Annotated in this window: 112 protein-coding genes (2 of these 112 only partly in view); 76 read left to right on the top strand and 36 right to left on the bottom strand. The window is 65.1% G+C overall.

All coding sequences use genetic code 11. The features are described from left to right. The 19 genes from PCE31106_RS10750 to PCE31106_RS10660 form a co-directional block, all read left to right on the top strand. Nucleotides 1-904, top strand: the 3' portion of a protein-coding gene (locus tag PCE31106_RS10750; RefSeq protein ID WP_425494730.1) for an ABC transporter ATP-binding protein. Its footprint begins 122 nt before the window's first position; the window shows 904 of its 1,026 coding nt (coding positions 123-1,026); its start codon lies off the left edge, out of view; it ends in the stop codon at nt 902-904. Next, entirely contained in the window at nt 901-1,998 is a 1,098-nt protein-coding gene (locus PCE31106_RS10745) for an ABC transporter ATP-binding protein (RefSeq protein ID WP_150563251.1), read from the top strand. Before PCE31106_RS10750 ends, PCE31106_RS10745 begins: the two co-directional genes overlap by 4 nt. 41 nt (nt 1,999-2,039) lie before the next feature. Further along, nucleotides 2,040-3,542: an ABC transporter substrate-binding protein gene (locus PCE31106_RS10740; protein ID WP_150563250.1), complete on the top strand. Its 1,503-nt coding sequence runs from the start codon at nt 2,040-2,042 to the stop codon at nt 3,540-3,542. A gap of 40 nt (nt 3,543-3,582) precedes the next feature. Next, nucleotides 3,583-4,527, top strand: coding sequence for an ABC transporter permease (locus PCE31106_RS10735; protein ID WP_017233210.1), 945 nt, complete (start codon nt 3,583-3,585; stop codon nt 4,525-4,527). Nucleotides 4,528-4,540: 13 nt separating this feature from the next. Beyond that, complete coding sequence (locus PCE31106_RS10730; RefSeq protein ID WP_017233211.1) at nt 4,541-5,464, top strand: ABC transporter permease; 924 nt, start codon at nt 4,541-4,543, stop codon at nt 5,462-5,464. A 77-nt stretch (nt 5,465-5,541) separates the two neighbouring features. Continuing rightward, nucleotides 5,542-7,179 carry a gamma-glutamyltransferase family protein gene (locus tag PCE31106_RS10725; RefSeq protein ID WP_150563249.1) on the top strand — a complete coding sequence of 546 codons (1,638 nt, stop codon included), beginning with the start codon at nt 5,542-5,544 and terminating at the stop codon, nt 7,177-7,179. 316 nt (nt 7,180-7,495) lie between these two features. After that, complete coding sequence (locus PCE31106_RS10720; RefSeq protein ID WP_150563248.1) at nt 7,496-9,901, top strand: MCP four helix bundle domain-containing protein; 2,406 nt, start codon at nt 7,496-7,498, stop codon at nt 9,899-9,901. After that, a complete protein-coding gene (locus PCE31106_RS10715) occupies nt 9,898-10,626 on the top strand; it encodes a methyl-accepting chemotaxis protein (RefSeq protein WP_150563247.1) in 729 nt (242 codons plus the stop codon). Before PCE31106_RS10720 ends, PCE31106_RS10715 begins: the two co-directional genes overlap by 4 nt. A gap of 16 nt (nt 10,627-10,642) precedes the next feature. Continuing rightward, nucleotides 10,643-11,212, top strand: a complete 570-nt coding sequence (locus PCE31106_RS10710; RefSeq protein WP_150563246.1) for a hypothetical protein — start codon at nt 10,643-10,645, stop codon at nt 11,210-11,212. A gap of 39 nt (nt 11,213-11,251) precedes the next feature. Further along, nucleotides 11,252-11,893 carry a chemotaxis protein CheX gene (locus tag PCE31106_RS10705; RefSeq protein ID WP_150563245.1) on the top strand — a complete coding sequence of 214 codons (642 nt, stop codon included), beginning with the start codon at nt 11,252-11,254 and terminating at the stop codon, nt 11,891-11,893. Between the two features lie 47 nt (nt 11,894-11,940). Next, nucleotides 11,941-12,306 carry a response regulator gene (locus tag PCE31106_RS10700; RefSeq protein ID WP_017233217.1) on the top strand — a complete coding sequence of 122 codons (366 nt, stop codon included), beginning with the start codon at nt 11,941-11,943 and terminating at the stop codon, nt 12,304-12,306. 148 nt (nt 12,307-12,454) lie between these two features. Further along, nucleotides 12,455-12,997, top strand: coding sequence for a MarR family winged helix-turn-helix transcriptional regulator (locus PCE31106_RS10695; protein ID WP_150563244.1), 543 nt, complete (start codon nt 12,455-12,457; stop codon nt 12,995-12,997). Nucleotides 12,998-13,278: 281 nt separating this feature from the next. Further along, complete coding sequence (gene mhpT / locus PCE31106_RS10690; protein ID WP_150563243.1) at nt 13,279-14,535, top strand: 3-(3-hydroxy-phenyl)propionate transporter MhpT; 1,257 nt, start codon at nt 13,279-13,281, stop codon at nt 14,533-14,535. Nucleotides 14,536-14,681: 146 nt separating this feature from the next. Further along, complete coding sequence (locus tag PCE31106_RS10685) at nt 14,682-15,824, top strand: porin (RefSeq protein WP_017233220.1); 1,143 nt, start codon at nt 14,682-14,684, stop codon at nt 15,822-15,824. A 141-nt stretch (nt 15,825-15,965) separates the two neighbouring features. After that, nucleotides 15,966-16,796 carry a p-hydroxycinnamoyl CoA hydratase/lyase gene (locus PCE31106_RS10680; protein ID WP_017233221.1) on the top strand — a complete coding sequence of 277 codons (831 nt, stop codon included), beginning with the start codon at nt 15,966-15,968 and terminating at the stop codon, nt 16,794-16,796. Nucleotides 16,797-16,836: 40 nt separating this feature from the next. Further along, the gene (locus PCE31106_RS10675) at nt 16,837-18,288 is read left to right on the top strand and encodes an aldehyde dehydrogenase (protein WP_150563242.1); all 1,452 of its coding nucleotides are present in this window, start codon (nt 16,837-16,839) and stop codon (nt 18,286-18,288) included. 81 nt (nt 18,289-18,369) lie between these two features. Beyond that, nucleotides 18,370-20,244: a feruloyl-CoA synthase gene (locus PCE31106_RS10670; RefSeq protein WP_150563241.1), complete on the top strand. Its 1,875-nt coding sequence runs from the start codon at nt 18,370-18,372 to the stop codon at nt 20,242-20,244. A gap of 1 nt (nt 20,245) precedes the next feature. Then, nucleotides 20,246-21,988, top strand: coding sequence for an acyl-CoA dehydrogenase family protein (locus PCE31106_RS10665; RefSeq protein ID WP_150563240.1), 1,743 nt, complete (start codon nt 20,246-20,248; stop codon nt 21,986-21,988). Next, on the top strand, nt 21,985-22,890 hold the full coding sequence (locus PCE31106_RS10660; protein WP_017233225.1) for a 4-hydroxyphenyl-beta-ketoacyl-CoA hydrolase: 906 nt from the start codon (nt 21,985-21,987) through the stop codon (nt 22,888-22,890). Before PCE31106_RS10665 ends, PCE31106_RS10660 begins: the two co-directional genes overlap by 4 nt. Before the next feature lie 43 nt (nt 22,891-22,933). Here PCE31106_RS10660 and pcaQ read toward each other — a convergent pair whose 3' ends face one another. After that, complete coding sequence (gene pcaQ / locus PCE31106_RS10655) at nt 22,934-23,881, bottom strand: pca operon transcription factor PcaQ (protein ID WP_017233226.1); 948 nt, start codon at nt 23,879-23,881, stop codon at nt 22,934-22,936. A 119-nt stretch (nt 23,882-24,000) separates the two neighbouring features. Between pcaQ and pcaH the strand changes: the two genes are divergently transcribed. The 5 genes from pcaH to pcaD all read left to right on the top strand — a co-directional run bounded on the left by pcaH (nt 24,001) and on the right by pcaD (nt 28,064). Then, nucleotides 24,001-24,711 (top strand): protocatechuate 3,4-dioxygenase subunit beta, encoded by a 711-nt coding sequence (gene pcaH, locus PCE31106_RS10650; protein WP_017233227.1) that lies wholly within the window; start codon nt 24,001-24,003, stop codon nt 24,709-24,711. A 3-nt stretch (nt 24,712-24,714) separates the two neighbouring features. Further along, complete coding sequence (gene pcaG, locus PCE31106_RS10645) at nt 24,715-25,305, top strand: protocatechuate 3,4-dioxygenase subunit alpha (RefSeq protein WP_150563239.1); 591 nt, start codon at nt 24,715-24,717, stop codon at nt 25,303-25,305. A gap of 140 nt (nt 25,306-25,445) precedes the next feature. Continuing rightward, a complete protein-coding gene (locus PCE31106_RS10640) occupies nt 25,446-26,822 on the top strand; it encodes a 3-carboxy-cis,cis-muconate cycloisomerase (RefSeq protein WP_150563238.1) in 1,377 nt (458 codons plus the stop codon). Further along, complete coding sequence (pcaC, locus tag PCE31106_RS10635) at nt 26,819-27,244, top strand: 4-carboxymuconolactone decarboxylase (RefSeq protein ID WP_150552457.1); 426 nt, start codon at nt 26,819-26,821, stop codon at nt 27,242-27,244. Before PCE31106_RS10640 ends, pcaC begins: the two co-directional genes overlap by 4 nt. Before the next feature lie 13 nt (nt 27,245-27,257). Further along, on the top strand, nt 27,258-28,064 hold the full coding sequence (pcaD, locus tag PCE31106_RS10630) for a 3-oxoadipate enol-lactonase (protein WP_150563237.1): 807 nt from the start codon (nt 27,258-27,260) through the stop codon (nt 28,062-28,064). Nucleotides 28,065-28,158: 94 nt separating this feature from the next. On the opposite strand, the gene PCE31106_RS10625 is transcribed toward pcaD, so the two are convergent. Further along, nucleotides 28,159-29,088 carry a helix-turn-helix domain-containing protein gene (locus PCE31106_RS10625; protein WP_051060325.1) on the bottom strand — a complete coding sequence of 310 codons (930 nt, stop codon included), beginning with the start codon at nt 29,086-29,088 and terminating at the stop codon, nt 28,159-28,161. A gap of 279 nt (nt 29,089-29,367) precedes the next feature. Here PCE31106_RS10625 and pobA point away from each other — a divergent pair, with 279 nt between their 5' ends. Continuing rightward, the gene (gene pobA, locus PCE31106_RS10620; protein WP_150563236.1) at nt 29,368-30,546 is read left to right on the top strand and encodes a 4-hydroxybenzoate 3-monooxygenase; all 1,179 of its coding nucleotides are present in this window, start codon (nt 29,368-29,370) and stop codon (nt 30,544-30,546) included. A 268-nt stretch (nt 30,547-30,814) separates the two neighbouring features. Beyond that, nucleotides 30,815-32,191, top strand: coding sequence for an MFS transporter (locus PCE31106_RS10615; RefSeq protein ID WP_017235258.1), 1,377 nt, complete (start codon nt 30,815-30,817; stop codon nt 32,189-32,191). 77 nt (nt 32,192-32,268) lie between these two features. Here PCE31106_RS10615 and PCE31106_RS10610 read toward each other — a convergent pair whose 3' ends face one another. After that, the gene (locus tag PCE31106_RS10610) at nt 32,269-34,023 is read right to left on the bottom strand and encodes a chloride channel protein (RefSeq protein ID WP_150563274.1); all 1,755 of its coding nucleotides are present in this window, start codon (nt 34,021-34,023) and stop codon (nt 32,269-32,271) included. 52 nt (nt 34,024-34,075) lie between these two features. Next, nucleotides 34,076-34,513, bottom strand: a complete 438-nt coding sequence (locus PCE31106_RS10605) for a MarR family winged helix-turn-helix transcriptional regulator (protein WP_051060326.1) — start codon at nt 34,511-34,513, stop codon at nt 34,076-34,078. A 241-nt stretch (nt 34,514-34,754) separates the two neighbouring features. On the opposite strand from PCE31106_RS10605, the gene PCE31106_RS10600 reads away from it, so the two are divergent. The 32 genes from PCE31106_RS10600 to PCE31106_RS10445 all read left to right on the top strand — a co-directional run bounded on the left by PCE31106_RS10600 (nt 34,755) and on the right by PCE31106_RS10445 (nt 63,536). After that, entirely contained in the window at nt 34,755-34,997 is a 243-nt protein-coding gene (locus PCE31106_RS10600; protein ID WP_150563235.1) for a hypothetical protein, read from the top strand. Between the two features lie 143 nt (nt 34,998-35,140). Then, complete coding sequence (locus PCE31106_RS10595) at nt 35,141-36,373, top strand: helix-turn-helix domain-containing protein (protein ID WP_150563234.1); 1,233 nt, start codon at nt 35,141-35,143, stop codon at nt 36,371-36,373. Nucleotides 36,374-36,417: 44 nt separating this feature from the next. Continuing rightward, entirely contained in the window at nt 36,418-37,095 is a 678-nt protein-coding gene (locus PCE31106_RS10590) for a Vgb family protein (RefSeq protein ID WP_150563233.1), read from the top strand. Between the two features lie 191 nt (nt 37,096-37,286). After that, nucleotides 37,287-37,850: an alkyl hydroperoxide reductase subunit C gene (gene ahpC / locus PCE31106_RS10585; protein WP_017235263.1), complete on the top strand. Its 564-nt coding sequence runs from the start codon at nt 37,287-37,289 to the stop codon at nt 37,848-37,850. A gap of 189 nt (nt 37,851-38,039) precedes the next feature. Continuing rightward, entirely contained in the window at nt 38,040-39,638 is a 1,599-nt protein-coding gene (gene ahpF, locus PCE31106_RS10580; RefSeq protein ID WP_150563232.1) for an alkyl hydroperoxide reductase subunit F, read from the top strand. 364 nt (nt 39,639-40,002) lie between these two features. Beyond that, nucleotides 40,003-41,649, top strand: coding sequence for a flagellar basal-body MS-ring/collar protein FliF (gene fliF / locus PCE31106_RS10575; RefSeq protein ID WP_150563231.1), 1,647 nt, complete (start codon nt 40,003-40,005; stop codon nt 41,647-41,649). After that, nucleotides 41,633-42,652: a FliG C-terminal domain-containing protein gene (locus PCE31106_RS10570; RefSeq protein WP_150563230.1), complete on the top strand. Its 1,020-nt coding sequence runs from the start codon at nt 41,633-41,635 to the stop codon at nt 42,650-42,652. The genes fliF and PCE31106_RS10570 overlap by 17 nt, the downstream gene beginning before the upstream one ends. Further along, nucleotides 42,649-43,362, top strand: a complete 714-nt coding sequence (locus PCE31106_RS24295; protein WP_150563229.1) for a FliH/SctL family protein — start codon at nt 42,649-42,651, stop codon at nt 43,360-43,362. Before PCE31106_RS10570 ends, PCE31106_RS24295 begins: the two co-directional genes overlap by 4 nt. Further along, on the top strand, nt 43,359-44,639 hold the full coding sequence (locus PCE31106_RS10560; protein WP_254440980.1) for a FliI/YscN family ATPase: 1,281 nt from the start codon (nt 43,359-43,361) through the stop codon (nt 44,637-44,639). The genes PCE31106_RS24295 and PCE31106_RS10560 overlap by 4 nt, the downstream gene beginning before the upstream one ends. Then, nucleotides 44,636-45,205 (top strand): flagellar FliJ family protein, encoded by a 570-nt coding sequence (locus PCE31106_RS10555; RefSeq protein WP_150563227.1) that lies wholly within the window; start codon nt 44,636-44,638, stop codon nt 45,203-45,205. Before PCE31106_RS10560 ends, PCE31106_RS10555 begins: the two co-directional genes overlap by 4 nt. Continuing rightward, nucleotides 45,193-46,611 carry a flagellar filament capping protein FliD gene (gene fliD, locus PCE31106_RS10550; protein ID WP_150563226.1) on the top strand — a complete coding sequence of 473 codons (1,419 nt, stop codon included), beginning with the start codon at nt 45,193-45,195 and terminating at the stop codon, nt 46,609-46,611. Before PCE31106_RS10555 ends, fliD begins: the two co-directional genes overlap by 13 nt. A gap of 35 nt (nt 46,612-46,646) precedes the next feature. Beyond that, complete coding sequence (gene fliS / locus PCE31106_RS10545) at nt 46,647-47,024, top strand: flagellar export chaperone FliS (protein ID WP_150552441.1); 378 nt, start codon at nt 46,647-46,649, stop codon at nt 47,022-47,024. Further along, complete coding sequence (locus tag PCE31106_RS10540) at nt 47,017-47,316, top strand: hypothetical protein (protein WP_150563225.1); 300 nt, start codon at nt 47,017-47,019, stop codon at nt 47,314-47,316. Before fliS ends, PCE31106_RS10540 begins: the two co-directional genes overlap by 8 nt. After that, nucleotides 47,306-48,580, top strand: a complete 1,275-nt coding sequence (locus tag PCE31106_RS10535; protein WP_150563224.1) for a flagellar hook-length control protein FliK — start codon at nt 47,306-47,308, stop codon at nt 48,578-48,580. The genes PCE31106_RS10540 and PCE31106_RS10535 overlap by 11 nt, the downstream gene beginning before the upstream one ends. Next, a complete protein-coding gene (locus PCE31106_RS10530; protein WP_254440979.1) occupies nt 48,577-49,494 on the top strand; it encodes a FliA/WhiG family RNA polymerase sigma factor in 918 nt (305 codons plus the stop codon). Before PCE31106_RS10535 ends, PCE31106_RS10530 begins: the two co-directional genes overlap by 4 nt. A gap of 14 nt (nt 49,495-49,508) precedes the next feature. After that, nucleotides 49,509-50,381 (top strand): motility-associated protein, encoded by an 873-nt coding sequence (locus PCE31106_RS10525; protein WP_150563223.1) that lies wholly within the window; start codon nt 49,509-49,511, stop codon nt 50,379-50,381. Then, entirely contained in the window at nt 50,378-51,244 is an 867-nt protein-coding gene (locus PCE31106_RS10520) for an OmpA family protein (RefSeq protein ID WP_150563222.1), read from the top strand. The genes PCE31106_RS10525 and PCE31106_RS10520 overlap by 4 nt, the downstream gene beginning before the upstream one ends. 18 nt (nt 51,245-51,262) lie before the next feature. Beyond that, nucleotides 51,263-51,559 (top strand): flagellar biosynthesis anti-sigma factor FlgM, encoded by a 297-nt coding sequence (flgM, locus tag PCE31106_RS10515; protein WP_150563221.1) that lies wholly within the window; start codon nt 51,263-51,265, stop codon nt 51,557-51,559. Continuing rightward, entirely contained in the window at nt 51,556-52,008 is a 453-nt protein-coding gene (flgN, locus tag PCE31106_RS10510; protein WP_150563220.1) for a flagellar export chaperone FlgN, read from the top strand. Before flgM ends, flgN begins: the two co-directional genes overlap by 4 nt. A 233-nt stretch (nt 52,009-52,241) precedes the next feature. Beyond that, nucleotides 52,242-52,628, top strand: a complete 387-nt coding sequence (flgB, locus tag PCE31106_RS10505) for a flagellar basal body rod protein FlgB (RefSeq protein ID WP_150563219.1) — start codon at nt 52,242-52,244, stop codon at nt 52,626-52,628. Nucleotides 52,629-52,630: 2 nt separating this feature from the next. Continuing rightward, entirely contained in the window at nt 52,631-53,041 is a 411-nt protein-coding gene (gene flgC, locus PCE31106_RS10500; protein ID WP_150563218.1) for a flagellar basal body rod protein FlgC, read from the top strand. Further along, entirely contained in the window at nt 53,038-53,724 is a 687-nt protein-coding gene (locus PCE31106_RS10495) for a flagellar hook assembly protein FlgD (protein WP_150563217.1), read from the top strand. Before flgC ends, PCE31106_RS10495 begins: the two co-directional genes overlap by 4 nt. Before the next feature lie 15 nt (nt 53,725-53,739). Further along, complete coding sequence (locus PCE31106_RS10490) at nt 53,740-54,843, top strand: flagellar hook protein FlgE (RefSeq protein ID WP_150563216.1); 1,104 nt, start codon at nt 53,740-53,742, stop codon at nt 54,841-54,843. A 4-nt stretch (nt 54,844-54,847) separates the two neighbouring features. Continuing rightward, nucleotides 54,848-55,579, top strand: coding sequence for a flagellar basal body rod protein FlgF (locus tag PCE31106_RS10485; protein ID WP_150563215.1), 732 nt, complete (start codon nt 54,848-54,850; stop codon nt 55,577-55,579). Nucleotides 55,580-55,614: 35 nt separating this feature from the next. Further along, nucleotides 55,615-56,403: a flagellar basal-body rod protein FlgG gene (gene flgG, locus PCE31106_RS10480; RefSeq protein ID WP_150563214.1), complete on the top strand. Its 789-nt coding sequence runs from the start codon at nt 55,615-55,617 to the stop codon at nt 56,401-56,403. 60 nt (nt 56,404-56,463) lie between these two features. Beyond that, nucleotides 56,464-57,129 (top strand): flagellar basal body L-ring protein FlgH, encoded by a 666-nt coding sequence (gene flgH, locus PCE31106_RS10475; RefSeq protein ID WP_150563272.1) that lies wholly within the window; start codon nt 56,464-56,466, stop codon nt 57,127-57,129. Between the two features lie 19 nt (nt 57,130-57,148). Then, nucleotides 57,149-58,291, top strand: coding sequence for a flagellar basal body P-ring protein FlgI (locus PCE31106_RS10470; protein WP_437343807.1), 1,143 nt, complete (start codon nt 57,149-57,151; stop codon nt 58,289-58,291). Nucleotides 58,292-58,296: 5 nt separating this feature from the next. Next, entirely contained in the window at nt 58,297-58,629 is a 333-nt protein-coding gene (locus PCE31106_RS10465) for a hypothetical protein (protein ID WP_174975096.1), read from the top strand. Nucleotides 58,630-58,669: 40 nt separating this feature from the next. Further along, a complete protein-coding gene (locus PCE31106_RS10460; RefSeq protein ID WP_150563211.1) occupies nt 58,670-60,001 on the top strand; it encodes a FlgK family flagellar hook-associated protein in 1,332 nt (443 codons plus the stop codon). 25 nt (nt 60,002-60,026) lie between these two features. Further along, entirely contained in the window at nt 60,027-60,923 is an 897-nt protein-coding gene (locus PCE31106_RS10455; protein WP_150563210.1) for a flagellin family protein, read from the top strand. Nucleotides 60,924-60,977: 54 nt separating this feature from the next. After that, nucleotides 60,978-62,150, top strand: a complete 1,173-nt coding sequence (locus PCE31106_RS10450) for a hypothetical protein (protein WP_150563209.1) — start codon at nt 60,978-60,980, stop codon at nt 62,148-62,150. Between the two features lie 159 nt (nt 62,151-62,309). Beyond that, a complete protein-coding gene (locus PCE31106_RS10445; RefSeq protein WP_150563208.1) occupies nt 62,310-63,536 on the top strand; it encodes a flagellin N-terminal helical domain-containing protein in 1,227 nt (408 codons plus the stop codon). A gap of 97 nt (nt 63,537-63,633) precedes the next feature. Here PCE31106_RS10445 and PCE31106_RS10440 read toward each other — a convergent pair whose 3' ends face one another. The 7 genes from PCE31106_RS10440 to PCE31106_RS10410 are packed head-to-tail and all read right to left on the bottom strand — an operon-like array spanning nt 63,634 to nt 70,218. Next, nucleotides 63,634-65,700: a flagellar biosynthesis protein FlhA gene (locus PCE31106_RS10440; RefSeq protein ID WP_174975095.1), complete on the bottom strand. Its 2,067-nt coding sequence runs from the start codon at nt 65,698-65,700 to the stop codon at nt 63,634-63,636. 16 nt (nt 65,701-65,716) lie between these two features. Further along, nucleotides 65,717-66,865 (bottom strand): flagellar type III secretion system protein FlhB, encoded by a 1,149-nt coding sequence (gene flhB / locus PCE31106_RS10435; RefSeq protein ID WP_150563206.1) that lies wholly within the window; start codon nt 66,863-66,865, stop codon nt 65,717-65,719. A 4-nt stretch (nt 66,866-66,869) separates the two neighbouring features. Beyond that, complete coding sequence (locus PCE31106_RS10430) at nt 66,870-67,685, bottom strand: flagellar biosynthetic protein FliR (protein ID WP_254440977.1); 816 nt, start codon at nt 67,683-67,685, stop codon at nt 66,870-66,872. A gap of 39 nt (nt 67,686-67,724) precedes the next feature. Beyond that, nucleotides 67,725-67,997, bottom strand: a complete 273-nt coding sequence (fliQ, locus tag PCE31106_RS10425) for a flagellar biosynthesis protein FliQ (protein ID WP_150563205.1) — start codon at nt 67,995-67,997, stop codon at nt 67,725-67,727. Between the two features lie 10 nt (nt 67,998-68,007). Beyond that, nucleotides 68,008-68,829, bottom strand: coding sequence for a flagellar type III secretion system pore protein FliP (locus PCE31106_RS10420; RefSeq protein ID WP_254440976.1), 822 nt, complete (start codon nt 68,827-68,829; stop codon nt 68,008-68,010). Then, nucleotides 68,826-69,344: a FliM/FliN family flagellar motor switch protein gene (locus PCE31106_RS10415; protein WP_174975093.1), complete on the bottom strand. Its 519-nt coding sequence runs from the start codon at nt 69,342-69,344 to the stop codon at nt 68,826-68,828. The genes PCE31106_RS10420 and PCE31106_RS10415 overlap by 4 nt, the downstream gene beginning before the upstream one ends. Nucleotides 69,345-69,360: 16 nt before the next feature. Next, the gene (locus tag PCE31106_RS10410; protein WP_150563203.1) at nt 69,361-70,218 is read right to left on the bottom strand and encodes a FliM/FliN family flagellar motor switch protein; all 858 of its coding nucleotides are present in this window, start codon (nt 70,216-70,218) and stop codon (nt 69,361-69,363) included. Nucleotides 70,219-70,432: 214 nt separating this feature from the next. On the opposite strand from PCE31106_RS10410, the gene fliE reads away from it, so the two are divergent. Next, nucleotides 70,433-70,765, top strand: a complete 333-nt coding sequence (fliE, locus tag PCE31106_RS10405; RefSeq protein WP_150563202.1) for a flagellar hook-basal body complex protein FliE — start codon at nt 70,433-70,435, stop codon at nt 70,763-70,765. A gap of 67 nt (nt 70,766-70,832) precedes the next feature. On the opposite strand, the gene PCE31106_RS10400 is transcribed toward fliE, so the two are convergent. Beyond that, nucleotides 70,833-71,741 (bottom strand): LysR family transcriptional regulator, encoded by a 909-nt coding sequence (locus tag PCE31106_RS10400; RefSeq protein WP_017235266.1) that lies wholly within the window; start codon nt 71,739-71,741, stop codon nt 70,833-70,835. A 308-nt stretch (nt 71,742-72,049) separates the two neighbouring features. Between PCE31106_RS10400 and PCE31106_RS10395 the strand changes: the two genes are divergently transcribed. Then, the gene (locus PCE31106_RS10395) at nt 72,050-73,462 is read left to right on the top strand and encodes a methyl-accepting chemotaxis protein (protein WP_150563201.1); all 1,413 of its coding nucleotides are present in this window, start codon (nt 72,050-72,052) and stop codon (nt 73,460-73,462) included. A gap of 124 nt (nt 73,463-73,586) precedes the next feature. On the opposite strand, the gene PCE31106_RS10390 is transcribed toward PCE31106_RS10395, so the two are convergent. The 5 genes from PCE31106_RS10390 to PCE31106_RS10370 form a co-directional block, all read right to left on the bottom strand. After that, nucleotides 73,587-73,889, bottom strand: coding sequence for a hypothetical protein (locus PCE31106_RS10390; protein ID WP_017235268.1), 303 nt, complete (start codon nt 73,887-73,889; stop codon nt 73,587-73,589). Nucleotides 73,890-74,426: 537 nt separating this feature from the next. Continuing rightward, nucleotides 74,427-75,017 carry a hypothetical protein gene (locus PCE31106_RS10385; protein WP_254440975.1) on the bottom strand — a complete coding sequence of 197 codons (591 nt, stop codon included), beginning with the start codon at nt 75,015-75,017 and terminating at the stop codon, nt 74,427-74,429. A 113-nt stretch (nt 75,018-75,130) separates the two neighbouring features. Next, a complete protein-coding gene (locus PCE31106_RS10380; protein ID WP_017235270.1) occupies nt 75,131-75,268 on the bottom strand; it encodes an entericidin A/B family lipoprotein in 138 nt (45 codons plus the stop codon). Nucleotides 75,269-75,374: 106 nt separating this feature from the next. Further along, nucleotides 75,375-75,581, bottom strand: coding sequence for a CsbD family protein (locus tag PCE31106_RS10375; protein WP_017235271.1), 207 nt, complete (start codon nt 75,579-75,581; stop codon nt 75,375-75,377). 267 nt (nt 75,582-75,848) lie between these two features. Next, on the bottom strand, nt 75,849-77,330 hold the full coding sequence (locus PCE31106_RS10370; protein ID WP_174975090.1) for a sensor histidine kinase: 1,482 nt from the start codon (nt 77,328-77,330) through the stop codon (nt 75,849-75,851). Nucleotides 77,331-77,599: 269 nt separating this feature from the next. On the opposite strand from PCE31106_RS10370, the gene PCE31106_RS10365 reads away from it, so the two are divergent. The 8 genes from PCE31106_RS10365 to PCE31106_RS10330 all read left to right on the top strand — a co-directional run bounded on the left by PCE31106_RS10365 (nt 77,600) and on the right by PCE31106_RS10330 (nt 84,274). After that, nucleotides 77,600-77,776: a DUF1328 family protein gene (locus tag PCE31106_RS10365; RefSeq protein WP_017235273.1), complete on the top strand. Its 177-nt coding sequence runs from the start codon at nt 77,600-77,602 to the stop codon at nt 77,774-77,776. A 97-nt stretch (nt 77,777-77,873) separates the two neighbouring features. Continuing rightward, on the top strand, nt 77,874-78,035 hold the full coding sequence (locus PCE31106_RS10360; protein WP_017235274.1) for a DUF1328 domain-containing protein: 162 nt from the start codon (nt 77,874-77,876) through the stop codon (nt 78,033-78,035). A 139-nt stretch (nt 78,036-78,174) separates the two neighbouring features. Further along, nucleotides 78,175-78,819 carry a response regulator gene (locus PCE31106_RS10355; protein WP_017235275.1) on the top strand — a complete coding sequence of 215 codons (645 nt, stop codon included), beginning with the start codon at nt 78,175-78,177 and terminating at the stop codon, nt 78,817-78,819. Nucleotides 78,820-78,832: 13 nt separating this feature from the next. Further along, nucleotides 78,833-79,255 (top strand): response regulator, encoded by a 423-nt coding sequence (locus PCE31106_RS10350; protein WP_017235276.1) that lies wholly within the window; start codon nt 78,833-78,835, stop codon nt 79,253-79,255. A gap of 158 nt (nt 79,256-79,413) precedes the next feature. After that, a complete protein-coding gene (locus PCE31106_RS10345) occupies nt 79,414-80,448 on the top strand; it encodes a methionine ABC transporter ATP-binding protein (protein WP_026132220.1) in 1,035 nt (344 codons plus the stop codon). Continuing rightward, nucleotides 80,438-81,091, top strand: a complete 654-nt coding sequence (locus PCE31106_RS10340) for a methionine ABC transporter permease (protein ID WP_017235278.1) — start codon at nt 80,438-80,440, stop codon at nt 81,089-81,091. The genes PCE31106_RS10345 and PCE31106_RS10340 overlap by 11 nt, the downstream gene beginning before the upstream one ends. Before the next feature lie 57 nt (nt 81,092-81,148). Beyond that, a complete protein-coding gene (locus PCE31106_RS10335; RefSeq protein ID WP_017235279.1) occupies nt 81,149-81,961 on the top strand; it encodes a MetQ/NlpA family ABC transporter substrate-binding protein in 813 nt (270 codons plus the stop codon). 420 nt (nt 81,962-82,381) lie between these two features. Further along, the gene (locus tag PCE31106_RS10330; protein WP_150563199.1) at nt 82,382-84,274 is read left to right on the top strand and encodes a GGDEF domain-containing protein; all 1,893 of its coding nucleotides are present in this window, start codon (nt 82,382-82,384) and stop codon (nt 84,272-84,274) included. Nucleotides 84,275-84,367: 93 nt separating this feature from the next. Here the strand turns inward: PCE31106_RS10330 and PCE31106_RS10325 are convergent, their stop codons facing one another. Continuing rightward, nucleotides 84,368-85,984 (bottom strand): APC family permease, encoded by a 1,617-nt coding sequence (locus tag PCE31106_RS10325; protein WP_017235281.1) that lies wholly within the window; start codon nt 85,982-85,984, stop codon nt 84,368-84,370. A gap of 536 nt (nt 85,985-86,520) precedes the next feature. Then, on the bottom strand, nt 86,521-88,071 hold the full coding sequence (locus PCE31106_RS10320) for a UbiD family decarboxylase (protein WP_150563198.1): 1,551 nt from the start codon (nt 88,069-88,071) through the stop codon (nt 86,521-86,523). Nucleotides 88,072-88,641: 570 nt separating this feature from the next. On the opposite strand from PCE31106_RS10320, the gene PCE31106_RS10315 reads away from it, so the two are divergent. Beyond that, nucleotides 88,642-89,685, top strand: a complete 1,044-nt coding sequence (locus tag PCE31106_RS10315) for a lytic transglycosylase domain-containing protein (RefSeq protein ID WP_150563197.1) — start codon at nt 88,642-88,644, stop codon at nt 89,683-89,685. A 172-nt stretch (nt 89,686-89,857) separates the two neighbouring features. On the opposite strand, the gene PCE31106_RS10310 is transcribed toward PCE31106_RS10315, so the two are convergent. From PCE31106_RS10310 to PCE31106_RS10265, 10 genes are all read right to left on the bottom strand, one after another. After that, entirely contained in the window at nt 89,858-91,063 is a 1,206-nt protein-coding gene (locus PCE31106_RS10310) for a pyridoxal phosphate-dependent aminotransferase (protein WP_150563196.1), read from the bottom strand. A 148-nt stretch (nt 91,064-91,211) separates the two neighbouring features. Continuing rightward, a complete protein-coding gene (gene nusB / locus PCE31106_RS10305; RefSeq protein ID WP_017235285.1) occupies nt 91,212-91,664 on the bottom strand; it encodes a transcription antitermination factor NusB in 453 nt (150 codons plus the stop codon). Then, nucleotides 91,664-92,185, bottom strand: coding sequence for a 6,7-dimethyl-8-ribityllumazine synthase (gene ribH / locus PCE31106_RS10300; RefSeq protein ID WP_150563195.1), 522 nt, complete (start codon nt 92,183-92,185; stop codon nt 91,664-91,666). Before ribH ends, nusB begins: the two co-directional genes overlap by 1 nt. 131 nt (nt 92,186-92,316) lie before the next feature. Further along, on the bottom strand, nt 92,317-93,438 hold the full coding sequence (gene ribBA, locus PCE31106_RS10295) for a bifunctional 3,4-dihydroxy-2-butanone-4-phosphate synthase/GTP cyclohydrolase II (RefSeq protein WP_017235287.1): 1,122 nt from the start codon (nt 93,436-93,438) through the stop codon (nt 92,317-92,319). Between the two features lie 253 nt (nt 93,439-93,691). Then, nucleotides 93,692-94,393: an ABC transporter ATP-binding protein gene (locus PCE31106_RS10290; RefSeq protein ID WP_150563194.1), complete on the bottom strand. Its 702-nt coding sequence runs from the start codon at nt 94,391-94,393 to the stop codon at nt 93,692-93,694. Next, on the bottom strand, nt 94,393-95,160 hold the full coding sequence (gene livG / locus PCE31106_RS10285) for a high-affinity branched-chain amino acid ABC transporter ATP-binding protein LivG (protein WP_150563193.1): 768 nt from the start codon (nt 95,158-95,160) through the stop codon (nt 94,393-94,395). The genes PCE31106_RS10290 and livG overlap by 1 nt, the downstream gene beginning before the upstream one ends. Then, complete coding sequence (locus tag PCE31106_RS10280; protein ID WP_017235290.1) at nt 95,157-96,431, bottom strand: high-affinity branched-chain amino acid ABC transporter permease LivM; 1,275 nt, start codon at nt 96,429-96,431, stop codon at nt 95,157-95,159. The genes livG and PCE31106_RS10280 overlap by 4 nt, the downstream gene beginning before the upstream one ends. Nucleotides 96,432-96,439: 8 nt before the next feature. Continuing rightward, the gene (livH, locus tag PCE31106_RS10275; protein ID WP_017235291.1) at nt 96,440-97,363 is read right to left on the bottom strand and encodes a high-affinity branched-chain amino acid ABC transporter permease LivH; all 924 of its coding nucleotides are present in this window, start codon (nt 97,361-97,363) and stop codon (nt 96,440-96,442) included. Between the two features lie 103 nt (nt 97,364-97,466). Then, on the bottom strand, nt 97,467-98,579 hold the full coding sequence (locus PCE31106_RS10270; protein WP_017235292.1) for a branched-chain amino acid ABC transporter substrate-binding protein: 1,113 nt from the start codon (nt 98,577-98,579) through the stop codon (nt 97,467-97,469). Between the two features lie 425 nt (nt 98,580-99,004). After that, nucleotides 99,005-99,910, bottom strand: coding sequence for a LysR family transcriptional regulator (locus PCE31106_RS10265; protein WP_150563192.1), 906 nt, complete (start codon nt 99,908-99,910; stop codon nt 99,005-99,007). A gap of 141 nt (nt 99,911-100,051) precedes the next feature. Here PCE31106_RS10265 and PCE31106_RS10260 point away from each other — a divergent pair, with 141 nt between their 5' ends. The 3 genes from PCE31106_RS10260 to PCE31106_RS10250 are packed head-to-tail and all read left to right on the top strand — an operon-like array spanning nt 100,052 to nt 101,849. Continuing rightward, nucleotides 100,052-100,264: a tautomerase family protein gene (locus PCE31106_RS10260; protein WP_017235294.1), complete on the top strand. Its 213-nt coding sequence runs from the start codon at nt 100,052-100,054 to the stop codon at nt 100,262-100,264. Continuing rightward, nucleotides 100,261-101,091, top strand: a complete 831-nt coding sequence (mhpD, locus tag PCE31106_RS10255) for a 2-keto-4-pentenoate hydratase (protein ID WP_150563191.1) — start codon at nt 100,261-100,263, stop codon at nt 101,089-101,091. The genes PCE31106_RS10260 and mhpD overlap by 4 nt, the downstream gene beginning before the upstream one ends. Then, the gene (locus tag PCE31106_RS10250; RefSeq protein ID WP_150563190.1) at nt 101,088-101,849 is read left to right on the top strand and encodes a 2-keto-4-pentenoate hydratase; all 762 of its coding nucleotides are present in this window, start codon (nt 101,088-101,090) and stop codon (nt 101,847-101,849) included. The genes mhpD and PCE31106_RS10250 overlap by 4 nt, the downstream gene beginning before the upstream one ends. Before the next feature lie 29 nt (nt 101,850-101,878). On the opposite strand, the gene ribD is transcribed toward PCE31106_RS10250, so the two are convergent. From ribD to hemL, 5 genes are all read right to left on the bottom strand, one after another. Next, a complete protein-coding gene (gene ribD, locus PCE31106_RS10245; protein WP_150563189.1) occupies nt 101,879-102,976 on the bottom strand; it encodes a bifunctional diaminohydroxyphosphoribosylaminopyrimidine deaminase/5-amino-6-(5-phosphoribosylamino)uracil reductase RibD in 1,098 nt (365 codons plus the stop codon). A 6-nt stretch (nt 102,977-102,982) separates the two neighbouring features. Then, nucleotides 102,983-103,522, bottom strand: a complete 540-nt coding sequence (locus tag PCE31106_RS10240; protein ID WP_174975088.1) for a TPM domain-containing protein — start codon at nt 103,520-103,522, stop codon at nt 102,983-102,985. 5 nt (nt 103,523-103,527) lie between these two features. Further along, nucleotides 103,528-104,376 (bottom strand): TPM domain-containing protein, encoded by an 849-nt coding sequence (locus PCE31106_RS10235; protein ID WP_150563267.1) that lies wholly within the window; start codon nt 104,374-104,376, stop codon nt 103,528-103,530. A gap of 139 nt (nt 104,377-104,515) precedes the next feature. After that, nucleotides 104,516-105,130, bottom strand: a complete 615-nt coding sequence (locus PCE31106_RS10230; protein WP_017235299.1) for a LemA family protein — start codon at nt 105,128-105,130, stop codon at nt 104,516-104,518. 84 nt (nt 105,131-105,214) lie between these two features. Next, nucleotides 105,215-106,519: a glutamate-1-semialdehyde 2,1-aminomutase gene (hemL, locus tag PCE31106_RS10225; RefSeq protein WP_150563187.1), complete on the bottom strand. Its 1,305-nt coding sequence runs from the start codon at nt 106,517-106,519 to the stop codon at nt 105,215-105,217. A gap of 131 nt (nt 106,520-106,650) precedes the next feature. Between hemL and rnk the strand changes: the two genes are divergently transcribed. Further along, a complete protein-coding gene (gene rnk, locus PCE31106_RS10220; protein WP_017235301.1) occupies nt 106,651-107,076 on the top strand; it encodes a nucleoside diphosphate kinase regulator in 426 nt (141 codons plus the stop codon). A gap of 147 nt (nt 107,077-107,223) precedes the next feature. On the opposite strand, the gene PCE31106_RS10215 is transcribed toward rnk, so the two are convergent. Then, nucleotides 107,224-107,826 carry a phosphatase PAP2 family protein gene (locus PCE31106_RS10215; protein WP_150563186.1) on the bottom strand — a complete coding sequence of 201 codons (603 nt, stop codon included), beginning with the start codon at nt 107,824-107,826 and terminating at the stop codon, nt 107,224-107,226. Nucleotides 107,827-108,428: 602 nt separating this feature from the next. Here PCE31106_RS10215 and PCE31106_RS10210 point away from each other — a divergent pair. From PCE31106_RS10210 to PCE31106_RS10200, 3 genes are all read left to right on the top strand, one after another. After that, nucleotides 108,429-108,626, top strand: a complete 198-nt coding sequence (locus tag PCE31106_RS10210; protein WP_150563185.1) for a hypothetical protein — start codon at nt 108,429-108,431, stop codon at nt 108,624-108,626. A 79-nt stretch (nt 108,627-108,705) separates the two neighbouring features. Continuing rightward, the gene (gene mgtA / locus PCE31106_RS10205; RefSeq protein WP_150563184.1) at nt 108,706-111,447 is read left to right on the top strand and encodes a magnesium-translocating P-type ATPase; all 2,742 of its coding nucleotides are present in this window, start codon (nt 108,706-108,708) and stop codon (nt 111,445-111,447) included. Between the two features lie 259 nt (nt 111,448-111,706). Next, entirely contained in the window at nt 111,707-111,919 is a 213-nt protein-coding gene (locus tag PCE31106_RS10200) for a DUF1059 domain-containing protein (protein WP_150563183.1), read from the top strand. Nucleotides 111,920-111,941: 22 nt separating this feature from the next. Here the strand turns inward: PCE31106_RS10200 and edd are convergent, their stop codons facing one another. Next, nucleotides 111,942-112,129, bottom strand: partial view of a phosphogluconate dehydratase gene (edd, locus tag PCE31106_RS10195; protein ID WP_150563182.1) — the 3' end only. 1,660 nt of this gene lie beyond the right edge of the window; only the last 188 of its 1,848 coding nucleotides appear in the window; the start codon falls outside the window, past its right edge; the stop codon is at nt 111,942-111,944.

The following is a 112,129-nucleotide window of genomic DNA, read 5'->3' as shown; positions in this document are numbered from 1 at the left end:
GTGCATCGTCGGCGAATCGGGATGCGGCAAGAGCGTGACGTCGCTCGCCCTCATGGGGTTGTTGCCGAGTCCGCCCGCCAATGTCGTGGCGGGGCGCGCGATGTTCGAAGGTCGGGATCTGCTGACGTTGGGGGAGCGCGACTTTGCCGACCTGCGCGGCAATCGTCTCGCGATGATCTTCCAGGAGCCGATGACCTCGCTGAACCCGTCGTTCACCATCGGTCATCAGATCGAGGAGGGCATTCGGCGCCATCGCGGTCTGGATCGCCGCGCCGCGCGCGCCGAGGCGCTCGAAATGCTCAAGCGGGTGCGCATCCCCGCACCGGAGACACGGCTCGACAACTACCCGCACGAACTGTCCGGCGGCATGCGTCAGCGCGTAATGATTGCGATGGCGCTTGCCAACCGACCCGCGCTGCTGATTGCCGACGAACCGACCACCGCGCTCGACGTGACGATTCAGGCGCAGGTACTCACGCTCATTCAAACCTTGCAGCGCGAAACCGGCACCGCCGTCGTGCTCATCACGCACGACCTGGGCGTGGTCGCCGAAGTCGCCGACGATGTCGCGGTGATGTACGCGGGGCGTATCGTCGAATACGGCTCGGTGAACGAGATCTTCGATGATCCGCAGCATCCCTACACCATCGGTCTGATGGGGGCGATTCCGTCGATTGGCAAACGCGAGGGCACGCTCGCGACCATCCGTGGCGCGGTGCCTTCACCGGAACGCATGCCTGCCGGTTGCCGTTTTGCGCCGCGCTGTCCGTTTGCCGAAGCCCGCTGCACGCAGGAAGCCCCTGTCGAGCGTACGTTGTCCGGCAAGCATCGCGTGGCCTGCTGGCTGGCACCGGTGGAGGCCCTGACACCGCCCGCATTCCCGATGGAAGAGGTTGCCGTATGAACGCCCCCGCCCCTGCGCACCCGCTGTTGGACGTGCGCGACCTGACCAAGCACTTCGGCGGTCATCGCGTCGGCTTCTCTCGTGCGCCCACGGTGTATGCGGTCAACGGCGTGTCATTTTCCGTGCAGGCGGGAGAGACGTTCGCGATCGTGGGCGAATCCGGTTGCGGAAAATCCACGCTGGGGCGGCTGTTGTTGCGCTTGCTCGATGCCACGCGCGGCGAAGTGCGCTATCAGGGCGAGGACATCATGACGTTGGGTGCGAGCGCCATGCGGCGACTTCGGCGCGAACTTCAGATCATCTTCCAGGACCCGTTCGCGTCGCTCAATCCGAGCATGACCGTGGGGGGACTGATCGGCGAACCGATCGCGTTGCACGGCCTCGCCCGTGGGCGTGCCCGGGACGAACGCGTGGCCGAACTGCTGCGCACCGTCGGCCTGCAACCCGATTACGCACAACGCTTTCCGCATGAGTTCTCCGGCGGTCAGCGACAGCGCATCGGCATTGCGCGAGCCTTGGCGGGGGAGCCTCGGGTGATCGTTGGCGACGAGCCGGTCTCGGCGCTCGACGTTTCCGTGCAAGCCCAGGTCATCAATCTGCTCGAACGCCTCAAGCACGACTTCGGACTGACGCTCATCATGGTCGCCCACGATCTGGCGGTGATTCGCCACATGAGTGATCGCGTGGCGGTGATGTACCTCGGGGAGATTGTCGAGCTGGCCAGCGCGGACGCACTCTTCGACACGCCGCTGCACCCTTACACGCAGGCGCTTCTGCAAGCAATCCCGGCGAGCGATCCGCACCTGCGGCGCGAACGCGCGCCACTCGGCGGCGAATTGCCCAGCCCGACCGCGCCGCCGCCCGGGTGCCGCTTCCATCCGCGTTGCCCGCATGCGCGCGCCGCGTGTCGCGAGCACAAGCCGGTCGACGAAATGCTGCCCGACGGTCGACAAGTTGCCTGTCATTTCTGGCGCGAGATTCAGAACGCTGGGGCCAGTCCGGCGCGCGCCGCGGCGCCGAGCGATGCGCTGAGCGCGCGACTTGCGCTGTATCGTGCGCGCCAAGCTCAGGCCGATGCGGCCGTCGGCAGATAACAACACTTTCTCCCCACTCACATCCACAAGGGATCTCACGCATGCGTAAAGTTCTGCTCGATCTTGTACTGGCGGCGTCGTTGACGACCGGCGCAGCCGCCGCGATGGCGCAATCGACGCTTCGCATCGGCTTGCAGGAGGACATCGGCTCGCTCGATCCCGCGCGCAGTTCGCAGGTCGTCGACCGCATGGTGCTGCGCTCGCTGTGCAGCTCGCTGGTCGATATCAGTACCGATCTGAAGTTCGTGCCGATGCTCGCCACCTCGTGGAGCGTGAGTGCCGACGGCAAGACGTGGACATTCAAGCTGCGCCAGGGCGTGAAGTTCCACGACGACGAACCGTTCAACGCCCGCGCCGTCAAGGCGAATCTGGACCGCGCGCGTAGCCTGCCCGCGAGCAATCGCAAGAGCGAGCTGTCGTCCATCGATCATGTCGACGCCGTGGACGACAGCACTGTCAACATCGTGCTCAAAGCGCCGGATTCCGCGCTGCTCGCCACGCTGTCCGATCGCGCGGGCATGATGCTCGCGCCCAAGACCCTGAGCGACGATGCCGCCGTGCAGTCCCACCCCGTGTGCTCCGGTCCGTACAAGTTCGTGCAGCGTGTACAGAACGATCGTGTGGTGCTGGAGAAATTCCCGGGCTACTGGGAAGCGGACAAGTATCCGATCCAGAAGGTCGTTTTCCTGCCGATTCCCGACACCACGGTGCGCCTGGCCAACGTGCGCTCGGGATCGCTCGACATGCTTGAACGCCTCGCGCCGTCGGATGTGGCCTCGGTCAAGCGCGATGCGAACCTGAAGTTCGTCTCCATCGACGGGTTGGGTTACTACGGCCTGACGTTCAATGTGGCGGCGAACGCGCCCAAGGCATTGCGCGACAAGCGCGTGCGTCAGGCGTTCGATCTGGCCATCGATCGCGACGCCATCAACAAGGTGATCGGCGGCGGTATCTTCACCCCGGCCAATCAGGCATTGCCGCGCTCGGGACAGTACTACGACGCGTCGATCAAGACGACCAAGCGCGACGTTGCCAAGGCAAAAGCGTTGCTGAAAGCGGCGGGCTTCGAGAAGGTCGACGTGACGCTGAGCTTCGGCAACAACACGGTCTCCAATCAGATGGCGCAGATGCTGCAGGCGATGCTCGCCGAGGCGGGCATTCAACTGAAATTGCGGCCGATGGATTACGCGGCGGCGCTCGACGCCGCCCATCGCGGCGACTTCGACGTGCTCTACAACGGCTGGTCGGGACGCGTGGATCCGGACGGTAACCTGCATCAGTTCGTCACGTGCAAGGGCAACCTGAACTACGGGCAGTACTGCAATGCCGATGTCGACAAGCTGCTCAACGAGGCGCGCGTGAAATCCAGCGTGGCGGAGCGCAAGCCGCTCTATGACGCCGCCGACAAGATCCTGTCCGAAGACAATCCCATCCTTTATCTGTACGTGCAGCCGTGGCCGTACGTGCTTACCAAAAAGGTGCAGGGATTCGTTGCGTATCCGGACGGACTGATTCGTCTGCGTGGCGTGAGCCTCAAGGGATAATCCGGGACCGTCCGGCATTACCAGGGAAACAGGAGCCGTCATGCTTCGCCTCGTCCTCCATCGTGCGCTGGTCGCGATACCCACGCTCATCATCGTGTCGATGATGATCTTCGGGCTGCAGAAGATGTTGCCCGGCGATCCCGTGCTCGCGATGGCCGGCGAGGATCAGAACCCGCAGGTCATCGCCGCGCTGCGCGAGAAGTACCACCTCGACAAGCCGCTGCCCACGCAGTACGCGCTCTGGATCGGCGACGTGCTGCGCGGCGACCTCGGCAACTCGCTGCGCACAGGCGAGCCGGTCACGACACTGATCGCGCAGAAGCTGCCCGTGACACTGCAACTGGCGATGTTCGGATTGCTGATTGCCATCGGGATCGGTATCCCACTGGGCATCCTGTCGGCGGCCAACCGCGGCAAGGCCATCGATTACGGCGCGAACGTGCTGGCCTTGTCCGGCATGTCGATCCCCAACTTCTGGCTCGGTATTCTGCTGATCTTTCTGGTCTCGGTGCGTTGGCACCTGCTGCCGTCGTCGGGTTACGTGTCGCCTGCCGAAGACCTGTGGATGAGCTTCAAGACGATGGTCATGCCGGCGTTCGTGCTCGGCGCGGCGCTGGGGGCTCAGTTGATGCGCCACACGCGCAGCGCCATGCTTGGCGTGCTGCGCACCGACTACATTCGCACGGCGCGCGCCAAGGGTCTGTTGCGTGGCACCGTGGTGCTCAAGCATGCGCTGCGCAATGCGCTGATTCCTATCGTGACGGTGCTCGCGCTACTCTTTGGCGAACTGCTCGCGGGCGCGGTGCTCACGGAACAGGTTTTCACGATTCCGGGCTTCGGAAAGCTGGTCGTCGATGCCGTGTTCAATCGTGACTATGCCGTGGTACAGGGCGTGGTCCTCGTGACCGCCGTGAGCTTCATCGCACTCAACCTCCTGGCCGACGTGCTTTACGTCTTGCTCAACCCGCGCCTGCGTCGCGCCTGAGACCTCTTCGAACATGGCCGCATTGCCTACGACTTCCACTGCATCGCAGAGCGCCGAAGGGGGCCGACCCGCCGCGGCCGTTGCCAGCCCTGAACGGTTGCCGCGCCGCCGCCATCGCGGGCTGCGCAAGTTCGCACGTAACCGGGCGGCGGTCGTGGGGGCCATCATCGTGGCGTTCGCCGTGATCGTCGCGCTGTTCGCCCCGTGGTTGTCGCCGTACGATCCGATCGCCACGAGCTTCATGACGGTGCGGCAGGCGCCGAGCGCGCTGCACTGGTTCGGCACGGACGAGCTGGGTCGCGACGTGCTCGCCCGCATGATCTTCGGTGCGCGCGCCTCGCTCGCGGCGGGCGTGGTGTCGGTGGGCATCGCGGTGATCGTCGGCGTGCCGCTGGGTTTGCTCGCAGGGTACTTCGGCCGGTGGGTCGACGCGATTGTCTCGCGTCTGGCCGATGCGCTGCTCTCGATCCCGTTCCTGATTCTCGCGATTGCGATGGCCGCGTTCCTCGGCGCGAGCCTCACGAACGCGATGATTGCCATCGGCGTGTCGGCCATGCCGCGTTTCGTCCGGCTTGCCCGCGCGCAGGCGTTGACCGTCAAGGCGGAGGAGTATGTGGAAGGCGCGCGCGCCATCGGCCTGACGGATGCGCGCATCATCGTGCGCTATATCCTGCCCAACGTGCTGCCGCCGATCATTGTGCAGGCGAGTCTGACCGTGGCGACCGCGATCATCGCGGAGGCAAGCCTGTCGTTTCTGGGGCTTGGACAGTTGCCGCCCTCGCCGTCGTGGGGCTCGATGCTCAACACGGCCAAGGACTTCGTCGAGCAGGCGCCCTGGATGTCGATTTTCCCCGGTATCGCCATTTTCCTGACGGTACTCGGTTTCAACCTGCTGGGCGACGGTTTGCGCGACGCGCTCGATCCGCGCGAACAGTAGCGCGGCACGAGACTCGTCAGCCGCGCCGCCCGGTGGGCCACTTTCACGATTCGTTACCAAGGTCATCAGCGAGTCCCATGACGCACTTCAATTGGCAGAATCCGTACCCGACGCCGCGCCTGCCGGTGTTCGCCCGCAACATTGTGTCGACGTCGCATCCGCTGGCCGCCCAGGCCGGGCTGCGCATGCTGTGGCAGGGCGGCAACGCCGTCGACGCCGCGATTGCCGCCGCCGCGTGCATGACAATCGTCGAACCGGTCTCCAACGGCCTGGGCGGCGATTGCTTCGCGCTGATCTGGGACGGCAAGGAACTCCACGGCCTGAACGCCTCGGGCGTGGCGCCGGCCGCGTGGAACATCGATTACTTCCGCAAGAAATATGGTGAGCAGCATGGCATCGCCAAGCAGCCGACGCGCGGTCTCGACACCGTGACCGTGCCCGGCGTGATCGCGGGCTGGGAGGCGTTGCATGCGAAGTTCGGCAAGCTGCCGTTCGCGGATCTGATGGCGCCGGCGATCGAGATCGCCGAGCGCGGACATGCCGTGGCGCATATCGTCGCACGCAAATGGGCGGCGGCGGTGCCTGAGCTGAAGGACCTTCCTGGTTACGCGCAGACGTTCATGCCGCATGGCCGTGCGCCGACGACCAGCGAGATGATCCGCATGCCCGGCCATGCGCGCACGCTGCGCCTGCTCGCGAAGGAGGGGCCGCGCGCGTACTACGAAGGCGAGATTGCACAGCGCATCGCCGCCTGGTCGGCAGAGCATGGCGGGGCGATGACGACCGACGATCTGCGCAATTACCGCGCCGATTGGGTCAAGCCGATCGAGAAGGATTATCGCGGTTATACGGTGCACGAGATTCCGCCGAACGGGCAGGGCATTGCCGCGCTCATGGCGTTGGGCATTCTGGAGAAGTTCGATGTGTCGCGTCTGGCGGTCGATCGCGTGCATTCGCAACACTTGCAGATCGAGGCGATGAAGCTCGCCTTTGCCGATCTCTACCGATACGTCGCCGATCCCCGCTCGATGGAGGTGACGCCTGAGCAGATGCTCGACGACGCTTACCTCACCGCGCGCGCGAAGCTGATCGACCCCGAGCGTGCGTCGCATTTCGACTTCGGCATGCCGAAGGCCGGCGGCACGATCTATCTGTCGGCTGCCGACGAGCAGGGCATGATGGTGAGCTTCATCCAGTCGAACTACATGGGCTTCGGTTCCGGCGTGGTGGTGCCCGATCTGGGCATCGCGCTGCAAAACCGAGGCTGCGGGTTCTCCATGGATCCGAAGTCGGCCAACGTGGTCGAAGGCGGTAAACGACCGTTCCACACCATCATTCCGGCGTTCCTCACGCAAAAGGTCGACGGCAAGCACGAGGCCGTGATGAGCTTCGGGGTGATGGGCGGCGATATGCAGCCGCAGGGCCATCTGCAATCGATCGTGCGGATGATCGACTACGGCCAGCAACCCCAGGCGGCATGCGACGCACCGCGCTGGAAGGTCAATCGCGATTTTACGGTCGATATCGAATCGACGCTCGACCGCGAGACGGTGGCCGGACTGGTGGCGATGGGGCACTCCCTGAAGTCCATCGACGACCCGTACATGGACTTCGGCTCGGGCCAGTACATTTGGCGCCTGGATCGCAACGATCCGGATCGAGGCTACGTCGCCGCGAGCGACAGTCGTCGCGACGGTCTCGCCGCCGGCTACTGAGCCAGCGGTTGTGCCCGCAGCGCCGGTGGCGCGGTGTGCATCGCACCGCGCCACCGGCGCTGTTTTCTTATGGGGCGGCGCTGCGCATGTCCAGTTGTGCTCAGACGCGATGTTGGCGTGCGCTTACTCATCTCGGATTCCTACACGGCGTTACGGCGTACAGAACACATTAAGATTCTGTTGATTCATCGAATCGTCACAGTTCACCGGCAATAATCACGTCGCACGAAGCCTATACCAACTAATTCGGCAACCGATCTACTGCGTCGAATCGCGCGTGGCACCGGGGGCCGGTGCGACCCGGGGAAACGACGCCATGACGATCCGTCATCGAATTACGCTATTGGTGATCCTGACGTTTATCGCGCTCTCGATCATCGGTGGCTACGCGGTCTACCAGACCCGCGCCAGCGCTCACAAGGTTCGGCAGGTGACGGAAGGCGTGGTGCCGAGCGCACTCGCTTCCGCCGATCTCGTCTCGCAAGTCAAGGCGGTGCAGATTGCCACGATGACGCTGGTCTACGCGCAGGACGACACTGTCGTCGAACAGGCGCTCAACACCCTCAAGAAGCTGCGCGGCGACATTGACCGGTCGCTGACCCGTCAGGCCGAAGGCGCGGCGAGCGATGCGCAGAAGGGATTGGTGACCCAGGCCCGCGAGAGCGTCGAGAACTACTTCAATGCCATCAACGACACCGCCAAGCTCAAGCAGGCGGGCAAGACGGACATGGCGCAGGCGTTCCTCTTCGCGATGGTCGCGCAGTATCGCGACGAACTCGAAGGGGTGGTCAACACGCTGCGCGTCGAGAAGACGCGCCAGCAGGACTCGGCCATTGCCACGCTCAACGACACGCTCTCGACCACCACGACGGCCATCGGCATCGTGACCGGACTCGCGATCGTGCTGCTCACGGCCATCGGCGCGTTGCTGTACCGCCAGATCACGCGTCCGCTCTCGCGCATGCAGGCGATGATGAGTGAGATCGCCAAAAGCCAGGATTTCACCCGTCGCGTGCCGGTCGGTCGGATGGATGAAATCGGGCACTCGATCGTGGCATTCAACGGCATGATCGAGAAGATTCAGGAACGCTCGGCGCAACTTAAGCAAAAGACGGCCGACATTCAGGCGATGCTGCAGAACATGCAGCAGGGCATTCTGACGGTGGTCGACGGCGCGCGCGTGCATGGCGAATACTCGGCCTATCTCGAAGCGATCTTCGAGACGCAGGACATCGCCGGGCGTCCCGTCATGGAACTGGTGTTCGGCGACAGCGATCTGGGCGCGGATGCGCTCTCGCAGGTCGAAGCCGCCGTCGAGGCCTGCATCGGGCAGGATGCCATCAACTTTGTCTTCAACGAACACTTGCTGGTGGGCGAGATCGGCAAGCGCATGTCGGACGGGCGCATCAAGCAACTCGATCTGACCTGGTCGGCGATCACCGACGAGAGCGACACGATCCTGCGGCTCATGCTGTGTGTACGCGACGTGACCGAGCTGCGCGAACTCGCGGCCGAGGCCAGCGAGCAGAAGCAGCGGCTGGAGATGATCGGCGAGATTCTGTCGGTGAGCCAGGAGAAGTTCCATCACTTCATCGAAAGCTCGACCGGCTTCATTCGTGAGAATGAACGCATCATACGCAAGCACTCGCAGGCCGACAGCGCGGCCATTGCCGAGTTGTTCCGCAATATGCACACCATCAAGGGCAACGCGCGCACGTACAACCTGCAGTACCTGACGAACGTCGTGCACGAGACCGAGCAGCGCTATCACGAGCTGCGCCAGCCGGACGTCGCGCGCCTGTGGGATCAGGATGGCCTGATGCGCGAACTGGAGCGCGTGCGCGATGCCGTCGATACCTATGCGCATATCAATGAGATGAGCCTCGGTCGAAAAGGCCCGGGCAGGACGGCCGACGAGGAATCGATGGTGGTGGACCGTGCCCACATCCGCGCGAGCCTGCGCATGCTCGAAGCGGCCGATCCGAACGATCCGCATCAACTCGTCGCAATGCGCGACGCCGTGCATCAGACCCTGCGCCTGCTGGGCACCGAGGGCGTGGGCGAAGCGTTGGGCGGGGTGCTCGATTCGCTGCCGTCGCTGGCGAGCGAACTCGGCAAGCCGGCGCCGGCGGTGCGCGTCGACGACAACGGCTATCGCCTGCGTTCGCCCGCCGTGCGAATTCTGCGCGATGTGTTCATGCACCTGCTGCGCAACTCCATGGATCACGGGCTGGAGAGCGCGGACGAGCGTCGTGCGAAGGGCAAGCCGGAGGCCGGCACCATCGACATCGAAGTCGGCCTCGATCACAACATGCTGCAAGTCACGCTCTGCGACGACGGACGCGGCCTGGCGCTGCACCGCATTCGCAACATCGCCGTGCAGCGCGGCTGGATTACGGCCGAAACCTACGTGACGGACGAGCAGATCGCCCAGTTCATCTTCCGCCCGGGCTTCTCGACGGCGGCGCAGGTCACCGAGGTGTCCGGGCGCGGTGTGGGCATGGATGCGGTGCAGGACTTCGTGCGGCGCGAGCATGGCCGCATCGAGCTGCGCTTCACCGACGAGCACAAGGGGGCTGAGTTCCGCCAGTTCCAGACGGTGGTGTGTCTGCCGGACAACCTCGTGGTCGACGGTTTCGACCTGAACAGCGTGGCCGCCGATGCCGTCGACAGACCGGCGCTGGATGTCGACGTGCCGCGCTCGGAGACGATTCGAGTATGAACTCGGTGCAATGGTTACTGGCAGGTGGAATGGCGGGCGTGATCAGCGCAGGCGTTGTGGCGTTCGTTGCGCACCGGTGGCGCATGGCGCAGGCCACGGCACACTGGCGCGCGCTGACCCAGGCGCATGACGAGGCACTGGCGCAGGCGCTCGAACGCGAGCGTCTGGCGATCGTCTGCCTCGAAGAACAGGGGCAGGCGCACGATGAGGCGCTCACCGCACAACAGGCACGTTTGACGCAGGCCGAAGTCGATTTGCAAGTGGCGCGCAAGTCCGAGGCTGCCGTGCTGGAAGCAAAAGGTCACTGGCAAGCCGAGGCCGAGCGCATTGCGGGCGAGGCGGGGCGTCTGCGCGGACTGGCGGCGACCTTCGAGCGCTGGCACGAGCAGATGATCTCCCTCATGACGCAGAACCAGGACATGCACGCGAAGAACCACGAACTGGCGTCGATCGTTCGGCACGTTCTGATCGTGTCGCTCAACGCGTCCATCGAAGCGGCCCGCGCGGGTCCGGCCGGGCGCGGCTTTGGCATCGTCGCGAGCGAAGTGCGTTCGCTCGCCACACGCTCCGAAGAACTCTCGAAGAGCTATCGCGACAGCCTGCTTCGCAACGACGTGACGACGACGGCAACGTTCCAGGACATTCAGGCGGGCGGCAAGATGATCGCGGCCTCCCTCTCGAGCGTTGAAGCCCTCGCGCAGCAGTTGCATTCCCGTCTTCACTAAGCCAGCAGGTTTCGTTGTGATCAGCGCTCACGCCCGCGACAGTTTCGAACGCATTCTCCATAAAGCCGCACGCACCCGGCTCGCACGCTCGGTGAGCGGCGCGTGCGAGATTGTGCCGCTCTCAGTGCGCCAGCACGACGCGCCGCCGCTGGACGTCGGGGTCGATCTGGCCGCCCGGCATGCCAACGTGGTGGTGTTCACCATCTCGTCCATCGGCTTTCGCATGCTGCTGGTGCTGCACTTCGACGAGGACGATGCGACGGCCGCGTACTTCGCGGGCGACGATCGCGACAAGCCGTTTCGCGAGGTGTTCCTCGAACTTGGCAATCTGTGTTGCGGGGCGATCAATCAAGAGTTGCTCAACTACTTCCCCGATCTGGGCATGTCGACGCCGTACGTACTGAGTGCGCACTGCGTGCCGCACCTTACGCAACTCAAGCCGAATCTGCTGTCCTCGTGGGACATCACGCTTGATGGTTCGGTGCGTCTGGCGGCCACGCTATGCGTTTGCGCGCACGCCCCGCTCGACTTCAATGCCGACGTCAGCGAATCGGAAGACAGCAGCGGTGAACTGGAATTGTTTTGAATTGGCAATGGTTTTGTCAGGCCCTAGGAAATTACGATAATGAACCGAAGCACCCCCCGCGAGTCGGTCAGCCAGTTTCTGATCCTCGACGACAGCGTCGAGCATGAATACCCGGAAGCGCTCGTGCGCGGCATGGTCGATATCACCGATGGCGTATTTCGCGGATTGTTCGGCGACATCGCCGTGCACTGCGAGCCGCCCGGCGTGGTGCGTGATCGCATCATTTTCGGTGAGGTCTTCAGCCTGATCCCGCTCGAGAGCGCCTGGTGCCGCGGCTACATGATGATGCAGGCCGAGCAGGTTCCGTTCATGCAACTGCTCGAACATACCGGCCGCTGCGAGGGGCCGGCGGGCTTTCGCGAACTCAACGGCATGCTGGGCGAGCTGACGAACCTGATCTGGGGCGCGTTCAAGAACCGCTACATGGGTGATCCCTTGGCAGTGGGCCGCACACAGGTGCAGGTGCCGCTGCTGATCAATCACAAGCAGAAGTACATTTCGTTCGGCACCGACAACCCGCAGTTGTGTTTCGTCTATCGCCTCACCGATCCGGTCAGCGGCCAGATCGTGACATTGCATCAGCATTTCGTCTTTAGCCTCAACTGGTCGCCGGAGGCGTTTCGCGACGCCCCGCAGGCAAGCGCCGAGCCCGTCGAAACCGGGGCGCTGGAGCTGTTCTGAGATCCCGACGCGAACCTCTACTCCCTCTTACACACAAGGACAACACCATGTCGAAGATTCTCGTGGTCGATGATTCGAGCACTGTGCGCGACGAAGTCGCCGGCTTTCTGCGCAAGAACGGCCTGGACGTGGACACCGCCGTTGACGGCAAGGACGGTCTCGCCAAGATCAAGGCCAGCCCGGGCGTGAAGCTCGTCATCAGCGACGTGAACATGCCGAATATGGACGGCCTCACGATGGTCGAGAAGATTCGCGGCGAACTCGCGAACCAGAGCGTCAACGTGGTGATGCTCACCACCGAGAGCAGCCCGGCCATGAAGGAGCGTGGCAAGGCGGCCGGCGTGAAGGGCTGGATCGTCAAGCCGTTCAAGGGCGACGCCGTGCTCGAGACGTTCCGCCGGCTCGCCGGCTGACATCGCAGGCCAACCGGTGCCGCGGGTCCGGTCAGCGACGCCTCGCCGCCGGACCGTCGCCACTGCGCGACGGCGGCGTTACACTGCTGACTTTCCCGCACTATGCGAGCACTGACGCAGGCTGTTTGCGCATCCTCGCTTCCTCATCATGAGCGTTGTACCCGAGAAAAAGACGCTGACCGCAGCCGCAGGCGCCGACGACAATGTCGTGCGGGCACCGGACACCGAAGTGATCGAAGGGGCGGCGGGCTCGGCCGAGGCACGGCCGCGTCGGGCCAAGTTGCGTCTGACCTACGTCATCGCCAGCCTCGACCGTCTGCTGCGTCGCCACATGTCCGAAGCGCTGGCACCGCTCGGCCTCACGCTCGCCCAGTTCACCGCGCTATCGGTGCTCGACGCCCGCGGCAAGCTCTCCAATGCGCAACTCGCCCAGCGCTCGTTCATCACGCCGCAATCGGCCAATGAGGTCGTGAGCCTCATGGCTGGGCGCCAGTGGATCACCCGTGAGCCCGACCCCAATCATGGCCGCATCGTGCTGTTGCAACTCACCGACGAAGGGCGCCGGGTGCTCGCGCAATGCGAAGCCGTCGCCAAGGAAATCGACACGCGCATGCGTGCCGATGTGAGCCGCGAAGACGCCGCCGCCGTGCAACGCCATCTCGAAATGTTCGTGCGCAATCTGCGCGACTGACCCCGGGTTTGTCCCGACCTGCCGATCACTTGTATTGTCAGGTAGCTTGATATTAAATGGAGACCGTCGCCGCAGAGAAGCGGGCGACAGCATTCCAGTGGCACGGTAAGGCGAACGCAATATGCGGCTCGCGCGGCATTGTCGCGCCCGCCATACGTCCGCCCTATATATCAGGTTACCTGATTAAATGGGCGTCGCCGCCGGCGTCGGCTGACTGCGCATCAGGTGCCGCTCTCGTAGGGCGGCGACCGAAGTCCATGACGAAGATGACAGGAGACACCATGAAATCGAATCAGGATGGCAACGCGCAGGCGTTGCCGTTGGCGTCGGACGGGCAAGCGAGTCTCGCCAGTCCGGTGGCGCTCACGTTGGCGCTTTGCTTTGCCGTGGCGTTGCTCGAAGGTCTCGACCTGCAATCGGTTGGGGTGGCGGCACGCGGCATGGCCAAGGAGTTCGGACTTAGCGTCGCGCAGATGGGGCTCGCCTTTTCGGCGGGCACTTTTGGCCTGCTGCCCGGGGCGATGGTGGGCGGGCGTTTGGCCGACAGCATCGGCCGCAAGCGCGTGCTGATGCTCTCGGCCGCGGTGTTCGGCGTGTTGTCGATTGCCACGGCGTTCGTGTCGGACTTTTGGATGCTGGTGATCGTGCGCGTGCTCACGGGCATCGGCCTGGGCGGTGCAATGCCGAACCTGATTGCCTTGTCGTCGGAAGCCGTGCCGCCCCGCCTGCGCGGCACGGCCGTGAGCATCATGTATTGCGGGATTCCGCTCGGCGGTGGCATTGCCGCGACCATTGGCATGCTGGCGGTGAGCGACGCCGACTGGCGGCATATCTTCTACGCGGGCGGCATTGGCCCGCTGTTGCTCTTGCCGTTGCTCGCCTGGTGCCTGCCGGAGTCTCGCGCGTTTGCGGCTGCGACCTCGCAAGGCCAGCGCGCCACGCCCGCGCCGATGATGACGGTGCTGTTCTCCGAGGGGCGCGGCATCTCGACGATTCAGCTCTGGCTCTCCTACTTCTGCACGCTCATCGTGCTGTACTTCCTGCTCAACTGGCTGCCGTCGCTCATGGGGGCGCGCGGTCTGGCGCGCGGCGATATCGGTTGGGTGCAGATTCTTTTCAACGTGGGGAGCGCCGTCGGCGTGCTCGCCCTCGGCTACCTGATGGATCGTGCGCGCATGTCGCTCGTGATTGGCGGCATGTACCTGGGCATGATCGCCTCGCTTGTCGGGCTCGCGGCGGCGCAGGGCTTCGGTGTACTGGCGACGGCGGCGTTCTTCGCAGGCATGTTCATCATCGGCGGCCAGTCGGTGCTCTATGCGCTCGCCGCCGCCTACTACCCGACCGCCATGCGCGGCACGGGTGTGGGGGCAGCGGTGGCGTTCGGACGCATCGGCTCGGTGGTCGGGCCACTGGCGGCCGGCATGCTGCTTGCCGTGGGCAGCAGTGCCGCCCTGGTGATCGGCGCGAGCATTCCCGTCACCATCGTGGCCGCGCTGGCCGCCCTCATGCTCATTCGTCGTCCCCGCGCGGCTGACTGATTCGGCGTCACGCCGGTTGGCCTCGCTTGTGCGCGACGGACGCCAATGGGCTGTGCCGTCGCGCATTTTCTTGCGCAAGCGCCGCGCAGGTCTGCCGTTCCTGGTTTGCCTACACCGATAACAACATCAATTATTTGGAGACACCCATGGCATTTCCCCATCGCGCTCATGCGCTCGCTTCATTGACCGTGGCCGCCGCGCTGGTGGCGCCCGGTATCGCCAGCGCACAATCGAATATCACGCTGTACGGCATCGTCGACACCGGAATCGAGTACGTCTCGCACGCCAGTGTGAACGGTGCCGTGTTGCGCATGCCGGGTGTGACCGGTGAATTTCCGTCGCGCTGGGGTCTGCGCGGCACGGAAGATCTCGGCGGCGGGCTCGCGGCGATCTTCCAACTGGAGAGCGGCTTCAACCTGCGCGGCGGCGATCTCGGCCAGGGCGGTCGCCTGTTCGGCCGCCAGGCCTTCGTGGGCGTGAAGGGCCCGTATGGCACGCTGTCGTTTGGCCGCCAGTACACCATGACGTTCTACGCGCTGCTGGGCTCCGATATCCTTGGCCCCGATATTTACGGCATGGGCTCGTTCGATGCTTACGTCCCCAATGCGCGCACCGACAACTCGGTCACGTATCAGGTCGGCTGGCAGGGGCTGAGCTTCGGTGCGGGGTATTCGTTCGGCCGCGACGCGGCGGGCACGGGCAATTCGCCGGGGCAGGGCACTTGCGCCGGACAGGTGCCGGGGCAGTCGGTGCAATGTCGTGACTGGTCGGTGATGCTCAAGTACGACGCGAACAACTTCGGCGTCGCCACATCATACGAAGAGCTGCGTGGCGGCACCAATGCCGCGGTCAACTTCTTCGACGGACAACCCACCTCGGTGTTCGCCAGCAGCGGCGACAAGGACACCCGCACGACCCTCGGCGCGTACTACAAGTACGGCGCATTGAAGGTCGGCGGCGGCTGGCTGGGCCGTCGCGTGTCGACGTCCGCCATCAATACGCACACCAACCTGTTCTACCTGGGCGCGGCGTACAGCATTACGCCGGCGTGGCTGGTGGACGGCGAGGTCTACCGCATCGTCAACAGCGATCACAACACGCGCGGCACGATGACCACGCTGCGCGCCACTTACTCGCTCTCGGTGCGCACCGCGGTCTACGCGCAGGCGGCATACCTCTTCAACAGCGCCCACGCAGCGTACTCGGTCAGCGGCGGAGGCGGCGGCACCACGCCGCCCGCCGGCGAGGGCCAGGCCGGTGTGATGCTCGGCATGCGTCATACGTTCTGATATTGCGAGATCAGGGTTTTCACTGAAAACGTGATGCTTGCAATGTAAGGTTACCTGATATTAAATGTGTCTGTCGGCAACACCGCGCGCCACTCCCGGCGCGCGGCACAGGTTGCCCGGAACACTTGGGAATTGCGCAAAATGACTGCATACGAAGGACGCTGGAAGACGATCGACGTGAAGGTGGAGGGGGGCATTGGCTGGGTCACCTTCAATCGCCCGGAAAAACGCAATGCCATGAGCCCGACGCTCAACACGGAAATGATCCAGGTGCTCGACGCGCTCGAGCTCGATGCCGATGCCCGCGTTGTCGTGCTCACTGGCGCGGGAGCGGCATGGACGGCGGGCATGGATCTGAAGGAATACTTCCGCGAGATCGATGGCGGGCCGGAAGTCGTGCAGGAGCGCGTACGCCGCGACGCGTCGGATTGGCAATGGCGCCGCCTGCGCATGTACGCCAAACCGACGATCGCCATGGTCAACGGCTGGTGCTTCGGCGGTGGCTTCTCGCCGCTGGTGGCGTGCGATCTGGCGATCGCTGCCGACGAGGCAGTGTTCGGTCTGTCGGAAATCAACTGGGGCATTCCGCCGGGCAATCTGGTGAGCAAGGCCATGGCCGACACGGTGGGACATCGCCGCGCGCTGCACTACATCATGACCGGCGACACGTTCACGGGCGTGGAAGCGGCGGACATGGGGCTGGTGAACCAGAGCGTGCCGCTCGACCAACTGCGTGATGCCACACTGGCCCTGGCCGCCAAGTTGCTGGAGAAGAATCCGGTCGTGCTGCGCGCGGCGAAGCATGGTTTCAAGCGTTCGCGTGAGCTGACGTGGGAGCAGTGCGAAGACTATCTGTACGCGAAACTCGATCAGGCCCAGCTGCGCGACCCGGAACACGGCCGCGAGCAAGGCTTGAAGCAGTTCCTCGACGACAAGGCGATCAAGCCGGGCCTGCAGGCTTACAAGCGCTGAGGCGCAACGTTCATCGGTGACCGGAAAGAGGGAGAGCGCAATGCATGAAGTGCAGATGCTGATCGGGGGCCAGTGGCGCGGCGCGCAGGGTGGGGCAACGTTCGAGCGCATCGATCCGGTGACGGGCGAAGTTGCCACACGGGCACCGGCCGCGACGCTGGCGGATGCCGACGCGGCCGTCGACGCGGCGCAAGCGGCCTTTCCCGCCTGGGCGGCGCTGTCGCCGACGGCGCGTCGGCAACGCTTGCTTGCGGCCGCCGAGCGCATGGACGCCCGCGCGGCGGAGTTCATCGCCGTCGGGGCCGCCGAGACCGGCGCGATGGCCAATTGGTATGGCTTCAACGTCATGCTCGCGGCCAACATGCTGCGCGAAGCGGCGGCCATGACCACGCAAATCGACGGCAGCGTGATTCCGAGCGATGTGCCTGGCAGTCTTGCAATGGCAGTGCGCTCGCCGGTCGGCGTGGTCCTCGGCATCGCGCCGTGGAATGCCCCGGTGATTCTGGCGACGCGCGCGCTTGCCATGCCGCTCGCGTGCGGCAACACGGTCGTGCTCAAGGCGTCGGAGCAATGCCCCGGCGTGCATGCGTTGATCGGTGCCTGTCTGCACGATGCGGGGCTGGGCAACGGGGTGGTCAACGTCGTGACGAATGCGCCGCACGATGCCGGCGAGATCGTGGCGCGACTGATTGCGCACCCGGCTGTCAGGCGCGTGAACTTTACCGGCTCGACGCACGTGGGTCGCATCATCGCGCGCCTCGCCGCGGAACATCTCAAGCCAGCGCTGCTGGAGTTGGGCGGCAAGGCCCCGGTACTCGTGCTCGACGACGCCGATCTGGACGCCGCCGTCGACGGCATTGCGTTCGGCGCGTTCTTCAATCAAGGGCAGATCTGCATGTCGACCGAGCGAGTGATCGTCGACGCGCGCATCGCGGACGCCTTCGTCGAAAAGCTCACGGCGAAGGCGGCGACGTTGCGCGCCGGGTCGCCGACGTCGCCCGACAGTGTGCTCGGTGCGATGGTGAGCGCGCAGGCGGCGTCGCGCGTGGCGGCGCTGGTCGAGGACGCTCGCACGCATGGCGCGCATCTGCCGCTGGGGTGCCGGGTTGACGGTGCGATCATGCAGGCGACGATCGTCGATGGCGTGAGCCCGGCGATGCGACTGTACCGCGAGGAGTCGTTTGGTCCGGTGGTGACGATCCAGCGTGTAAGCGGCGATGACGAGGCGGTGCGAGTGGCCAACGACAGCGAGTTTGGCTTGTCGGCCGCGATCTTCAGCCGGGATGTGTCGCGTGCGCTGCAATTGACCAAGCGCATCGAGTCGGGAATTTGCCACATCAATGGCCCGACCGTGCACGACGAAGCGCAGATGCCGTTCGGCGGCGTGAAGTCCAGCGGCTACGGCCGATTCGGCAGCAAGGCGTCGATCGGCGAATTCACGGAACTGCGCTGGATCACCGTGCAGACAACGCCGCGCCATTACCCGATCTGATCGTTCGCAGGATGAGGCTGTGCCCGTGCGCGGACGCTACCGAGAGAGCGCCGCGGCGGGATCGAAGCAGGAGACAGTGTTTTGAATCAAGGCAACAACACCGCCGCCACGCACGACGTGGCGGCTCATCGCTATCGCCAGGTCGCCATCGGCAACCCGGGGGTCGACGTGATTCGCGATGGCGAATGCTGGTATCTGCGCTCGCGTGAGCCGCTCGGCGATTTTCCGGCGCGTCTCACGGACCGGCTCATCTCCGGCGCGGCACGGCACCCGGAACGGTGGCTCGTAGCGCGTCGCGGCCCCGACGGTCAATGGATCGGCATCACGTATGCGCAGATGCTGCAGCGTGCGCGTGCGATCGGCCAGGCATTGCGCGATCGCGGAATGTCGCCGCAACGTCCCATCGCGATCCTCTCCGGCAACGATCTGGAACACTTTGAACTCGCGCTCGGCGCGATGTACGCCGGGGTGCCGTTCGCGCCGATCTCGCCGGCGTATTCGATCGTGTCGACGGACTTCGGGAAGCTGCGTCATACGCTGGAATTGCTGCAGCCGGGGCTGGTGTACGCGACGGACGCGGGCGCCTACGGTCGCGCCATGGACGCCGTGCTTGACGACAATGTGGTCCGCGTCACCGCGCGCGGCGACGGGGGCACGCTGGCCTTCGATGCGCTGCGCGATACCGTGCCGCGCGACGTCGACGCCATTCACGCGCAAGTCAACGGCGACACCATCGCCAAGATCCTCTTCACGTCCGGCTCAACCCGTCTGCCGAAGGCCGTGCCGACCACCCAGCGCATGCTGTGCAGCAATCAACAGATGCTGCTGCAAACGTTCCCGACCTTCGGCGAGGCGCCGCCCGTGCTGGTCGACTGGTTGCCTTGGAATCATACGTATGGCGGCAGTCACAACGTCGGCATCGCGCTCTACAACGGCGGCACGCTCTACATCGACGACGGCAAGCCGGTCGCAGGCAAGTTCGAGGAAACGTTGCGCAATCTGCGCGAGATCTCTCCGACCGTGTATTTCAATGTGCCGAAGGGATGGGAGGATCTCGCCATCGCCCTCGAAAACGACACGGCCCTGCGCGAGCGCTTCTTTGCCCGTGTGAATCTCTACTTCTTCGGCGGTGCCGGGCTGTCCCAGGCGGCCTGGGACCGGCTTGAACGCGTGACCGAGGCGCATTGCGGCGAGCGTATCCGGATCATGTCGGGGTTGGGGATGACCGAGACGTCGCCGAGTTGCATGTTCACCACCGGGCCGATCATGCGTGCGGGCTACATCGGCTTGCCCGCGCCCGGCTGCGAAGTGAAGCTCGCCCCGGTCGGCGGCAAGCTCGAAGTGCGCTTTCGCGGACCGAACGTCATGGCCGGATATTGGCGTCACCCGTCGGGCGATCCCGTGTTCGACGACGAGGGCTACTACTGCACAGGGGATGCCGCCACATTTGTCGACGCGCAGCACCCGGAGGTCGGTCTGCAATTCGACGGACGCATCACCGAAGATTTCAAGCTCAGTTCAGGCACATTCGTGAGCGTGGGGCCATTGCGGGCTCGCGTGATTTCGGAAGGGGCGCCCTATGTGCAGGACGCGGTTGTCACCGGCATCAATCGCGACGATATCGGATTGATGGTCTTCCCGCGCGTCGAGGATTGCCGGCGCTTGAGCGGTTTGCCGTCACACGCGCCGCTGAGCGACGTGCTGGCGAGCGGTCCCGTGCGTGAAGCGTTCTCGGCACTGCTCGCACGACTGAATGCGAGCGCCGGGGGAAGCGCCACGTATGTTGCGCGACTCATGCTGCTCGACACTCCGCCCTCGCTCGACCGGGGCGAAGTCACCGACAAGGGATCGATCAACCAGCGCGCGGTGCAGGACCAACGTGCCGTGACCGTCGATGCGTTGCATGCCGCGCAGGCGGGCGACCCGCGCGTCATCCTCGCACCCGCAAGGCGCTGACATGATGTACCCGCAATCGCTTGGCGCGGCCGAAGACATCGCGTTCGTGCTGAACACGCTCGGCGTGGGCGACGCGTTGACACGCCTCGCCCCGTTTCGTGAATTCGACACGGCCACACTCGTGCAAGTCGTCGACGAAGCCGCCCGTTTCTCCCGTGAAGTGCTTGCGCCGCTCAACGCCGTGGGGGACCGTGAAGGTTGCACCTGGCGCGACGGCGAGGTGCGCACGCCCAGCGGCTTCGCCGATGCCTATCGCCAGTATTGCAACGCCGGTTGGCCGTCGCTGCCGTGCGATCCGTCATTGGGCGGACAGGGGTTGCCTGTCGTGGTGCAGGTGGCCGTGCAGGAACTCACGGCCGGCGCGAATCTCGCCTGGACGATGTACCCAGGCATCCTGTATGGCGCGTATGAATGCGTGCACCGATTCGGCAGCGCCGCACTGCGCGATGCGTGGCTGGGGCCGCTGGTCAGCGGTGAATGGCTCGCCACGATGGCGTTGACGGAACCGGGCGCCGGCAGCGACCTCGGGCAGATTCGCACGCGTGCCGAATGGATCGACGGGGCGCGCGAGACGGTGCGAGTGACCGGCGAGAAGATTTTCATCTCGGGCGGCGAGCAGGATCTCACCCCGAACATCGTTCATCTCGTGCTTGCGCGCACGCCGGATGCCCCGCCGGGCAGCGGCGGGTTGTCACTCTTTCTTGTCCCCAAGGTGCTTGCGCATGGCGAGCGCAATGCCGTGCGTTGTACGGGCATTGAGCACAAGATGGGGATTCGCGGGAGCGCGACGTGCTCGATGGCGTTCGAGGGCGCGACCGGTTACCTCATCGGTGCACCGCATCGCGGACTCGAGGCGATGTTCGCGATGATGAACTCGGCGCGGTTGCATGTGGGGGCGTCCGGCGTTGGGCTGGCGCAGAGCGCCTACGATATGTCGGTTCGACATGCCCTTGAGCGTGTGCAATCGCGCGTGCCGGGGGCCGATGCCGGCGTGCCCATCGCCGGGCATCCGGCGGTGTGGCGCTTGCTCGAGGGGCAGCGCGTGGCGGTCGAGGGCGCGCGACTGTTGTTGTATCGCGCGGCGCTCGCCATCGATGAGGCTCACCATGCCGACACGCCGCAGGCGCGCGTGCAGGCCGATGCGCTGGCGGCGCTGCTCACCCCGGTGGTCAAGGCGATGCTCACCGAGCAGGCGTTCCTGGGCGCCAGCGATGCGTTACAGGTTTTCGGGGGCTACGGTTATGTCGAAGAGACCGGCATCTCGCAGTTTCTGCGCGACGCGCGTATCCCGATGATCTATGAAGGGACCAATGAAATTCAGGCCATCGACCTGATGCTGCGCAAGGTCGTCAAGGACGACGGCGCCACGTTGTCGCAATGGCTGACGTGGGCGCGTGCGCAGGTGAGCGACGCGCGCATCGTCGTCGACACGCGCGATGGCTTCGACGCCGCGCTGACGGTGCTCGACGAGTGGACGTTGCTGATGCCGTCGGTCATCGCGTTGGCGCGAACATCGCCCCGCGCGGCATTGTGTGTCGCGGGCGAGGTGATGCGCGTGGTGCATGGCCTGTCGATGGCAGGCCTCTGGGCGCAGGCGGCGCTGGCGGCGCACCGCGTCCAAGGGCCCGTCGCCGATGGGAAACGCCGCGCGGCGCGCTATTGGTTGAAGTTCAGCCTGCCGGAGACGCGTCGTGCGATGGCGATCGTCGCTGCGCAAATCCGTGACCCGGAGACCGCCGAATGAATCTCGACAAGCTCATCGCCATCGATACGCACGTGCATGCGGAAGTGTCGTGCTGTGAGCCACCGGACCTGTTCGGCAAGGCGTTCGACGACGCGGCCGATAAATATTTCGGCACGGTGCTCAAGCAGAATCGCCGCCCCACGATTCCCGAGACCATCGAGCATTACCGCGCGCGCAATATCGGCTTCGTGATGTTTACCGTCGATTGCGAGGCGAACATCGGGCGTCGCCGTATTCCGAACGAGGAGATCGCGGGCTTCGCGCAGGAGAACGCGGACATCATGATCGCATTTGCGAGCATCGATCCGCACAAGGGACGCATGGGCGTGCGCGAGGCGAGGCGGCTCGTCGAGGAATTCGGCGTGCGCGGCTTCAAGTTCCATCCCACCATGCAGGGATTCTTCGCCAACGACCGCATGGCCTACCCGATGTACGAGCTGATTGCCGAATACCAGCTCACTGCGGTCTTTCATAGCGGTCATTCCGGTATCGGCTCAGGCATGCCCGGCGGCGGCGGGTTGCGGCTCAAGTTCTCGGAGCCGATCCATCTCGACGACGTGGCGACCGACTTCCCGGACATGAACATCGTGATCGCACACCCGTCGTGGCCGTGGCAATCGCAAGCCCTGTCCATCGCGCTGCACAAGCCGAACGTCTACATCGATCTGTCGGGGTGGTCGCCCAAGTATTTTTCGCCGGAGCTGATGCAATACGCGAATTCGCTGCTGCGCGAGAAGATGCTGTTCGGCTCGGATTTTCCGCTCATCGCGCCGGACCGGTGGTTGCGCGACTTCGAGACGGCGGGGTTTCGCGACGAGGTCAAACCGCTTGTGCTCAAGGACAACGCAGTGCGCATGCTCGGGCTCGCGGACACGCGGCAGAACATCGCGTCGGCGGCGTGACGGGCGGCGGGCGGCGGGCGTGAACGGTCACGCCGTGCTGTGGTCAGCGTACGCCCGGTGTGCCGTAGCGTACGCGTGCCGCTTCGCGCATGGCGCTGATGAGCGTTTGTTCCGGCGGCGTCGGGACGGTGTCGTTGCGCCACAGAATGCCGATGGACTCCTCGGTCCCCTTCGTCGCGAACGGCAAAGCACACAGCACGCCATCGGCAAGGTCGTCCTGCACGGTGATTTCGGAGGCGATCCAGATGACATCGTCGCGCAAGGTCATCGCGCGCGCGAGCGACATCGAGAGCAGCTCGGAATAGTCGTCGAGCATGCCCACGCCATGCGCGCGCAAGAAGCCATCGGCGGTATGCCGCAGGATCGTGCCGTTCGGCGGCAGCACCACGTGATAGCGCGCAATGTCGGCCATCGACACGCTACGCTGCTGAACGAGCGGATGCGACGCACGCACCACCACGCTCAGCGGGGTTGCGCACAGGTGCTCGAAGGTGAGGCCCGCCATGCCCTCGGGGTCCGACATCCGGCCGAGCGCCAGCGTGACCTGTCCGGACTTCAACTGCGTGAGCAACTGTTGATTGGCGCCGGTGTGGACTTGCACGACGATGCCCGGCCATTCGCGCCGGAACGTTTCGAGGACACTGGGCATCATGGCGGCCGCCAGGGTGGGCAAAACGGCGATCTCGATCACGCCGCCCGTCTGGCCGTTGGCGCGAGCGAGCACGTCGATGCCCTGACGCAGTGCGCTCACGCTTGCACCCGCATGCCGCAGAAACAGTTCGGCCTGTGCGGTGGGGCGCGCGCCATTGCGCCCGCGCTCGAACAGACGCACGCCCAGCAGGCCTTCGAGTTCGGCAATCGTCTTGCTGACGGCCGGTTGCGTAATGGACAGGGCTTCCGCGGCACGCTGCAGGCTGCCGTGTTGGGCAACCGCCAGCAGGCATTGCAGATGGCGCAGCTTGATGCGCCCGTCGAGTCGATGTCTTTCCATGCCGAAAAGTTATGAAAAACCTAAGAAAATGTCAATAAATATATCCATTGATTATGGATATAGTGTCGAAAACCAGCTGGCGGCAAGCCAGATTCGTCAACACAAAATGGAGTGAGACCATGTCGAATTCGACGACCGTCCTGCGCCCCCGCGATTGGGATTCGCATCCCAAGCTGATCGACAGCGGGTATAAGTCCACGGCGCTGCGCGGCCCCAAGCAACTGCTCGTGCCCGTCAAGCAGAACCTCGCGAACCTGCGTTCGCCGGTCTACGGTCACGGTATCGTCGGGGCGCTCGATAGCGACCTGACGCGCAATGCGGTGCGCAACGGCGAGCCGCTTGGCGAGCGCATGATCGTCACGGGCCGCGTGCTCGACGAAGGCGGTCGTCCGGTGCCGAACACGCTTGTCGAGCTGTGGCAGGCCAATGCATGCGGCCGCTACGTGCACAAGGTCGACCAGCACGACGCCCCGCTGGACCCGAACTTTCTCGGTGCCGGCCGCGCGCTGACCGACGCGCAGGGCCGTTACAAATTCCTGACCATCAAGCCAGGCGCTTACCCGTGGAAGAACCACCACAACGCGTGGCGTCCGCAGCATCTGCACTTCTCGGTGTTCGGTGAGTATTTCGCGACCCGGCTGGTCACGCAGATGTACTTCCCGGGCGATCCGCTGCTCGGCTACGATCCGATTTTTCAGGCCACCCCGGCGCATGCCCGCGACCGTCTGATTGCGCGCTTCTCGATGGATATCACCGAGCCCGAGTACGCACTGGGTTACGAATTCGACATCGTCCTGCGCGGTGCCGACCAAACGCCGATGGAGTCCTGAGTCATGTCCGATTATCAGCAAACGCCGTCGCAGACCGTCGGCCCGTACTTCGCTTATGGCCTGTCGCCGGAGCAGTACCGTTACGACTTCAAGAGCGCCTTCACCCCCGTGGTGGCGCTCGATCGTGCCGAAGGTGAGGCCATTCGCGTGGTCGGACAGGTGCTCGACGGCGCCGGTCAACCGATCAACGACGCGTTGATCGAGGTCGTGCAGGCCGATGCCGCTGGGCGCTACGTGCAGAGCGCCGAGGACATCGAGCGCACCGGCTTTGCCGGCACGGGCCGCTGCGGCACCGGCACCCACGCCGAGCACTGTTTTGTCTTCGACACGATCAAGCCGGGCGCGGCCGCGCCCGGCGAGGCACCGCGCATCGATGTGATTCTGACGATGCGGGGCTTGCTCAATCATCTGTTTACGCGTATCTATTTCGACGACGAGGCCGCGGCCAATGCGCTCGACCCCGTGCTGCAACAGGTGCCGGCCGAGCGTCGCCACACGCTGATCGCACGCCGCGAGGTGAGCGGCGGGCGTGTGTCGTACCGGTTCGACATCCGCATGCAGGGCGGCGAGGAGACGGTTTTCCTCGACCTTTGACGCTGGTCATGCAAGGCTGACACTGGCGCGGCTTCGGGCTGTCGGCATGAAAGTGCCGACAGCCCGCGGCCGTCTCCTCCTTTTTGCAACGGAACAGGGCGATCCGGCCTGACCCAACCCTAATCACTCTCGACGCTCCGATGACGGAACTGCTTGACTCTTTGCTGCGCGGCGCTGCCGTGACAGCGCGTTTCTCGCGCGACGCCACGCTGCAGGGCATGCTGGACTTCGAAGCGGCGCTGGCTGCCGCCGAGGCTGAGGCCGGCCTGATCCCGGCCGCCGCTGTCGCCCCGATCGCCGCCGCCGCGCGGGCCGGCAATCTCGACTGGCCCGCCCTGCGAGACGCCGCGGCCGGCGCGGGCAACCTCGCGATTCCCTTGGTCAAGCAACTGACAGCGCGTGTAAAAGCGCTTGATGCCGATGCCGCGCGCTTCGTGCATTGGGGCGCGACCAGTCAGGATGCCATCGACACCGGTCTCATCCTGCAGGTGCGTGGCGCGCTCGACGACCTTGGCGCCGACCTCGACGGCCTCATTGCCGAACTCGCGGTGCAAGTTCGGCAGCATCGTGCGACCGTCATGATCGGCCGCACGTGGCTGCAACACGCTTTGCCGATCACGTTCGGCCTGAAGCTCGCGGGCACGCTCGACAGTTTGTTGCGCGCGCGCGCCGATCTCGCGAACGTGCGTGGGCAGGTGCTGTGCGCGCAGTTCGGCGGGGCTGCCGGCACGCTGGCGTCGCTCGGCACGCAGGGACCCGTGGTCGCCGCAGCGCTCGCCCGCCACCTGGGGCTGTCGGAGGCGGTCACGCCGTGGCACGGCCAGCGCGATCGCATCGTGCGGGTGGGAAGTTGGGCGGCGTCGCTGACGGGCTCGCTGGGCAAGTTCGCGCGCGACACGGCGATGCTGACGCAAACCGAAGTCGGCGAAATTGCCGAAGCCTCCGGTCCCGGGCGTGGTGGTTCGTCGACCATGCCGCACAAGCGCAATCCGGTTGGCTGTGCGGCAATGCTCGCGGCGGCCACCCGCACGCCGCAACTGGCCGCCACGTTGTTCGTTGCGATGCAGCAGGATCACGAACGCGGTTTGGGCACGTGGCATGCCGAGTGGGAAACGCTGCCCGAACTGCTCATGCTGTGCGGTGGTGCGCTGGCCACCGCGCGCACGCTCGTGCAAGACTGGACGGTCGACACGGCGCGCATGCGGGCAAACCTCGACATCACGCACGGCCTCATCATGGCCGAGGCCGTGACGATGGCGTTGGGCGAAACGATGGGGCGTCTCGAAGCCCATCGGCGTGTCGAAGCACATTGCCGCAGTGCGCTCGCGCAGCACCGTCCTTTGCTCGACATCCTGCGCGAAGACGATGACATCACCCGCAGCCTCGGCATTGCAACGCTCGAGCGACTGACGGACCCGCAACATTATCTGGGTGCTGCCGAGACGTTTGTGGGCCGAGTTCTCGCGCTTGCCGACGCCGCCGTGGCGCCATCCCAACCCGGCAGGAAATCAACATGAACGATCAGGAACGCTACGACAACGGCATGCAGGTGCGCCGCGCCGTCCTCGGTGACGCGCACGTGGACCGCACCCTCACACGCCGCAACGAATTCAACGACGACTTCCAGAACTTCATCACACGCTTTGCCTGGGGCGATGTCTGGACGCGTCCGGGTCTCACGCGCCATATGCGCAGCATGGTGACGCTCTCGCTGCTCATCGCCCTGAATCGCGGCGACGAGTTCCGCATGCACGTGCGCGCCGCGTTCAACAACGGTGTGACGCGCGAGGAAATGAAGGAGCTGTTCATGCACGCGGCGCTGTATTGCGGCCTGCCTGCCGCCAATCAGGCGATCCACGACGCCGAGACAGTCTTCGCGGAGATGGAAGCCGCCGAGCCCGGTTCGACAACCCGTGCGCGCGACGCCGCACAACGCTGAGGAGCCGAAACGAATGACGACGGAACGTCTTATCGAGGTGGGCGACGCTACGCTGCGCGTGGCGATCGACGGCGACGACCGCGCACCGGCGTTGGTGCTGTCCAATTCGCTGGGCACGACGCTCGAGATGTGGGCGCCGCAGGTGCCGGCGCTCGCCCGTGAATTCCGGGTGATCCGTTACGACGCGCGCGGACATGGCGGCTCGTCCGTCACGCCGGGCCCTTACGTCATCGACCAATTGGGTCGTGACGTGATCGGGCTGCTCGACGCGCTGCATATCGAGCGTGCGAGCGTGGCGGGGGTGTCGATGGGCGGCATGACGGGCATGTGGCTGGGAATTCATGCACCACAGCGTATCGAGCGTCTCGCTATCGTTTGCTCGTCGGCGCACATCGGCGGCGAGGACGGCTGGAATGCGCGCATTCGCACGGTGTTGGCCGATGGTATGGCTGCCGTCGCCGACGCCGTGGTGTCGCGCTGGTTTACGTCCGCATTCGCGGAGCAGGAACCGGCGCTGATCGAGCGGATGAAGGCGATGTTCCGCTCGCTGTCGCCGCAGGGCTACGCGGCCGCCTGCGCCGCCGTGCGCGACATGAATCAGCTCGACGAGATCGCGTCGATCACCGCGCCGACATTGATCGTGACCGGCGCGGGGGACCTCGCGACGCCGCCCGCGATGTCGAGCGCGATGCTCGAACGGATTCCTGGCGCGCAGCAGATCGTCGTGCCGGGCGCGCATATCTCCAATATCGAGTGTGCCCCGGCCGTGACTGAGGCGCTCTTGAGCTTCCTGCGCGTGCCGACGCCGGCCAATGCGTAAGCACTGAGCGCCGACGCATCGGGGAATCTGAGAATCGGTGCGTCGCCGGGGGGGCGGGCCTTCAACAGGGAAGACCAGCCCCCGGGGCATGAGGTTATGATGCGTCGCCCAAGTGGGCATGTTGCGCGTTGCGGCGGAACGCCGACGGTGTGACGCCGACATGCCGTTTGAAGACGCGGCAGAAATACGCCGGGTCCTGGAAGCCGAGTTCGTAAGCCACGTGCGAGACCGGCGCGGGAATATAGATCAGCTTGCGGCGCGCTTCGAGCATCAATCGGTCCTGCACCAGATCGAAGGCCGATTTTCCCGCGATGCGACGGCACAACCGATTGAGCTTGCTCTCGGTGACATGCAGTCGTTCGGCGTAGGCCGGCACAGCCCATGCCTCGGTGTAATGCGTCTCGACAAGGGCGCGAAAGCGCGCGAACAAATCCAGCTCGGTGCGTCCGGCCCGTGTCGCCGAATCGTGATGCGCATGCAGGCGCGCGAGCAGCAACAGCACGCTGCGCGTGAGCCATCCCACCATTTCCGCATGCCCGAGTTGCGGGCGCGAAAACTCGTCCATGATGAGACCGAGCAACGTATGGAGACGGTCGCGCGTTTGCGGTGCATCGCCCAGCGGGAATAGCCACGGCTTGCGCAGCAGCGACGCCATGTCGGCATCGGCGCCGAGCGCGGCATCGAACGGCACGCTCTGCGCCATCGTCAACACGAAGCCGTGCGCGCCGCGCGAGAAGCGGAAGTTATGGACGGCCGACGGATGCACCGTGATGACGGCCGGGCCTTGCACCTCCCACGTGGCGTCGTCGACGTTCGCCTCCACCGCCCCTTCGAAGATCGCCAGCACCTGGAACAGTCCCAGATGCCGGTGCGTGTCGATATGCCAGTCGTAGAGGCGGCTGCGCGTCTCAATCCACTCGATATGGACGAAATCGGCGCTGTCGGTGCCCGTCAATTCACCATACAGCGAGAATTCCGGAATCGCCTCGCGCGCCGCGCGCAGCCGGGGTGACGCGCCTGACATACTGGTTTTCCCTTGGTCGAAGTTGTCGAAAAAGTACAAGAAAGGCGTCGATTCATCCATTCAACTCGACGCATGCGGTCCATAAGATATGACGCATTCGCCCCTCGTGACAAGGCGTGTCCATCGGTTCAGGGATGCTCGTTTACGCGTAGTCCCAATTCGGTGCAGCAAGCGCAAGGCAGCAGAGAAATGCAAGCCGCATGCAGGCCGTCGCTCCGTCGCGAGATACCCCGGCACGGGTGTGCCAGGCACGGGCAATGCCACTACAGGAGACAACGCATGCGAACCCATTACCCCGTCGTCATCGTCGGTGCCGGTCCGGCCGGACTGCTGCTTTCCCATCTGCTGCATCTGCAAGGCATCGAATCGGTCGTGCTCGAATCGCGCACGCGCGCTGCCGTGGAATCGACCATTCGCGCCGGTGTGCTGGAGCAGGGCACGATGGATATTCTCAACGAGACGGGCGTGGGCGAGCGCATGCGTCGCGAAGGTGCGCTGCATCACGGTATCGAGCTGGCATTCGGCGGCCAGCGTCATCGCATTGCGCTGACCGAACTGACCGGCCGCGCCATTACGGTCTATGCGCAGCACGAAGTCATCAAGGATCTGATCGCAGCGCGCGAAGCGGTGCAGGGCGACATCCTGTTCGACGTGTCGGACGTCTCGGTGCATGACATCGATAGCACGAAACCGAGCGTGCAATTCACGGTGGACGGCCAGGTGCGACGGCTGACGTGCGACTTTATCGCGGGCTGCGACGGCTTCCACGGGGTGTGCCGCCCGGCCATGCCCGCCTCGGTGCGCAAGGAATATCAGCGCGTGTATCCGTTCGGCTGGTTCGGTGTGCTGGTGGAGGCGCCGCCGTCGTCCGACGAACTGATCTACGCGGCACACGAGCGCGGCTTCGCGTTGATCAGCACGCGCTCCCCGACGGTGCAGCGCATGTACTTCCAATGCGATCCGAGCGAGCGCGCCGAGACGTGGAGCGACGAGCGTATCTGGCAAGAGCTGCACATGCGCACGGAAAGCGACGACGGCTGGCGCCTCAAGGAGGGGCCGATCTTCCAGAAGAGCGTGATCGCGATGCGAAGCTTCGTCGCCACGCCGATGCAGTACGGTCGCTTGTTCCTGGCGGGCGACTCGGCGCATATCGTGCCGCCGACGGGCGCCAAGGGCATGAATCTGGCCGTGGCCGACGTGTGGCGTCTGGCGCGCGCGCTCGACGATTTCTTCCATCGCGATAATGAAGCCGGTTTGCACGGATATTCGGAGGCGGCGCTCAAGCGGATCTGGCGCGCGGAGCACTTCTCGTACTGGATGACGCGCATGATGCACCGCCTCGACGACGCCACGCCGTTCGAGCAACAGATGCAGCGCTCGGAACTGGAGTACGTTGTCAGTTCGCGCGCGGCATCGCTCATGCTCGCGGAGAACTATGTGGGGCTGCCGCTTGCCTGAGGCGCAGGGCGGGGCATCGGCGCGCGGGCGCCAGTGCTCGCCTGCTCGCGCGTATAACCGGCCGTTATGGATGATCTGACGAAAGATCATTTTGACGGCCACTGGAAGGCCTTACAGTAGCGGCACAAAATCGACGCCGCAAATCCGTCGAATCAAGGCGACCGACAAGCGCGCCACGCCATGGCACCGGACGCGCATCGGTGGCGGCGAAATCCAGAATAATGACGGGACGACAACCGGGGCGGCCACGCCCCGAGGAGACAGTTTCATGCATCAGACGAGAACGGTGGATGTGCCCACCTATATCAACGCACACCGGTTTTCCGGCTATCAGTGGGTGGCGTTGATCCTGTGCTTCTTCGTCGTCGCCATCGACGGCTTCGATACGGCGGCCATCGGTTACATTGCGCCTTCGCTGGTGCAGCAGTGGCACATCGACAGAGGTTCGCTGGGTCCGGTGCTCTCTGCGGCGCTCTTCGGTCTGGCGGGCGGGGCGATCTTCGCCGGGCCGCTCGCCGACAAGCTCGGGCGCAAGACGCTGTTGGTGCTCTCGGTCGTCTTCTTCGGCATCGCAAGTCTCGCGACGGCTTTCGCTCAGGATCTCGAAACGCTCACGGCGCTGCGCTTTCTGACAGGGCTGGGGCTCGGCGCGGCCATGCCGAATGCCGTGACGCTGATTTCCGAGTACGCGCCGGAAGCGCGTCGCGCGGTGATCGTCAACACCATGTTCTGCGGATTTCCGCTGGGTGCGTCGGTGGGGGGATTCGTTGCCTCGTGGGTGATTCCGCACTTTGGCTGGCATAGCGTGCTGGTGCTCGGCGGCGTGCTGCCGCTGGTGCTGTCGGTGCTGCTGATGCTTTGCCTGCCGGAGTCGGTCAAGTTTCTCGTGGTGCGTCAAAAGCCGATCGAGCGGGTGCGCCGCATCCTGTCGCGGATTTCGGGCGAGTCGCTCGATGACGTCGGCACCTTTACGGTCAATGAAGCGGCCCCGAAGCGGGCCGGTTCCGCCATCGGTGTCGTGCTCTCGAAGCAATATGGCTTCGGTTCGCTGATGCTGTGGGTGACCTACTTCATGGGACTCGTCATCTTCTATCTGCTCACGAGCTGGATGCCGCTGCTGTTCAAGGATGCCGGGTTCACCATCGAACGGGCTGCGCTGATCACGGCCCTGTTCCCGCTGGGCGGCGGCATCGGCACGATTCTGTCGGGCTGGTGCATGGACAAGTTCAACGCGCAGAAAGTGGTCGCCGTAGGCTACGCGCTCACGGCCGTGCTGGTGTATGCGGTGGGGCAGGCGATGGGCAACATCGGCGCGCTGGTCGTGCTGATTTTCCTGGCAGGCACGGCGATGAACGGTGCGCAGTCGTCGATGCCGTCGTTGGCTGCAATGTTCTATCCGACGCACGGCCGCGCCACGGGCGTGGCGTGGATGCTCGGTGTGGGGCGCTTCGGCGGGATTGCGGGGGCGTTGCTGGGCGCGGAACTGATGCGCCGTCACATGGGGTTCGCGTCGACGTTCTCGCTGCTGGCCATGCCGGCTGTGATCGCCATGCTGGCGTTGCTAGCGAAGAATGCCTGGGAACGGGCCCACGGCAATTCGACGTCTGCGTCGCGCGACGCGCGCAACTCGGCGCCGATGCACTGACCAATAACGGTCGTCTCGTCGCTTCTCGCTCTGACGCGCCGTCAACCCTGGTTGACGGCGCGTCGTCGTATCGAGAATCAGCTACGTCGGCGTCCGAGATGAAGCATGCGCTCGCGCACTTCTTCTTCCGAGCGCCAGTGCTCAGCCGGTTTGACCAGATCGCTGCGGCTGATGATGCCGACGAGCTTGCGTGAAGCGGCATCGCTCACGACCGGCAGTCGTTCCAGGTGATGCGCGGCGAAACGTGCCGACACGATACGCCCCGTCTCCGACGCCAGCGCGACGAGCGGCGGATTCGCGCCATACAGTTGGCCCAGCGTTTGCAGCCCTTGTGTCTGCGCGCGCGTGAGTGCTTGCCGGTCGACCATGCCGAGCACGCTGTGATCGGCATCGACCACGGGGTAGGCGCGATGACGCTGGCCCGCGCCGAAGGCTTGCTGCGCCGCTTCGTCGATGAGCATGCCGGCGGCCAGCGATACCGGCTCTCGGGTCATCAATTCGCCAACGTGCAGGCGCTCCAGCGGATCGACGCCATACTCGCGATGGATGTGACGGCCACGTCGCGCAATCTTCTCCGTCATGATCGAGCGCGGCATGATCCAGATCGTGATGCCGTAAGAGATGCCGCAAGTGAGCAGTAACGGTAGCAACGCGTTCACGTTGTGCGTCAGACCAAGGGCGAAGACGATGGCCGTCAGCGGCGCGCCGAGCACGCCCGCGAGCGTTGCCGCCATGCACACCAGTGCCCACAACGAGACGTCACCACCCGGCAGTACCGGTGCGAGGAGCGTGCCGAGCCCGGCACCGATCATGAGCAGCGGTGCGAGCACCCCGCCCGAGGTGCACGATCCCAGGGCAATCGCCCAGATGATCGCCTTGACCACCAGCAGCGCCAGCGCGGCATGCAGCGTGAAGTGTCCGGCGAGCAGGTCTGCGATGACGTCATAGCCCACGCCAAGCGCACGCGGCTGGAGATAGCCGCCAATGCCGATGGCGACACCGCCGATGGCCGGCCACCACATCCAATGCACGGGAAGCTTGTGAAAGCCGTCTTCGATGGCGTAGAGGGCGCGCGACATGCCGGCGGACAGAACCCCCGCACATACGCCGGCGATCACGCACGACAGCAGGGCGATGGGTGCGACGACGGATTCCGCCATCGGAAAGAGCGGACCTGCGTCGAGCATCAGCGGCCGTGCGAAACCGGCGACCGCGCATGCCGCGATCACCGGCAGCAGGCTGCGCGGACGCCATTCGAAAAGCAGCAGTTCCACGGCGAGCAGCACGGCGGCGACCGGCGTGCCGAATACGGCCGTCATGCCGGCGGTGGCGCCGGCCACGAGCAGTGTCTTGCGCTCGGCGGCGCTCAGGTGGAAGTATTGGGCGATGAGCGAGCCGACGGCGCCGCCCGTCATGATGATCGGGCCTTCCGCGCCGAATGGCCCGCCACTGCCGATCACAATGCCCGAGGACAACGGTTTGAGGATGGCGACGCGCGGCGACATCTTGCTCTTGCCGAACAGAATCGCCTCGATGGCTTCGGGAATGCCGTGACCGCGAATCTTGTCGCTGCCGAAGCGGGCCATCGCGCCGACGATCAGCCCGCCGATGACCGGTAGGGCGATGACCGCTGCGCCGAGCGTGTTATTGGCGGGCGAGCGTGGCGCGAACGAGAGCGTCTGATAGAAGAAGAGGTTGGTGAAGCCCTGGATGAGGTGCAGCAGCAACCACGCGGCAGGCACACCGCAAAAGCCGATGACGGCGGCCAGCGCAATGAGTCGAGGCAGGCCCGGCGCACGCGAAAAGTCCCGTGCGTGGGCGGGCGCGGCCATGGTGGAGTGAGGCGATGGAGTATGGGGAACGGAAGCCATGACAATGCCGTGATTACAAATGAACGCCACGAATGTGGAAGATGTCCGCAAAGGTGCTCAACTCGTTGCGGTGCTGGGCGGCGAGATTCATGAGACACGCGTCGCCCGCCGCTGAGAGGTGCACTTCCACCACTCGCCGGTCGCTTTCGTTTTGGCGGCGCGTGACGAGCCCGGCTTTCTCGCAGCGCGCAACGAGCGCCACCACGCTGTGATGCACGGCTTGCAGGCGCTCGGCCAATTCACTGATGGACGCCCAGTCGCGCCCCGGTATACCTTTGACGTGCAACAGCAACAGGTATTGCTGCGGCGTGATGCCTTCGTCGCGCGCGGCGGACTCGCTGAAATTGAGAAAACGGCGCAGCCGATAGCGGAATTCCGATAGGGCTTCGAAATCGCTCTTGGTCAGCGCATCGGTGGTGACCGTTGGATTGGGCGAGGCAGGCGCAGGCATGAGTCGGGCGGGCGAGAAGCGCCGCATAGTCCAAAAACGAAAAAATATATCATATCGCGATACATTTGGCGGGCTTAGGGATAGCCGGGATGACAAATGGGGTCCAGTGCGTGCAGAATCGCGAAAAAACGAGACTCAGTAGTGACGGGAACTCGATCCCCGCCGAGATGACGGAACGCTCGTTGCCGATAGTCGGTGACAAGCACCGTTCGAGCGGGCCGACCTCTGACAGGGAGGAGACATGGCTTCCACGGTCCGACGCCGCTGGCGTACGGGAACGTTGTTGTTGCTATCGGTGGCGCTGGGCTCCACAGTGGCCGCCTATCACTACGCCTCCGGTTTTGAACTGGGTGGCGGCGTTTTTCAGCAGATCGGTTTCGGACGTCAGGGCACGTCGTCCGGGCCGGGAGCGCACGTGCGCAAAGCGGCATCGTCCTGTTCCGGGAGCGATTGTCGCGGCGACCCGGCCTCTCAGTCACATTGAATCGTCCGCACGGCATGCTTGCCGCGCCCCATGGCAGGGCGCGGTGTTCCCGTTTAGAAACCGTCACGCAGACCGACGGTGATGGTGTTCTGGGTTGCGTTGCATTCCGGCGCGCCATGCGTGATCCCCGGTAATATCGCGCGATGGACTCCCTCATTGCTGCTTCCGCGCGCGCGCTCGCTGCCGGCGATTCGCTGGGTGCGTTGCGTCGGATCGCGTTGCGCGACGATGCGCCAGCACTCGCGCTGCGCGGCATCGCGATGGCACAGCTGGGCGAGTTTGCCCGCGCGCGAGAGCTGTTCAAGCGGGCGGCGCGAAGCTTCGGCCCGCATGAGGCCCTGGCACGCGCTCGATGTGTAGTCGCCGACGCCGAAGTCGCGCTCGCCATGCGTGACCTTGGCGGGTCGACGCGATCGCTCCACGCCGCCGCCGCTGTGCTGCTTGCGCATGCGGACATCCCCAATGCCATGCTTGCGCATCTGGTGCTTGCCCGCCGCCTCGTGCTGCTCGGCAAGCTCGACGCCGCTGCGCAAGCCCTGCAGGACACCCCGTCAGACGCCGTCCCGGCGCGCCTCGTCGCCGGGCATGCGCTGATCTGCGCCGAGTTGGCACTGCGCACACTGCGCATTCCGCAAGCGCATGCCATGCTCGCGCATGCCCAAACGGCCGCGTCCGCGGCCAACATTCCCGCGCTGATCGCCGAAGTCGAGGCCGTGCACGCCGCCCTGGCGCGACCGGCGGCACGCCTTGCGCAGTCCGATGGTGAGCGCGCCTTGAACCTCGACGAAGTGGCACGACTGCTGCATTCGGATTCGCTTGTTGTCGATGCCTGTCGGCGCGGCATCAGCGCCGGCAATAGCGCCGGCAGCAGCTGGCGACCGCTGGCACGGCGTCCGGCGCTCTTCACGCTGGCGCTGCAACTCGCGCGCGCCTGGCCCGGCGACGTCGACCGCGATACGCTCATCGCGGAAGTGTTTCGACTGCGGCGCCCCGACGACACCCACCGCGCTCGCCTGCGTGTGGAGATTGGCCGTCTGCGCGCGTTGCTCAAGGGACTCGCCGACATCGACGCGACGCCGCGCGGGTTCGTGCTGCGCACGCAAGGTGGGCGCGCAGTGTCGGTGCTGCTGCCGCCCATCGACGGCAATCGCGCGTCGCTTGTCGCTCTGCTGTCGGACGGTGCGGCGTGGTCGACTTCCGCCCTGGCCCTTGCACTCGGTGCGAGTCAACGCACCGTGCAGCGCGCCTTATCCGCGCTGGAGCACGAGGGCCGCGTGCGCGCGCTCGGCCGCGCAAGGGCTCGTCGATGGACATCGCCGCCCCTCGCCGAATTCACGACGACATTGTTACTCCCTGTTGGATGGTCGTTTGGCTAGAGTGGACTTGCACGCCGACGACGGCGTCACAACCGGAGCCTGACATGACAAGCAAACTGCAACGAGCGGAACGTCCGCGTCCCCAAGCCGCCGTGATGGCGGCCGATATCGCCTGTGAGTACGGTCCGTTCGCGGGCAACGAGCGAATCCATGGCGTCACGTTCGACGGCCGACAGGTATGGGCCGCAACGGGCGATACCCTGATCGCCTTCGATCCCGCCACGGGCGAAGTTCGTCGCACGATCGCCGCCCCGAGCGACGCCGGCACGGCCTTCGACGGCACGTACCTCTATCAGATCGCCGAATCGCGTATCGACAAGATCGATCCGTCGACCGGCAAGGTCGTCTCGTCGATTCCCGCGCCCGACAGCGGCAGCAACTCGGGACTGACGTGGGCCGAGGGCAGCCTCTGGGTCGGGCAATACCGCGATCGCCGCATTCTCCAGATCGATCCTGCCACCGGGCAGGTGTTGCGCAGCATCGCGTCCGATCGGTTCGTGACCGGCGTGACCTGGGTGAACGATGAACTGTGGCACGGCACGTGGGAGAACGACGAGAGCGAACTGCGTCAGGTCGACCCCGCCAGCGGTGAAGTGCTCATGCGCGTGGAGATGCCGCAGGGCATTGGCGTGAGCGGCCTGGAGCATAACGGTGCCGATCTGTTCTTCTGCGGCGGCGGTGGCAGCGGCAAGGTTCGCGCGGTGCGTTATCCGCAGCGCTGAGCCACCGAGCGTCGGACAATGGCCGGTCTGACGCGGCAGGGACGACATGGCGGGCCATGTCGGAAGCGCGCGCAAAGGCTATCGGCGCCGATAGCCTGAGCCAATTACATAGATTTTAATAATCAATTTTAATTACTCGATAGCATTCGGCATACTGTCAACACTTTCCACCCCGTCAGAGAGACAACGACATGCCGATCATCAACAGCCAGATCAAGCCGTTCAAAGCCAACGCCTACCAAAATGGCGATTTCATCACCGTGACCGACGAGACCCTGAAGGGTAAGTGGTCGGTGGTCGTGTTCTACCCGGCCGACTTCACCTTCGTATGCCCGACCGAGCTGGGCGACCTGGCCGATCACTACGACGAGTTCAAGAAACTGGGCGTCGAGATCTACAGCGTATCGACGGATACCCACTTCACCCACAAGGCCTGGCACGACACGTCGGACACGATCCAGAAGATCCAGTACCCGATGCTTGCCGACCCGACGTTGGCGATCTCGCGCAACTTCGACGTGCTGATCGAGGAAGAAGGTCTGGCACTGCGCGGCACGTTCGTGATCAACCCGGAAGGCGAGATCAAGCTGTGCGAAATTCACGACAACGGCATCGGCCGCGACGCCAAGGAATTGCTGCGCAAGGTCCAGGCCGCGCAGTACATCGCCGCCCATCCGGGCGAGGTCTGCCCCGCCAAGTGGACGCCGGGCGCGCAAACGCTGAGCCCGTCGCTCGACCTGATCGGCAAGATCTAAGCAAGATCCGAGCGCTACGGGGCGCTACCGGGCCCCACCCTGCGCTACGCACGATCGCCGGCGCGCCAGCCGCCTGAGTCTGGCGCGCTGGCCCCTGACCCCGAACCCCGACGCCGACCTGCGCCTGCCTGTGGCCCGCGCGGTGGGCCTCGCTCACCCCATCACTCCCCATCGAGACGGAGAAACGCCATGCTGGACGCGAACCTCAAAGCCCAGTTGCAAACGTATCTTCAGAAAGTCACGCGTCCGATCGAGATCGCCGTGTGGCTCGACGATAGTCCGAAGTCCGCAGAAATGAAGGCGCTGGTCGACGAGATCGCTCCGCTCTCGTCGCAGATCGCCGTCGTGGCGCACGCCGAGGGCGACGACAGCGCCGGCGAGCGTCGTCCGTCGTTCGCCATCGGTACGCCGGGGGAAGCCCCGCGCATCCGCTTCGCCGGGCTGCCCATGGGGCACGAGTTCACGTCGCTGGTGCTCGCCTTGCTGCAAGTGGGCGGTCACCCGGTCAAGCTCGACGACGACACCATCGCCCAGATTCGTGCGCTCGACGGCGATTTCCGCTTCGAGACCTACATCTCGCTGTCGTGCCAGAACTGTCCGGAAGTCGTGCAGGCGTTGAACGTCATGGCGTTGATCAATCCGCGCATCCAGCAGGTCACCATCGACGGCGCGTTGTTCCAGGGCGAAGTCGAGGCGCGTCGGGTGATGGCGGTCCCCACCGTATTCCTCAACGGCGAATCGTTCACGCAGGGCCGCACCAGCGTCAAGGAATTGCTCGCGAAACTTGACACCGGTGCAAGCGTGCGCGCCGCGAAGGCGCTCGAGAACAAGCCGGTCTACGACATGCTGATCGTGGGGGGCGGCCCCGCAGGCGCTGCCGCCGCGATCTACGCCGCCCGCAAGGGAATTGTGACGGGCGTGGTCGCCGAGCGTTTCGGCGGCCAGGTACTCGACACGATGGCCATCGAGAATTTCGTCTCGGTGACGCACACCGAAGGACCGAAGTTCGCCACAGCACTCGAGCAGCACGTGAAGACGTATGACGTCGACGTGATCGACACGCAGCGCGCGCAAGCCTTGATTCCCGGAAAGATTCACGAAGTGCATCTGGCCAGCGGCGCGGTGCTCAGGGCGCGGTCGGTCGTGCTGGCCACCGGTGCGCGCTGGCGTGAAATCGGCGTGCCGGGCGAGCGCGAATATCGCAACCGCGGTGTGGCCTATTGCCCGCACTGCGACGGCCCCCTCTTCAAGGGCAAGCGCGTGGCGGTGGTCGGGGGTGGCAACTCGGGCGTGGAAGCGGCCATCGATCTGGCCGGCATCGTCAAGGAAGTCACGCTGATCGAATACGGCACGCAACTGCGCGCGGACGACGTGCTTCAGCGCAAGCTGCGCAGTCTGTCGAATGTGCGCGTGCTGACGAACGCACAGACGACCGAGATCCGTGGCGACGCGCAGAAGGTGGACGGTCTCGTCTATCGCGACCGCGCCTCGGGCGAGACGTCCACGATTGCGCTCGAAGGCGTGTTCGTGCAGATCGGTCTCGTGCCGAACACCGAGTGGCTCAAGGGGAGCGTGTCGCTCACGCGTCACGGCGAAATCGAAGTCGATGCCAAGGGCGCGACGTCGGCGCCCGGCGTGTTCGCCGCGGGCGATGTCACGACCGTGCCGTTCAAGCAGATTGTGATCGCCGTCGGGGAAGGCGCGAAGGCCTCGCTGGGCGCCTTCGAACATCTGATGCTCAGCTCGGTCGAGGACGAGGCGGTAACGCCCGAGAAAATCGCCGCCTGACGCGAACCGACGCGGCCCCGCGCAGCCGTGGAAACACAGCAAAGCCCTCACGTGTGACGCGCGTGAGGGCTTTGCTACGTCTGGGCCAAGCATGGGGGCTGATCGCCGACGCGCGCTTGTACATGATGCGGTGGTGCGCCCCTCATCGACCCTAGTGTTAATGGGAAAACGCACCAAAAATTAGCTTTGAATGCGGCCGATGCCCAAAGGCTACGCAGATTTTCGATAGTTGACGGAATCGTCGTCACCATGTGCTCCTTCAATTTGGCACACGACGCAGGCGGTCTTTGCGTCACCCCTTAGCCGAGTGACGGTGGTGGGATTGCGATCCGACTACCCGTGATTCGGTCAAGTGAATCGACATATGGGAATCGACAACATTTTTCGTGCGCTGGGCAGCGCTGGCACGCAATCGCGAGCGCGATGGCTGAAGTGGCGCGCGCAGCCATCGGGTTTTGCCGGACACCTGCGCGGCGCGTTACCGATCGTGGTCGCCGCCGGTGCCATTACCGCGGCCACACTCGCCTGGCATTCGCGCGACACCGGTTACGCGCCGCTCTTCGGGCAGCACCAGCGCATTCCGATCGCGCAGGCCACCGGCGTGCTCGAAGCGGAGCAGATCCCGTTCCGCATGCATCCGGACACCGGCGCGATCCTCGTGCCGCATGACCGGGTCGGACGCGCGCGTCTGGCGCTGGCCGCCAAAGGCGTCACGCCGGAGCTGCCACCAGGGCTCGAACTGGTCGACCGAGACGAACGCCTGGGGGTGCGCCAGTTCGTGCAGGACGTGCGTTTTCGTCGGGGGCTTGAGGGCGAGCTTGCGCGCACCATCATGTCGATCGACGCGGTGGATGCCGCTCGCGTACACATTGCGCTGGCACCGAAAACTTCGTTCGTCACCCATACCAAGGCGTCGGCCAGCGCATCGGTGCTGATTTCCGTGCGCGCCGGGCAGACGCTCGCGCCTCAGCAGGTCAGTGCCATCGTCAAGCTCGTCTCGGGCAGTGTGAACGGTCTGGCGGCGGAGCACGTCTCGGTTGTCGATCAGCACGGCACCCCGCTCACGGCGAATCTCGATCTGGACGATGCAACGCACGGCAACGCCGAAGTCCGCACCCGCTCTCGCGACGATGCACTTCGCAATGTGCGCGGCCTGCTCGACGGCATCCTCGGCCCCGCTCGCTATCGCGCAAGCGTGAGCGTCGATATGGACGAGGACCTGGTGTCCAACACCACCGAGGCGCTCGGTGCCGATCCGCGCGTGATGCAGGAAGCCGTGCGCGAAGCGCGCGACGACGACGCCGTTGTCGGCGGCGTGCCGGGGGCGATGACCAACCGCCCGGTGGACGCCGCCCCGTTGCTCGCGGGCGACGCGGGTGCCATGCGCACCACCTCGGCCACGCGTCAGTTCGCTTACGACCGCTCGATCACGCAGACGAAGCGTCACCGTCCGCGCGTGCGTCAAATGCACGTGGCCGTGATGGTCGACTCGCAGGCAGCGCCGGGCGGCAACGGGTGGACCGCTGAGTCCCTCGCCGAGCTCGAGCGCGCCTTGCGCGCCGGGACAGGCATTCAGACCGCGCGTGGCGACACGCTGGTGGTGAGCGCCATGCCGTTCGCGGTGTCCGATCGCGCAGCGCTCGTCGACGCGTCCGAGACGAGCGCCCAGCCCCCGCTGCTGAACGACGCACAAATGAAATACGCCGCCATCGCGGCCGCCGCGACGCTCGTGCTGGCGCTGGGCCTATGGGCCGCACTGGCCCGCCGTGCGCGCCGCCGCAAGGCTGCCGCACTTGCCGCCGACGAGCAGGCTCGCGAGCATCGTCGCCAGCTAGCCGAGCACGACGCGCAGCAAGCCGCGTTACCGGCCTTCGCCTCGGACTTGCCGCCCGCCTCGGAGGCGTCGTTCGATACGAAGCTGGCGCGCCTGACAACCCTGGCCGACGGTGAACCCGAGCGGGTCGCCCAAATCATCAAACAATGGATGGGTACGAATGCCGCTTCCCGCTGACACTTCCGCGCTGAGTGAAATCAATGGCGTCGACCGCGCCGCCGTGCTGCTGCTTTGTATGGGCGAGCGGGCTGCCGCCGCCGTGATGGCGCAACTCGCGCCCGCCGAGCTATTGCGCGTGGCACACGCCATGTCGCGTGCCGGTAGCGTGAAGAAGCACGACGTGCACGCCATCGTCGACCAATTCCTCGACGCCTGTACACAGCATGGCGGTGCGAACGCCGCACCGCGCGCTTACCTGGAACGCTCGCTCGCCGCAGCGCTTGGCGAGGGGATCGCCAGCAACGTGCTCGACGGCATTTATGGCGATCGGGTTCGACCCAAGCTGGCGCGCCTGCAATGGGTGAGCGTGACAAGGCTCGCCGACGTGCTCTCGCGCGAGCATCACCGCATGCAGGCGTTGCTGCTCGCGTATCTGCCCGCCGACCTCGCGGGACAGTTGCTTCGTGCGCTGCCCGAGTCGCAGCAGGAAGCACTGTTGCTGGCGACGGCACAGCTCACGCGCGTCGATCGCGAACTGCTGGCCGATCTGGAACTGATCGCGGACCGTTGTCTCGCCGGACTGTCGGCCGACAATGCCGATGTCCCGGGCACCCGGCTCGCGGCGCAAATCATCGGCCATGTGCCCGACGATCAAAAGCGGCTCATGGAAGCCCTGCGCGCGCACGACGCCACGCTGGCGGAGTCCGTCGAGGCGAACCTGTACAGCTTTGACATCCTGGCCTATCAGGCCCCGGAAGTGATCGATCTGGCCGTGGGGGAGGTGTCGACCGAAACGTGGGCGACGGCGCTCAAGGGGACCGACGCCCGCATGCGGCAAGTCGTGCGCGAGCGCATGTCCCGTCTTCAGGAGGACGCGCTCGCCCAGGCGATGCAGCGTCTCGGGGCGGTGTCGGCGGCGCGCGTGGACGCCGCGCGCAGCGAGATCATGGCGGCGCTGCGCACGCGAGCGCGCGACGCGAATCTCTTCCTGCGTCTGGCAGACGGCGAGGTGCTCGAATGAAGCCGCACCGGTTTGGCACGAAGTCGGATGCCGCCGCGCAGCGAGGGTGGGTGCCCGTACCGCCTGATCTGGAGACCCTGCGTGCGCAGGCGTACTCGCAGGGCTTGGCGCATGGCGCTGCGCAGTCGCGTCGTGCCGTGTGGCAGGAAGCGTTCGACGCCGGACGCGCCGATGGCGAGCAAGCTGCCGAGGCGCGCTTGCAGGCGTTGTACGCCGTGCGGCTGCGCGACGAACTCGACGCGATCTCTCTACCGCTTGCGGCGCTGCGGGCGGCGCGCGAGCAGGTGCACGCGCGACTCGCGGCAGGCGCGCTGGACGTCATCAGCGACGTGGCGACGCGTGCGGTGCAAGCGATCGTACAGCGCGAGTTGCACACGGCGCCGGCCGATATCGCCGGTATCGTGCAGCGACTGCTGGTGCAGTTGGGCGCGAGCGGCGAGGGCGTCACCGTGTACGTCAGCCCCGACGACGCACACGCGCTCGCGGCGCGCATCGGTGACGATGGCGCCCCCCCGGGATGGCGCATCGTTGCCGATCCTTCTCTCGCTCGCGGCAACGGCCGCGTCGACGTCGACGGTCTCTGGTACGACGCCGGGTGCGACGGTCGGCAAACGGCCGCTCAGGAAGCCGTGAAGCGGCGGTTGGCCGACTGGGTCGACGCGTGCGTACAGGCCCCCTGGCCGACCGAGACAGAAGAGGCTCAACGATGAACGACGAAATCGCACTTGCGACACCGATGGCGTTCGTCACGCGGGCCAACGGTGCGGTGCTCGAAGCGCGAGGCCAACGGTTTGCACTCGGACAACCTTGCCGCGTCGAGACCGCCGCCGGTCGATGGACCGACGCCGAAGTGGTGGGGTTTGCCGACGGCGCGTTGCATCTATTGACGTATGCGTGCGTGGCCGACGTGGTGCCCGGCGCCCGCGTTCTGCCAGGGCACTCGACGCAGGCGCTGCGCATTGGGCCCGCGTGGCTTGGCCGCGTGGTTGACGCCTTCGGACGGCCGCTCGATGGCAAGGGCCCATTGCGCGGGGATGCGTTGCTCAACACGCACGGGGTGCCGCCCGCACCGCTGGATCGGCGCGCCATTACCGAGCCGCTCGCCGTGGGCGTGCGCGCGATCGATGGGCTGCTGAGTCTGGGCAAGGGGCAGCGCGTGGGATTGTTCGCCGGTAGCGGGGTGGGCAAGAGTGTGCTGCTGGGCATGATGACCCGGCACACCGACGCGCAGATCGTCGTGGTCGGACTGATCGGCGAGCGGGGGCGCGAAGTCGGCGAGTTCGTGACCGAGACACTCGGGCGCGCCGGGCTTGCCAAGGCCATCGTCGTTGCCGCGCCGGCGGACGCACCGCCCGCGCAGCGCATGAAGGCCACAGAGTTGTGCCACGCCATCGCGTCGCATCTTCGCGATGCGGGCCACGACGTGCTCTTGCTCGTCGATTCGCTCACGCGTTACGCCATGGCGTGCCGCGAAGTCGCGCTCTTGCTCGGCGAAGCGCCTGCGGCACGTGGCTACCCGGTGTCGGTGTTCGCCCGCTTGCCGCGTCTGGTCGAGTGCGCGGGCAATGGCGCGGGCTCGGGCAGTCTGAGCGCAATCTATACCGTGCTGGCCGAGGGCGACGACATGCAGGACCCCGTGGTCGATACGGCCCGTGCAGTGCTCGATGGTCACATCGTGCTGTCTCGGGAACTGGCCGACGCGGGGCACTACCCGGCGATCGACATCGGCGCGTCGGTGAGTCGCTGCATGACGCAGGCGGTGGGCGGGCGACACGCGAGCGCGGCGCATGCATTCAAGGCGCAGTGGCACGCGTACCGGCAAATTCGCGAATTGATCCCGCTCGGTGCCTACGTGCCGGGGGCGCATGCCGAGACCGATCGCGCCGTGTCGCGCCATCCCGCAATGCTCGACTTTCTTTGTCAGCAAGACGGGGAGCATTGTGCGCCGCACGCGCTGTGCGAGCAGCTGGAGGCGCTGTGCCGATGACCGCCAATGTCCCGCGTGCCCTGCGCGCGTTGCTGTCGATGCGCGACCGGGAACTCGACGCGGCGCAGCGCGATGGTCGGCAGCTCGCGCAACGCCATGGGCGGCTTTCGCGCAACGTTGCCCAGCTCACGCAGCTCTATCGCGCCGTGGCGATCGACGGCACGCGCGCGAGTGCGCACAGCTTTCAGAATCGCGCCGATTACAAGCGCACGCTCGTGGAGATGATCGAGACGCAGCAAGCGCCGATGGCGCAGTTGGCGCGCTGGCAGTCGGTGGCGGCGCAGGCGGTGCGTGATGCGCAGCGTCGGCGTGAAGGCGTGGCAACACTTGTCGCGCGCCACGAAACGGCCGCGCGACAGGCGGCGTGGCAGCGCGAGTCGCGCGAGCAAGCCGCCGAGGCGCTGGCGACTTGGCAGCGGGGAGGGAGCGCACGGACGCGAAATGAGGAAATCCCCTCGACCCCTGGCGTTGACAAAGTGCGCACGGAGGTCGCTTTGGTGGGGAAAACCACGCGTTTCGCGTCTCGTGCCCACCCTGAACCAGGAGTTCCGCCATGCTGCAAGTGAAAGACCGAATCGAGAAGCTGGCCCAAGATGTCGCCTCCAACCGCATGCGAGCGGAGTTCGGCCGCCTCGGGAAAGACAAGGCCAGCACCGAATCCCGCCAAAGCGGTGTCGCAACGCTCAAGGAGGTGCTGGGCGCTTTCGAGAAACAACTGCGACGCCTTGGCGACAGCGCGGACTTGCGTCAGCACAAGGCCACGCAATCGAGCGATCAGGCGTTCGCCGTCAAGTTGGAGAAGGGCGCGCAACAGCTCGATTTCGACGTGCAAGTGAAACAACTCGCCACCGTGCACCAGGTGCAGATCCAAAACGTGGCGACGCTTGCCAATGGCACGGTGGCGGTGGCCGGGCGCCGCGAGGCGATTGTGCTGGATACGTCCGGACTGGATCTGACAACGCCCGAGGGCGTCAGGGCGCTCGCCAGACGCATCAACACCGACCCGGACTTGACCGGCCACGTCCGTGCCGATCTTCGGTACGTGGCCAACGAAGCCACGCCACGTCTGCTGTTGACGGCGAAGACCTCCGGACTGGACGCGCGCTTCAGCGTCACGGATGGCGCCAACGTCGATGCCGGAACGGTGCTTGCGAAAGGCGATAACGCGATTGTGCGGCTCGGCGGTCAAGCGGGGCAGGACGAAGCGTATCCGACCAACGAGATCGCGCTGTTTGCCGGGATCACGCTGTCGTTGAAAAAGGCCGATGCCGGGGCCGAGACGACGCGTGTTTCGGTCGTGCCGGATCGAGAGGGCACGGCGGCGAACATGCGTGCCCTCGTTCAAGCGTACGACGCGCTACGCAAGCAGGTGCGCGAACTGATGGACCCCGGCACCCCCGGCGCGACGGTCTCGCTCGATGGCGAGGAGAAGCGCGAAGACATCAAGCCTGCGGGCCCGTTTTATGCCGACGCCGGTGTGCGGGCATTGCTGCGCGACCTGGAGCGCAATTTCGAAAGGCCCGTGACGATCGACGGCAAGACGTTCGATCCCGCCCAGTTCGGCGTGAAGCGCAATGCCGACGGGTCGGTCACTTTCGACGCGGTGCGCTTCGAAGCCGCCTACGCCGAGGACAAGGAACGGCTGGCCAAGTGGTTTGGCGAGAGTGCCGACGTCATGAAGCGCGACGCCAACGCCGACCTGGACAAGCAGCCGGCGGGCATGCGGCTCGCGGTGCGCATCCGTGAATGGACCGACGAGATTGCCGGCGTGCTCAAGCACCGCACCGACAACGACGAAATCGCTTCACGCCGGCTATCCGAGCAACAGGACCGGCTGGAGACGCGCTTTCGCGCACTCGTCGCCCGCTACACCGGTGAATTCGCGCGCGCGGAGCAGGTTCGCCAGCAAATGAACGAGACACGCAGCTTTGTCGATGCGCTCTTCCGCGGATCGCGCAAATCCGACGAATGATGCGCGTCGTCATCCTCTAGGGAGTCAAACCGAACATGGCTTATCAGGAATACCACGTCTCAGACCTCGACGCCCGCATCGCGGGCGCCACCCCGTTGCAGCTCATGCTGATCTTGCTCGACGGGCTGCTCGACGAACTGGCGCGCGTGCGCGCGCACATCGAGCATTCGCGCAACGATGCGCGTCTGCGCAGCGTCACCAAATGCCTGAATCTGCTCAATGGGCTGGCGTCGCACATCGACGCGGCCGATGGCCCGGGCGTCACGCAACCGTTGGCGACCGTGTACGACTTCTGTATGCGCGGCGTCGCGCAGGCCAGCGTGGAGGGCGATGTCGCCAAGCTCGACGAGGTCACGGCCGTGGTCACCCAGCTCGCGCAGGGCTGGCGCTCCCTGGAGACGCGGTGTGGTTGATGCCGCGACCTTTCAGGCGCTGGCGCGAGACCTGCGACGGCATTCCGCGGCGCGCGAGTGGGACTTGCTGCAAGCCACCGACGCGCTGTTTCGTCGGGCTTGGCGGCACGCCCCCGCGCCCGACGCGCGGGATGCGCGGCTCGCGCAGGCCATGGGCGATGCCCGCGTCGCTCACGACCAGGCTTACCTGCTGTCCCAGCGCGCCGCATCGGAAGCCCGCAGACAATTGGCCGGACTCGGCCATTGGCGCGACGGTGCGCTTGGCTACCTGAGGATGCACGATGATCGTTGACCCCGTGCGTCTCACAACCTTTACCCGTGCGGACCCACTGAGCAAGGTGGCGCACGGCGCGTTGCCCGCCGACTCGGCGCAAGCGGTGTCGGCCCCCCAGGACAGCATGGCGTCGCACGACTTTTCCGCATCGCTGGTTCGCTTGTCGACGCAGGGTCTCGATCCGGATGCAGCGGCCGGTGAGTCCGATACAGGGTGGACGGTGTCGTCCGGCGCGTCGGACACCGCTTTGGGCCAAGGTATGGACGTGCGCGTCGGCGCTGCGGTCGCATCCGCGATGCCCTTGGCGGGGCCTGACCCGCAGAACGCCGTCGACACGAACGGCACGCCCGACACGGAACCCGACGACGCAGGCATGGCGCGCGAGGTCACCGTCCTCGCGCCAACCATGCCTGTCAACCCGGTTATGCCTGTCATGTCGGTCACGACAGCAGCCGTTACGTTCGATGCGGGTGAGCCCGCGTATATGCCGCTCGACACGTATGCGAGTCGCGGCGAATCGCTGGACGACGCGGCAGCGTCTCATCTCGCAACGATGCTCGCGGCGCGTGAGCATCGGATGCAGGGGGCCGTGGGCAGTGCGCAACCGAGCGAGCGAGGGAACGGCGCTATCGACACATCGACCTCAATGTCTGCGACGGCATCTGCTGCACGCGTCGGGGCGCCAATGTCGCCGCCGCCTGTGGGGTCGCTGCCCGCGGCGATGACGAACGACGACGGATTGGCGCATGCGCCTCGCGTAGCGTTTTCCCCGACGCTGTCCGGGAGCGCGGTGGCGACGGAAGCGATCACCGCAACGGGAATATCTGGACTGACGAGTCTCGCGACGGTGTCGGGCGGAACGCTGGGAGGAGCGCTGGCGGCGAGCGATGGCGCGGGCGTTTCCCGAACGCTGTTCGAACGCGTGCAGTCGATGATGGAGAACGGCGTCCAGGAAGCACGCATGCGGTTGATGCCGGCGGAGCTCGGCGAGATCGGCATTGTCGTGCGCAAGTCGCCCATGCAGCTCAGTGTGAGCTTGCAAGTGGCGCGCCCCGAGGTGCTGAGCCTTGTTCAGGGCACGGTTGGGTTGCTGCGGGACATGCTCTCGCAACGGCACGCCGGGGATGTCCATGTGAGTATCGCAAGCCTGCCACAACACGGCGGCGACGGCGCGTCGGGCAATGCGCGAGATCGGCATGCGCGCGACGACCGGGCCGGCGACGCGAGCCCGGGCCTCGCATTGGGGGCAGCGGGTCGCAATGACGAGGCATTCCGGCTATGAACACGCTGATGTACGGCCCCGTCGCGCGTTCATGTGACGACAGGCGCGACGACAGACGCAACGATGCCCACGCGGCGAGCGCGGCCAATGGCGTGGGCGCGCCGCCGTCGTTGCGTGTCGAGCGGCCGCAGGCTGCGCCGCCGGAACCGTCGCCGCTGGCATGGCAGGCGATCCCGGCCGCCGATGAGCAAACGCAGGTCTTGCGCCTGATGCCGTTGATCGCGCGCATCGTGCGCTCGCTGGCGCCGCAGACCAGTGTCGCGATGGCGCAGGAAGACATGACGCAGATCGCCCTGATCGCCGCACTCGATGCCATACGACGGTACGGTCCCCCGGACGAACGTTTTACCGCTTACGCCGCGACGCGTATTCGCGGCGCGGTGCTCGACGAACTCCGTCGGCTCGACTGGCGCCCGCGCACGTTGCGGCAGGCGTCGCATCGGCGGCGCGATGCTGAACGCGAATTGACACGCACGCTGGGGCGCGCGCCCACCCGTGAAGAACTGCGTGTCCATGCGGGGATGGACGCCGCGGCGCTGGAAGAAGCCGAGATGGCGGGCTATGCGGAGAGCATCGCGAGCTTTGATGAACTGCTCGCCGAGGGCGGCATGGCGGCCAACGAAGCGCTCGTCGAACGGCGCAGTCCGGAAGATCTGGTCGCCATGCGCCAGAGTCTGATGCGCTCGCTCGACGCGCTGGACCCGCGTGAGCAGCGTGTCGTGCAGCTGTACTACGAGTTCGACATGAATCTCGAGGAGATCGGCGAAGTGCTGGGGTTGACCCGGGCGCGGATCTGCCAGATTCATCAGGTGGCGCTTGGAAAAATGAAGGTCGCTTTGCACGACGCAGGGCGAAGTGGCGCGCGAAACGCGCGCGTCCCACAACGCAATGATCAGACGAGTTTGACGAGATAGACGAGGCAAAGACAATGAAACTACTGCTGCTTGGGGCTGCCGTGATCGCGGGTAGCGTGTTCGGCATGTTCTGGCTCAATGGCGGCCAGTTCGAAACCGTATTCCATCTCAATGAGTTGGTGCTGGTCGTCGGCACAGCGCTGGGCGCGTTTCTCGTGGGCAACACATCGCGCGTGCTGGGCGATCTGCGCGCGGTCGTCGCGGCCGCCATGCGGCGGCGACGTCATGGCGAGGCGTTCGAGCAGCAACTGCTCACACTCACCTACTCGCTGCTGCAAACCTCGTCGCGCGACGGCGATCGTGCGCTCGACGCCCATCTCGACGACCCGGCGCGCAGCGCCATCTTCCAGCGCAGCGTTCATGTGCTCGCCAATAAGAAGCTGATCGATTTCACGGTCGATGCCTTGCGCGTCGCGGCACTGAGCAAAGGCTCGCGGGGCGAGCTCGATAGCCTGCTCGCGATGGAAATCGAGAGTCGGGAGCGTCGCATGATGCATCCCGTGCAGGCGCTGCACAAGCTTGCAGAGTCGATGCCGGGCTTCGGTATCATCGCCGCCGTGCTCGGCCTGGTGCTCGCCATGTACGACATCGGGGCCGGTGCGGCGACGGCGATGATCACCCGTCAGGTCGCGGTGGCGATGGTCGGCACGTTCTTCGGCGTGTTCGCCTGCTATGCCGTGTTGAGCCCGATTGCGAACCGGCTGTCGCAGTCCGTCGCCGTGGAGATCACCGGCTACGAATGCGTGCGCGCGGCGATCATCGCGTTCCTGAGCGGGAAAACGCCGCTGCTCTCGGCCGACGCCGGACGCCGCATGCTGCAATACGGCGCGTTGCCGAGCTTCAATGCGCTCGAAGGTTGGGTGCGAAGCGCCGAGGACGGGCGATGAGTACGCGTCGATCTCGCGCCACGGTTGAAGAGGGCAGTCATGCCTGGAAGGTGGCATTTGCCGATCTCTGCCTGGTGCTCATGTGTCTGTTCGTGGTGATGTGGGTGCTGGAGCGGCGCGTGTTCGAGTCGCAACCGTCGTCCGAAGCGCCGGGCACCAGTACGCACGCCTCAGCCGCGTTGCCGCCAGCGCTGCCAACGGATGCCCGCCGGATCGAGGCGACCCCCAAGGGGCAGTTCGAATCTCCCGCCGACATGGCGCGCCTGGCGTCTGCCGTGCAACAGCTCAGCCAGATCGCGAATCTGTCGGATCACGTGAGCACGTCCATCACGCCGGACGGGCTACGGGTGCGGCTGGCCGATTCCGACGAGCAAGGCATGTTCGAGCGCGGCAGCGCCACCCCGTCGCCCCGCGCCCGCGCACTGCTCTCGCGCATCGGCGGGCTGCTGGGCGGCGTCGATAACGCGTTGATGATCGTGGGCCACACCGATGCCGTGCGATACCGAACGTCCGCCGCCGACGGGTACACGAACTGGCACCTGTCGTCGGAACGCGCGCTGGCTGCGCGCACCGCACTCGTCGCCGGCGGGCTGCCGCTCGGTCGCGTGCTCATGGCCGTCGGGATGGCCGACCACGCGCCCTTGCTGTCCGACCATCCCACGGCAGCGGCCAATCGGCGCATCGAATTCGTCGTCCTCACGAAAGCCCGGGCGACACAACTGGCGCAGATGTTCGGCGCCTCGCACGATGCGGCGCTGGTGCTCTCCGGAAACGACGCGCAGGCCGACGCGGCCGAAATCGCCCGACTGCCCGCGCGCTTAACAAACGACGGCGATCGGTCGCCTGATGTGAGTGAACCGTAATTTCCCAGGACGCTTCTCATGCCAAAAATTGACTCGATGGCCAATGTCATGCCTATCGACCCTGCACGTCGACGCCTGACGTCGGCTGCAGCCAAGGCGCCTGTGCCGCAGGTAGCTCCCGCAGGCGCGCCTCGCGCCGTGCGGGCCGATGCGAGCGATTGGCTCGCCAGCGCGCAAGCGGCCGTCGAGTCCGTTGCGCGTATCGACGCCGACAAGGTCGCGCGGATCAAGGCGCAACTCGCGCGCGGCGAGCTGACGTTCGACAGCGAGCGAGTCGCGAGCCGGATGCTCAGTCATCACGGGATGCTGCGGTGAGCACCGCCACGCAGCGCCTGCGCCGCGCATGCGTGGGGCGCATCGTGGCCGATGTCGACGCCGATCTGGTCGACTACCACCGGCTGATCGAGACGCTCGACGCGCTGCATCGCGCGCTCGTCGCGGACAAGCTCGACGCACTCACGCGCGCTCACGATCGCGCGGCGCAATTGGTCGGCCGCTTGCGCGTCCGGGCACGCCGTCGCGTGCAATGTCTCGAACAGGCGTTCGGCGAAGCCGCCGCCGACACCCTGGCGCCCGTTTTCCAATGGCTGGATACCCCCGCCCGCGAGGCCCTGTCCGCCCGCTGGCAGGCGCTGCAAGCGAGCGCGGCTCGCTGCAAGGCGATCAACACGCGCAACCTGCGCGAGATCGGCACGCGCCTCCATGCCCTCGACGTCGTGTTATCCCCCGCCTCACAGTCCGCGACCTACACGCCACAGCGATAAGCCCCTGGCGTCGGCTCGCCGCGTCGTAGCCTCGTCGCCTTGTAGCGCAAGCGGCGCAGCGTCGCAGGTTACGGGGAAGTCAATCGACAAATCACCACGCAAATAGCGTCTTTGTCCCAAAGCCGATCCATGGGTTTGGGAAACGCGTCAATTTCACGGGCGTTTGGGCCGCTTTTCGATAGTTTTGTCGACAATGGGCGACGTCGTTATCGGTCAACCACGGAGGCGAAGTTTTGCAGACATTTTTTTCGCAGGCGCTAGGTGTTCACGCTGCGGCATTGCGCGCGCGAGAGGATCGCACGCGTGTGCTTGCGGCCAACCTTGCGAACGAAGCCACGCCGGGCTATCAGGCGCGCGACCTCGATTTCGGTGAGCGCGTGCGGCAGCATCTGCATGCGGCAACGGCCTCGGTGCACGACGCGGGTTCGCCCATGGCGAGCGTGGCGTCCGATGCCTTGCGCTACCGCGTGCCAATGCAACCGCGCGCCGATGGCAACACCGTGGAACTGGGTATCGAGCAGGCGCTCTTCGCGCAGAACCTGTCCGACTGGCAGGCCAGCCTTTCCTTTCTGAATCGGCGACTCGCCGGACTGCAGAAAGTCATCGACGGAGGTCGTTGACGATGAGCTTCAGGGAAATTGCGGGAATCGCCGGCTCGGCGATGGCCGCCCAAACCATTCGACTGAACACCGTGGCGAGCAATCTGGCGAACGCCGGTGCCGTCGCAGGCGACGCCGAGACGGCGTATCGCGCACGCAAGCCGGTGTTTGCCACGGTGCTCGGTGATGCCCAGGGGGCGCAGCACGTACAGGTCGTCGATATCTACGAGAGCGAGGATCTGCCGCGTGTAGCGCATGAACCCGGGAACCCGCTCGCCGACGCCGACGGCAATGTTTTCTACGCAAACGTGAACGCGATCGAGGAAATGACGGACATGCTCGATGCGTCGCGTGCATTTCAAACCAATCTGGAAGTGCTGGCCCGCGTGCGCGCGGCGCAGCAGGACTTGTTACGACTCGGAGAGCGCGGATGACGCTGGCGATTGGACCCGACGACGTCGCTCGCGCCGCAGCGCAAAGCGGCGCCGCGACATCAGTGTCTGCGAACGACGCAGGCGAAGAGACGCGAGAAATGTTCACGAAGCTGCTGGTCGCGCAGATTCGTCATCAGGACCCGCTTAACCCGACCGATCCGGCGCAGTTCGTCGCGCAGCTCACGCAACTGAGTCAGGCGGAATCGATGCAGCAGATGAGCCAGCGGGTGCTCGCGCAGACCAAGGTGCTCTCGGGCATGCAGGGCTATGCGCTGGGCAGCCAGGTCGGTCGCGACGTGAGCGTCGAGACGGCGCGCGTTGAGCGCGTGAGCGGACAGCCGATTCGAGGCACGGTCGATCTGCCCGCGCAGACCGAGGGGGCCGAGGTCGTTTTGCGCGGCAGCGACGGTAGAACGATCCGCAAGCCGTTGCCGGCGTCCTCGGGACGAACCGAGTTCGCCCTCGACGATGCATGGTTCGCCGAGCACCGTCTGGGCGCGGGCCGCTTCGACATCCACGTTCAGACCGGTAGCACGACGCTGCCGGTCCGTCTGTCGGGCCGCGTCGAGCGCGTGCATCTGGGCGACGCCGGTACGCGCGTCGATGTGTTGGGCGTAGGGACGAACCTCGACGCCGCAGCGATCAAGGAATTGTCGGGCAGCGCCCCTTCTGGCGCGGCCTGAGTACACGAGGACACCATGAGTTTCGATATCGCCCTGTCGGGCATCAACGCTATCAATCAGTCGCTGGAGACGATCTCGCAGAACATCTCCAACGTGTCGACGAAAGGATACAAGTCGGCCACCACCCGCTTTGCTTCGGCCATGGCCGAGGCGCAACCGGCGGGCGTCAAGGTCAGCGGCACCGAGTATTCGGTCGGCGCCAGCGGCAGTCTGCAGAATTCCGGGAATCGCCTGCACCAGGCGATTCAAGGCGACGGTTTCTTCGTGCTTCGGGAAACGAATGGCCAGCGCGTCTATTCGCGCGTCGGCGATTTCACTGTCGACAAGGACAGCAGGCTCGTCGATGGGAGCGGGCGACTCGTACAGGGCTTTGCGCAGGGACAGTCGAACGTGTCCGACGTGACGATCGACAAGCGCCCGGTGGCGGCGCTGGCCAGCTCGGCGGTCGACATCAAGGGCCGTTTGCCCGACCCGTTGCCGACGACCGCCGGCCAGATCGGAGAGACGTCGGTCACGTTCCGCGACGCCAATGGCGACATGGCGGTGCGAGGCCTGCGCTTCGCCATGCAGGACGGCCCGCTTCGTCTGGAGGTCTCGGAAGTCGACGGTGCCAATGTGACTGTGTTGGGGACCCTCGATCCTGCCACGATGATTCTGGATCGGGCGCCCGATGCCGGCACGCTGCCGACGCTGGACTTCTCCGGCATGGCGTCTCAGCGCGGCGCGTTTACCGCGAGCGCGACCGAAGTCGGTGGCCGCGAGGCGGGCGAGTTCGTTCGTGCTCGCATCGACAAGGACGGATCGGTCGTGGCGGAGTACAGCAACGGCGCGAGCGAAACGCGATATCAACTCGCTCTCGGCGACTTCGCCAATGCGGGCGGCCTCGCACCCGCCGACGGCACCGTCTGGCGCGAGACCGGCGAGTCGGGCGTGGCGCAACTGCGTCGTCCGGGCGAGGGCGCCACGGGCGTGCTCGTGAGCAACGCGCTGGAAGGGTCGAACGTCAATGTGACGGACGAGCTGGTCAACCTGATGTCTGCGCAGCGCAACTATCAAGCCAACACCAAGGTCATCTCGACGCAGAACGAGATGATGCGCAACCTGATGCAATCGATCTGACGCGATGGATGCCTTGATCTATACCGCGATGTCCGGTGCGCAGCGTGCGCAGGACACCCAGCAGGTCGTCGCGCAGAATCTTGCCAACACGGCGACCACCGGCTTTCGCGCGTCGTTGGCCGTTGCGCAGGCCAATGCCTTGCCGGGCGCCGGTCTTGCCTCGCGCCACTACGCCGTGCAGGCGCCGGCCGGTCTCGATACCACGCCGGGCGTGCTGGAACCGACGGGGCGTGCGCTCGACGTCGCCATCGACGGGGACGGTTATCTCGCGCTCGCGGCGCGTCCGGAAGACGGTGCGGATGTCGTGTACTCGCGCGGCGGTTCCCTCACGCTCGATGGCGACGGCACCTTGCGACTGCAAGGCCGTGTGGTGCTCGGCGACGGCGGGCCGGTCGTGGTGCCGCCGCATCGCGAACTCGACATCGGCGCGGACGGCACCGTAGCGGTGGTGCTCGCGGGTGCTTCGGAACCGGTGCCGATAGGCCGGCTGCAACGGGTGCTCGCGCTGCCCGGCGACATGCGCAATGCGGGCAGTGGCGTGCTCGTGAGCGATGTCGGCGTGTTGCCCGGCGACGACGTCACGCTGCGCGGCGGCCATCGCGAAGCGAGCAACGTGTCGGCTGTCGGGGCGATGGTCCAGAGCATGAGCGCGAGCCGCGACTTCGAAATGCAGATGCGCGTGCTCAAGATCGCCGACGACATGGCCGATGGCGGCAACCGACTCATGCGCGGATAACGCGCGTCAACTCCAACCACTCCCTTCGAGATGTCATGAATCCCGCACTTCTCATCGCCCGCACGGCGGTTCACGCGCAAGACGCGCAGTTGCAGACCATTGCCAACAATCTGGCCAATGTGAGCACAACGGGCTTCAAGCGCGACCGGCTTGCGTTCGAAGACACCTTCTATCGCGCCGTTCGCCCGGCGGGCGCCCGTACGCAAGGCGATGCGACGTTGCCCGGCGGCATGTACTTCGGTACCGGGGTGCGGCTTGCCGGCACGCAGAAGCAGTTCATCAACGGCACCGAACAAGACACGCAGAACGCGCTGGATGTCGCCATCACCGGCCGTGGCTTCCTGCAAGTCGAGATGCCGGACGGCGAGACGGCCTATACCCGAGCCGGCAATCTTAGGCTCGATGCCGATGGCCGCATGGTCACGCAGGCCGGTCACCCGCTCGTGGGCGATATCGTCGTGCCGCCGGGGGCGCGCGACCTCACGATCAGCGCCGACGGCGACGTGAGCGCAACGGAGACAGGCGACACCGAGCCGACGTCGCTCGGCCGCCTGCAACTCGCCGACTTCGTGAATCCTTCCGGGCTGCGCCCGATGGGCAGCAACCTGTTCGCCGAGACGGCCGCGAGCGGACCGGCCATCGAAGGCAATCCCGGCGAAGAGAACCTCGGCCTGCTGCGGCAAAAGGCGCTCGAAGGCTCGAACGTCGTGGCCATCGAAGAGATGGTGAACATGATTACCGCGCAGCGCGCGTATGAAATGAGCACCAAGGTGCTGTCCGCTGCGGACAACATGATGCAGAACCTCGCGCAGGTTGCGCGCTAACGGACGCGGACGGAGACGACGATGACGCACGCAACGCCCCGTGGGCCGCGTAATGCCCGAATGCGCTGTCGCGGTGCGCGTGCCGTGGTCACGGGGGTGCTCGCCGCGGCGCTCGCAGGCTGCGCGGGCTTTCTGCCGCCGCAGCTCGAAGAGAGCGACGACCTGCCGGGCGTGGCCGAGATGTCATCGCAAGGGCAGGCGGGCGGTCTCTTTTCTGCCGGGCACGCCTTGTCGCTCACCTCGGACCAGCGGGCATTTCGCGCGGGCGACGTGTTGACCATCGTGCTGCAGGAGCAAACGCAGGCCAGCAAGCGCGCGGGCACTCGACTGGACAAACGCAGCGACATGTCGATCGACGACGCCACGCTGATGGGAAAACCGCTCATCGGCGACACCGCGCTCGGTGCGCGACGGGGCTTTCGCGGGGATAGCTCGAGCACGGCGCAGAACACACTGCGCGGCGCGATCACGGTGATCGTGCATCGCGTGTTGCCTAGCGGGCTGCTGCACGTGCGCGGCGAGAAGCGGCTGTTTCTGAACCAGGGTGAGGAGACCGTGCGCGTGGCCGGCTATGTGCGCGCGGGCGATATCGATACGACCAACCGCGTCTCGTCGCTGCGCGTGGCCAATGCGCGCATTCAGTATTTCGGCACGGGCGCGCTGGCCGACAGCAACAATCCTGGCTGGCTCACACGCTTTTTCAACAGCCAGTTCGCACCGCTCTGAGGGAGTCCGTATGTTCAGAATGCCTGACGCGCTCTCGCGCGTGCCTCGCTGGTTCAACGCGTTGACCTTGTCGGCGACGATCGTCATGCTGTCGATGACGACGATCACCCCGGCCAGCCATGCGCAAACCGTGCGCCATTACGTCAACGTGGAAGGCGTGCGCGACAACCAGCTTGTCGGCTACGGTCTCGTCGTGGGGCTGGCCGGCACCGGCGACGGCCCGCGCTCGCGCCATTCCGGCCAGTCGCTCGCCAACTTGCTCAAGCAATTCGGCGTCAGCATGCCCGAGAACGTGCAATTGCGCTCGCGCAATGTCGCCGCCGTAATGGTCAGCGCGACCTATCCGTCGGGCTTTCTACGCGGACAGACCATCGATGTCACCGTGTCGTCGATGGGCGATGCGCGCAGCCTGCGCGGCGGCACGCTGCTGCTGACCCAACTTCGCGCCGTCGACGGCCAGACCTATGCGCTTGCGCAGGGCAACCTCGTCGTGAGCGGGATGCAGGCCGAGGGGCGCAGCGGGTCGCGCGTGCAGAAGAACACGCCGACCGCCGGGCGCGTGCCCAACGGGGCGACCATCGAGCAGGAGATTCCGGTGCCGGCCGGCGAGGGCGGTGCGATGCGCCTGAGCCTGAAGCGTCCGGATTTCCAGCTCGCGGCGAATATCGCCGACGCCATCAACACACGCTTTGGCGAACGCACCGCGCTGGCAAGGAACGGCAGCACCGTCGAGGTGACAGCGCCAGACGACGCCGATGCGCGCGTGCGCTTTCTCGCCGAGGTCCATGCACTGCCCGTGCCGGGGGTGAGCCGGGTGCCGCGCGCGGTGATCAACGCGCGCTCGGGCACGGTCGTGATCTCGCAGGGCGTAACGGTGCGGCCGGTCGCCGTGTCGCATGGCTCGTTGCGCGTGACGGTGACCGAGTCGCCCGTCATCGCCCAGCCGGCCCCGTTTTCGCGCGGCCGAACGGCAGGCGCGGCACGTTCGCGCGTCGACGTCGCGGAAGACGAAATGGATATCCACGTCTGGCCGGCTGGCGTTGATCTACAGACCATCGTCGACAGTCTGCGCCGCTCCGGCGCCACGCCCGACGACGTGATCTCGATTCTTCAGGCGCTGGACGAAGCCGGCGCGCTGAACGGCGAGCTGCATGTGATTTGAGACAGATGACCCCACCGATGACGCCGAACCCCTTGCTTATTTCCACCGCCCGGTCGCCTTTGTCTGAGGCAGGCGCGACGCCGGTTGCGCCGAGTGCGACGCTCGAAGCCGCCGCCGAACAGTTCGAAGCGATCTTCGTCGCCCAGTTGCTCGGCGAAATGCGACGGGCGACCGAGGCGCTGCGCGACGATCGCGATGACGCCGGCGCGCTGGGCAAGCGCGACCGCACGACGCAGAGCCTTCACGAATGGGCGGACACACAGGTCGCACAGGCGCTGGCGGCACGCCGTGCATTCGGCATCGCCGACATCATCATCCGGCAAATGGCGGGGCGCTGAGCGCGCGCTGCGCCGATACCGACAGGACAGGCACTGAACCATGAACATGCTCAATATCGCCACGCAAGGCGTGAAAACTGCGCAGTCGCTGCTCGACAACGAGGCCCTCAACATCTCGCAGATGAGCAATTCGGCGTATACGCGCCGCAACGTGCGCGTCACGTCGCGTGCCGATGGCACGGTGCAGGCGCAAGACGTTGTTCGCGTGGCCGGGCTGGAACAGCGGCGCCAGTTGTGGCGCGCCGTGTCCGGCGCCAGCGAGCTGGACGTGCAGAAGCCGCACCTCGCCGCGCTGCTCACGCAGTTGGGCGGGACCGACGTGGCCAGCGATCCGCTCGGTCTGCGCGAGCTTGTCGGCGCACTCGACCATGAGGCCCAGACCCTCGGCAGCGATGTCCACGCAGACGGCGTCTTCGCGGCGCTGGGACGTGTCGCGGAGCGCACCAACGCCATGTTCTCCGCGTTGGAGCGTCTGAGAGACACCGTCAACGCGGTTCGGGGCGGGGAAGCGGAAAAAGTGAACCGCCTCACGACAGCCCTGGCGGATCTGAATCGTCTGCACCGTCTGGCGCCGGACGAGGCGGGCCGACTGGCCATCGAAGATCAACGCGATCAGACGCTGGGCGAATTGGCAGCGTTTCTCGATGTGGATGTGCGGGACGACGCCAGCGGGGCGTATCACGTGCTTACCCGAGGCGGACAGCCGCTGGTGCTGGGCAATCGCGCCGCGCAACTGGAAGTGCGTCCGGACGGCGGCTATTCGGTCGTGGCGGGGTCGTCGCGTGTGGACGTGCCGGCCGAGACGCTCGGCGGACGGTTGGGAGGCCTCGACAGTTTCCTCACCGGAGTCCTCGACTCGCGCATCGCGGATATGACTGATGTTGCGAGCACGCTGGTCGATCAACTGAATCGGGCGCACGCCGATGTGGCTTCGGGCGATTTCAGCGATACGCCGCTGCTGAAGCTGAGCACCGGACCGGACGGCTTGCCGATGATGCAGCGCACGGTCCAGACCGCGCAAGACCTTGCTCTGGACACGGACAGCGCCAACGGAAATGGCAAGACGTTGCATCGTCTGAAGCGGGCGATCGGCGGCCCGGTGGCGCTGTCAGGGCGCGTGGGGACGACGCTTGTCGAAGCCATGAGTGCGCTGGCTGCCGAGACGGGCCGTCGCGTAAGCGAGGCCGAGGCGAGCGCCGCGTCGGCGGGGGCCATGCTGGTCTCCGCACGCGCCCAGTTTCAGAAGCAGGCGGGCGTCGACGAGACCGAGTCGGGCGGCGCGCTCATGGCCTACATGAAGCTCTATCGCGCGAACGCCCGGGTGGCCTCGGTGGCCAACGAGCTGTTCGATGCCACGCTGGCCATGGTCTGAGCGACGCTCAGGAAAGGACATCCTCATGCAGATCCATCATCACCTCAGCCGCTTCGAGCGCGAGCACGTGCTGCGCGACATGAACGAGCGGCTTGAACGACTGACCGACCACGCGCGCGAGGAAAAGCGCGTGCTTCACGCGTCGGACGATCCGGTCGATTTCGAGCGCATCGCGCGTATCGACCGTGCGCAGCAAACGCTCGCGCAGCGAACCAAGGTCATTACCAGCCTCGAGGCCGATCTCAAGCAGGCGAGCGTGAGTCTCAGGAGCGCTCACGACCGGTTGAGCGCCTTCAAGAGCGATGTCGTGACGAAGGCAGGTGTGCCGCACGGCGGCGATGCTCAGGACGACGTTGGCAAGATTCATGCGCTGATGCGCGGTCTCACGGACGCGTTCAATATTCGCCGCGCCGACGGCAGCCACGTCTTCGCGCGCATTGGCGCGCCCATCACCGACACGGCTGCGCCAGGCGCTGCCACGACGAATTTCGCGTTGGCGACGAACGGGCACGCGCCCGCTTCCGTCGAGATTGGCGACGGGCTGCACCATACCCACCCGCCGCAGATGTGGCACGGGTTGCCCGATCTGCTCAATCGCCTCGGCGCGGCCGCCGCGACGTTGGCAAATGGCGGCGGCGCCAATGCGGCGGCGGTACTGCGCGAGCTGGCCGAACCGATCGACAATCAGGTGACCCAGATTGCCGACGTGCAATTCGCGAACGACCACAGCGCGAAGCGCCTCGAGGCGGTGCGCAAGGAACATGGGGTGCACAGCGAGGTGCTCGTCAAGGCGCGCCTCGCGATCGAGGGCAAGCCCGCCACCGAAGCGTTCCCGGAACTGATGGCCCTGTATCGCGCCATGTCGGCCGCGCGTACGGCACACGCCGAGGTGGGCCGGTTGTCGTTCTTCGACGCCCTTTGATGGCATTCGATGCCTTCATGTGGCCGCATCGTCTGAACGAACAGGACAGGACTCATGGTTGACGTGATTCGAGAGATTCCCGGGAGCCCTGCGCTCGACGACGCGCGCAACACGGCCCGTGCGAACTCGCGCCGAGGGGACACCACGCAATCCGGCTCATCGACGCGCGCGTTGAGAGGCGCGCGTTCGGCGACCGCGACACCGGGGGTGACCGGCGCCATGCGCTCGGGTGCGTCGACGCGGCTGGCGTCTCCAGGCGCGGCGCAAGTCGACCTGTATCGCGTCGCCCAAGTCGCCGACCTGATGTCGACGCATGCCACGGCCAGCCGCGCCAGTGCGGGCGCGCAATGGCTATCGACGCTTCATGCGTCGGCCAGCGCGGCGTTGGCGTCGCTAGCGCGTTGGCGAGACGGCGATCCAGCATCACAAGCACAGGCACACCGGGCCTTGGAGGCGTTGGCGGTCCAATGGGACGCCCGCGAGCGCGCAAGCCTGGGGACGGTCGATGACCGCCTGCATTTCGATGAAGGGGGCAGCGCGCCGAAGCGGTTCACCGTCGAGGGTGTTGCCCCCGCGCAGTGGCGTGCGTCGAAAGCCGAGCAGATCACGCTTTATCCCGCCGGGCCCTACCAGGCGGGTGTCAAGATCGACGTGGCAAACGCAGTGTCGCAGGCGGGATTGCGCCGCCGCGCAACGCGTGAGCTGGCCGCCTATGGTGTGACGCTGGAGTCGCCTGCGCCGGAGCGCGGGTGGGTGATGAGCACGTCCGGCGCGGCATGGCCGTCGCTGGCGTCGCGCTTCGCCATCGCGCAAGCGGCGTCGCCTACCTCGCCGCAGGCCATCTCTGGCGGTGCCGACGGCCTCCCGCGACGCGCAACGCTTCGCCAGGCGCCCGACGCCATCGCGCCGCGGACATGGCGCGTCGATGGGCCGGAAGGCGTCATGCAAACGCGGCGCGCGCTCGCGTCGATGGTGCGCACCATTCGTGCGGCTCACGCATCGGCGAAGCACACGGCGCGGACGTCGACGCAGGTCGTCAGTCGTGCGGCGGGGGATGACCGGGCCGTCGCGACCGATCAGGGCGCCTACGACATGGCGATCGCCCTGGCGAAAGCGTGGACGACGCGGCTGGACAAGCAGCCGCCGTTCGCGGCGCTGAGGCTCGCGATGCCGGGGGGGATGCCCGTCACGCGTGCCAATGTTCGGGCGTTGCTGGTCGATCGGTAAGGGCAGGCGCGTGTCGTGCGCGAACGCCGACAAACGGCTCGTCAGATGGGAAAAATCATCGCCGAAAGGCATTAACAATTTATGCGAAGGGACGCCTTATCACGGTGAGGCAGGCCATCCGGTCTGCCAAACTGCTCACCAGCACAAGGAGCCCTAGCAATGTTGACTCTGCATACCAACGTGGCGCAAATGTCGTCGCTGAATTCGCAACGCAGCACCGGCGGCAAGCTGAACGCCATCATGCGCGACCTGTCCACCGGCACCAAGAACGACCTGTACAAGAACGATCCGGCGGCGGCCCGCATTTCGGCCATGCTCAACATGCACGCCAGCGGCACCAAGGCGGCGATCAGCAACATGAAGTACGCGCAGTCGAGCACTCGCGTTGCCCAGGGCGCGCTGGACAAGGCCAACGAACTGCTCGTGACCATGAAGGATCTGGCCACGCAGGCCAAGGATGGCCTGAAGGGCGACGCCGAGAAGACCGCGCTGCAACAGCAATACACCAACAACGCACAAGCGCTGCAGGCGATCTTCGAGAACACCACGTTCGCCGGCAAGAACCTGCTGAAGATGGAGTTCGGCAGCACTGCGTCGGGGATTCTCGCGGCGGGCAAGATCGACCTGCAAGTCGGCGCGGGCGCGGCTGAGACGAAGGTCATGGACATCAGCGGCGATCTGCAAAGCTTGTTCGCGAGCGTTGGCAGTGCGACGGCCAATTTCGGCGCGCAAACGACCTCGTCGTACCCGACCGGTACCTCGTTGAAGGACGCCTTGGGCGCCGGTTCGGATGCTGACGCTGCGGCCCAACTGATCCGGGATCTCTCGGCGAAGCCGGGCATCAGCGCGATCCTGAACAAGGTGCAGAACGGCTCGAGCAGCGCGACCTGGGAGGCCGGTCTGACGACGATGATCGAAGGTGCAGCGGCGGCCACGCGTGCCGATTTCGATGCCTTGCGCACGGCCCTCACCACGCCGCTCAATACGCTGGCAGCCACGGCGGGCAACGCGCTCGACCTGAGTGAACAAGCCACGCTCTTCAACGCGTTTGACGAAGTGCTGAATGCGCGCTTCAATTCGCCGTCGACGCAACTGCTTGATGCACCCTCCGCGTCGAACGCCATCACCAATCTTGAGACCGCCATCGGCCAACTGGCCACCGTGCAAGCGAGCATCGGCGCTGCCATGATGGATCTGGACGGTCGCGAGGAAGTGCAATCGACGCTGCTGCAGAACACGCGTGAAGCCAATTCGCGTCTGAACGAAGTCGACTTCGCCGAGTCGGTGTCGGAGCTGACCAAGTTGCAAACGCAGATGAACGTGAACCTGCAAATGCTGCAAAAGGCCGGCGAAATGCCGAGCATGATCCAAATGCTGCTGCGTTAATCGCACGCGTTACGCAGCACGCCGTAACGGCCGGTGAAGTCTGCCGGCCGGCAAGTCTGGACAGGAAAGCCAACGGTATCGCACCGTTGGCTTTTTTTCAGCCCAGCGTTCCCGCCACTTCGATCTCCTTCGTCTGTGGCACCTCGTTATACGAGAGCACATGCAGCCCGCTCGCGAACATCCGCGCATAGCGCGCCAGCAACGGTCTGAGTTGCGGCATCACGAGCAACACCGGCGTGCGCCCTGTTTGCTTCATGTTCTCGCGCGCCTGCGGCATATAAGACTGCAACTGCTCCAGCAATTGCGGATCGAGCGGGAACGCATCGGCGGTGGTCTTGCCCGACTGCTGCGCGGCCGTATAGGCGCCCAATAGCAGGTTCTCCAGATCCGTCGTGAGTTGGTAGACGTGCAGCGTCGGCTCGTCGCCAATCAGTCCGTGTACCAGTCGGCGCCCCAGCGCACTGCGCGCCTCGGCGGCCAGCACCAGCGGATCCTTGCTCGTCGCGGCCGCATTGACCAGCGCCGTCGCCAGCACATCAATATCCTGCAACGACACCGCTTCGGCGAGCAGTTGACGAATGACGGCCAACTGTTGTTGATGCGTGAGCGCCTTGTCCAGTGCGTCGGCCAGCGACGGCGATAACTCGCGCAGCCGTTCGCCAAGCGAGGTCACGTCCTGATAGGTGAACAGGTCGGCCAGATGCGCTTTCATCGATTGCTGGACGTGCGTGGCGATCACCCCGGACGGATCGACGATCTGATAGCCCAGCCCTAGCGCATGGGCCCGTTGCTCGGGCTCGATCCACACCACCGACATGCCGAACGACGGATCGATGGCCGGCATGCCGTCGAGCTCGCCATAGCAATCGGGCGCGGCAATCGCCATCAACCGATCGTGCGGCAGCGACGCGCTGGCGACGCGTACACCGCCAACGTCAATCGCATATTCATTCGCGGCGAGGCCGAGTCCGGTGTCCAGCCTGACCGCAGGCACGAGGAAGCCCATGGTCTGCGAGAGCGTTTGCCGCATGCCGTAGAGACGTTGCACCAGCGGCGCGCCGTCTCGCTTGTCGGCAAGGCTCACGATCTGATAGCCGAGGCTGACGGTCACCGGCGAGACGAACGGTAGTTGCTGCCAGGTGAGTGCGGGCGGCTCGTGCGCGGTGAGCGCCGCTTCGAGCGCGTCGGTATCGTCGGTTGCGTCGGGCGCGCGGCGTTGGCCGACGCGCCACGCAACGAATCCCACGACGGCCGCGAACGCCAGGAACGGCGCGCTCGGCATGCCCGGAATCAGCGCCAGCACGAACATCAGCACGGCGACACTCGCCAGCACCGACGGCGAGGCGAGCAACTGGTCGCCGACTTGCTTTTCGAAGTCGCCGGCGTCGGACACCCGCGTGACGATGATCGCCGCCGCCGCCGAGAGCAGCAGCGCCGGGATCTGCGCGACCAGGCCGTCGCCGATGGTCAGCAGCGAGTATTGGCGGAAGGCGTCGCCCGCACTCATGCCGTGCATCGTCACGCCGATGGCGACACCGCCGATCAGATTGATGAGCAGGATGAGAATGCCCGCCACCGCATCACCGCGCACGAACTTCGACGCGCCGTCCATCGCGCCATAGAAGTCGGCTTCGGCGCTCACCTCGCGGCGGCGAGTCTGTGCGGCTTCCTGATTGATGAGCCCGGCGTTCAGGTCGGCGTCGATGGCCATCTGCTTGCCGGGCAGCGCGTCGAGCGTGAAGCGTGCCGAGACTTCGGAGATGCGCTCCGCGCCCTTGGTGACCACCACGAAGTTGATGATCATCAGGATCACGAACACCACGAGGCCCACCACGAAGTTGCCGCCGATGACGACATTGCCGAATGATTCCACGACGCTACCGGCCGCATGGGTGCCTTCGTTGCCCTTGAGCAGTACCACGCGCGTGGACGCGACGTTCAACGTCAGACGCATGAGCGTCGTGGCGAGAATGACCGTCGGGAAGACCGAGAAGTCGAGCGGACGTCGCACCGACAGGCTCACCAGAATCACGACCATCGAAAGCACGATGTTGAACGTGAAGAGCGTGTCGAGCAGCAGCGGCGGCAACGGCAGGATGACCATCGCGAGGATGGCGAAGACGAGAAGCGGCGTCAGGAATTTGTGACGCCGAAGGTGGTTCATCAGTCGGCTCATGAGATCAGGGGCGGAGTCGCGTGGCGGGTGGATCGGAGAGTGCGGCGGGCACGGCGGGCGTGTCCGGGCGGTCGGGGTGTGTGGCGCGTTCGCCGGTTCGCCATGCGCGCAGTTGCAGCACGTAGGCAAGAATCACCGCGACCGCTTCATACAGCGCGGCGGGAATCTGCTGGTTGACCTGGCTCGTGTGGTAAAGCGCTCGCGCCAGCGGCGGGGCGCTCACGACATCGATCTTGTGGTCGCGGGCGATCTGGCGCAGCACGCCCGCCATTTCGTCGAGGCCGCGCGCCACGACATACGGCGCTTGCGCACGCTCGGTGTCGTACTTGAGTGCGATGGCGTAGTGCGTCGGGTTGACGATCACCACGTCGGCCAACGGCACCGTGCGGCGCAAGCTGCGCTCGGCCATGCGGCGCTGGATCTGTCGAATGCGCTGTTTGACTTCGGGACGTCCTTCGGACTGCTTGTGCTCGTTCTTGACTTCCTGCTTGGTCATGCGTTGATCGCGCAGGAAGAAGTAGCGCTGCATCGGCAGGTCGAGCAACGCGAATGCCACGAACGCGCCGCCGAGCACGAGCACAGCGTCGCGCAACAGCCTGAGTCCCACGGCAATCGCCTCACGCGGGGCACTCGCCTGCAGGGCGAGCAACGCGTCCCAGTGCGCGCGCACGACAAAGACCAACACGGCCGCCACCAGCACAACCTTCGCAACGGCGATGCCTACCTGCGCGTAGTGCTTCATCGAGACGAGTCGGCCCAGGTTGGCTTTGGGCGAGAGCCGCTGCCACTTCGGCTTGAGCAGCGTCGTGCTGAAGACGTAGCCGCCGGGCAGCATGGCCGCCACGCTGATGCACAGCGGAATCGCGGCCAGCGGGGCGAGGAGCTTGACGAGCAGCCACATCGCCGCCGGCAGCAAGGCTGTCCAGGCGTCGTCGAAGCCGATGCCCGCGAGATCGGCGAACGCCGCGGCGTAGAGCGAGCGGAATGCGTCGAGCTGCGCGGGCGCGGTGACCGCGAGCACGGCCACACTGCTCACGATGCCGACCGCTGTGGCCGTATCGCGCGAGCGCGCCACCTGTCCCTGCTCGCGTGCGCGGCGCAGCTTCTGGGACGAGGGGGCTTCGGACTTGTCGCCGGTGTCTTGGGTCGTCATGGGTTCAGATCGGACGGGCGACGGGGCCGAGTGCGTCGAGCACGCGTTCGGTCAGTGCCAGATAGTGGGCGGGCAGGGCCGGGATGACGGCCGAGAGCACGACGAGGCCGACGGCCGTCGTCACGGCGAAGCCCAACGAGAAGAGGTTCAGCGCCGGCGCGGCGCGATTGAGCAGACCGAGCCCGAACTGAACGACGAACGTGGTAAGCACCACGGGCAGCGCCAGCGTTACGGCAGCCGCCAGCGTCCAGCCCAGCGCGCGCAACAAGCCGGCGAGATCGCCGAGCGGCAGTCCCCCGCCGATGGGCCAGACCTCCAAGCTGCGGCCGACGATGGCCACCGCGATCAAATGCGCATCGGCAATGAAGAACAGCAGAGTGCCGAGGCAGACCATCAGCAGCGAGACCGGCTCGCTGGCTTCGCCGTTCATCGGATCGTTCATGGCCGCCATGGCCAGTCCCATCTGCGACGCGCACAGGTAGCCCACGAGGGTGAGCAAGCTGCGCACGATGAAGAACGCCAGCCCCAGACACGCGCCGATGATCGCTTGCTCCGCGGCCAGCGCCATGCCGGCCAGCGAGAACGGGTCGATCGGGGGCACGCCGCCTTTGGCGAGCACCGGCCATAGCGACAGGCTGAGCACGAGCGCGACCAGTACGCGCCAGCGCATCGGCACCACGCCCTCGCCGACGAGCGGCAGCATGCTCAGCGCGGCAACGAAGCGACAGAACGGCCACCACAGCATCACGAGCTGCGCGGGCCATTGGGCGAGCCAGCCTTCGAGGCCAGGCCAGGCGGCCAAGGATAGAGGAAGCGGCATGATCGGGAGTCCGGCTGGGGGCGTCGGCGACCTGCCGCGCTACCCGGCCAGCGTCGCCGCGCGGGCGAAGATGTCGGCGGCGAAATCGGTGAGCGTGCCGGCGAGCCATGGCGCCGCGAGCCCGAGCGTCAGCAGTGTGACGATCAGGCGCGGCAGGAACGACAGCGTCTGCTCGTTGATCTGTGTCGCGGCTTGAAAGAGCGCCACGACGAGACCGGTCACAAGGCTCGGCACGATGAGCACGAGCACGATGATGATCACGAGCCGCAGGGCGTCGAGCCCGATGTCGATGGCGATGTCGCTGGTCAGCATGGCGTTCTCCTCAGACCGCCTGCACGCTCGTGACGAGCGTGCTGACCGTGAGCGTCCAGCCGTCGATGAGCACGAACAGCAGGAGCTTGAGCGGCAACGAAACGACCAGCGGCGAGAGCATCATCATGCCCATGGCCATGAGTACCGAGGCCACCACCAGATCGATGACGAGAAACGGCACGAAGAGCATCGCCCCGACTTGAAACGCCGTCTTGAGTTCGCTCAGCAGGAATGCCGATGCCTTCACCAGGAAGCTATGCGCCTGCGGCTCGGCAACGTGCGTCTCGCCGGTCAGCCGGGCCATCAGATCGAGCGACGTCTGACGCGTTTGTGCAAGCATGAAGCGCGACAGCGGCGCTTCGCCGACGCGAATCGCTTCGGTCAGCGTGATGCGATTTTCGTCATAGGGCACGACCGCCTGCGTCCAGATCGCTTCGCCGACCGGGCGCATGACGAGCAGGCTGAGCAGCAACGCCATGCCGGTGAGCACGCGCGAGGGCAGACCCTGTTGCAGGCCCAGTGCCTGGCGTAGCAACGCGAGGATGATGGCGAACCGCACGAATGTGGTCATCACCATCAGCAGCATCGGCAGCAGTCCCAGCAGCGTCATCAGAATGAGCAACTGGGTCTTGACGGAGAAGTCGGTGGTGCCGCCTTGCGTGCGCAGGCGCATCAGGTCGCCCGTCTCGTCGGCGTGCGCTCCGGTGGCGAACAGCGCGAAGCCGATCGCGAGAATCGCGAGCACGAGCGTCTCCGATGCGCACAGCGGAAAATTGCGTGGCTCGTGAGGGCGCGAGCGCCGCAGGCGCAGGCGGTGTAGCGCGGCTTTCATTGCGCCAGCCGGTCCAGCTCGAGCGCATCGAGCGTGAGGATCTTCAGCCCGTACTGCGCACCCGAGACGACGACTTCCGCCAGTCCCACCGGCACACCGTTGACCAGCACGGCAAGTGGTGCGCCGGCCGCGCGATCGAGACTGAGCACGTCGTCGGCACGCAGGGCCGCCAGCTCGCCCAGCGTAAGACGCGTCGCACCGACTTCGAGCGTGAGCTTCACCGGCACACGGCGCAGCGTCTCGCGCATGGCGAGCGGCACCGGCGCTGTGCCGGCCGCGTCCGCGGAACGGGAGGCAGGCGCGGCGTTGCCGCCGCCCGTCTCGCCGAGCCAGTCACCGGCCAAATCGTCAGGCAGGTCAGAGAGGTTGGAGAGGTCGGAGAGCGCGCCGAGGGCAGGCAGATCGTCGGTCAGGGCGTCCATCTGCTGATCGGCAGCGGTGGGCGTCGTGACGTCGGCGGGTGCACCGGGGTGAGGCACTTGACCCGACAGGTCGTGAGGAAAGTGGGTAGACATGACGAATACAGAGTCCTTACTCAAGAGTTTGGAAGTGCGTGAGGCACAAGTGCGCATCGCGCTCGACAATATCGGCGCTCATCAACGGGTCGTTGTCCACGCAAACGAGGGCGCGTTGCATGAACCGCACCGGCAGGACATCCCCCGGTTGCGCGTCGAGCAGCGCGCCGAGCGACAAGTCGACGTCGAGCCAGTGCGCGCTCAGGCGCACCGGAATCGTGGCGACGTCGCAGGCGGGCGGCGTGTGCTCGGCGACACGTTCCCCGGCGTCGGGGCCGAGCATGGTCAGCCAGCGGCGTGCGTCCTCGGCCGCGAGCCGGAAGGTGACCGTGCCCAGAGGCGCATCGCCCGCACGATCCGCGATGCGCGCGCCGATCCAGAGCGACGGCGGCGTCGACCTCGGGGCGCTCTGGAGGGTCTCGACATACGCCGTGGTCGGCGACATCTCGGCGGAGACGGCCTGGCGCAATGCGTCGAGCATTTGCCTCGCAAAGCGTGTCACGAAACGCTCGTAGGTCGCGGCAGGGGGCGCGGCGTGCAGGGCGGGCGGCCCGACGAAGTCGTCCGCGTCGTAGCGCAGCCGGAACGCGTCGCGCAGCAGTCCCGCGTCGATGGCAACGTCGATGCCGTGACCGTCCACCTGAAAGCGCTGCACGATGACATCGGTGACGCTCGGCGCACTGGCGCTCACCGACATGGCGGCGACGCGCCACGCCATAGCATGACGATGGCGAACGTGCTGCGGCAATTGGACATCGAGGCGCGAGCGCAGCCGCTCGGTCAGGGGGTCGAGGAGCTGCGTCGGCTGTCCCAGCCGGCACGGATCGAGTGCCCGGATCGCGCCGGGCGGCGTTGGCGCGTGCATTGTGTTCATGTGTTTGGATGTCGGTTCGCAGCGCTCGTGGGCGCAGGGAAGTTCGCATCCTAAAGGCGTCTTCCCCGTGTGTTGATGGGGAATGACTCAACCGTGTTGGCTTTGGGGGATTCCCCATTCTTGGTGGGGCGAGGTGTGCGTAAAGTGCGGAGTCTTGTCAGTGCTGCCTGCCTCACGCGCGCGGCACACCTCGAAACTCACGAAGGAGAGCCGAATGCCCGTCTCGATGGAACACTCATTGATGGCCGAGATGCGTCGCATGCATGCGACACAGCGCGAACTGGATAGCGTGGCGGGGGTGCGCGACGCAGACCCCGCCCTGGGCGGTGCCGCGGTCGGTCCCGACTTCGGTGCGATGCTGCGTGGCGTGGACGCGGCGCAGCGCGACGCCAGCGAGCGCATGCGCGCATTCGATCTGGGCCAGAGCGACGACCTGACCGGTGCAATGCTGTCGAGCGCTCAGGCCGATTTGTCGTTTTCGTTGCTGATGCGAACGCGTGACAAGGTCGTGGGTGCCGTGGAGGAGTTGGTACGCATGCCGTTCTGAGCGGGATGCGGCAAGCGCCATGCGTCGCTGGCGCACCCGTACCGACGTACGGACGAACCGCGCGCGGTTACCGCAACGTTGCCGGTTCGTCGGCGGCCCTGGCGAAGCACTGGGCGAGAAATCGCTCGGTCGGACGCGACAGGGCATCGGCATGCGGCACGAGCGCCGTCAGCAGTCGCTTGAGGCCATGCGGGGGATCGATGCGAACCGAGGCGAGCGCCGCGTCTTCGTGACGCATCGACATCGCGGACACGAAGCCCACGCCCATGCCCGCCCGCACGGCTTCCTTGATACTCTCCACCCCGGCCAATTCCAGCGCCACGCGTGGCGCGAGTCCGGCCACCGAGAACGCGCGCGCGACCAGCGCGCGTACCCCCGACCCCGGTTCACGCAGGATCAACGGGTACTCGGCGATGGCCTGCAGCGATGCGCCTTGCGGATGCTGCGCGAGGGGATGGTCGGCCCGGGCAATGGCAACGACTTCGTCGTCGCGCCACGGACGCACCGCGATCTCCGGCGACAGACCCGGCGGCACGGCGCCTTCGATGAATGCCACGTCGAGCCGATCGAGTTGCGCCACGATTTCACTGGTGTTGCCGTCGATGATATGCAGTGCGACCGCAGGGTAGCGTTGATGGAATTCCGCAATCGCGTAGGGCAGCAGGTAGCTTGCCGGCGTCGTACTCGCCCCGATGCGCAGCGCCCCGGTTTCCATGCCGCGCAGGCTATCGCGCAGTGCCATGGCCTGGCGATAGTCCTGCCGCAGCTTGTTGGCATATACGGCGACCTGCTCGCCCACGGCCGTCAGCCGGATACCGCGTCCATCGCGTCGATACAACGGCTCGCCGAACGACTCCTGCAACAGCCGCAACTGGCCGGAGACGGCCGGTTGCGATAGGTGCAGCGCTTGCGCCGCATGACTGATGTTGCCGAGTTCGGCCACGGTCGCGAAGGTCAGCAATTGGTCCGGCGTCATGTCGAATCCATCGGATAGGGTGATGATTGATCACCATCATAGCCATTATTCGGATGATTGCGTGCCGACGCGACACGGCCGGGTCAGTAAGTCCCGCGTAAGCCGTGCATGAGAGGGTGGTCCTATAAAGTCGGAAGCGCGGGGCGGCGACCAGTGAGGCAACCCTCAAGTCGACCGTTTTTTCTCCCGTTATCTCTTTCGACACACCAGCGTGTGGCGCGAACGTCTGCCCCGATGTTTTCCGTGCGGTACGGCGACTGTCGCGCCCTCGTCATAACAAGTGGATCAGAGACGCGAGGAGACTGACAATGGGGCTATTCACGCGCACCCGGGGAGCGGCGCAAACCGTCAACATCATGAGCGAGGTGGCGGCCAATGCCGGCACCCTCGGCGTTGAACTGTGCGATATCGCCGGTAACGTCGACGAGATCGCCGTTCGCATCAAGCGTCAGGCCGACGTGTTTCAGGCGCTTCACCAAACCGCCACCGAGACCAGCGAAGGCAACCAACGTATCGCCAGCGCCGCGCGTGAGGCCCGCGATGTGGCCGATCGCGCGAGCGCCGAAATTGCGGCGTCGCGCCACACGGCCGACGCGTCGCTGGCATCGATCCACGGTCTCGTGGAGGGTGTCTCCGGCATGGCCGGCGAGATCGCCGGGCTGCGCGACGCGCTCGATCACGTCGGCAAGGTGGCTGAGGGTATTTCGGTGATCGCGCGTCAGACCAATCTGCTGGCGCTCAACGCCGCCATCGAAGCCGCGCGCGCCGGCGCGGCTGGGCGCAGCTTCGCGGTTGTGGCCACCGAGGTCAAACTGCTCGCGAGCAAGACGGCCGAGGCGACGCAGCAGATCGAGCACACGCTTGCCACGCTGGGCGAGCGCACCGAGCGCCTGATGCGCGAGAGCAACGCGACCGTCGCGCGCGCCAACGACGCCCGCGAAGGCACCCGCGCCATCGCCAGCGTGATCGAGACGGCCGGGACTGCGCTCGACACGTTCGACCGTCAGGCCGGACAGATCGCGCAGGCCAGCGAAGCCATCGAAAGCGAATGCGCCACGCTCGTCGCCCACGTCGATGAAATGGCCGACGGCGTTTCGCATTCGGCGGAACACGTTGAGCGTGCGCGCGAGCGCATCAACGGTTTGCTAGGCGTCTCGGAACATCTGATCGGCCTGATCGCCGGCAGCGACGTCGAGACGGAGGACACACCGTTCATTCGCGCGGTACGCCGCGCGGCCAAGCAGGTGGGGGAGAGCTTCGAGGCGGCGCTTGCCAAGGGCAAGATCACCGAGCAGGCATTGTTTGACCGCCGCTACGAGCCGATCCCCGGTTCGAACCCGCAGCAGTTGATGGCCAGCTTCACGCGCTTTACCGACGAGACGCTCCCGGCCATCCAGGAGCCGTTGCTCGCGCTCAACGAGCGTATCGCCTTTTGCGCCGCCGTCGACGAGAACGGCTATCTGCCGACGCATAACCGCAAGTTCTCGCAGGCACCGACCAACGATCCGGTCTGGAATGCCGCGAATTGCCGCAACCGGCGTTTGTTCAACGATCGCACGGGCGCGGCCGCCGGACGCAACACCCAACCGCTGTTGCTGCAGACTTACCGGCGAGATATGGGCGGCGGGGCGTTCATGGTGATGAAAGATGCCTCGGCGCCGATCTATGTGAATGGGCGTCATTGGGGCGGCTTTCGCATCGCCTATCGCGTCGGCAGGTAGCCGCGTTGCGCCGACCGGCGCGGCCAAAGACAACGCGCCACCGACTTCGCAGTCGGTGGCGCGTTCATTTTTCGGCGACCGGTGTGTTATCCGATGCATTTGCCCGCGTGGGGCCGGCCGTCGCTCAATCGCGATGCCAGTGGTCGCGGCGCCAGCGACCGTGCCCGTACCCGTAGTACGGACGGCCGTAATACGCCGGCGGAGGACCGTAATACACTGGCGCGGGCGAGACATAGACGGGCGGCGGGGCGTAGTAGACCGGCGGCGGGGGCGCGACGTACACGGGCGCCGGCGCATAGACCGGTGCCGGGACGACCAGCGGCAGGCCAATGCCGATACCGACCGAGACGTGAGCCTGCGCTGTCCCGACGGCACCCGCAGCGAGCGCGATCCCCGCGATGGCAAGGGCGGCAAACTTGGTTTTCATGACATTTCTCCTGCGGACTTGGCAGCGTACTGATGACAGCGCCCGGACGGCACCATGCCGTGCGACGCGCCGGGTGCCCTTAAGCACCGTTGTTCGTCAGATTCCTTGGCTTAACTTTACTGAAGTTCCGAAACGCGGGCGTGGCGCAATTGTTGCAAAGTATGCGCATTGACACGGCACAGGGAACGTCCGGGCGAGGAAAAGCGGCCGCCAAACGTGTAGATCAAGTCGTCATTCTATTCAGAATCAACGATTTGCGCTCGTTTCGGTGAGCGTCTTGCGTTGCCGCGCTCGCGTCGAGGAGCGTCAGGTCGGGCTGCGCTTGTTACATTCATTTACATGCGCGCTCGCCGCCTGTGGCACAAAAACAGCAGGCGAATGCCGCTTTTGCCGCATTCGCCCGCCATCGACGTCGCGGGGCTGCACGCAACGCCGCCGTCTCCTCCCTGCCTAACCGGTTCGCCCGGTGCGTCCGGATCTGCTGTTTTTGGGACGGATCCGTGGCCGCGATCCGCATGGTTTGGGAGATCCCTGCGCTTACTGGTGGAAGCGCGCCTTGGCGTCCGCCTCGCAGGTGTCCTTGGGATTGCCGGCCAGCGCGTCGCAGCGTTCGAGCGCGGCCTTGTACTGCGCCTTGTCCGCCTCGGCATTGGCGTCCTGCCGCGCGGCCATCGTGTCCTTCGACGATTCCCGGCTCGTGCGCATGACCTTGGCATCGCCATAGGCCTTGGTTTTGGCGGCTTCGGCGTCCTTGACGCAAACGTCCTCGTCGTTGCCCTTCTTGTCGTCGCAGCGCAACTTGGCAACGCTGTAATCGGCGTCGGCCTTCGCGACGGCGGCCTCGTAGCGCGCCTTGGGTGTTTGCTCATAGTCGGCTTGCGCATTGGCCTTGGCAATGGCTTCGTTGCCCTTTGCACTCGCGACACAGACACGCTTCGCGTTGTCCTTGAGCGCTTTGCAACGCGCGACCGACGCCTTGTAGTCGGCCTCGGCCGATTTCTGCGTCGCCTCGTAGCGATCCTTGGCCGCCGCGTCCGCCGCGTGGGCCGCCGCGGCGCTCAGCATTCCCGCGGTGCCCACGGTCAGGCTGGCGCAGGTCAGGATGTTCATGACAGTTCGATGTGACATGTCGGAGTCCTCCTTCAGGCGGGCAATGGAATGCGCATGAGGCGCAATGCCGATGCATCACAAGTTTCGGGGGGGGCGGCATGCGAGGAAAATGGATTCGGCGATATGCCGGATTACTTGGCGCGATCGGCGGCGCCCTGAATGGCTTCGCCCCCTCGTTCGACGTCCTTGCCTGCGCCGTGGATGGTGTTGCATCCGGCGAGCCCCAGCGCGAAGCCGGAGAGCAGTGCGATGGCGATCAGTCGTTTCATTTGAATGTCTCCTTTGACAGAGGATGGTGTGCGACGCGCGGCACGCGCGCGAAGTGAAAGGGACGCGTCGGGGCGCCCGCCTCCCGGCGGGCACGGCGGCAAGCGCTTACCAGAGCTTGTGTTGGTCGTTCCACGTGTCGACTTCGCGTTCGGCTTCGGCCTTCGCCTTGCCGTATCGTTCCTGGATCGTCCCCACGAACTTGTCGCGGTTGCCTTCGATCTTGAGCAGATCGTCATCCGTCAGGTTGCCCCACTGCTTCTTCGCTTCGCCCTTGAGTTGGTTCCACTTGCCCTTGATCAGATCCGAGTTCATAGCAACTCCTTCATATTGGGTTGGGATAGGTTCGGTTCGGAGAATTTTCATCGCATCGGCACGCAAAGCGGCGCGCCTCGTTGCCGCGCTTTCGATGCGGCACGAGATTCCATGGTAGGGAGTGCGAAGTGTTCGCGATGTCAGCCGCGATAGCATCGCGGCGTAGGTGGCGTCGGGTTGCGCTGTCGGCGCATTCCGACGTGCTCGGTATCGAGGACGCAGTACCGAGGACGCAGTACCCAGGGCGCCAGTTTGAGGATCAGGGGATCAAGGCGTTTGCGGCGAGGCGCTCGCGCCGTCGTCGGGCTTCCCGGGGGCAGGTGTCTGTGTGGCGGTGCTTTCGGTGACTTCGGTCGCGATGTTGGGCGCGTCCGCCGGATTGCACAGCGGCAGCACGACCTGGATCTCGGTGCCGATTCGCAGCGGCAGCGAGTGAATGTCGATGCGTCCGCCCTTGGCCGAGACCCGTTGGCGCATACCGAACAGGCCGTGTGTCTTGGGCTTGTTGAACTGATCCGGCGTGAGACCGATACCGTTGTCGATGACTTCGAGACGCACCCGCTGATCGTCGCATGCCAGGGCCACGCGCACGGTGGTGGCACGCGCGTACTTGCCCGCGTTCGTGAGCGCTTCCTGGGCAACGCGGAACAGCACGATGGCCGTCGACTCCGGCAGGGCGAAGTCCTCTTCGGGCAGGTCGAGATCGAGCTGCCAGTGCTGTTGATCGGCGGTTTCTTCGGCGAGCGAGCGCAACGCCGTCACGAGACCGAAGTTGATCAGCACCGTCGGACGAAGATTCTCGATGATGCGGCGCTTCGTCTGAATGCCGGCGTCGAGATTGCGTTGCGCGCGAGCGAGTTTCTCGGCAATCACCGGATCGACGTTGCGCAGCTTGTGATGCGCCCAGGTCACGTCCATCTTGCAGGCGGTGAGAATCGCGCCGAGTTCGTCGTGCAGCTCGCGCGACAGACGGGTCTTCTCGTCTTCGCTGACGTTCTGCAAGTGGGTGGCCAACTCGTCCAGTTGCTCGGTGCGCTCACGCACGACGCGATCCAGATGCGCTTGCTGTTCGCTCAACCGGTCGCGCGCGAGTCGCTCCTGCCGCATCTGCCGGCCGAGGGAACGAAACAGCAGCACGAACAGCAGGATGGTGAGCACCGAGAGCGCGCCGGCGCTTATCGCCGAGATCGCCTGATCGAAGCGCCCGTCGTCCTGCGCGGTGCGCGCGCGCGCCAGCTCGCGGTTGTATAGGTCGGTGATGCCGTCTTGCACCGGCTCCATCGTGCCGATGCCGAGATTGGCAGGCGAGAGCGCCTCTTCGAAATTCATCTTCCCTTGCTTGACCGCCGCGCGTGCCGTTTCCATGGCGGTGATGCGCTGCGAGAACAGCGTCATCACATTGGCAAAGTCCTTCGTGGCCTGCGTGTCGCCCGTCGCTTCGTAATGCCGCACGATCAGGGCGGCGAGATCACGAATGCGTCGCACGGCCGACAGGTAGGGATCGAGATAGATCGGGTCGTTCGTGAGCAAATAGCCGCGTTGGCTCGACACCACGGTCGACGTGCGCGCAATGATCTCGTTGAGTTCGTTGGCCGCGGTCATGGCCTGCAAGGCCGCCTCGTAGGTGGACGCCAGTCGGCGGTGCGCAGACTCCAGCCCGATCAGGCTGCCAACGGTGATGGCGATCGCCGCGATCATGGCGATGATCCAGCTTCGGCGACGCAACCAGGACGTGAGCAATCGAGACATGAGGGCCTGTGGCGAGGTGTTGAGGAGGGGCGTGCAGGGAATACCGATGATCGAACGCGTTTCGATCATAAGTCGAAAATCGCGTTGTTTCGCGAATTGTCAGTCAATTCCTACGCAAAAACCAGCGGGGTCCGGGCAGTCGCCTACGCGCCGTTTTTCTACCATTCACTCAGCGTCCGAGGGTTCGCGCCGCGTTGCGCAAACCGGTGTCGCGCCGTCGGAGGCGAACGAAGTCTCCGGGAAACGATGCATTGACCGAGGAGAGCGCTATGTTGAAGTGGGCGTTGATGTTCGCACTGATCTCGATCGTGGCGGGCCTGTTGGGCTTCACCGGGATCGCCGCGGGTGCCGCCGGGATCGCGAAGATTCTGTTCGTGCTGTTCCTGGTGTTGTTTGTGATCTTCCTGCTGCTTGGACTGACTGTCGCCAAGAAGATCGTCGATTAGACGGAGCGCTGCCGCACGGGGCTTGTCCGTGCGCTGAAGCGATACTGTGACGCGTCATGCAGACGCGCGCGGCCCGTTCCCCTACAAGGAGGTTGCGATGCTTCACTATGCTGTCGTTTTTTTCGTGATCGCGTTGATCGCTGCAGTGTTCGGCTTTACGGGAATCGCCGTCGGTGCCGCAGAGATCGCAAAGATCCTGTTCTTCATCTTTCTGGTGATCTTCCTGGTCACGCTTCTCTTTGGGGTGTTCCGACGATAGACGACGTCTGGGGCCGCCCGGGCAACTCGCCAGGCGGCCCGGCGTGCTGGCTGTGGAGGCGCAGGATCTCGTGCGGCACCATTGAGAGTTACCGGCAGATGATTCATTATTCGAGCGACCGAGCGTCACTGGAGCTGAGATGTCACCGACAACAATAAAAATCCTGATTGCCGACGACCACGCGATTGTCCGTACCGGCTTCAAGCAATTCATTGCCGACGAGTCGGACATGGAAGTGCTGGGCGAAGCGGCGAGCGGCGACGAAGTGATCCGTGCGGTTCGCGATACAGCCTTCGACGTCGTGTTGCTGGATATCGCCATGCCTGACAAGAACGGAATCGACACGTTGCGCGTGATCAAACAACTGCGCCCGGCGCAGGGCGTACTGTTCCTGTCGACGTATCCTGAAGCGCAGTATGCGGTCAACCTGCTGCGCGCCGGCGCGAACGGATATTTGATGAAGGATGCTGCGCCCGAGGAAATCATCCGGGCTATCCGCACGGTGGCGCGCGGCCACCGCTATGTCAGCGAAGGTACCGCCGACCTGCTCGCGCAGAAGCTGGACCAGCCGGGCGACGAACCGATCCACGAGCAACTCTCGGAGCGCGAGTTCCAGGTGTTCTGCAAGCTGGCGCAGGGCCGCACGCCCACCGAAATTGCGGACGAGTTGCATCTGTCGGTAAAGACCGTCAGCACGTATCGCGCGCGCGTGCTGGAAAAGATGCATTTGAAAACCAATGCCGACCTGACGCTCTACGCGCTCAAGAACGGCTTGATCAGTTGATAGCGAGGTTGTCATGCCAACCGGGAACGCGGCAACGCATACGGGGTCCGGTTTGCCCCTCAAGGTGCTCTTGATCGAAGACTCGGCGGTCATCCGCGAGAGCCTGTCCGAAGCGCTCGGTTCGACCGGGATGCTCCAGGTGACAGGCGTGGCGGAGACGGCCGACGACGCGGTCCGCACACTCCAGGAAGATTCGTTCGACGCGGTGATCGTCGATATTCAACTGCGACGCGGCTCGGGCATGGACGTGCTCTCCTACCTGCACGACGCGGGACTGCTGCCCCAACTGATGGCCATCGTGCTCACGAACTATGCATTGGCCACGTACCGCAAGCGTTGCCAGCAACTGGGCGTGCAGTACTTCTTCGACAAATCGCTCGAATTTGACCGCGTGATCGAAGTGCTCGACGACTTCGCCTCTCGCAGACAAGCGTGATCGCCGTCAGGTTCAGTCGAAATCCGATATAAGGAGATCAAGTTTTATTATTTTCATCTATTTAGATGCATGGGCTAGAATGTTGTCTTTGCACTGAATATCGAGTCAAGGCGGCGGCACTGCGGGCGGTTTCAGCAGTGGGGCTGCTATTTTTTTGCATGATCGAACTCCAGAACATTACCCAGCGTTTCGCTGGGCCCAAGGGGCCGATCGACGCGCTTTCCAATATCAGCCTGTCGATCGAGCGCGGCGAAGTCTTCGGCATCATTGGCCGAAGCGGCGCCGGCAAGAGCACGCTCGTGCGTGTCATCAATCTGCTCAATCGCCCGAGCGACGGCAGCGTGCGCGTCGACGGGCAGGACCTCACGTCGCTGTCGTCCGACGCGCTGCGTCAGGCGCGCCGCCGCATCGGCATGATCTTCCAGCACTTCAATCTGCTCAACTCGCGCACCGTCTACGAGAATGTGGCGTTGCCGCTGGAGTTGGCGGGTCTGTCGGCGGCGGAGATTCGCGCGAAGATCCTGCCGCTGCTCGAACTCGTCGGTCTGACGGCACAAAAGGATCGTTATCCGTCGCAGATTTCCGGTGGCCAGAAGCAGCGGGTGGGCATTGCCCGCGCGCTGGCGAGCGAGCCGCAGGTGCTGCTCTCGGATGAAGCGACGTCGGCGCTCGATCCCGAAACGACGCGCTCGATTCTCGAGTTGCTCAAGCGCATCAATCGCGAGCTGGGCCTGACCATTGTGCTGATTACACACCAGATGGAAGTCATCAAGCAGGTGTGCGACCGCGTCGCCGTGCTCGATGCCGGCCGTGTGGTCGAGCAGGGCCGTGTCATCGAAGTGTTCTTGCGCCCGCGTCACGACGTCACGCGTGCGCTTATCGGCGACGTGATTTCGCAGGAGCTGCCCGCGGGCGTTCGCGAGCGTGTCGCGTCGCGCATCGGCAACGGTCACGATCACCTATATCGTCTGGCGTTCTCCGGCGCAGGCGTCGATCAGCCGCTGCTCTCCGAGGCGATTCGTCGCTACGAACTCGATTTCAACATCCTGCACGGCCAGATCGACGAGATCCAGGGGCAGGCGTTCGGATCGCTCGCCGTGCTGGCGGGCGGCACCCCGGCCCGGGTGGCCGAAGCCATGGCGTTCCTCGCCAGTCAAGGTGTTGTCGTTGAGGAGCTGAGCCATGTGGAGTGAAATGTTCGATCTCTTCGTCTCCTCCTTCTGGGAGACGCTCATCATGGTCGGGATTTCCGGCCTGATCGGTGCCGTGGTCGGCGTGCCGCTTGGCGTGCTGCTCTATCTGACGGATCGCAACGGCGTGTTGCAAAACCTGCCGACCAATCGTGTCGTCGGCATCCTCGTCAACGCGGTGCGCTCGACACCGTTCATCATCCTGCTCGTCGCGGTGATCCCGTTCACGCGTCTGATTGTCGGCTCGTCCATCGGCACGATGGCGGCCGTGGTGCCGCTCACCATCGCCGCCGCGCCGTTCGTCGCGCGCCTGGTGGAAACGGCCCTGCGCGAGGTCGACCGTGGCCTGATCGAGGCGGCGCAGTCGATGGGCGCGACCACCGGCCAGATCGTCACCAAGGTGTTGCTGCCCGAGGCCTTGCCGGGCATCGTGGCCGGTCTGACGATCACGTTCGTCAGTCTGGTCGGCTATTCGGCAATGGCCGGCGCCATCGGCGGCGGCGGTCTGGGCGACCTGGGCATCCGATACGGCTATCAGCGCTTCCTGCCCGAAGTGATGATTACCGTCGTGCTGATCCTGATCGTCTTCGTGCAGTTGGTACAGACGTTCGGCGACTGGCTGGTGCGTCGCCTGAGCCATAAGTAACATCTCATATAACAACGTCGCCGGCGCACCGGCACATCACACACACGAGGTTTTTCCATGCAACGTCGCACGCTTTTCAAACTGCTGGCCGGTGTCGGTGCCGCTACGGTTTTCGCCACGCAATTCGCCGCGTCGGCGGTTGCCGCCGATGTCGTCAATCTGAAGATCGGTGTCACGGGCGGCCCGCACGCGCAGATCTTCGACGAAGTGAAGAAGGTCGCGGCCAAAGACGGTCTGAACATCAAGGTCATCGAGTTCAGCGATTATGTGCAACCGAACGCCGCGCTGTCGTCGGGCGACCTGGACGCGAACAGCTACCAGCACCAGCCGTACCTCGACGCCCAGGTGAAGGACCGTGGCTACAAGCTTGAGTCGATCGCCAAGACCGTGATCTTCCCGATGGGCATCTATTCCAAGAAGATCAAGTCGCTGGCCGATCTGAAGGCCGGCGACAAGGTGTCGCTGCCGAACGACCCGACCAACGGCGGCCGTGCCCTGCTGTTGCTGCAGAAGCAGGGCCTGCTCAAGCTGCGTGCCGACGCCGGTCTGAAGGCGACGCCGCTCGACGTGGTCGATAACCCGAAGAAGCTGAAGTTCGTCGAGCTGGACGCCGCACAGTTGCCGCGCTCGCTCGATGATGTGGCGGTGGCCGTCATCAACACGAACTTTGCGATGGAAGCCGGTCTGAACCCGAAGCGTGATTCGATCGCCATCGAAGACGCCAACGGCCCGTACGCCAACGTGTTGGTCATTCGCACGGCCGACAAGAACAAGCCCTGGGTGGCCAAGCTGATCAAGGCTTACCATTCGCCGGAAGTGAAGGCCTTCATCGAGAAGAAGTTCGGCGGCTCGGTGGTCACCGCCTGGTAAGTTCGGGAGGGCGCGCCGGTCGGCGGCACCCTCGCGAAGCAACGGCAACGCTTTGCGGCGTTGCCGTTTTTTTTCGTCTCCGCGCCGGAGGAATGCCGGGCGCACGCGATGGATATCCAGGGTGTTCGACGGTGGGGGTTTCGCCGTCTCGGCGTGTGTGGCAAATCCGACACTGTCACAGATTTGTCAAACAACGGCGATAGCCTGAGGGCAAGTAAAAGAGGGTGCCTGCGGGCACCGTCAACAGACGCGGATACGGGCCATAGAGCAGCTACCGCAAGCGAAGCACGGGGAACGGGTGAAACGCTTCATCGGAGCGCAGCGCGCCTTCGATGGGTATGGACGCGCCCGGCACATGCCCGCACAACGCAATGCGATTTGCATGATGGCGGCGCACCGCACCGACCTACGGAGTTCCCGTTGAACCTTCCCCCGCCTGTCGCGATACGTCCGCCGGAGCGCTTTGCCGCGCCTGGAACATTGCACGATGCGATATCGACGTCCGTCGCGGCGTCAGTGCCCGATGCGGAACCCGACGAGGCCGCATGGCTCGCCGAGCTGTGCGAGGGTATCGGTTTGACCTGCGTGTTCCAGCCGATTCTCGACTTTCGCACGTCGGGCGTTGCCGGCTACGAGGGACTGGTGCGGGGGCCAGCCGGCACGGCGATCCAATCGCCGCTGGCGCTGTTCGCCGCCGCGCGTCGCCACGGTCTGCTCGCGCCGCTCGAACTGGCTTGCCGTCGCACGGTGCTGCGCGGCTTCGTCGAGCAGGACCTGCCGGAACGCCTCTTCCTGAACATCGGCCCGGTCACCCGCGCCCACCCGGTCGGCGGCGTGAGCGAATCGCTGGGTCTCGACGAAACGTTTGCCATGCTCCAGACGCTGGGCCTCGCCCCCGAGCGTGTCGTGCTCGAACTCACGGAGCATGCGCCTGCGCTGGATCTGGCAAGCACGCGCGCTTCGCTCACGGCATATCGCGCGCTGGGTTTCGAAGTGGCGCTCGACGATATGGGCGAGGGCTATGCCAGCCTGCGGCTGTGGTCCGAGCTGCGGCCCGATTACGTCAAGATTGACCGGCATTTCGTCGACGGCATCGACACCGACACCGTCAAACTCCAGTTCGTGCGGTCGATGCGCCAGATCGCGGAGGCGAGCGGCACGCGGATCATCGCGGAGGGCATCGAGCACGCCGAGGAACTGCAGGTCGTGCGCGATCTCGGCATCTTCCTCGGTCAGGGGTATTTCATCGCGCGCCCGGAAGCGAAGCCGCAACGGGCGATCACGGCCCACGTGCGGGCGGTTGTCAACGAGCGCCGCGCCTATGTGCATCAACAACCGAGTCAACTCGGTGCGGGCAATGTGACGCTGGAGCGAATCGCTTCATACGTGCAGCCTGTCTCGCCGGAGACCCGCAGCGAAGATGTCGTGGCGCGTTTCGAGAGCGATGCGACGCTCGACGTGCTGCCGGTGGTCGAGCATGACCGTGCCGTGGGATTGATCGGACGCGCGTCGCTGATCGGCCGGTTCGCTCGGCCTTTTACGCGTGAACTCTACGGACGCAAGCCTTGCTCGGCCGTGATGGAGCCGCGCCCGCTCACATTCGACAAGAGCGCACGCATTGAGGATCTGAGCCGCATGATTGCCGAAGGCGCCAGCCGGCAAATCGCGGGCGGTTTGATCGTCACCGATCAAGGGCGATATCTGGGCGTGGCGCAGGGCCACGCGCTGATGCGTCACATCACCGATATGCAGCTCGACGCGGCGCGGTACGCCAACCCGCTCACGCTGCTGCCGGGCAACGTGCCGATCGACGACTACATGGATCGCATGATCGGTGAGCGGCAATCGTTCTTCGCCTGCTATGTCGATCTCGATAACTTCAAGCCGTTCAACGACGTGTTCGGCTACCGGCGCGGCGACGACCTGATCCAACTGGTCGCGCGCGTGCTCATGGCGGTGCGCAACCCTGAGCGCGACTTCCTTGGTCACATCGGTGGCGACGACTTTCTGGTGGTGTTTCGCAGCCCCGATTGGGAGGCGCGTTGCCGCGAGGCGCTCAGGCGCTTCGGCGAGGCCGTGACGGAATACTTCCATCCGGATCAGATCGCGGCGGGCGGGTTCGAAGCGGAAGATCGTCGCGGCATGATCATCTTTCACCCGATCACGAGCTTGTCGATCGGCGTGGTGGCGGTCACGCCGGAGAGCTTTCCCTCGCACGTGGAAGTCTCGGCCGCGGCCGCCGACGCCAAGAAGATGGCCAAGCGCGCGCTCGGCAACAGCCTGTTCGTCGAGCGTCGGCGCGCCCATCGGTGAGCGCGCCCGGCATGCCGCACATGACGTAAAAAAGCCCGCCGCAAATGCATTGCAGGCGGGCTTTTCCGTCGGCGCTGCCGATGTTCGGAGCGCTTAGTGCGAGAGCGCGGGCATGCCTTCCATGCTGGCGACGTCTTCTTCACGCTCACCCGCCAGGTACGGTGTACGCCAGCCGGCCTTCACGCCCCAGTGATAGAACGCAAGCGACATGGCGGCCACAATCACCATATCCCAGCCATATGGCAGCAGGCCAAGACCGCCGAACTCCTTGCTGCCGATATACGAGCACAGCGCCATCGCCGGCAGGTAGCCGATCAGCCACCACGATGCTTTGAGGTCACGGCCGAAACCCTGCCACCGATCCTTCGCCTGATAGTAGAAGTAGACGGGCAACGCCACGATCACCAGTACGATGATCTGGCCCGTGAGCGGCCAGCGAGCCCAATAAAGAATCAGCGACGCGCACACGAAGGCGAACGGTGCGATCAGTGACAGGCCTCGCAGGCGCAGCGGACGGTGCAGCTCGGGGGCCGAGCGACGCAGCGCCATCACGCTGATCGGGCCCGTCAGGTACGAGATCACGGTCGCGACCGAGATCACGGCGGCCAGCGAGTCCCAGCCGCGGAAGAAGAACATGAAGATGAACGAGATCGCCAGGTTGAACCACATCGCCGGGCGCGGCACGCCATACAGCGGATGCACGTGACCGAGGATCGCGGGCAATGTGCGGTTGCGCTCCATCGCATAGATCATGCGGCTCGTGGTGGCCATATAGGTGGTGCCGGTGCCGCTCGGGCTCAGGAACGCATCGAAATACAGCACGATGGCCAGCCAGTTCAGGCCGAGTGCGATCGCCAATTCCGCGAACGGGGAGCTGAAGCTCACCATGTGCCAGCCGCCGGCCAGCTGTTCGGGGGAGAGCGCACCGATGTAGGCCACTTGCAGCAGCAGGTAGATGACGGTGGCGAGCAGGATCGAGCCGACCACCGCGAACGGGATGCTGCGCCCCGGGTCGCGCGCTTCGCCCGCGAGGTTCACCGGGCTTTGGAAGCCGTTGAACGCGAACACGATGCCCGACGTGGCGACGGCGGTGAACACCGCCGACATGCCGTTCGGTGCGAAACCGCCGTGCTCCGCCACGTTGAAGTTGCCCGGGTGGAAGCCCGCGATCATCAGGCCGGCAATGGTCAATGCCGGAATGGCGAACTTGAACAACGTGATGGCCGTGTTGGCGCGCGCGAACAGTTTCACGCCCCAGTAGTTGAGCATGAAGTAGCCGATCACGAGCAGCGCGGAGAGCATGAGGCCGCTCGTGCTGAGCGTGCCGTCGACAAACAGGGCGTGTGTCCAGTCGTACGGCCACGTACTCATATACTGAATCGATGCTTCGGCCTCGATCGGAATGACCGAGACGATGGCAATCCAGTTGGCCCACGCGGCGATGAAGCCGACGAGGCTGCCGTGCGAATAACGCGAGTAGCGGACCATGCCGCCTGACTCGGGGAACATCGCGCCGAGTTCGGCGTAAGTGAGCGCGATGGCCAGGATGACGACGGCGCCGATGAGCCACGCGAAAAGGGCGGCGGGGCCGGCGATCTTGGCGGCCTTCCAGGCACCGAACAACCAGCCGGAGCCGATGATCGAGCCAAGACCGGTCAACATCAGGGCGAAGGGCCCGATGTTACGCATGAGGGGTTGATTGTTATCCATTCGATGTCTTCTCCACGCCCGGGGGGGGCAGGCACCGGTCCCGATGAGGGCGGGCGGTACGCTGCGCGAGGGCGGACTAATTTCCCGCAGGCCGGTCGCCGTCAGCACGGGCGTGACGGTTCGGGGGCGGCGCTGGCGGGGCGCGACTTCTGCCTTTTGCTACTGAGTTTCGCGAATATCGAACGATTTCCACGTCGCGGCGTACTTGCGAGCGCGGCTACCCCGAATTGGGGTCGGAGTTCCCATTCGCGAAAAAAAGCGCGATTCTACCCGAGGGAATGGCGTTGTGTGGGACTTTGTGACACTTTCGCGATGGGATCGGGTTCGCCGACATCAGGTCGAAATGCGCGCAAGCCAGTCAGCATGCGGATCTCAGGGGGCGGGAAAGCCCTTATTACAGATTATTAAAGGGTCAGATGAATATCGGACCCGAATGAGGCGCGAATTCGCCACTGGGCACGGCGCGGTGTGATGTCGCTGTCAGATGCCGGGGGAGGGGGTAGGACGCTCGGTGCGCCCCGGCCCCCGGACCGTGCTTACAAGCCGAGATCCGCGTATAGGGTAGCCATACGCGCATCGATGTCGGCGGTCATTTCGATGGGGCGTCCCCATTCGCGCGACGTTTCGCCGGGCCATTTGTTGGTCGCGTCGATCCCCATCTTCGAGCCCAGTCCTGCCGTGGGCGACGCGAAATCGAGATAGTCGATGGGCGTCTGGTCGACGAGCGTCGTATCCCGGGTCGGATCGACGCGCGTGGTGATGGCCCAAATGACTTCCTTCCAATCCCGGATATCGACGTCCTCGTCGACCACGACGATGAACTTCGTATACATGAATTGCCGCAGGAAACTCCAGACACCGAACATCACGCGCTTGGCATGCCCCGGATACGCCTTCTTCATCTGCACGATGGCCATTCGGTAGCTACAGCCTTCCGGAGGCAGATAGAAATCCGTGATCTCGGGGAATTGCTTCTGCAGCAGCGGCACGAAGACTTCGTTGAGCGCGACGCCGAGCACGGCCGGCTCATCGGGCGGTTTGCCCGTGTAGGTGGAGTGATAGACCGCGTTGCGGCGCAGGGTAATGCGCTCGATCGTGAACACCGGGAACCACTCCTGCTCGTTGTAGTAGCCGGTGTGGTCGCCGTAGGGGCCTTCGAGCGCATGGGCGTAGCCCGCTGTCGCGCCGCGCGACGGCGGCGGCGGTGCGCCATCGGGTGCGCGCGGCGGTGTCGCGGCGGGGTAAATGAAGCCTTCGAGCACGATCTCGGCACGTGCGGGAACGCGCAGCGACTCCAATCCCGGTGTCAAACACTTGGCCAGCTCAGTGCGGCTGCCGCGCAGCAAGCCCGCAAACTGATACTCGGACAGCGTATCGGGCACGGGGGTGACGGCGCCGAGCATCGTCGCCGGATCGGCGCCCAGTGCGACGGCCATCGGAAAGGGCTTGCCGGGGTTGGCCTGTGCGAACTCGCGGAAGTCGAGCGCGCCGCCCCGGTGGGCGAGCCAGCGCATGATGACCTGGTTGCGTCCGATGACCTGTTGGCGGTAGATGCCGAGATTCTGGCGTTTGCGATGCGGCCCTTTGGTAATGACCAGGCCCCACGTGATGAGCGGGGCGGCATCGCCGGGCCAACAGGTCTGAATCGGTAGCCGCGCGAGGTCGACATCGTCGCCCTCCCAGACGATCTCCTGACACACCGGGCTGCCGACTTCCTTGGGCGCCATGTCCCAAACGGCCTTGGCCATGCCCAGCAGCTTGCCCGCATCCTTGAGCCCGCGTGGCGGTTCGGGTTCTTTGAGCGTCGAGAGCAGGCGACCGATATCGCGCAACGAACCGAGCGCGTTCTCGCCTTTATCGACGCCCATGCCGAGCGCCACTCGTTCAGGGGTGCCAAACAAGTTGGCCAGCACGGGCATGTCGTAACCGGTCGGCCGCGCAAACCACAGCGCCGGGCCGGCCGCTTTGAGGACGCGGTCGGCGAGCGCCGTCATCTCCAGCACCGGCGAGACCGGCACGTCTATGCGACGAAGCTGGCCGGATCGCTCCAGTTGCGCGGTGAAGTCACGAAGATCGACATATTTCATGAAACAAACCGTTACCAAAAATTTTTACGAAATTCATACAGCCGGTGAAAACGGCCGTTTGAATTCCAGGAAAGTCGGAGTGACACCCTTGTAAACGCGGGGGTTAGGCAGGGCATTTTACCGGTCAAGGTGTCCAGACGTCACGGCAAAACCGCTGTTACAAATTACTTTTGGTAATGATTTGTCTTGATAATAGTATTGACTGTTTATATATGGCTGCTACAATCCGCCCGTTGAATCCAAAAAGGCGGCTTTGAAGACGGGTAGGCCGACCCGCTCAAGCTTAGCGATAACTACAACATTGACGTGGATTTTCAGTCGCTGGTTTTCTCACCGAGGTCGGGAAACCAGTGTTTTAGGAAGCAGCGCGGGCAATAGCTCGTCAGCGCCAGAGACCTGAACAGGTCGGCGTGCTGCGGCGGTAGTGGCATCGTCCAAGACACACACGATGCCCCGCCTTGTTCCCTATGCCGTAAATGAGCGTTACACGGGATGCCTGGCGGGCATCGCGGCTCATTTCCATACGCCCCGGGGCCACCCCGTGGTGACGGCGTAACCGGAGTACGTAGTATGAAGAAGTCTGGTTTATCACCCTGGCTACTGGCCGCGATCCGTGCGCTCGGCGCGCGAGGTACGGCAACGGTAGCCTTGGCTCGTCGCGATTGGCGTCGCCTCGCATGGCACGGCGGTCGTGTTGGACTCTATACGTCCAGCGCGGTGGGCCTGGTTGCCGTGGTTGGCACGCTGGCGCTGTGGGCGCAACCGACGTGGCGCGCCGATCTGGCGTCGCAAGTCGGTCCGCTGCTCGAGGCCGCCACGGGATCCGCCCATGCGGCCGATCCGGGCGGCAACGGCGCTGTGGTCGCTGAGCGCTCGCCGTCGGACGCGTCGATGATGGCGCAAGCGGCGCAGCATGTGCCGTCGGCCGCCGTGCTCGCGGCTTATATTCCGAATCAGCGTGTGGCCGCCGATGCGCGCGCCACCAAGCCGCTGGACTCGCGCGAGCAAATCGCCGTCGCCGACTATCTGGCACGTCGCTACCGCGTGGCCGGAGACGTCACGGGCAACCTCGTGCGCGCGGCGTACTCGACCGGCAAGGAAGTCGGCCTCGATCCGCTGCTGCTGCTGGCTGTGATGGCCATCGAGTCGGGCTTCAACCCGTACGCGGAAAGTACCGTGGGTGCGCAGGGCCTCATGCAGGTGATGTCGAAGGTGCATCGTGACAAGCTTGAGTACTTCGGCGGTCCCGAGGCGGCCCTGCACCCCATTGCCAACATCAAGGTGGGTGCGCTGATCCTGAAGGAATGTATCGCCAGCGGCGGCTCGCTCGCCGGTGGTCTGCGCCGCTATGTGGGATCGACCAGCGCAGGCGACGGTGGATACGGTGCCAAGGTACTTGCCGAGCGCGATCGACTGCGTAGCGTTGCCATGGGACACAAGGTCTCGCCGAACGCGCCGCAAGCGCCGGTTATCGTCAGCTCGGCCAAGCCTGTGGCGAAACCGGTCTCGGCTGGCAAGTCGGGCGAACCGACGGATTCGGTGGCGACGCCGGCGGCCTCGGTGGGCAAGGCGGCCGCCAAGTCGCTCGAAGCGGACGACAGCACCGCTGCCTGATCGGCCATCGGCGGCGTGGTGTACCTGGGCCGGTGCATCGTTTTTCCCGTCGAGCCGTCGGCACGCGACGGTTCTCTATATAGAGCGCCATCGCAGCCCAAGAAAAAACCCATCGAAGTGATTCGATGGGTTTTTTTGTTTTTGCGTCCCAAGTACGGGGCTGGCCGGCGACTCAGCCGGCAGCGAACACCCGTTCGATGCGGTCCATCGCCTCGTGCAACTGACCGAGCGACGTGGCATACGACAAGCGGATGTAGCGGCGCGGCTCGGAAAAACCAAAATCGAGTCCCGGCACGAGCACGACGTCGGCTTGTTGCAAGAGAGACTGCGTGAGGCGGTCGCTGTCGGCGGCGTCCGGATGCGATACGCCGGTGCAGTCCGCGTAGACGTAAAACGCACCGTCAGGCATCACGGGAACCCGGAAGCCAAGGCGCTCGAGCGCCGGCACGATGTAGTCGCGTCGCTCACGGAAGGCATTCTTGCGCGCCTCGAAGATCGCCATCGTTTCCGGTTGGAAGCAGGCCGTCGCCGCATGTTGCGCCACGGCGGAGGGGCAGATGAACAGATTCTGCGCGAGCTTCTCGAACGTCGACACCATCGACGGCGGCACGACCAGCCAACCGAGGCGCCAGCCTGTCATATTGAAGTACTTCGAGAAGCTGCTCACGACCAGGACATCGTCGCCGAAGGTTAGCGCCGTGGTGGGTTGGCTGTCGTAGGACAGGCCCTGGTAGATCTCGTCGACAAGCGTGAAGCCGCCGCGCGCGCGCACGGCTTTGACGATGCGGGCCAATTCCGCTGTCTCGATGGACGTGCCCGTTGGATTCGACGGCGAGGCGAGGAGCACCCCTTTCGTTGCCGCGCCCCAATGGGATTCGATGCGCTCGGCCGTCAGCTGGAATCGCTCCGCGGGGCCCGAGGGGATCAACACGGGTTTTCCGTCGAAGGTGGAGACGAAATGTCGGTTGCACGGATAGCAGGGATCCGGCATGAGCACTTCGTCGCCCACGCCGACCAGCGCGGCACACGCCAACACGAGGGCGGCCGATGCACCGGCCGTCACGACGATACGCGACGGTTCGACCTCCACGCCGTAAAAGCTACGGTAATAACCGGCGATGGCCTCCCGCAGGGCGGGGATGCCCATCGCCCCCGTGTATTGGGTTCGCCCGTCACGCATAGCCTTCACCGCCGCCTCGATCACTGCCTCGGGGGCCGTGAAGTCCGGCTCGCCGATGCCCATGTGAATGACGCGATGCCCCGCCTTTTCGCGCAGCGCAGCCTGCTTGGCCAGCTCCATGACGTGAAACGGGGCGATGTCGTCGACACGTTGCGCCAGCTTCAGTGCGGCGGGGGCGAGGTCGGGCGTTCGATCCATGATGTCGGGGGGGAGACAGGAAGGAGAAGGTGGGGGACTTGTGCGGGGCGAACGCTACGGGGCGATTGCCCCGTTCGGCGTGCACGCGACGCGGGAGGAATCGTCAGGCCGGCCGGCCTGCGATACCTTGCGCAGCCCTCGCGTAGGGCTAGGCGCTTTTGCCGCGACCGCCATTGCGATTCGCGGCGACTTCGTCTGGCCGCACTTCCGCGGCCAACTTGTCGAGGACGCCATTCACGTAGCGAAAGCCTTCGACACCGCCAAAGGTCTTGGCGAGTTCGACCGCCTCGTTGATGACCACGCGGTACGGAATGTCCAGGTGGTGAATCAGTTCGTAGGCACCAATGACCAGCACGCCATGCTCGACCGGCGACAGTTCGGCGGCCGGGCGGTCGAGGTAGGGCTGGAGTTGCTGCGACAAGGCGTCCGCCTCACGGATGCTGCCGTGCAACAGGGCATCCAGGTGCGTGCGGTCGGCCTTGTCGTAGCCGGGGGTGGTGCGCAGGTGCGCATCGATCTCACCCGCGTGGTCGCGCGAGAGCAGCCATTGATACAACCCTTGCAGCGCAAATTCGCGCGCGCGGCGGCGAGCACTCTTCATTACCGATCTTCCTCTTCTTCGTCTTCGTCTTCGTCTTCGTCCAATCCGTCGTCGCCACCGAGCATGTCGATCGCTTCGAGCAGATTGGCCATTTCCACCGCCACGCGGGCGGCGTCGCGGCCCTTTTCGGCGGCGCGCGCTTCGGCCTGTTCGTCGTTCTCGGTCGTGAGCACCGCATTGGCGATGGGAATGCCGAAGTCGAGACCAATACGCGAAATGCCGGCACCGCTCTCGTTCGAGACCAGTTCGAAGTGATATGTCTCGCCGCGAATGACTGCGCCGAGCGCGATCAGCGCGTCGAACTGGCCGCATTCGGCCATCTTCTGCAATGCCAGCGGAATTTCCAATGCGCCGGGCACCGTGACGAGCAGCACGTCGTCGCCATCGACACCTAGGCGGTCGAGTTCGGCCACGGCAGCGGCGCGAAGTGCCGTGCAAACGGCGTCGTTGAATCGTGCTTGCACAATGCCTATGCGCAGGCCTTCACCGTCGAGTTCGGGCTGATATTGTCCGATGTCCATAATGGGCTTCCTCTAAAAAAGTACCGTCCAGGCGGTGCGGCCAACGTTGTGCCGGCATGCCCGAGACAGGCATGGCTCGGCAAGATGATGCCCCGCTGCCACTGGCGGGCGGGCCATCGATACAAGACTATTCAGGCGCCCGGTGCGCCGGGCATCGGCTGGAAGCCGGTGACCTCCAGGCCATAACCTGCCATGTTGGGGATTTTGCGCGGGCTCGAGAGCACCCGCATTTTACCGACGCCCAGCTCGCGCAAGATTTGCGCGCCAACGCCGTGCGTGCGGAAGTCCACAGGGCGGCGCTTGGCGCGCGCCGCCTGCTCGGTTTCGTCGAGCGCTTCGAACTGATTGAACAGATGCTCGGGCGTCTCCACGCAGTTCAGCAGCACGACAACCCCTTTGTCCGCCTCGGCAATCGCTTGCATCGCGCCCGCGAGGGTCCAGGAGTGGGTCGACACGCCGGTCTCGAGCAGGTCGAGCACCGAGAGCGGTTCGTGCACGCGCACGAGCGTTTCGTCGGCTGGGTTCGGAACCCCGCGCACCAGCGCGAGGTGCGGATTGCCGCTCGGCTTGTCGCGGTAAAGCGTGGCCTGGAACGGGCCCCAGGCCGTTTGCATTTCGCGCGTGGCGACCGTCTCGATCATCGATTCGGTGCGGCTGCGGTAGTGGATCAGATCGACGATCGTACCGATCTTGATGTTGTGCTGCTCGGCGAACTCCAGCAACTGCGGCAGGCGTGCCATCGTGCCGTCGTCGTTCATGATTTCGCAGATGACGGCGGCGGGCGTGAGGCCGGCCATGGCCGTCAGGTCGCAACCGGCTTCGGTGTGACCGGCGCGCACCAACACGCCGCCGGGCTGCGCCATGATCGGGAACACATGACCCGGCTGGACGATGTCCTCCGGACGCGCGTCGCGGCCAATGGCCGTCTGCACCGTGTGGGCGCGATCCGCTGCCGAGATGCCCGTGGTGACGCCTTCGGCCGCTTCGATCGACAGCGTGAACGCGGTGCCGTACTGGGTCCCGTTGCGGTAGGTCATCAACGGCAGGTTGAGCTGCTTGCAACGCGCCTGCGTGAGCGTGAGGCAAATCAGGCCGCGGCCGTATTTGGCCATGAAGTTGATGGCTTCAGGCGTCGCGAACTCGGCCGCCATGACCAGGTCGCCTTCGTTTTCGCGGTCTTCCTCGTCGACGAGGACAACCATGCGGCCGGCCTTCAGCTCGGCAATGATTTCTTCTGTAGTGGCCAACGGCATAGCGGACAACGCGGGGCGGAATTTGGAAAGGCTCTATTCTACGCCAAGCGGGTGTCCGTCTGCGTCCGAATCTCGCAAGTGCGCGAATCCGGATCGGGTGGGGCCAGTGAACCGCGTGACGTGCCAATCCGGGCGACGTCGTGGGCCGCGGGTGCGCCTTGCCGCATGAGAACATGAGGACGCCACCGAAGTGTGCGTCCCCATGTCTCATTTTGACGCCGAACGTCCGTGCGCTGGGCCGCAGCGCGCTACGTCACGCGCCGAGATACGCGCGTTTGATGTCGTCGTTCGCGAGCAGGTTCTCGGCCGAGTCGGCGAGCACGACGCGACCGGTCTCGAGCACATAGCCGCGATCGGCCACGTTCAACGCCTTGTTCGCGTTTTGCTCCACCAGAAACACGGTGACGCCTTCTTCGCGAATCGCGCGAATGATGTCGAAGATCTGCGCGATCACGAGCGGTGCCAGGCCGAGCGTCGGTTCGTCGAGCAACAGCAGGCGCGGACGGCTCATCAGCGCCCGCCCGATGGCCAGCATCTGCTGTTCGCCGCCCGACATCGTGCCCGCGCGCTGCTTGCCGCGCTGCGCGAGCCGCGGGAACAGTTTGAACACGTGGTCCATCCCGGCGTCGATCTGATCCTTGGAGGCGAAAAAGCCGCCCATCTTCAGGTTCTCGATGACCGTCAGACTCGGAAATACCCGGCGGCCTTCCGGTGAAATCGCCAGCCCCATGCGCATGATGTCGTGCGTGGCGCATCCCGTGATGTCGCGACCTTCGAACATGACACGTCCGCTCGATGCGCGCGGCGTGCCGCACACGGTCATCATCAACGTCGTCTTGCCCGCGCCGTTACTGCCGATGAGCGTGACGATCTCGCCCTTGTTCACTTCGATCGACACGCCCGAGAGCGCCTCGACGGCCCCGTAATGGGTATGGATTTGTTCCAGCTTGAGCATTATTCCTCCCCGAGGTAGGCCTTGATGACGCGCGGGTCGCGCCGCACCTCGTCGGGCTTGCCGGTCATGATCGGCTTGCCGTGTTCCATCACGAGAATCCGGTCCGAAACGCCCATGACGAGGCTCATGTCGTGCTCGATCAGCAGCACTGAAATCCCGAACTCGTGACGCAGGTTGTCGACGAGTTGCTGCAACTCGACCTTCTCTTGCGGATTGAGGCCGGCGGCCGGTTCGTCGAGCATGAGCAGACGCGGTTCCGTGATCATGCAGCGTGCAATTTCGAGACGTCGCTGGTGTCCGTACGACAGCGTGCCGGCCTCGCGGTTGGCGACGGCCGTCAGGCCCAACCGGTCGAGCCACGCCTTGGCGCGCTCGAGCGCCGCGCGTTCGGCGCGACGGAACGCGCCCGTCGAGAACAGCCCTTGCAGAAAGCCGCTATGCACGCGCATGTGCTGTGCAACGAGCAGGTTCTCCACCACCGTCAACTGGCGGAACAGGCGGATGTTCTGGAACGTGCGTACGAGGCCACGTCGCGCCACGCTATGGCTCGGCAGGCCGGTGATGTTGTCGCCGTCGAGCGTGATCGAGCCGCCCGTGGGCCGATAGAAGCCGCCAACGCAATTGAAGACGGTCGTCTTGCCGGCGCCGTTCGGGCCGATAATGGCGAAGACTTCGTGCGGGCGGACGTCGAAATCGACGCCATCGACGGCCAGCAGACCGCCGAAGCGCATCTGCAGGCCGGAGAGTTTCAACAGTGCTGCACTCATTGCGGCAACTCCACGTGCGGGCGGGTGGCGGGCAACAGGCCCTGCGGACGCCACATCATCATCAGTACCATCACCAGGCCGAAAATCAGCATGCGGTATTCGGCAAAGTCGCGCGCGACTTCCGGCAGGACGGTCAGCAGAATCGCCGCGAGAATCACGCCGATTTGCGAGCCCATGCCACCGAGCACGACCACGGCGAGGATTAGCGCCGATTCGATGAATGTGAACGATTCGGGCGTGACCAGCCCCTGACGTGCGGCAAAGAATGCGCCGGCGAGCCCGGCGAACGATGCCCCCAGTGTGAACGCGGAGAGCTTGATGCGCGTGGGGTTCAGGCCGAGCGAGCGGCACGCGATTTCATCTTCGCGCAACGCTTCCCAGGCGCGGCCAATCGGCATGCGGATCAGGCGGCTAGTGACAAACAGCGTGAAGCCCACTAACGCAAACGCCAGCAGGTAGAGGTAGATCACCATGTGCGAGCCGTCGTACGGCAAGCCGATCAGTTCGTGGAACGTCTTCACGCCATCGACACTCGATGATCGCGCCATCTCGATGCCGAAGACACTGGGCTTCGGAATGCCCGAGACACCGTCCGGTCCACCGGTCAGGCTCGTCAGGTTGTTCAGCAGCAGGCGGATGATTTCCCCGAAGCCGAGCGTCACGATGGCCAGATAGTCGCCCCGCAGGCGCAGCACCGGGAAGCCGAGCAGGAACCCGAAGGTGGCGGACATGAGTGCGGCAATCGGCAGGCATTCCCAAAAGGTCAGGCCGAAGTACTGGTTGAGCAGGGCATATGTATAGCCGCCGACCGCGTAGAAGCCGACGTAGCCCAGATCGAGCAGACCGGCGAATCCCACGACGATGTTCAGGCCCAGGCCGAGCACGCAGTAGATGAGGGCCAGCGTCGCCACATCCACCGCGCCGCGCGAGCCGACGAACGGCCACGCGAGCCCGATGGCGAGCAGCACCCACATGGCGCTCAGTTGCTGACGGCGTCCCAGGGTGGGGATGGCCGGCAGCGTGATGGCACGCGTCGAGCGCAGCAGGAACGGCTTGAGCATCTGGAACACGAAGACGACGGCCGCGGCGATCCAGACCGGACGCCAGTGCTGCTCGATCACGACGCGGTAGCCGTCGAGCTTCAGTTGCAGGCCGAGGATGGGGGCGGTGAGCACGATCGTCACGAGTGCGGAGATGACCGCACCCTTGAGGGTGTCGCCGGCCGGTGCGCGTTGGGCGGCGCCGGACTTGAGCGTGAGGGGTTGTGTCATGGTCGACCTCAGACTTTCTCGACGTCGGGCTTGCCCAGCAGGCCGGTGGGGCGGAACAGCAGCACCAGCACCAGCAGGCAGAACGCCACGATGTCCTTGTACTCGGAAGGCATGTAGCCGGAGGCGAGCGTTTCCGCCAGCCCCAGCAGTACACCGCCCAGCATGGCGCCGGGAACGCTGCCGATACCGCCCAGTACCGCTGCCGTGAAGGCCTTGATACCGGCGATGAAGCCGATGTACGGATTGAGCTTGCCGATGGTCAGGCCGATCAGCACGCCGCCGACGGCCGCGAGCATGGCGCCGAGCACGAAGGTGAACGAGATCACGCGGTTCGTATCGATGCCGAGCAGGTTGGCCATGCGCATGTCCTCGGCGCAGGCACGGCAGGCGCGGCCCATGCGCGAGTTGGCGATGAACAGCGTGAGCAGAATCATCAGCGCGACGGTCACGCCTACGATCAGCATGCGCGCGTAGGGAATGGTCACCGTGAAGTCACCCATCGGGATATCGATGGCGCCGGAGATCAGCATCGGCACGGACACGTCGCGCGCTCCCTGGCCGATCTGCACGTAGTTTTGCAGGAAGATGGACATGCCGATGGCGGAGATCAGCGGTCCGAGACGCGGGCCGCCGCGCAGCGGGCGATACGCCACTCGCTCGATCGCAAAGCCATACAGGCCGGTGATCAGCACCGAGACCAGCAGCGCCGCGCCCAGCACGAGCGGCAACGGGTAACCCGCTGCGGTGCCGATGGCCGTCAGTGTGACGAGACCGACGTAGGCGCCGATCATGTAGATCTCGCCGTGGGCAAAGTTGATCATGCCGATGATGCCGTAGACCATCGTGTAGCCGATGGCAATCAACGCGTAGATCGCGCCCAGCGTCAGGCCGTTGACCAGTTGCTGGGCAAACTGCGGGAAAAATTCGTTCATGCGGGAAGCCTCGCGACGAGCGGTGGCCGAGCGCGAATGCACGCCGCCCGCCGGGAACGGCGGGCGGCTGGGGGGATTCGCTGGCCGGTAAAGCGTCAGGAAATCAGTTGGCGGCGGTCTTGGTGGCGTCTTTGTGCCAGGTGTAGACCACGAACTTGAACGACTTCAGATCGCCTGCCGCGTCATACGCCACCTTGCCGATCGGCGTGTCGAACGTGTTCGCGTGCAGGTACTTGGCCACCTTCTCCGAGTCGGTGCTCTTCGCGCCGGCAATGCTCTTGGCGATCAGTTGCACCGCCGTGTAGGCCGGCATCTGGAACGGACCGTTCGGATCGCGCTTGGCGCTCGCGAAGGCCTTCACCAGCTTGGCGTTGGCCGGGTCGGCCGCGAAGTCGGCGGGCAGCGTCACGAGCATGCCTTCGGAGGCCGGGCCGGCAATCGCCGTCACGTCCTTGTTGCCCACGCCTTCCGGACCCATGAACGTGGCCTTCACACCTTGTTCGCGTGCCTGGCGCAGCAGCAGCCCCATTTCCGGGTGATAGCCGCCGAAGTACACGAAGTCCACGCCCTGTGCCTTGAGCTTGGTGATGACAGCCGAGTAGTCGGAGTCGCCGGCGTTGATGCCTTCGAACAGCACAACCGGGATCTTGGCGGCGTCGAGGTCCTTCTTCACCGACGTGGCGATACCCTGGCCGTACGACTGCTTGTCGTGCAGCACGGCCACCTTCTTCGGCTTGACCTTGTTGATGATGTACTGCGCGGCCGCCGGACCTTGCTGGTCGTCGCGGCCGATGGTGCGGAAGATGAAGTGACGCTTCTTGCCTTCGGTCAGTTGCGGTGCAGTCGCCGACGGCGTAATCATCACCACGCCTTCGTTCTCATAGATGTCCGATGCCGGGATCGTCGAGCCCGAGCACACGTGACCGATCACGTACTTGATCTTCTGGCTGACGATCTTGTTGGCAACGGCGACGGCCTGCTTCGGCTCGCACGCGTCGTCCATCATCACGGCTTCCAGCTTGTTGCCGTTCGCCCCGCCTGCCGCATTGATTTCGTCGATGGCGGTCAGCGCACCCGCCTTCACCATGTCGCCATATTGGGCGACCGAGCCGCTGAACGGGCCGGCGATGGCGATCTTGACGGTCTCGGCGTTGGCGCCCGTGCCGAGGACGGCAAGCGCAGCGGCGACGAACAGGGATTTGTGACGGAACTGCATCGTGGACATCTCCTTGATTTGTATTTTTTGAGCACCCGGTCGTGCGGTGCGCTTGATCGACGGCGGAACCCGGTCGGTATTGGCTCACTCCTGCCGCAGGCGACAGAAACGATGCGCCATAGTAGCGTAATCGGCCGTTAAATTGGAATAGCTATCCAGCGATGTCGAAAAACCCGCATGAATAAAGCGTTTCAAGATGGCGAAGATAAAGAAATAAGAGTCGTCACAGCGATGATGCGTAGTACTACGCAGATTGAAATTTAAGAAAATTGGCGATGAATCGACAAATCGAGGGGCGAGTCGGCGCCAAGAGAGAGGATGGGATGGATTGTCGAATAGGACATTTTGGATACAATCCGCCCGTCATTGATATCCAATTCAGGCGGTTTGCATCCGATCTCGGGAGCGCCGGATCGATCGACGCGCTACATCGCCAAGGTGTGACGCCGATTGCGCGAGCGCCGGATGAGCGCGAGAAAGGCGTTGAGAATCGGGGAATCGTCGTCGCGTCGGTACATGCAGTTCAGTTCGATGGCGCGCAGATGTCGTGATTTCAGCGGTCGGTACACCACGCCGGGTAGCCGCAGGTTCGCCGCCGACTCCGTCGTCACGCAAACGCCGAAGCGGCTCGCGACGAGCGCGATCGACGTCACGACATCCTCCACCTCCTGCTCCACGCGCAACGTCACCCCCTCGGCCCGAAACGCGGCAGCGACTTCCTCGGCGAGTCCCGGCACCGGGGCGTTCGGATACAGGATCATTCGCTCGTTATCGAGATCCGCCAGGGTCAGCAACGCGCGCTCGCATAGCGGATGACCTTCGTAGAGCGCGACGAGAAACGGCTCGCGATGAATCCAGTCGACGACGAGATCCGGCTCGTCCGGAATCAGCCGATTGAAGCCAATGGCGATGCGCCGCTCGCGCAGCGCCGCGATCTGGTCGGTCTTCGACAGGTTGTGCAGACCGATCTTCACTTCGGGGCGCTCGGTATGAAAGCTCGCCAGCAAGCGCGGAATCGCGTTGAGAATGCCCGAGCTGAAGATGCCGACGTCGAGCCGTCCGATATAGCCTTCGCCGGCGAGGCGCGTCTGCTCCTCGGCGCGGCGTGCGAGCGCCAGGATGTTCGGCACTTCGGCAAGCAGCGTCTGCCCCGCGGCGGTCAGCGTGGCGCCCTTGGGGGTACGCACGAATAGCGGCGTGCCCAGCTGGGCTTCGAGCGCGTGAATGTGGCGGGTGAGCGGTGGCTGCGCCATGTTCAGCCGCTGTGCCGCCCGTCCGAAATGGCCTTCCTGCGCGAGGGCAAGAAAGTAGCGCATTTGCTTGATGTCCATGGACGGCTCCGTTCCGGCGGGATAACTTGATACCGAAATAGTATCGGAATCTGGAAAATAGGTATTGGACGGTATCTCTCGGCGCGCGCATGATGGCTTCCTCCGAAAGCTTTCTTTTCGGCATTTTCAGGGGACAGCCTCATGCCAATCGTACAAATCCATTTGGTGGAAGGTCGCGACGACGCCACCGTGAAGGCCTGCGTCAAGGCCGTGGCACGCACCGTCCACGAGACACTCGGCGCACCGCTCGAATCGATCCGCGTGTATGCGACGCAAGTACCGGCTGCGCACTGGGCGGTGGGCGAGCACACCAAGGATGAGCCGGCGGCGCCGGCCAGGGCGGACGCCCGATGAGCGCGACCTCGCCTCGCGACGCCGCCACACAGGCGCGCCTGCAGCAGGCGGCCGACGCACTTCACGACGCCGGGCGCTCGCACCGCTTCATCGCCCCGCTGCGCGACACGTACGCGCCGCTCACCATCGACGACGCCTACGCCATTCAGCGTATCAACACCGAGCGGCATCTGGCGGCCGGGCGCCGCGTCGTCGGCTGCAAGATCGGCTTGACGTCGGTCGCCGTGCAGAAGCAGCTTGGCGTCGATCAGCCCGATTTCGGCTTGCTGTTCGACGACATGGGCTATGGCGACGGCGAGCCGATTCCCGCCTCGATCCTCACGCAGCCGAAGATCGAAGCCGAGATCGCCTTCGTCATCGGCCGGGATTTGAGTGTCGACAACCCGGGCCAACTCGACGTCATCAACGCCATCGAGTACGCGTTGCCCGCGCTGGAGATCGTCGGCAGCCGCGTGGCCGACTGGAACATCCGCATCACCGACACGATTGCCGATAACGCATCGTCGTCGGCCTACGTGATCGGCAATACGCCGAAGACGCTCGCCGAATTCGACGTCCGCCTGTGCGGCATGGTCATGGAGCGTCGCGGCGAGCCGGTGTCCGTCGGCGCGGGCGCGGCCTGCCTGGGCAGCCCGATCAACGCCGTGGTGTGGTTAGCCCGCACGATGGCGGCGGTGGGCACGCCGCTCAAGGCGGGCGACCTGGTGCTTTCGGGCGCGCTTGGCCCGATGGTCGCCGTGACCCCCGGCGATATCTTCGAGACCCGTATCAACGGCCTGGGCTCGGTCCGCGCCGTGTTCGAATCTGCCAGCGAGGCGGCACGATGAGCCACATTCAAGACTACGCAACGCTGCTCGACGACGCGGCCCATTTCGCGCACGAGGTCGAACAGTTCGATACCGACAATCGTCTGTCGCTCGACGACGCGTACGCCATTCAGGCCGCATCGCTCGCCCGGCGCGCCGAACGCGGCGAGACGCGTGTCGGCGTGAAGATGGGCTTTACCAGCCGCGCGAAGATGATGCAGATGGGGCTTTCCGATGTGATATGGGGGCGCCTCACGTCCGGCATGCAGATCGAGGAGGGGACGGCCATCGACTTCAAGCGGTACGTGCATCCACGCGTCGAGCCGGAAATCGCCTTCATCCTGAAGCAACCGCTGGAAGGCCATGTCACGGGCCCGCAGGCGCTCGCGGCGGTCGAAGCGATTGCGCCGGCCATCGAGATCATCGATTCGCGCTACAAGGACTTCAAGTTCACGTTGCCGGAAGTGATTGCCGACAACGCGTCGTCGAGCGGCTTCGTGATTGGGGCCTGGCACGATCCGCATGTCGATTTCTCGAATCTGGGATTGGCCATGACGATCAACGGCCGCACCGTGCAGGTGGGATCGACGGCGGCGCTGCTCGGCCATCCGCTGCGTTCGCTGGTCGCAGCGGCGCGTCTGTCAGCCGCCGCGGGCGAGCCGCTCCAAGCCGGCTGGATCGTGATGGCTGGCGGTGCGACACCCGCCGAATATATCCAGCCGGGCCAGTATGTGTCGGTGGAAATGGAGGCGCTCGGTCGCGTGGGCTTCCACATTTAAGCGCACGCGGCGCACCCGGCGACGGGGATTCAGTCGCGCTTGACGCGGGCCATCACCCGCAGATCGCCCTCGATCATGCGCACGTCCGTGAAACTGAGCGCGAGCCTGTCGTCGAGCGACGTGAGCGCGGGCAGGTGGAACATGCCTTGCGCGTCGCCGACGATGCACGGCGCGAGGTAGGTGAGCAGTTCGTCCACGCAGCGCTCGCGCAGCAGTGAACCGTTGAGCTTGTAGCCCGCCTCCACGTGGAGTTCGTTGAGCTGGCGCTCGCCGAGCGTGCGCAGCAGCGCCGAGAGGTCGACCTTGCCGGTCGTATTGGGCAGGTCGAGCACCTCCACGCCCAGGTCGCGCAGACGAGACGCGCGCTCGTGATCGCCGTTGGCGCAGATTACGAGCGCGTTGCCGTTCGCGAGCACCTTGGCGGTCGGGGAAATCTCGAGACGCGAATCGACGACGACGCGCAGTGGCTGGCGTGTCGTTTCCACCTCTCGCACGGTGAGCGACGGATCGTCCTCGCGCACCGTGCCGATGCCGGTGAGAATGGCGCACGCGCGCGCCCGCCACGCGTGGCCGTCGGCGCGCGCGGCCGGGCCGGTCAGCCATTGGCTCACGCCGTTGTGCAGGGCCGTCTTGCCGTCGAGGCTGGCCGCCACCTTCATGCGGACCCACGGCGTGCCGCGCGTCATGCGGGCGACGAACCCGATGTTCATTTCGCGCGCCTCATGCTCCAGCAGTCCGCAGCGCACTTCGATGCCCGCGTCGCGCAGCAGGCTCAGGCCGCGCCCGGCCACGAGCGGGTTCGGATCTTCCATCGCGGCAATTACGCGTTTCACGCCCGCGTCGATGAGCCCCTTCGCGCACGGTGGGGTGCGGCCGTAATGGCTGCACGGTTCGAGCGTGACATAGGCCGTGGCGCCACGCACCGACTCGCCCCGCGTGCGCGCGTCTTTCATGGCCTGCACTTCGGCGTGATCCTGGCCGGCCGGCTGCGTGAAGCCTTCGCCGATGATCCGTCCGTCCTGCACGATCACGCAGCCAACGCGAGGATTCGGCGTGGTGGTGAACATCGCGCGCTCGGCGAGCGCCAGCGCGCGACGCATATAAGAGAAATCCTGTTCGGAGAACATGAGGCGTCAGAGCATCAGCGGCCGGTCGGTCAACGCATTGTCCGGCGCCGCGCCGGCATGGGCCGGCAGGAATTCGCGCGCAATGCCGCGCAGGGTGTTCAGCGCGTCGAGCACGCTCTGGACATAACGTTCGTCACGAAAGCCGGCGCTCATCTGCGCAACGACGGTGTCCCACGTGCGGGGGGATACCAGCGCGTCGACGCCCTTGTCGGCGATCAGCTCGATATCGTGATCGGCGATGTTGATGTACAAGAGAATGCCCGTGCGCTCGCCCGTATGCGCCACGCCGAGCTGGCGAAACAAGTGAACGGCGCGTTGACGGCAGGTATGCCCGTGCCATACCGCAGCAAGCGGCATGGCCGCTTCGATCACTAGGCGAATCTCGCAGCGGTGCTCCTTTTCGGAATCGCGGATGGCGGCTTCGAGCGCATCGAGCGCCTTGTCCGGGAAGAGCCACCGGGCGTGCGCTCGCCAGGTGCCCAAATGCCGCAGCCAGCGCGAGACATCGTGCGTCTTGTGTTGCGTTGCGATTGCTTCGTTTGCCATCGCCATCACCAGTTCCCCGACGAACCGCCGCCGTCGAATCCACCACCGCCGCCGCCGCCGAAACCTCCTCCGCCGCCGCCATCGAATCCGCCGCCGTCGTTGCGTCCCCAGCCGCCCAGACCGCCCAGGCCGCCACCCAGCCCGGCGCCGAAGCCGCCGGCACCGATGCGCCCGCGTTGGCCGGTGAGCACCCGCGAGCGCGGGTCGGTGGGACCCACGCCCGGCAGACCGGGCCCTTGAAACCGCCGGCGGCTTTCCATCAGGACCACCATCCCGATGATGAAGACGATGAAGAGCAGCGGCAGGAAATCGGACAGATCCGAGTGCGGCGCGCGCGTCGACGGCAAATTCGGGGCGGGCAGCGCCTCGTTGTTCATCGCTGCTTCGACCGCCGCGACGCCGGCGGCCAACCCGCCGAAGAAGTCACCGCTGCGGAAATGGGGGGCCATCACGTCGCGCAGGATTCGCCCGGAGATGGCATCGGTCAGCGAGCCTTGTACCCCGCGTCCGACTTCAATGCGCATCTTGCGCAGGTCGTTCGGATTGTTCTTGGCGATGAGCACGATGACGCCGTCGTCCACGCCCTTGCGGCCGGCCTTCCAGGCATCGGCCACGCGAATGCTGTACTGGTCGATCGTCTCGGGAGCCGTGCTCGGCACCATCAGAACGAAAATCTGGCTGCCGCGTTGTTGCTCGTATTGTGCGAGCTGTGTCTCGAGTGCGTTGCGCTGCTCGGGCGTGAGTGTGCGGGTCAGGTCGGTTACCCGCGCGGTGAGCGCGGGCACGGCCACCAGATCCTCTGCGCTGGCCGGCAACGCCAGCGAGCCCAGGCACGCCAACGCCAGCGCCAGCATCGCCCAAAGCGTCGGTCCCCAATGCCACCTGCGCGAGTGCCCGCCGCGCGCGTCATCCGTCACCGGACGGCGCGTCGGCATCCCGCGGCCCTTTGGCGACACCTTGTAGTCCGCGGAGACGGCAGCCATGATCCGATCCTCAGAATTTGACGGCCGGCGCGGTCGAAATGGCCTTCTCGTTCTCGACCGTGAAGTTCGGCTTCGGCCCGTAGCCGAACATCTTCGCCGTCAGATTGTTCGGGAACTGGCGCACATACACGTTGTAATCCTGCACGGCCTGAATGTAGCGATTGCGCGCCACGGTGATGCGGTTTTCCGTGCCTTCGAGCTGCGATTGCAGGTCACGGAACAGACCGTCGGCCTTCAGGTTCGGATAGTTCTCCGAGACGGCCATCAGGCGTGAGAGTGCGCCGGACAGTTCGCCCTGCGCTTGCTGGAAGCGCTTGAACGCCTCGGGGTCGTTGAGCGTCTCCGGCGTGACCGTGATGCTCGTGGCCTTCGCGCGCGCGTTGATCACCTCGGTGAGCGTCGTTTGCTCGTGCGTGGCGTAGCCCTTGACCGTGTTCACCAGATTCGGCACCAGGTCGGCACGTCGCTGGTACTGGTTGACGACTTCACTCCAGGCGGCCTTGACCGCTTCGTCCTTGACCTGGATCTGGTTGTATCCGCAGGCGGACAACAACGAGGTGAGCACCCCCAGCGCCAACCAGCGCACGAACGATTGGCGAAGCTTTGTCGGCAACGACACTTGCATGATGTTTCTCCCTGTGATGGTCAGACTGGCCGACTCGCTAGGTGTGCGAAATCCGGCCGAAGACAGCCACGTGACCTGCAACGATCACGCAATGGCGCGAAACGCGTCGCGGGCAGCGTCGAGCGTGGCGTCGATGATCGTGTCGTCGTGCGTTGCCGAGACGAAGCCCGCTTCGAAGGCGCTCGGCGCGAGATACACGCCGCGATCGAGCATCGCATGAAAAAACTTGTTGAAACGGGCCACGTCGGACGTTGTAACTTCCGCGAAGCTCTGCGGCACGTTGGCACGGAAGTACAGGCCGAACATGCCGCCGACGCTGTCGCCCGAGAACGGTACGCCAGCGCTCTGGGCGGCCTCGACCAGCCCCGTGACGAGCTTCGATGTGCGTTTGGCCAGATCCTCGTAGAAGCCCGGCGCCTGAATCAGTTTGAGCGTGGCGAGGCCGGCGGCCACGGCCAGCGGATTCCCGGAGAGCGTGCCGGCCTGGTAGACGCCGCCCAGCGGTGCCAGGTGCGACATGATGTCGCGACGTCCGCCGAACGCGGCGGCCGGCATGCCGCCGCCGATGACCTTGCCCAGGCAAGTGAGGTCGGCCGTAATGCCGTACAGCGCTTGCGCACCGCCCAACCCGACGCGGAACCCGCACATCACCTCGTCGAAGATAAGCACGGCGCCATGGGCGGTGCACAGCTCGCGCAGCGTCTGCAGGAAGTGACGCGAGCCGCGCACGAGGTTCATGTTGCCGGCCACCGGCTCGACGATCACGGCCGCGATCTCGCCGCCTTGGCCGGCGAACAGTTCGCGAAGCTGTTCGACGTTGTTGTACTCGAGCACGAGCGTGTCGCGCGTGACTTCGGGCGGCACGCCGGCCGACGACGGCGCGTTGCGCGTTGAATCGGCGAACGTGAGCAGGCCAGAGCCGGCCTTCACGAGCAAGCTGTCGGCGTGGCCGTGATAGCAGCCCTCGAACTTGACGATCTTGTTGCGGCCGGTAAAGCCGCGCGCCAGGCGCAGTGCGCTCATCGTCGCCTCGGTGCCGGAGGACACCAGGCGCACCTGCTCGATGGACGGCACGAGGCCGCAGAGGGTCTCGGCCATCACCACTTCGGCTTCGGTGGGCGCCCCGAAGCTGAAGCCTTGCGACATCGCGGCGTGCACGGCGGCGACGACGTCCGGATGCAGGTGGCCGACGATCATCGGGCCCCACGAGCCGATGTAGTCGATGAAGCGCGTGCCTTCGGCGTCCCACATATAAGGGCCTTGGGCGCGGGCGATGAAGCGCGGCGTGCCGCCGACCGAACGGAAGGCGCGCACCGGCGAGTTCACGCCGCCGGGGATGGTCTGCTGGGCGCGCGCGAAGAGCGCGGCATTGGTAGTGTGTTCGGACATGACTTCGACTTTGTGTGCCTAATGCGTCGATTCTAGCGGATGGCGGTCAAGTCCGGGACTTCTCGCCGCGCGGGGCTTCTGTTAGATTGAAGGTCACTCCCTCAACGTCAAGGAAAAACAGGCCCGCCGACATGTTCACCGTCCATTCGCAACGCCCCTCGATCACTGTCTCCACGCTCGACCTTGAACGCCTCGAAGCGCTCATGGCGCAGGCGCCCCGCGCGGCATTGCCGTATGTGGAGGCACTCGAAACAGAGCTTGCCCGGGCGAGCGTCGTCGAACCGGAGCAGATGCCGGCCGACATCGCCACGATGAACTCGGTGGTGCGCTACCGTGATCTCGCCGCGCAGCAGGAACATCGCGTCACGCTTGTGTATCCGCAACATCTGGCGAGCACGCCGAGCGGCATTTCAGTGCTCGCGCCGGTGGGCAGCGCGCTGCTCGGCTTGCGCGTCGGTCAGTCGATTCAGTGGCAAGTGCCAGGCGGCCACCAGATCGCGCTGACATTGCTCGGCATCGATTACCAGCCCGAAGCTGCCGGCGAATACCACCGCTGATCCCCCGTCTCCGACGCCGTACTGGGAGATTCGGTTCTCCCGAGTCTCCCTACCGTTCCTGCCTGTTCGTCAACCCCGCCTGAAGCTTCCACCGCTTCCCGCAGGTCCGCAAACCCGCAGTTCCCGTCGTTTCCCAAGTCCGCCGGCTCAGCGACGCAGCCAGCCGCGCGCAATCGGCCACGCCATCAGGCGGCGATAGAGGGCTTCGAGGATAGCCGCGACGATACGACTCGTCTCACGCGCACTCGCGGTGTGCATGATGAGCGCCACTACGATCGATACCGCCAGCGCACCGACCATATCGAGCGGCCAGTGCACGCCAAGGTAGACGCGCGCCCAGCACACGGGCACCGCGCATAGCAGCAGGAGCCGGCCGAGCAGGCGAGGCGAGCGCGCGAGCGTGCCCATCAGGACGAACGCCGACGTGAACAGGATCGACGCGTGATTGCTGGGGAAGGCACTCGTCGGCGCATGCGGGAGCAGGTTCGTGCCGAGACCGACGACGAACGGCCGCGGTTCGAACCAGGCCAGACCGATCACACCGTTGATCAGTAGCGCGAGCGCTACGCCCAGCAGACCGTGCACGGCCCCCTCGCGGTCGCGACCGCCAGCGAGCCACAGGAGGGTCAGGCCCACCGGGAGCAGCAGGATCAGGTATTTGGCGAGGAGAACGGCGATGGCCAGTTCTCCTTCACTGACATTGGGCGAGGCATTGACGGCCAGGAACAGGGCGCGGTTGATTGAATCCATGAAATTCGGGGAGCGGGAAGCAGAAATAGGCCAGACCGGTTGCCCGGTACGCCACCGGGTGGCGTGCGGTGCCGGTGCCTCGACGGCCGCCGGTGGGCGGTTTGTGACGAAAACATGACAGATTCTGACTGAGCCGCTTCCCGCTGGAAAGTTGCATTCGTCATCATTTTGTAACACGGTGAATTGTCACTTTTCTTTCGACGCACTCGGGGGTAAAATCGCGCCGTCATAGCTCTCAGGAGGTCCTTCCGTGGACAGTAGTTCTAGTGGTAGTTGCCGGTCGGCGCAGGTCGACACCATCACCGCGAGTTAGTCCCCGGGATCTTCCCTGCCGCTAACTCGCATAGCCGGGTTGGCGCGCACCTCTGATGTACGCATCGAATGTCCAATGCCCTTGGCCGCCGCGCCGAAGGGTTTTCTTGGGCCATACCGATAGCGTCCGTCTTTCGTAGCACGCTCCCTAATTTGCTTTACGTCTGCCGTTCGGGCTGTCCCGTTGCGCGCAGGGGTTCGTTTTCAGGCCGTTTGCCGTGGGCGCCGGTGATGAAATGCGAGTCTCTCGTGCGCGCCGGGCCGATTGCCGCGCGGCCGGGAGAATCATCGTGTTCCGTTACTCCATGACCCTTCGCGGAGGCAATCCGCAAGCCCTGATGCTGCCCACCGAGTGCCTGCATCACTATCACGTCGCCCCGCATGCCGAGGACGCCGCTGTCATGGCGCGCCCGGGCGCGAGTGCGCGACTCGGACAGTGGCTGCTGGCGCTCGTGCACCGCAACGATTCGACCGGACGCGCGGGCTGAGCCTGCGCGATAACGGTCCCCAGGCATCGGCGACTGGCCGATGCCCAGCGATATCAACCGTATTTTCAGGATGTATCCGATGCAACAAGCTCTCACGTTCAGCGAGCGACTGATTGCGGTGCTTGGCGCGCGCCTTGGCCTGCGCTTCTTCCGCCGCCGCGACATGCTCGAAACCCTCGATGCGCCAGCGCATGGCCACGAGGCACCGCCAGGTTTGCTCGACGCCGCCCGCGACGCCGGCCCTGATCTGCTCGCCCGTCTGCACACGACGCGCGACGGTCTGTCGGATGACGAGGCCGCCACCGTGCGGGCACACGTTGGCGTCAACGAAGTCGAGCACGAAAAACCGTTGCCCTGGTGGCGGCACCTGTTCAACTGCTACCGCAATCCGTTCAACCTGCTGCTCTCGGCACTGGCCGCTGTGTCGTACGCGACCGACGACACCGAGGGAACGATCATCATCGCGTCGATGGTGATCATTTCCACGGTGTTGCGATTCGTGCAGGAGGCGCGTTCCTCCAAGGCGGCGGAAAAGCTCAAGGCCATGGTGAGCACCACGGCGACGGTGCTGCGCCGCGAAGTGTTCGGCCATGAGGGCGTAGAGGCCGACCACGTGCGCCGTCTGGGCCGCATGGGCCGTGAAATTGCGTTGGCCGAACTCGTGCCGGGCGACATCGTGCTGCTCGCGGCGGGCGACATGATTCCGGCGGACGTGCGCATTCTCGCGGCCAAGGATCTGTTCGTCTCGCAATCGGCGCTTACCGGCGAGGCACTGCCCGTCGAGAAGTTCGCGCACGCTTGCGAGTCCGGCGGCAGCAATCCGCTCGCCTACGACAACCTCGCATTCATGGGGACGAACGTCGTGAGCGGGTCGGCCACGGCTGTCGTCGTGGCGACGGGGGCGCGCACGTTCTTCGGCTCGCTCGCGCAGCGCGTCACGGCGCAGCAACCGACGGTGACGTCGTTCCAACAGGGCGTGAATCGTGTGTCGTGGGTGCTGATCCGCTTCATGCTGGTCATGACGCCCATCGTGCTGCTCATCAACGGTTTCACCAAGCACGACTGGCTCGAGGCGTCGCTGTTCGCGCTGTCGGTGGCGGTGGGCCTTACGCCCGAAATGCTGCCGATGATCGTGACGGCCACGCTCGCCAAGGGCGCGGTCGTGCTCTCGCGCAAGAAGGTGATCGTCAAGCGGCTCGATGCGATCCAGAACTTCGGCGCGATGGATGTGCTGTGCACCGACAAGACCGGCACGCTCACGCAGGACAAGATCTGTCTCGAACGTCATACCGATGTCTGGGGCCACGCCTCGGAAGATGTGCTCGAGTATGCCTATCTCAACAGCTTCTACCAGACCGGCCTGAAGAACCTGCTCGACGTGGCAGTGCTCGATCATGGGGAGCTGCACCAGCATCTCGACATCGTGAACCGGTATCGCAAGATCGATGAGATCCCGTTCGACTTCCAGCGCCGTCGCATGTCGGTGGTGGTCAGCGAGAACGGCGATCATCATGAACTGATCTGCAAGGGGGCGGTGGAGGAGGTGATGGCCGTGTGCAATCGCGTGCAGCATGGTGCGAACGTCGAGCCGCTCACGCCCGATGTGCTGGCCCGCCTGCGTCGCGTCACGGCCGACCTGAACGCCGAAGGTCTGCGCGTGGTGGCCGTGGCAACGCGCCACTTGCCACCGGTGCGCGACAGTTATGGCATTGCGGACGAGAGCGAACTCGTGCTCGTCGGGTATATCGCGTTTCTTGATCCGCCCAAGGAGTCGACGGCGCCGGCGCTCAAGGCGCTCGCAGCGGCGGGTGTCCAGGTCAAGGTGCTCACGGGCGACAACGATCTCGTGACGGCGAAGGTGTGCCGCGAAGTGGGGCTGGCGGTGAATGGCTGCGTGCTGGGCGACGACATCGAGGCGATGAGCGACGCCGAACTGGCGCACACGGTCGCACGCGCCAACGTATTCGCCAAGCTCACGCCGTCGCACAAGGAGCGCCTGGTGCGCCTGTTGCGCGCGAACGGCCACGTCGTCGGCTTCATGGGCGACGGCATCAACGATGCACCGGCCTTGCGCGCGGCCGACATCGGCATTTCGGTGGACACGGCGGTGGACATCGCCAAGGAAGCGGCCGACCTGATCCTGCTGGAAAAGAGTCTGATGGTGCTGGAGCAGGGCGTGATCGAGGGGCGTCGCACGTTCGCGAACATGCTCAAGTACATCAAGATGACCGCCAGCTCGAACTTCGGCAATGTCTTCTCGGTGCTGATCGCGAGTGCGTTCCTGCCGTTCCTGCCGATGCTGCCGTTGCAACTGCTCACGCAGAACCTGCTCTACGATCTGTCGCAGACGACGATACCGTTCGACAACGTCGACGACGAACAGCTCACGAAGCCGCAGCGCTGGAATCCGGCGGATCTGTCGCGCTTCATGGTGTTCTTCGGCCCGATCAGTTCGATTTTCGACGTGCTGACGTTCGTGGCGATGTGGCATTGGTTCGGCGCGAACAGCGCCGAGCATCAAACGCTGTTCCAGTCCGCCTGGTTCGTCGAGGGGCTGCTGTCGCAGACGCTCATCGTGCACCTGATCCGCACGCGTCGCATTCCGTTCGTGCAGAGTCGCGCGGCATGGCCGTTGCTGATGATGACCGCCGCGGTGATGCTGATCGGCGTGATGCTGCCGATGTCGCCGTTCGCGGACACGTTCAAGATGCAGGCATTGCCGCTCGCGTACTTCCCGATGCTCGCGGCCATCCTGCTCGCCTACGCTGTGCTCACGCAAATGATGAAAGGCATGTTCGCGCGACGGTTCGGGTGGCAGTGAGCGCACGCGCCTCGGCCTGACGCACCACGCCAGCGGCGAGAGGATCGCCGCTGGCCTTCAAACGACGTTGGGATGAGCCCTCGTGATTCGGCACGCTCAACGTCACCGTCGAGCTAGCGAAGTTTCGCTACCCGCGACCTATACTTTCAGAATGATTTTGTTTGCCATCCGCAGAAGGTGAAATCGCGCCCCGCAGGCGTCGCGTGGCATCAGGCGCGGTCATTTACCCCACATCACGCTCTCGTGTGAGGAGACCATCATGACCCGCAAATTCATCGATTGCCGGGAATTCCCGAGCGCAATGAACTGCTCCGTAGCGCTATCCGCAGATTCCGAAAACGAACTGATGGAAGCGGCCGTGCAACACGCCATTACGGTTCACGGACATACCGATTCCGCCGAGCTGCGTTCGCAACTGCGTACGCTATTTCACGACGGGACACCGCCGATTGATGCACCACGTCACACGTAATCGCACATCGTTCGCCGGACAGTCACGAGTGCTTCGGATACTCCGAGTCGTCGAACAGCACGCACGCGCCATGCGGTGCGGCGCCGACGTTGCGCCGGAATAGGCGGAATACGTTACGCCACGGGTCGAACGGCCGTTGCGGTACCGGGACCGGGGCGCGCGCGGCGAGCGTGGCGTCGTCGACTTCGCAGTGCAGCAGGTTCTTCTCGC

Origin of the sequence: Pandoraea cepalis (assembly GCF_902459665.1) — a bacterium.
GTDB classification, from domain to species: domain Bacteria; phylum Pseudomonadota; class Gammaproteobacteria; order Burkholderiales; family Burkholderiaceae; genus Pandoraea; species Pandoraea cepalis.
The sequence above is the reverse complement of the archived record's forward strand: the minus strand, read 5'-3'. Positions and strand labels throughout refer to the sequence as shown.

What these genes read in the sequence shown, in the direction of transcription:
- PCE31106_RS10315 (WP_150563197.1), top strand. Translation starts at nt 88,642, where the DNA reads ATGAAGAAGTCTGGTTTATCACCCTGGCTACTGGCCGCGATCCGTGCG.
- PCE31106_RS10370 (WP_174975090.1), bottom strand. Translation starts at nt 77,330, where the DNA reads ATGTCTCGATTGCTCACGTCCTGGTTGCGTCGCCGAAGCTGGATCATC.
- PCE31106_RS10530 (WP_254440979.1), top strand. Translation starts at nt 48,577, where the DNA reads ATGAACACGCTGATGTACGGCCCCGTCGCGCGTTCATGTGACGACAGG.
- PCE31106_RS10350 (WP_017235276.1), top strand. Translation starts at nt 78,833, where the DNA reads ATGCCAACCGGGAACGCGGCAACGCATACGGGGTCCGGTTTGCCCCTC.
- PCE31106_RS10290 (WP_150563194.1), bottom strand. Translation starts at nt 94,393, where the DNA reads ATGCTCAAGCTGGAACAAATCCATACCCATTACGGGGCCGTCGAGGCG.
- fliD (WP_150563226.1), top strand. Translation starts at nt 45,193, where the DNA reads ATGCTGCAAGTGAAAGACCGAATCGAGAAGCTGGCCCAAGATGTCGCC.
- PCE31106_RS10385 (WP_254440975.1), bottom strand. Translation starts at nt 75,017, where the DNA reads ATGTCACATCGAACTGTCATGAACATCCTGACCTGCGCCAGCCTGACC.
- PCE31106_RS10555 (WP_150563227.1), top strand. Translation starts at nt 44,636, where the DNA reads ATGACCGCCAATGTCCCGCGTGCCCTGCGCGCGTTGCTGTCGATGCGC.
- ribH (WP_150563195.1), bottom strand. Translation starts at nt 92,185, where the DNA reads ATGGACATCGGACAATATCAGCCCGAACTCGACGGTGAAGGCCTGCGC.
- PCE31106_RS10345 (WP_026132220.1), top strand. Translation starts at nt 79,414, where the DNA reads ATGATCGAACTCCAGAACATTACCCAGCGTTTCGCTGGGCCCAAGGGG.
- PCE31106_RS10520 (WP_150563222.1), top strand. Translation starts at nt 50,378, where the DNA reads ATGAGTACGCGTCGATCTCGCGCCACGGTTGAAGAGGGCAGTCATGCC.
- PCE31106_RS10460 (WP_150563211.1), top strand. Translation starts at nt 58,670, where the DNA reads ATGAACATGCTCAATATCGCCACGCAAGGCGTGAAAACTGCGCAGTCG.
- PCE31106_RS10490 (WP_150563216.1), top strand. Translation starts at nt 53,740, where the DNA reads ATGAGTTTCGATATCGCCCTGTCGGGCATCAACGCTATCAATCAGTCG.
- flgC (WP_150563218.1), top strand. Translation starts at nt 52,631, where the DNA reads ATGAGCTTCAGGGAAATTGCGGGAATCGCCGGCTCGGCGATGGCCGCC.
- PCE31106_RS10590 (WP_150563233.1), top strand. Translation starts at nt 36,418, where the DNA reads ATGACAAGCAAACTGCAACGAGCGGAACGTCCGCGTCCCCAAGCCGCC.
- ahpC (WP_017235263.1), top strand. Translation starts at nt 37,287, where the DNA reads ATGCCGATCATCAACAGCCAGATCAAGCCGTTCAAAGCCAACGCCTAC.
- PCE31106_RS10685 (WP_017233220.1), top strand. Translation starts at nt 14,682, where the DNA reads ATGGCATTTCCCCATCGCGCTCATGCGCTCGCTTCATTGACCGTGGCC.
- PCE31106_RS10415 (WP_174975093.1), bottom strand. Translation starts at nt 69,344, where the DNA reads ATGTCTACCCACTTTCCTCACGACCTGTCGGGTCAAGTGCCTCACCCC.
- PCE31106_RS10390 (WP_017235268.1), bottom strand. Translation starts at nt 73,889, where the DNA reads ATGAAAACCAAGTTTGCCGCCCTTGCCATCGCGGGGATCGCGCTCGCT.
- PCE31106_RS10260 (WP_017235294.1), top strand. Translation starts at nt 100,052, where the DNA reads ATGCCAATCGTACAAATCCATTTGGTGGAAGGTCGCGACGACGCCACC.
- fliQ (WP_150563205.1), bottom strand. Translation starts at nt 67,997, where the DNA reads ATGCTGACCAGCGACATCGCCATCGACATCGGGCTCGACGCCCTGCGG.
- PCE31106_RS10700 (WP_017233217.1), top strand. Translation starts at nt 11,941, where the DNA reads ATGTCGAAGATTCTCGTGGTCGATGATTCGAGCACTGTGCGCGACGAA.
- fliF (WP_150563231.1), top strand. Translation starts at nt 40,003, where the DNA reads ATGGGAATCGACAACATTTTTCGTGCGCTGGGCAGCGCTGGCACGCAA.
- hemL (WP_150563187.1), bottom strand. Translation starts at nt 106,519, where the DNA reads ATGTCCGAACACACTACCAATGCCGCGCTCTTCGCGCGCGCCCAGCAG.
- PCE31106_RS10535 (WP_150563224.1), top strand. Translation starts at nt 47,306, where the DNA reads ATGATCGTTGACCCCGTGCGTCTCACAACCTTTACCCGTGCGGACCCA.
- pcaD (WP_150563237.1), top strand. Translation starts at nt 27,258, where the DNA reads ATGACGACGGAACGTCTTATCGAGGTGGGCGACGCTACGCTGCGCGTG.
- ahpF (WP_150563232.1), top strand. Translation starts at nt 38,040, where the DNA reads ATGCTGGACGCGAACCTCAAAGCCCAGTTGCAAACGTATCTTCAGAAA.
- livG (WP_150563193.1), bottom strand. Translation starts at nt 95,160, where the DNA reads ATGAGTGCAGCACTGTTGAAACTCTCCGGCCTGCAGATGCGCTTCGGC.
- PCE31106_RS10610 (WP_150563274.1), bottom strand. Translation starts at nt 34,023, where the DNA reads ATGGCCGCGCCCGCCCACGCACGGGACTTTTCGCGTGCGCCGGGCCTG.
- PCE31106_RS10730 (WP_017233211.1), top strand. Translation starts at nt 4,541, where the DNA reads ATGGCCGCATTGCCTACGACTTCCACTGCATCGCAGAGCGCCGAAGGG.
- PCE31106_RS10240 (WP_174975088.1), bottom strand. Translation starts at nt 103,522, where the DNA reads ATGGCAAACGAAGCAATCGCAACGCAACACAAGACGCACGATGTCTCG.
- nusB (WP_017235285.1), bottom strand. Translation starts at nt 91,664, where the DNA reads ATGAAGAGTGCTCGCCGCCGCGCGCGCGAATTTGCGCTGCAAGGGTTG.
- fliS (WP_150552441.1), top strand. Translation starts at nt 46,647, where the DNA reads ATGGCTTATCAGGAATACCACGTCTCAGACCTCGACGCCCGCATCGCG.
- PCE31106_RS10740 (WP_150563250.1), top strand. Translation starts at nt 2,040, where the DNA reads ATGCGTAAAGTTCTGCTCGATCTTGTACTGGCGGCGTCGTTGACGACC.
- PCE31106_RS10230 (WP_017235299.1), bottom strand. Translation starts at nt 105,130, where the DNA reads ATGCAAGTGTCGTTGCCGACAAAGCTTCGCCAATCGTTCGTGCGCTGG.
- PCE31106_RS10745 (WP_150563251.1), top strand. Translation starts at nt 901, where the DNA reads ATGAACGCCCCCGCCCCTGCGCACCCGCTGTTGGACGTGCGCGACCTG.
- PCE31106_RS10410 (WP_150563203.1), bottom strand. Translation starts at nt 70,218, where the DNA reads ATGAACACAATGCACGCGCCAACGCCGCCCGGCGCGATCCGGGCACTC.
- PCE31106_RS10680 (WP_017233221.1), top strand. Translation starts at nt 15,966, where the DNA reads ATGACTGCATACGAAGGACGCTGGAAGACGATCGACGTGAAGGTGGAG.
- PCE31106_RS10265 (WP_150563192.1), bottom strand. Translation starts at nt 99,910, where the DNA reads ATGGACATCAAGCAAATGCGCTACTTTCTTGCCCTCGCGCAGGAAGGC.
- PCE31106_RS10720 (WP_150563248.1), top strand. Translation starts at nt 7,496, where the DNA reads ATGACGATCCGTCATCGAATTACGCTATTGGTGATCCTGACGTTTATC.
- PCE31106_RS10675 (WP_150563242.1), top strand. Translation starts at nt 16,837, where the DNA reads ATGCATGAAGTGCAGATGCTGATCGGGGGCCAGTGGCGCGGCGCGCAG.
- PCE31106_RS10380 (WP_017235270.1), bottom strand. Translation starts at nt 75,268, where the DNA reads ATGAAACGACTGATCGCCATCGCACTGCTCTCCGGCTTCGCGCTGGGG.
- pobA (WP_150563236.1), top strand. Translation starts at nt 29,368, where the DNA reads ATGCGAACCCATTACCCCGTCGTCATCGTCGGTGCCGGTCCGGCCGGA.
- livH (WP_017235291.1), bottom strand. Translation starts at nt 97,363, where the DNA reads ATGAACGAATTTTTCCCGCAGTTTGCCCAGCAACTGGTCAACGGCCTG.
- PCE31106_RS10665 (WP_150563240.1), top strand. Translation starts at nt 20,246, where the DNA reads ATGATGTACCCGCAATCGCTTGGCGCGGCCGAAGACATCGCGTTCGTG.
- rnk (WP_017235301.1), top strand. Translation starts at nt 106,651, where the DNA reads ATGTTCACCGTCCATTCGCAACGCCCCTCGATCACTGTCTCCACGCTC.
- flgM (WP_150563221.1), top strand. Translation starts at nt 51,263, where the DNA reads ATGCCAAAAATTGACTCGATGGCCAATGTCATGCCTATCGACCCTGCA.
- PCE31106_RS10725 (WP_150563249.1), top strand. Translation starts at nt 5,542, where the DNA reads ATGACGCACTTCAATTGGCAGAATCCGTACCCGACGCCGCGCCTGCCG.
- PCE31106_RS10735 (WP_017233210.1), top strand. Translation starts at nt 3,583, where the DNA reads ATGCTTCGCCTCGTCCTCCATCGTGCGCTGGTCGCGATACCCACGCTC.
- PCE31106_RS10310 (WP_150563196.1), bottom strand. Translation starts at nt 91,063, where the DNA reads ATGGATCGAACGCCCGACCTCGCCCCCGCCGCACTGAAGCTGGCGCAA.
- mhpT (WP_150563243.1), top strand. Translation starts at nt 13,279, where the DNA reads ATGAAATCGAATCAGGATGGCAACGCGCAGGCGTTGCCGTTGGCGTCG.
- PCE31106_RS10325 (WP_017235281.1), bottom strand. Translation starts at nt 85,984, where the DNA reads ATGGATAACAATCAACCCCTCATGCGTAACATCGGGCCCTTCGCCCTG.
- pcaQ (WP_017233226.1), bottom strand. Translation starts at nt 23,881, where the DNA reads ATGGAAAGACATCGACTCGACGGGCGCATCAAGCTGCGCCATCTGCAA.
- PCE31106_RS10660 (WP_017233225.1), top strand. Translation starts at nt 21,985, where the DNA reads ATGAATCTCGACAAGCTCATCGCCATCGATACGCACGTGCATGCGGAA.
- PCE31106_RS10470 (WP_437343807.1), top strand. Translation starts at nt 57,149, where the DNA reads ATGCCTGACGCGCTCTCGCGCGTGCCTCGCTGGTTCAACGCGTTGACC.
- mgtA (WP_150563184.1), top strand. Translation starts at nt 108,706, where the DNA reads ATGCAACAAGCTCTCACGTTCAGCGAGCGACTGATTGCGGTGCTTGGC.
- flhB (WP_150563206.1), bottom strand. Translation starts at nt 66,865, where the DNA reads ATGACGACCCAAGACACCGGCGACAAGTCCGAAGCCCCCTCGTCCCAG.
- PCE31106_RS10340 (WP_017235278.1), top strand. Translation starts at nt 80,438, where the DNA reads ATGTGGAGTGAAATGTTCGATCTCTTCGTCTCCTCCTTCTGGGAGACG.
- ribD (WP_150563189.1), bottom strand. Translation starts at nt 102,976, where the DNA reads ATGTTCTCCGAACAGGATTTCTCTTATATGCGTCGCGCGCTGGCGCTC.
- PCE31106_RS10270 (WP_017235292.1), bottom strand. Translation starts at nt 98,579, where the DNA reads ATGCAGTTCCGTCACAAATCCCTGTTCGTCGCCGCTGCGCTTGCCGTC.
- PCE31106_RS10215 (WP_150563186.1), bottom strand. Translation starts at nt 107,826, where the DNA reads ATGGATTCAATCAACCGCGCCCTGTTCCTGGCCGTCAATGCCTCGCCC.
- pcaG (WP_150563239.1), top strand. Translation starts at nt 24,715, where the DNA reads ATGTCCGATTATCAGCAAACGCCGTCGCAGACCGTCGGCCCGTACTTC.
- PCE31106_RS24295 (WP_150563229.1), top strand. Translation starts at nt 42,649, where the DNA reads ATGAAGCCGCACCGGTTTGGCACGAAGTCGGATGCCGCCGCGCAGCGA.
- PCE31106_RS10625 (WP_051060325.1), bottom strand. Translation starts at nt 29,088, where the DNA reads ATGTCAGGCGCGTCACCCCGGCTGCGCGCGGCGCGCGAGGCGATTCCG.
- fliE (WP_150563202.1), top strand. Translation starts at nt 70,433, where the DNA reads ATGCCCGTCTCGATGGAACACTCATTGATGGCCGAGATGCGTCGCATG.
- flgG (WP_150563214.1), top strand. Translation starts at nt 55,615, where the DNA reads ATGAATCCCGCACTTCTCATCGCCCGCACGGCGGTTCACGCGCAAGAC.
- PCE31106_RS10570 (WP_150563230.1), top strand. Translation starts at nt 41,633, where the DNA reads ATGCCGCTTCCCGCTGACACTTCCGCGCTGAGTGAAATCAATGGCGTC.
- PCE31106_RS10395 (WP_150563201.1), top strand. Translation starts at nt 72,050, where the DNA reads ATGGGGCTATTCACGCGCACCCGGGGAGCGGCGCAAACCGTCAACATC.
- pcaC (WP_150552457.1), top strand. Translation starts at nt 26,819, where the DNA reads ATGAACGATCAGGAACGCTACGACAACGGCATGCAGGTGCGCCGCGCC.
- PCE31106_RS10485 (WP_150563215.1), top strand. Translation starts at nt 54,848, where the DNA reads ATGGATGCCTTGATCTATACCGCGATGTCCGGTGCGCAGCGTGCGCAG.
- PCE31106_RS10525 (WP_150563223.1), top strand. Translation starts at nt 49,509, where the DNA reads ATGAAACTACTGCTGCTTGGGGCTGCCGTGATCGCGGGTAGCGTGTTC.
- PCE31106_RS10450 (WP_150563209.1), top strand. Translation starts at nt 60,978, where the DNA reads ATGGTTGACGTGATTCGAGAGATTCCCGGGAGCCCTGCGCTCGACGAC.
- PCE31106_RS10400 (WP_017235266.1), bottom strand. Translation starts at nt 71,741, where the DNA reads ATGACGCCGGACCAATTGCTGACCTTCGCGACCGTGGCCGAACTCGGC.
- mhpD (WP_150563191.1), top strand. Translation starts at nt 100,261, where the DNA reads ATGAGCGCGACCTCGCCTCGCGACGCCGCCACACAGGCGCGCCTGCAG.
- PCE31106_RS10495 (WP_150563217.1), top strand. Translation starts at nt 53,038, where the DNA reads ATGACGCTGGCGATTGGACCCGACGACGTCGCTCGCGCCGCAGCGCAA.
- PCE31106_RS10440 (WP_174975095.1), bottom strand. Translation starts at nt 65,700, where the DNA reads ATGAACCACCTTCGGCGTCACAAATTCCTGACGCCGCTTCTCGTCTTC.
- flgH (WP_150563272.1), top strand. Translation starts at nt 56,464, where the DNA reads ATGCGCTGTCGCGGTGCGCGTGCCGTGGTCACGGGGGTGCTCGCCGCG.
- PCE31106_RS10605 (WP_051060326.1), bottom strand. Translation starts at nt 34,513, where the DNA reads ATGCCTGCGCCTGCCTCGCCCAATCCAACGGTCACCACCGATGCGCTG.
- PCE31106_RS10235 (WP_150563267.1), bottom strand. Translation starts at nt 104,376, where the DNA reads ATGCTGGCGCTGGCGTTGGCGTGCCTGGGCTCGCTGGCGTTGCCGGCC.
- PCE31106_RS10280 (WP_017235290.1), bottom strand. Translation starts at nt 96,431, where the DNA reads ATGACACAACCCCTCACGCTCAAGTCCGGCGCCGCCCAACGCGCACCG.
- PCE31106_RS10320 (WP_150563198.1), bottom strand. Translation starts at nt 88,071, where the DNA reads ATGAAATATGTCGATCTTCGTGACTTCACCGCGCAACTGGAGCGATCC.
- PCE31106_RS10420 (WP_254440976.1), bottom strand. Translation starts at nt 68,829, where the DNA reads ATGAAAGCCGCGCTACACCGCCTGCGCCTGCGGCGCTCGCGCCCTCAC.
- PCE31106_RS10445 (WP_150563208.1), top strand. Translation starts at nt 62,310, where the DNA reads ATGTTGACTCTGCATACCAACGTGGCGCAAATGTCGTCGCTGAATTCG.
- PCE31106_RS10360 (WP_017235274.1), top strand. Translation starts at nt 77,874, where the DNA reads ATGCTTCACTATGCTGTCGTTTTTTTCGTGATCGCGTTGATCGCTGCA.
- PCE31106_RS10705 (WP_150563245.1), top strand. Translation starts at nt 11,252, where the DNA reads ATGAACCGAAGCACCCCCCGCGAGTCGGTCAGCCAGTTTCTGATCCTC.
- PCE31106_RS10200 (WP_150563183.1), top strand. Translation starts at nt 111,707, where the DNA reads ATGACCCGCAAATTCATCGATTGCCGGGAATTCCCGAGCGCAATGAAC.
- PCE31106_RS10455 (WP_150563210.1), top strand. Translation starts at nt 60,027, where the DNA reads ATGCAGATCCATCATCACCTCAGCCGCTTCGAGCGCGAGCACGTGCTG.
- PCE31106_RS10715 (WP_150563247.1), top strand. Translation starts at nt 9,898, where the DNA reads ATGAACTCGGTGCAATGGTTACTGGCAGGTGGAATGGCGGGCGTGATC.
- PCE31106_RS10375 (WP_017235271.1), bottom strand. Translation starts at nt 75,581, where the DNA reads ATGAACTCGGATCTGATCAAGGGCAAGTGGAACCAACTCAAGGGCGAA.
- PCE31106_RS10695 (WP_150563244.1), top strand. Translation starts at nt 12,455, where the DNA reads ATGAGCGTTGTACCCGAGAAAAAGACGCTGACCGCAGCCGCAGGCGCC.
- PCE31106_RS10335 (WP_017235279.1), top strand. Translation starts at nt 81,149, where the DNA reads ATGCAACGTCGCACGCTTTTCAAACTGCTGGCCGGTGTCGGTGCCGCT.
- PCE31106_RS10365 (WP_017235273.1), top strand. Translation starts at nt 77,600, where the DNA reads ATGTTGAAGTGGGCGTTGATGTTCGCACTGATCTCGATCGTGGCGGGC.
- ribBA (WP_017235287.1), bottom strand. Translation starts at nt 93,438, where the DNA reads ATGCCGTTGGCCACTACAGAAGAAATCATTGCCGAGCTGAAGGCCGGC.
- PCE31106_RS10560 (WP_254440980.1), top strand. Translation starts at nt 43,359, where the DNA reads ATGAACGACGAAATCGCACTTGCGACACCGATGGCGTTCGTCACGCGG.
- PCE31106_RS10250 (WP_150563190.1), top strand. Translation starts at nt 101,088, where the DNA reads ATGAGCCACATTCAAGACTACGCAACGCTGCTCGACGACGCGGCCCAT.
- PCE31106_RS10640 (WP_150563238.1), top strand. Translation starts at nt 25,446, where the DNA reads ATGACGGAACTGCTTGACTCTTTGCTGCGCGGCGCTGCCGTGACAGCG.
- PCE31106_RS10615 (WP_017235258.1), top strand. Translation starts at nt 30,815, where the DNA reads ATGCATCAGACGAGAACGGTGGATGTGCCCACCTATATCAACGCACAC.
- PCE31106_RS10465 (WP_174975096.1), top strand. Translation starts at nt 58,297, where the DNA reads ATGACCCCACCGATGACGCCGAACCCCTTGCTTATTTCCACCGCCCGG.
- PCE31106_RS10600 (WP_150563235.1), top strand. Translation starts at nt 34,755, where the DNA reads ATGGCTTCCACGGTCCGACGCCGCTGGCGTACGGGAACGTTGTTGTTG.
- PCE31106_RS10430 (WP_254440977.1), bottom strand. Translation starts at nt 67,685, where the DNA reads ATGCCGCTTCCTCTATCCTTGGCCGCCTGGCCTGGCCTCGAAGGCTGG.
- pcaH (WP_017233227.1), top strand. Translation starts at nt 24,001, where the DNA reads ATGTCGAATTCGACGACCGTCCTGCGCCCCCGCGATTGGGATTCGCAT.
- PCE31106_RS10355 (WP_017235275.1), top strand. Translation starts at nt 78,175, where the DNA reads ATGTCACCGACAACAATAAAAATCCTGATTGCCGACGACCACGCGATT.
- PCE31106_RS10595 (WP_150563234.1), top strand. Translation starts at nt 35,141, where the DNA reads ATGGACTCCCTCATTGCTGCTTCCGCGCGCGCGCTCGCTGCCGGCGAT.